This window comes from Myxococcales bacterium (genome assembly GCA_016706225.1).
Lineage (GTDB): Bacteria > Myxococcota_A > Polyangia > Polyangiales > Polyangiaceae > JADJKB01.
Window position 1 is genome coordinate 573855 of record JADJKB010000005.1, and the last position, 115343, is coordinate 689197.

The following is a 115343-nucleotide window of genomic DNA, read 5'->3' on the forward strand; positions in this document are numbered from 1 at the left end:
GAGCAGCCCAGCCACGGTGCCGCCGGAGCCCAGCGGGGCCACGATCACATCGGGCTCCGGCAGCTCACCGCTCTGGATCTGTCCCAGCAGCTCGGCAACCGCCCGGGCATAAGCGAGGGTGCCCAGGGTGTTCGAGCCACCGGCCGGAAGGTAGTAGTCACCGAGGCGGAGCGTGCGCAGCAGGCCGAGCGGAACGCCGCTCATCGAGCCGACGCTCCGGACCTCGATGCCCTGGCCCAGCGATGCGCGCAGTGTCCGCTCGGCGTGCTCCGTCCAGGGCTGAGGGCACAGCACCGCGGTGACCCCAACGTCAATTTTGCGCGCGTGGATGGCCGTTGCCAGCACGTGGTGGCTGCCGCCGGCGCCGGTCGTGACGATGCGCCGCGCGCCCCGGGAACGGACCTCGGACAGGACCCACTCCAGTTTGCGGATCTTGTTGCCGCCGTATTCGGGGGCAGTGACACCGTCGTTCTTCACCCACAGCTCGGCGTGCTCCGTAGAGAGCAGGTCCGCACGAAATACCGGCGTGGGGTATTGCCCGAGCTCGAGAGGTAGCGGGAGAGGCTTCATCCAGAGTGCAATCGCTGCGGGGCTAGGCGAGAGCGCCGCGGACTCGCGCACGATGAGTCGTGAACGAGCCGCCCGTCTACACTAACATTCGCCTCCATGATCAAGAGGATTGCGATCAACACCGGGGGCGGGGACGCGCCCGGGCTCAACGCGGTGATTCGCGCCGTTGCGATCAGTGGCATCTCCCGCGGCTGGGAGGTGTTGGGGATCCGTTACGGCTACCGCGGTCTGCTCGACGAGCCCGACGGTGTGGTGTCCCTGGACCGCAACGCGGTGCGCGGCATCCACCACCTTGGCGGCACCATCCTGGGCAGCACCAACCGGAGCGACCCGTTCAACTATCCAGTGCTGAAATCTGGAGAGCTGGTGCCGACGGACGTGTCGGCGAGGGTGGTGGCTCGCTTCAAGCAGCTGGGCATCGACGCTCTGGTGGCCATCGGCGGTGACGGCTCGATTCGACTGGCTTCGCAGCTCCTCGAGCGGGGATTGCCCCGGGTCGTGGCCGTCCCCAAGACCATCGACAACGATCTGCCGGGGACCGATCTCACCTTTGGGTTCGACACCGCCGTGGCCACAGCCAGCGACGCCATCGACAAACTGCACACCACCGCGCAGGCGCACGAGCGAGTGATGGTGGTCGAGGTGATGGGCCGACATGCCGGTTGGATCGCGCTCTACTCGGGCATGGCCGGCGGCGCCGATGCGATTCTGATCCCGGAGATCCCGTTCGAAATCGAGCGAGTGTGCGCCAAGATCCGCTGGCGCGAGGCGATCAACCGGCGGTTCACCATCGTGGTCGTTGCCGAAGGAGCGACGCCCAAAGATGGCGCCGCGGTCTTCAAGGCGGAGGCCGGCAAGTTCAAGGAACACGGTCAGCTCGGGGGGATCGCCGAGCGGATCGCGGGTGAGCTTCAGACTCGCACCGGCAAGGAGGCCCGCAGCATCGTGCTGGGACACTTGCAGCGCGGTGGGAGCCCCGTGATGACCGACCGCGTGCTGTCGCTGCGCCTCGGTTGCGCAGCGACGCGTTTCATCGACGAGAGCACGGAAAGCGGGCTGGTCGCCGTTCGTGGCAGCCAGATCAAGCTGGTGCCGCTCGCGGAAGGCACCGCGAACAACCGCACCGTGCCGCTCGATTCGGACGCGCTCTTGTCGGCTCGCCAGCTCGGCATCTGTTTTGGTGACGAAGACCCCGAAGCGTTCGACGACTCGATCCCGCCGCCGCCGCCGTCGCTGCCGCCGTACAGAATGCTCAAGCCGAATCCCTGAACGATGTGCATCGCTTGGCGCTCTCGAGTGAGGCTCGGGCGCTGCCACGCGGTTCCATCGCCGCCCAAGAGCCTCTAGGGTCGTCGCCATGGCCAAGCTCGAGCTCGCCGAGCTCCTCCTCGGGCTGATGCTGCAACACGGGCACCCCGGCCAGTCGCCGTACTCGCGCGAGCTCGTGCCCGAGTGCCGCACGAACACCAAGGCTGCCGGCTGCGAGCTCGCGCCGGAGTGTGCCGAGCCATCGGCGCTCGCTGCTCCACCGAGTTACTCCGTCGCGCGCGGCGGCTGGACGCGGGTCGAGACGCGTCCGCACGCACTGCGCCGCTTCGCAGGCATCGCTCGCGCACTCGCTGCGACCTCGAAGCGCCTGTACGAATGCACGGAGCCGAGCTGCGAGCCGCTCGCCTGGCCAGGAAGCCAACGCTCCCTCGCCCTCGCCACACTCACGGTCGCGCTGCACGAGTCCGGACTTCGGGAGGACGTGCAGTTCGGACATCCACCCCTCGGGCGCGGTCCCCACCGCGAGGCGTGTCTGGTCCAGGTCGCGCTCGATCAAGGCCCACGCGTCGCCAGCTGGATCCCGAGTGCGGAGCGCGACGGCATCATCGCTGACGCAAGAGCGCGGGAGGAGTTCGCCAGTTCACTGCTCGGCGACACTGCTGCGGCGCTCGGACGTTGTTTCGAGGTCGGCATGCGACTGCTCTCGCGCTCCCGGCGCGCCTGCGGCGCCGCGGGCGTCGCGTGGGACTTCGGCATGTTCAGCCTGTACGGTGGGGGTCGGAGCTGCAATTTCCCGCCGATCGGGCGAACGCGGGCGAAGACATTTCGTGGCCTGGCCGCGGCGAAACCGGCGCCTTCCGACGAAATCACCGCGCTCTTGGCTCAGTCTTCCGAGCCGTGAACGTGTGGACAACTTGTGCCTGACTCTGACGTGCGTCGGAAACAATTCCGAAACACGGGGGGAGCTACTCCCGTCCGGCGCGCGGCGCTGGGCCGGACGCGCCGGAGTACGTCATGAAGAAGGTCGAAGCCATCATCAAACCCTTCAAGCTCGACGAGGTGAAGGACGCCCTGTCCGAGGTCGGCATCCAAGGTATGACGGTCACGGAGGTGAAGGGTTTCGGTCGCACCGGCGGCAAGAAGGAGGTCTACCGAGGTTCTGCCTACGTGGTCGACTTCGTGCCCAAGGTGAAGCTCGAGATCGTCGTGCCCGAGGCGATGGTCAAAGAGGTGATCGATGCCATCGAGAAGAGCGCCAAGACTGGGCGCATCGGCGACGGAAAGATCTTCGTCACGCCGATTGACGAGGCCGTGCGAATCCGAACCGGAGAGCGCGGCGAGGAAGCAATCTGAGCGGAGCCTGCGAGCTCCGAGGAGAACGAAGCAATGAATCCCAAGGAAGTCATCGAATACGGCAAGAAGAGCGGCGCGGTCATGGTCGACCTCAAGTTCATCGACCTGCCGGGCAAGTGGCAGCACACCTCGGTCCCCTTCGAGCGACTGGAGGTGGATAGCTTCGAGGATGGGTTCGGCTTCGACGGCTCGTCGATTCGCGGATTCCAGCCGATCAACCAGAGCGACATGCTGCTGATCCCGGACCCTGCGACGGCGGTCATGGATCCGTTCACCAAACACCCGACCTTGAGCCTCTTGTGCACGGTGCAGGACACCATCACGCGCCAGAACTACTCGCGCGACCCGCGCCACATCGCCAAGAAGGCGGAGGCCTACCTGAAGAGCACCGGCCTGGCCGATACCTGCTTTTTCGGCCCCGAAGCCGAGTTTTTCATCTTCGACGATGTGCGTTTCGACGCCAGCGGTCACGAGGCCTATTTCCGCATCGACTCCGTCGAGGCGGATTGGAACACCGGTCGCGACGAGCGCCCGAACCTTGGCCACAAGATCCGCCACAAGGAGGGTTACTTCCCGGTCTCGCCCCAGGACTCGCAGATGGATCTCCGCACGGACATCTGCCTGACGATGAAACAGGTCGGTATCGAGGTCGAGGTCAGCCACCACGAGGTCGCGACCGCCGGCCAGGGTGAGATCGACATGAAGTACGACAGCTTGGTGCGCTGCGCAGACAAGCTGATGTGGTTCAAACACATCGTGAAGAACGTCTCCCACAAGAACGGCAAGACTGCGACCTTCATGCCGAAGCCGATGTTCGGCGACAACGGCAACGGCATGCACTGCCACCAGTCGTTGTGGTCCGACGGCAAGCCGCTGTTCGCGGGCGACGGTTACGCGGGAATGTCGGACATGGCGCTGTTCTACATCGGCGGCATTCTCAAGCACGCGCGCAGCCTGGCGGCGCTCACCAACCCCACCACCAACAGCTACAAACGTCTGGTCCCGGGCTACGAGGCGCCGGTGAACTTGGCGTACTCGAGCCGCAACCGCTCGGCGGCCATTCGCATCTCGACGTACTCGGCGTCCCCGAAGTCACGTCGCATCGAGGTGCGGTTCCCCGATCCGACGGGCAACCCGTACATCACCTTCTCGGCGATGATGATGGCGGGGCTCGACGGGATTCAGAACAAGATCGACCCGGGTGATCCCCTCGACAAGGACATCTACTCACTCTCACCGGAAGAGCTCAAGGACGTGCCGCACATGCCCGCGTCCCTCGAAGAGAGCCTGGACGCCCTCGAGCGGGACCATCAGTACCTGCTGAAGGGCGACGTCTTCACCAAGGACGTCGTCAGCATGTGGCTCGAATACAAGCGTGAGAACGACCTCAAGCTCTCGCGCCTGCACCCGACGCCCATCGAGTACACGCTGTACTACGACATTTGAGCTCCCGCTTCCGCGTACGCGGTAAGGCCCCCGGCGGCTGTCTCGAAGGCGAGGCGGCCGCCGGCGTTTTGTCGGGGCGATTCGGCTGACCCGCTACGAACCAGCGAACCCCCTCGCGCCGGTCCGCCGTACAGCTCCCTACATTGTTTCGCCAGGGTCGCCGTCGCCAGGCGTGACGCGCGCTGTGATACGGTTCAAGTTCCCGAAGTGGCAGGAGACGACCTGTTCGAGACGACGGTGGAAGTCACCGTCACGCGTGACTTCACACGCTCGTGGCGCAAGAGCACGCCCGGTCAGGCATTCTTGGTCGTCATCGCCGGTCCGCGTCTCGGGCACCGCGTGCTGCTTGGGGAAGAGACCCTCGACATCGGCCGGGGCGTCGGCTGCGGCTTCCAGCTCGACCTCGACAGCGTCAGTCGCCTCCACGCGCGCATTCGCTGGGATGGAACGCGGCATTTCATCGAAGATCTGCGCTCTACCAACGGCACCTTCGTGAACGAAAACAAGGTCGGCGAACACCCCCTCACGGATGGTGACCGCGTTGGCATTGGCAAGGTGCTCTTGAAGTACCTCGCCGGTGGCAACGTCGAGGCGGCGTACCATGAGGAAATTCAGCGCCTCATGCGCTACGACGGCCTCACCGGCATCTTCAACCGCAGCCACTTCGACGAAACGCTGCACAACACCATGTGGCGCGCGCGCTTCGATGGTGCGCCGGTCAGCCTCATCATCTTCGACCTCGATCACTTCAAACAGGTCAACGACACCCATGGCCATCCTGCGGGTGACGCGGTGCTCAGGCAGTCCTCCGCCGTCGTCTCTCAGGTGCTCCCGCCCGGCACCGTCTTCGCCCGCACGGGTGGCGAAGAGTTTGCGATTCTGTGTCCGGGCGCCCCCGCGGCGCACGCCTGGCAGCTGGCGGAGCACGTGCGCCGCGCGGTCGAGGCGTCCACGTTCAGCTCCGAAGGCACGCGCATTCCCATCACCGTGAGCCTCGGCGTCGCCGAGCGCGTCGCGCCGGATGAAGCGCCCGAGAAGCTCTACGAGCGTGCCGACACGCAGCTCTACGCCGCCAAGGCGGCGGGTCGCAACTGCGTGCGCTGAACCGTCACTTCGGTGTCGGCACAGGGTTGGTGGTCGTGCCGGTTGCTTCGTCGGCGCTGAAGACAAAGTCGTCGATCAAGACGCTGGAGTCGAGCACGTGGTCGCCGGCGTCCCAGATGGCAAAGCGCAAGATCACCTCGCTGCCCGGCGCCACGGGGCTCTTGGTCTCGAGCCAGCCCGTTGCGCCGTGATCATCGTAGAGGGTCGTGTCCATGCCGAAGCCGGTCCCCTGGAGGATGCCGGTGCCGAGTGTGCACGCGAAGTTCTTGCCACCGGCGGAGCAGGGCGGTCCGCCACCACAACCGCAGGCCTCGAGGAAGCCGTTGTTCACACTGACCGGGTTGCCTTGGGTGTCGAACGAGATGTTGTCGAGCTTTGCGTTCGGCGGCGCTGGCATCTGGAGCGCAACGAACGAGTCGTTGTAGCTCGAGCACACGAAGTCCGGCCACTCGTAGGTGTAGAAGTTGAACTTGAAGGAGAAACTCTTCGAGTTGGTGGGCACGCGGATCTTCAGCTCGAGCGCGGCCGGATCGTTGGCCGTCGTGCCGGTGGTGTTGTTGCCCGGGCAAGTGGGTGAGTCCACCGGGAACCCAGCGGGCGGTGGGCTGGTCGTGCTCATGTCCTCGCCCCCGACATCCGCGTAGTCCGGCTCGGTCGGCTCACGGGCCGTGCCGCTGGACAGGCCGAGCATGCGCTTGCCCTCCTGGCAGTTCACGTTGGGTCCGAATTTCGGCAAGAGGCCGTGCCCCAGGTCGTTCATGCCCGGCGAGCCATCGGCCTTCACCCACTTGGCCTCGAGCACCCCCCACTTCTTGTCGCCGGCCGTGGCTTGCTGGCAAATGCCGATCGCGCGCGCGCCGTTCATGGGATCGAGATCGTCGACGCCGGTGATGGCGGAGTCACAGTCGACCGCGGCGTCGTCGGCCTTGCCGTTGCAGTCCTCGTCGACGTTGTTGCCCGGCACGTCGTAGGCGCCCGGGTTAGCGTTGGCGTCGCAGTCGTTGCAGTCGCCGTCTTGGCTCGTGAAGCCGTCCTTGTCTTGATCTTCGGTGGGGCCGGACTTGCAGCTCGAGCTCCCGCCGCCCGTGGCCCCGCCGCCGTCGATGACCAGCCCCCCGCCAGTGCCTCCTGCCGCGCTGCCGCCGATGTTCATGCCGCCGACTGCGCCTGCGCCCCCAACACCAGCGGCGCCGCCGGTGAACAGGTCGCCGCCGCCGCCCCGCCGCCAGCGCCGCCGCACGCCGCAACGGTGAGGGCCGCGAGGCCGGTCGATCCCAAGACAGACAAAGCTCGATTCTTCATGTTGGTTCTCACGGGTCGCGCGATGTTGGGGTGGCGCCTGGGGAAGGCCCCCAGTGCCAGGGTTCACTTGGGAGTGGGCACGGGTTTCGTCGTCGAGCCACCGGTGGCTTCATCTGCGCTGAACTTGAAGTTGTCGATCAGCACGGACGAGTCGAGGATGTGATCGCCAGCATCCCAGATGGCAAAGCGCAGCGTGATCTCGCTGCCGGGTGTGACCGGGGATTGGGTCTCGAGCCAGCCGGTCGCCGCATGCGGGTAGGTCGCCGAGTCACCAAAACCGGTGCCGTTCAGGATGGTCACGCCGAGGCTGCACGGGAACACCTTGCCGCCGGCCGTGCACGGAGCCCCGTTCTGGCATCCGCAAGCGTCCATGAAGCCGTTGTTCACGCTGACCGGGTTGCCCTGGCTGTCGAACGAGATGTTGCCGAGTGCTGCGTTCGGGGGCGCCGGCGTCTGCAGTGCGGCGAAGAAGTCGTTGTAGCTCGAGCAGACGAACCCCGGCCACTCGTACGAGTAGAAGTTGAAGTTGTAGGTGAAGCTCTTGGCGTTGGTGGGAACGCGGATCTTGAGCTCCAACGCGGCGGGGTCGTTGGCCGGCTTGCCCACCGTGGTCACCCCGGGACAGGTTGGAGTGTCGATGGGGAACTGCGGTGAGGGCGGCGGGCTGGTCGTGCCCATGTTGGCTCCCCCCACACTCTGGTAGCCGGGGTCAGTCGGCTGGCGCGCGGTGCCGCTCGAGAGCGCCAGGAGGCGCTTGCCTTCTTGCACGTTTACGTTCGGTCCAAACGCTTCGAGCAAGCCGTGGCTCAGTGGGTTCATGCCCGGGCTGCCGTCGGCCATCACGTATTTGGCCTCGAGCACGCCCCACTTCTTGTCGCCCGGCGACGCCTGCTGGCACAGTCCGATGGCGATGGCGCCATGCATTGCGTCGGTGTCGGCCAAATCGGTGATGCTGCCATCACAGTCGAACGCCGAATCGTCCGCCGTACCGTTGCAGTCTTCGTCGACGTTGTTTCCGGCGACGTCGTACGCGCCGGGGTTGGCGTTTGCGTCGCAGTCGTTGCAGTCGCCGTCTTGAACGCTGAAGCCGTCTTGGTCCTTGTCCTCGGTCGGCCCCGACGTGCAGCCTGTGCCGCTGCCGCCAGCGCCCGAGTCGGTGTCGATGATGATGCCGCCGCCGCTGCCGCCGCTGCCTGGATCACCACCGTAGTTCATGCCACCGGACGCGCCGGAGCCGCTGCTACCGACGCCGGCGGCGCCGCCCGAGAAGAGGTTGTCTGCGCTGCCGCCCGCCGAGCTGCTGCTGCAAGCACTCGAGAGCACACCCACACACACGGCGGAGGAAAGAACCAGGACTTTACGAATCATCTTCGCACCTCGCACGGAGTGAGCCGGCCTCCGTGTCTGCTCTGCAGTTTATCCGATGAACGGCGATTGTCGATCGAGAGACTGATGAGATCGTACGGCGCACATGCGTCGCGGGTCACTTTGGAACGGGCACTGGACTCGTGACGGGAATGTCGCCGCCCTCGGTGGACCAGGTGAAGTTGTCGATCAACACACTCGAGTCGAGGACCGGGTCGCCCATGTCCCAGATCGCAAAACGCAGCGTGAATTCGCTGCCCCCGGACACCGGAGACTGGGTCTCGAGCCAACCGGTCGCGGCGCCCGGCTCGAACCCGGTGCCTTGCAGCCCGGCAGTGCCGAGCGTGCAGGGGAAGAACTTTCCACCGGGACTCGACGCGCCCACGGTCGGATCGCACACCTCGAGGAAGCCGTTGTTCACGCTGACCGGGTTGGTCTTGGAGTCGAAGGAGATGTTGCCCTTGAGCGCGCTCGGAGGTGCGGGGCTCTGCAGCGCGACGAAGAAGTCGTTGAATTGCGTGCAGACGTAGCCCGGGAACTCGTAGGTGTAGAAATTGAAATTGAACCTGAAGCTCTTGGCGTTCAGTGGCGCCTTGATCTTGATCTCCAAGGCCACGGGGTTGAACGCCTGCGGGTCGTTGGCGGTCTGAACATTGGGGCAGGACGGTGAGTCGATGGGGAACCCGCTGGGGGTCGTGCCCATCGAGCCGGCGTCGAAGCCGCTGACGGGTTGGTAGCCGAGATCCGTGACCTGCCGAGCCGTCCCGCTGGAGAGACCCAACATGCGGGCGCCCTCCTGCACGTTCGTGTTCGAGCCAAATTGGGTCAGCAGCCCGTGTTGCAGCGGGTTGACCGGCGGGAAGCTGTCCGCGGGCGAGCCGTCCGCCTTGACGTATTTGGCCTCGATGACGCCCCATTTCACTCCATCAGAGACCTGACACAGGCCGATGGCCCTCGCTGCATTCATCGGGTCGTTATCCTCGACCGCGGTGATGGCGGCGTCGCAGTTGGGCGGGGGACCGTTGTCCGGGGTGCCGTCGCAGTCGTCGTCCTTGCCGTTGCCGGGAATGTCGATGGCGCCCGGCTCGGGCTTTCCCGGCGTGCAGGTCCAGCCCCCGCCGGAGCCGCCGCCCGTGCCGCCACCGTTGGTGCCGCCGAGGTTGATGCCCCCGCCGCCCCCGCCGCTGCCGCCGCCGCCGAAGCCAGTGCCATTGCCCGTGCCGCCGCCGCTGCTTCCCGCGCTGGAGCACCCGACCGCCGCCAACGCCACCAAGAGAGAGCCCGAAATCCCGATCAGAGTCAGTTTTGAGCGTGCCATGTGCCTGTCCAGAAGTGATGGGTTGAAGAGAAAAGCAAAGCCTCAGCGAGGGACGGGTTGGGTCACCGGAGTGCCACCGTCCCCGACGTCGAAGGTGAAATTGTCGATCAGCACCGTGGAGTCGAGCACCTCGTCTCCCATGTCCCAGATCGCGAATCGGAGTGTGATCTCGTAGCCGCCCGCGACCGGAGACTGGGTGTTGAGCCAGCCCGTCGCGGCGTGCCCTTCGAAGCCGGTCCCGTCGAGGGCGCTCGGCCCGAGCTTGCAATCGAACTGCTTGGTGCCCGCCGTCTGCGCGGCGCACACCTCGAGGTAGCCGTTGTTGACGCTGACCGGGTTGCCTTGCACGTCGAACGAGATGTTGCCATTCTGCGCGCTCTTTGGCGCAGGGCTCTGCAGTACGACGAAGAAGTCGTTGAACTGGGTGCAGACGAAGGCAGGGAATTCGTAGGTGTAGAAGTTGAAATCGAAGCTCAGCAGATTGGCGTTGGTGGGCGCGCGGATCACCAGCTCGAGGGCCGCGGGGTTGTTGGCGGCGTCGTCATTCGCGGTCTTGACGTTGCCACACGCCGGAGAATCGATGGGGAACCCTGGAGGGGTGTAGCTCGCCGTGCCGAGCTCGGCGCCATCCGGGCTCAGATAACCGGGATCGGTGGGTTGACGGGCCGTGCCGCTGGAGAGGGCCAGCATGTTGGCTCCGAGACGCGGCTTCACGTTGGGACCAAAACCCGGCAGAAGTCCGTGAGACACCGACGCCATGCCGATGGTGCCGTCGGCCTTGACGTACTTTGCGCTGACGAGCCCCCAGCTCTTTTCCGTCGCGATCCGGCAGATCCCCATCACGCGCGCCGCCAGCATCGGATCGGGGTCAGCGACGTCGACGTGGGTTGCATCGCAGTCGGCCGGTTCGTCGTCCGGGATCCCGTTGCAGTCCTCGTCGACGCCGTTCGCGCGGTAGTCGTACGCGCCTGGGTTCATCTGTTTCGTGCAGTCGTTGCAGTCGCCCTGGGCCGGCGTGAAGCCGTCCTTGTCGTTGTCTACGTTCGGATCCGTGGCGTTGCACGGGGGGGCCTCGGTGAGCTTGCCGCCGCTGCCGCCGTTGCCGCCGATGCTGATGCCGGTTCCCCCGGACCCTCCGCCGCCCACCGAGATACCGCCGTTGCCGCCGCTGCCGCCGCTGGCGGAAGAAGACGCGGAGCAGGCGAGGGCACACACACTTCCCATGCTCAGCGCGAGCAGAGAGAGAGCGAGCGCCGTGCGCGAGGTGTACCGCATGACCAACCGCCGAGCGCGCGGGGGCGCGCCGCGGCCAGCACCTCGAAGAGGGAGGTCTGCCGCTCCGGAAGGGTAGCTGCGGGGGCGGGTACTGTCACGCCGCTCCCCACATGGACACACAGCGTGTTTTCCCCAAAAATGTGGGGGTAAAACACGCTGAGTGGAATTTTCCGTGGCGGCTGAACGCCGCCCGACACGCTCTCAGGCTCGAGCGTGGGCCGCGCCCTTGCCGCCGGACTTCTTCTTCTTGCTCTTGCCGTGACCGTTGCTGCCGCCGTTGCTGCCCTTGGTCGCGCTCTTCGCCTTGCCGGGCAGTAGATCGTCGGCCATGCGCGCTGCGCGCTCGGTGCTCTCCCAGCTGAACTCCTTGCGGCCGAAGTGACCGTACGCGGCGGTCTTGCGGTAGATCGGCATGAGCAGATCGAGCTCCTCGATCAGCGCCTTCGGCCGCATGTCGAACTTGTCGGCGACGTACTTCTGCAAGACCTCGTCACTGACGACGCCGGTGCCGAACGTGTGCACGTAGACACCGACGGGGCGCGCGACGCCGATGGCGTAGGCGACCTGCACCTCGACGCGGCGCGCGAGCTTGGCCGCGACGATGTTCTTCGCGACGTAGCGCGCGTAGTAACAAGCCGAGCGGTCGACCTTGCTCGGGTCCTTGCCGCTGAAAGCTCCGCCACCGTGGCGCCCCATGCCGCCGTAGGTGTCGACGATGATCTTGCGGCCAGTGAGGCCCGCGTCCCCGAACGGTCCACCGATGACAAATCGCCCCGTGGGGTTGATGAAGTACTTGGTGTGTTTGTCGAGCAGGCCCGCTGGAAGGCTCTTTTTCACGCACAGCTCCATCACGGCTTCTTTCAGCGTCTTGTACTTCACGTCGGCGCTGTGCTGCGTCGAGATCACCACGGCGTCGATGCGCGTCGGGCGGTCGTTCTCGTACTCGACGGTGACCTGGCTCTTGCTGTCGGGTCGGAGGAAGTCGACCTTGCCGGCCTTGCGCACGTCCGCCAGCCGCTTGACCAGCTGGTGCGAGAACATGATGGGGGCCGGCATCAGCTCCGGCGTCTCGTCACAGGCGTAGCCGAACATCAGGCCCTGATCGCCGGCGCCCTGCTCCTTGTGGAGCCCTTGGCCTTCGGTCACACCCTGGGAGATGTCCGGGGACTGAGGCTCGATGGCGGCGAGGATGCCGCAGGTCGTGGCGTCGAAGCCCATCTCGGAGCTCGTGTAACCGATGTCGCGAATGACTCCCCGGGCGATCTTGCCGAAATCGAGATCCGCGGTGGTGGTGATCTCGCCGGCCACCACGACGAAGCCCGTCTTGCACAGCGTCTCACAGGCAACGCGGCTGCGCGGGTCGTGGGTGAGGCAGGCATCGACCACGGCGTCCGAGATCTGGTCGCAGATCTTGTCGGGATGGCCTTCGCTGACGGACTCGGAAGTGAACAGATGGGTCATGTTGGCTCTCGTGTGATGCGTTGATCGCGGCCCGCGTTCGCCTGCGCCGGAAATGCCCGGGGGCTCAGCGAGAGGCGGCGCACCCTAGCACCGGAAACGCAGCTTGCGCCCAGGAAAACCGCCCCGCCGCCAGGCTGCCGGAAATCCAGTCGGTTCGTCCCTCAGCCCGCGCGTTTTTTCGCGAGCAGCGAGTCGAGGGCGCGGACCAACTCGGCCGCATCCGCCGGCTTGGTCAGGTAGAGATCGGCGCCGGCGTCCATGCCGCGCAGCGTGTCGATGCGCGCGTCCTTGCTGGTCACCATCACGATCGGCACGTTCTCGTAGCGAGGATCTTTGCGCAGCGCGCGGGTCAGCTCGTAGCCGTCGAGCTTCGGCATCATCACGTCGGTGCTGACGGCGTCGAAGCGTTCCGATCGGCAGAGCTCCAGTGCGACGGCGCCATCCTCGGCCGCCACCACGTCGAATCCCGCGCGGGTGAGCTCGCGGCGGATGGCCTCGCGGATGACGTCGCTGTCTTCCGCGATCAGCACGCGGGCGCGGGATTTGGCCTTGAGTTGCGCGCGGGCGGGCAGCGGGCGTACCCCCGCGGGCTCCCGCGCACGGCGCGCGACCTCCGCGAGATCGACGACCAACAGCACGCGATCTCCGATCAGCGTCGCGCCTGCCGCGCAGCGGGCCCCGGCCAGGAGCGGTCCGAGTGATTTGATCACGACCTCGTGGCGGCCGAGCAACTGCTCGACCCGGAGCCCGAGCCGGTCGGAGCCGGCGTCGACGATCACCACCGCGGCCTCGCCGGCATCGGCGAGGGAACCGTCGCGCGCCAGGCCGAGCACGTCGGCCAGGTCGACGACGGGCACGAGGCGATCGTTGACCCTCAGGCACACGCCGTCGGCGACGGCCTCGAGATCCCCGGGGCGGAGGGTCTCTCCGCTCACCACCGCGTCGAGGGGGATGGCCAGCAGCTCACCGCCGACCCGCGCCGCGAGCACCTGGGTGATGGCCAGCGTCAGCGGCAGCCTGAGCTCCATGCGGGTGCCCACGCCGAGCTCCGAAGAAATGACGATGCTGCCTTTCAGCTTGGCGATGGCGTCGCGCACCACGTCCATGCCCACCCCGCGACCCGAGACGTCGGAGACGGCCGCCGCGGTGGAGAAACCAGCACGAAAGATCAGATCGAAGCTCGCGCGGTCGTCCAGGGCAGCGGCTTCTTCGGCGCTGAGGATGCCCTTCTCGATGGCCTTCTGGCGCAGGCGCTCCGGATCCATGCCACCGCCGTCGTCGCTGATGGTGACGACGATCTGGCCACCCCGTTGGTGCGCGGCGAGACGCACCAGCCCTGCACGAGGTTTGCCCCTGAGCACGCGCTGGTCCGGCAGCTCGACGCCGTGATCGACGGCGTTGCGCACCAGATGCAACAGCGGATCTTCGAGCCGCTCCACGAGCACCTTGTCGAGCTCGGTCTCGGCGCCTTCGAGCTCGACCCGCACTTCTTTCTCGAGCTTGCCGCCGAGCTCTCGCACCGTGCGTTGGTATTTGGTGAACAGCCGCGCGATGGGCACCATGCGCAGCTTCATCACGTTGTCGCGCAGCTGATCCACCGCGAGGCCGAGGCCGCCGAGTCCCGCATCGAGATCACTCCAGGTCTCTCGCAACACCCGCTCGGTGCGCTGTAGATCGTCGAGGGCGCCGGCGGCCCCGGGGCGATCGCCGTCGGGAGCGGCGAGCGCCGTCAGCTTCTTGCGGAGCTGCGTGACTTCCCGGAGCAATGCACCTTGCACCTCCGCTGCCGTGGTCAGGCGGCCGCGGGCGAGCACCACCTCACCCACCAGGTTCAGCAGCTGATCGACCTTCTCGAACTCGATGCGCAGAGTGCTGGCCGCGGCGGGCGCCGCGGCGGGGGTCGCGGTCGCCGCGGCGGGGCGAGCTCCTGCTGGTTTTTCGGCCGAATGGACCGCAGCCGGCGCGGCCCCCTCCGCTCTGGGCGTCGGCTTCTGGCGGGGCGCTTTGGGATCCTTCAGTCGGCGCAAGAGGTCGCTCACGTCGACGTCGATCGGTGCGCGAGCGCGGGCCCGCTCGACGATGGCGCGCAGCGAGTCGAGGGTCTCGAGCAGTAGATCGACCAGCGCGCGATCACACTCGCGCTTGCCGTCCCGCAGCTCACCGATCAGATCTTCTGCGAGGTGGGCGACCCGGTTCAATTTCTTGAGACCGGCGAAGGCGCTGCCTCCCTTCAGGGTGTGCAGATCGCGGAAGACCTCGCTGACCAGCTCCTTGTTGTCGGACTGCTCCTCCAGCACCAGCAGGCGTTCGGCCAGACCGTCGAGCCGCTCGCCGCACTCGTCGAGAAACGCCGCGACCATGTCCTCCGCCAGGGCCGGAACCCAGATGGTCTCGTCATCCGCTGACGCAGCGTCGGGGGCGGCGGGAGCTTCGCCGGGTAGCGCGCTGCGTGCGTTCGAGTCGTCGCTGGCGATGCCGCTCCCCAGGCGTGCCGCGTGTTCGAGCAGCGCGGCCTCATCGACCCGGGCACCCGACTCGTCGCCGTGGCTGAGCGCCTCGATGCTGTCCTCGAGGGTATCGAGCGCGGCCTCGAGGTCGGCCTGCGGCGCGGTCGCCGCGTGAGCGGCCGCGCGGGCGAGCGCCGTCACCCCTTCGGCGCCGAGCAGGGCCGCGTCGACCGCGAAGGGCACGAGGGCAGCGGCGAGCTCGCGGGCGCGGTCCCCCGCGTCCTCGTGTTCGAGCGCCGTTCGCGCGGCGCCAATGCGAGCTGGCGCCAGCGCCAAGAACAGCTCGTAGATCTCTGCAGACCCCGCGCTCAAGGTGGGCGCGAGGCTAGCACTCATTCGCTCTAGCCCGATATACTCAGCACCCTCATGGGCTACGGAAAGAGCGCGGACCGCGTGGCCGGGGCCTTGTCGCGCCTCTTGCACGTGCGTGGCGCCAAGCAAAATACCATCGGCTACCTGCACCAATACTTGGACTTGCCGGCCGATCGGCTGTTTCCCGAGCCGCGGGCAATCAGTGATCTCGGCATTCGGCGGACGTTGGTCGACCGCGCGCTTCGAACCTCTACGCTGAGCTGGACCAGCACCCACGAGGTGCTCTGTCCCCGCTACCGGCAGCGCCACGAGCACGAGTACGCGGCGAACCTCAAGGCCCACGCTCGCTGGATCCGCCCCGAGGGTAGCCAGCGGAAGACCTGTCTGATCTACGTGCACGGCTGGCTCGAGCCGGGCTCGTGGGCGGAAGAGACGACCCTGTTCCGCAAGTGGCAGAAGGAGCTCGACACCGACATCGTGCACGTCGCGCTGCCGTTTCACGGCTCACGCAAACCCCGCGAGGCGCTCTTCAGCGGAGAGTTCTTCTGGACGGCGGATCTCGTGCGTTCGATGGAGGGAGTGCGGCAGGCGTTGTGCGACACCCGCAGCATGATGGCCTGGCTGCGGGCTCGCGGTTATTCACGCGTCGGCGTCACGGGCATCAGCCTCGGCGGCGCCCTCACCATGCTGCTCGCGTGTGTCGAGCCGCTGCCGGACTTCATCGTGCCGATCATCTCGCACCTGGAGCTCGAGTCGGCGGTGGAAGATGCGCCGATCTTGTGGCGCATGAAGCAGGATCTGGAGCACTGGGGTGTGGACCGGGAGCAGCGCAAGGATCTGTTCCGGCGGCTCGGGCTCTCCAGCTACAAACCGCGCCTTTTGCCCGAGCGTCAGCTGTGGATCCAGGCCATGGAGGACGTGTACATCGACGCGGGTCTGGCGGAGGCGCAGTGGCGCGAGTGGGGCAAACCTCAGATCCTCTGGATCGAGGGCGGGCACATGACGTTCCCGCTGCACATCGACGAGATCACCAAGCGCATTGACGGGTTCTTGCATGGGCTCGACGCCGAGGGCGCTGCTGGGCCGAAGTGATGGGCCGGGGCGGCGGGCGCCGCTCAGCGTCGGAGCGGTAATCCGGGGCGTTTCGCCGGCGTCCGTTTCAGGGTCACGCGCAGGACCTCCTCGCCGCGGAGCAGCGTGAGCCGCACGGGTGTGCCGACCTCACCGGACAGGGTGGAGTGCAGGGCCTTCGCGTCGAGACTTCGCACGTCCATGCCTTCGACGAGCAGCACCTCGTCGCCTGCTCGCAGACCGGCCTTGTCGGAGGCGAGCCCCTTCGGGACCTCGTGCACGATCAACCGACCGTCGTCTTGCTGCGCGAACACGGCGCCGACGGTGCCCTGCGGCGGCGCGCATGCGAAGTAGGACGAGAGCAGAAGGCCGGCCAGGCGACGCATCACGATCGGTAGCCGGCGTTGACGTCGACGTAGCCGTGACCGAGATCCGAGGTCAGATAACGGGCCTCACCCGGTCCGTCGCCGAGCTCGAGGGTGACGCGGTAGCTGGGCTCTGCGAAAATACGTGCGGCCTGCTTCTCGGCCTCGGCTCCGACGGCGACGCCGCCGCGGACGATGGTGACGTCGTTCACGTCGATGCGAGCGCGGTGGGGATCGAACTTCACTCCGGCGCGGCCCGCGGCGGCCAGCAGTCGTCCCCAGTTGGCGTCTTGTCCGAAGAGGGCGGTCTTGACCAGCAGCGAGGTGGCGACGGTGCGTGCGATGGTGCGCGCGTCGGCGGCGTTTCCGATGCCGCGTACGATGATCTCGGCGACGTGGTTGGCGCCTTCCCCGTCCGCGACCATGTCCCGCGCGAGCTTCTGGCAGACGCTGGACAGGGCGGCCAGGAGCTCACTCTCGTTCGGAGTCGAGCCAGATTTTCCGGAAGCCAGGCACAAGACCGTGTCGTTCGTGCTGGTGTCGCCGTCCACACTCACGGCGTTGAACGAAGCCTCCGAGGCTTGGAACAAACAACGTTCGAGCAAGGCGCGCTCGACGCTGGCGTCCGTGAAAAGGAACGCGAGCATCGTGGCGTGAGGGGGCCCGAGATCGGGGTGGATCATGCCGGCGCCTTTGGCGATGCCGAGCACGCTTGCGTTGCCGAGGGTTGCGCTCGCGACCTTTGCGCCGCGATCGGTGGTCAGGATGGCGCGCGAGAAGGCGTCCCAGCCCTCGGGGCTGAGGTTGTCGACCAGCTCGGTCGCGCGCGCCGAGATCTTGTCGGCCGGCAAGAGCGCGCCGATCACGCCGGTGGACGCGGGCAGCACGTGGTCGGGCGAGATGTCGAGGGCTCGAGCGATGGCGTCGGTCGAGGCGAGGGTTGCCGTTTCACCGGGCTCACCAGTGCAGGCGTTGGCGCAACCGGCGTTGACGACGATGGCGCGGGCCACACCTGAGCGCACCCGTCGCTCGGCGACCTCGACGGGCGCCGCCCGCACGAGGTTGCGGGTGAACACACCCGCGGCGACGGCGTCATCGTCGCTGACCGCGAGGGCGAGGTCGATGCGACCATCCTTGCGGATCCCGGCCGAAACGGCCGCGAAACGGAAACCCGAGGGCACGGCGATTGCGCTCACTTGACTCACCATCCGGCGTGCGTATTCTCGCGCGCCCCAACAGGGTCGCCAGCTTAGCTCAGTGGTAGAGCAGCGGTTTCGTAAACCGCAGGTCTCGAGTTCAAGTCTCGAAGCTGGCTCCAGGGAATCGCGGCGGAATCCCGGACTTCTTGCTGCACGGGTGCAGCAAACGCAACGGTTTGGAGGTCGAGCTTGATGCTCTCCACCGCGCGCCGCATGACCTCGAGCTCGGTCGCCGCGTAGTGCCGCTTCCGGACGCTCTTGCCGGCCTGACCGAGCATCCGGTCCACCACGTCCCCGGGACCTCGTTGGCTTCGAGCCAGCTCGCGAAGCTGCGGCGCGTTGCGTGGAAGTCGACGGGGCAACAGCCATCAACGCAGAGGAAGGTATCGCACTTGCTGCGCCCACTCCTCTGTGCGGCTGCACTCCATGATGAGCACGAGGTCGTCGATCACCAGCGGCACCGGCGCAGACTGTGATGCAGCGAATACTCCAGGAACGAGCTTGCCGGTCGTAACCCTGCCGTAAGCGATGCCGATGAGCGTGGCCCTGTCGTGGGTCAGCACGATGCGATTCTCCATCAACGCCCATTCGAGAACGGCGTCGTCATCGGCACCGCTCAGACCAACGTCCTGCGCGCGAACGAGGTCCGCGGTCGGCAGTCGTCGCAGCACACCCCGAACGATGTCGTTGTTGAAGTTCTCGTCCGCGAGGAAGCGGATCACTCTGATCTCGTTTGCGTTCTTCGAGCGAGCAGACGAGCGCGGATGCCGTCGGGACGTTGCGCGCTCTCGATGGCCCCGCGCACCTCCGCGGCCGCTCGCTCGCGTTCCACGATGTATGAATCAACCGCGTGACGATTGGCCAGGATGTACGAAATCACGGCGTACGCGGAGCCCAGATCGAGCGCTGGATACTGCTGGACGATCTCCTCCACGGTCGCACCGGCGTCGAACGCTCCCACCACGATCTCGAGCTGCACGCGTGTTCGCGCGACACGGATGACGCCGTCGTCGCCCATTGTGAGGGGCGGGGGAGCTGCTTCGAATGCCTGCATCGCGTTCAGGATAACGCGGCGGACGCCCGTGGGCTACCGACATGCGGTTGCGTAAACCGCAGGTCTCGAGTTCGAATCTCGAAGCTGGCTCTGGATCTTCTCGCCGGATCCCCGCTCGTCAGGGGCGGGTCTGACCTCCCCAGCTGACGCTGAGGCCGAGGTTCAACGAGCGCCGCCGTCCTTGGCGTAGCGGTAGAACGAACGATACTTGGTGATCCCGGCGCAGCGCAGCGCGCCGGTGTCGTCGTCGCAGCCGAACAGAAAGCCCATCGCCACCACTGCGGGCGAATCGGGCACCTCGGGGGTGAACGTCACGTCGAGACAATAACCTTCGTCCGCGCAGCCGGTGTCGACGCGCGCCACGAGTTGACCCTGCTCGGTCGTCAGGCGGATGTGCCGATCGTCCACGATCTCGTAGCTCGCTCGCTGTACGACCTCGCGGTTCTGCTCCCGGGTCCATCTGCGGACTTCGAGCGAGGTCGGGCTGACCTCGAGCTCGATCGCGAGCGGCTCGCGGTTCCAGAACTTTGCCAGGCCACGCACGATGGGATCCTTCGAGGCCCGGGCACCCACATCCATCGTGGCCCGCCACGAGCCGGCCATGCGCTCGGGAAGACGCGGCTTCTTCTTGCAACTCACCCCCAGCGGAAGGGCGAGTGTGGCAGCCAGCACAGCAAGCCCGCCGAGCCGCCGGGTTCTCGACCTGCGCGAGGTTGCACCGTTGTGAGCCGCTTGGCGCATCCTTGTCGCAGGATCCTCAGCCCCGCCGCGACAGCGGCATGCGACCCATCGCGACCGAGGCCGGTCCTGCGTCGAGCTCGTCGAGCAGGCGGCGCCAGCTGATGCCGTTGTCCACGCCCAGCGCCGCCGCGATCTCAGCCAAGGCGGCGTCTTCTTCCTCGCTGACGGAGGTGGGTGCGTCCAGGGCCGCGGCGGTGGCGCGGGCGATGGACTCGGCATGCGTGAGCAGGTCGTGCAGCTCCTCGGCGTGCAACAGCGGCTCGCCAGTCTCACTCTGCGCCAGGAGAAACAACGTCTGCAGCCCCTCGTCGAAGTATTCCTTCTCGGGCGCCGTCGCCAGCCAACCGTCGAGGATGCGCAGCGCCGACGCGTCCAGCCAGAAGCGCTCCTTGGCCAGCTTGTCGATGCGATCGATCTCCACCTCTTCCATCAGGCCGTCGGCCCAGGCCACGTAGACCAGCGGCAACAACATCAAGACGCGGTAGTTCCCGCGGCCGATGCCGAGCTTGGCGAGTGCTTCCTCAATCTCTGTGTCCATGCGAGTCGAGCGGGGCGTCAGCCATCGAGCCACGGGGTGCGGAGCGAACCGGCGCCGGGAGCACGATGGCCGGGAACCCGCCGGCGGTTCAAGCGCCGCGCCCAGTGTGAGCTCTGGGTCTCCGCAGTGGTTCAACCACTACAGTCTGTGGCACTGGGTTCACAGGGGAATCTGCGCAAAATTGGCGAAATCAACCGGCCAAGAGGTTCAACCAATGCGGAACCATTGAGGTCACGCCCGCGTCGCTGGGTTCGCGCCGGACCGGGCACGGCGGGTGCTCTTGGCGGTCAGCATGAATCTGACAACACGCCGCCTCTCGACCGCCGTCTCCGCTTCCGCCGTTGCGCTCGCGCTCTTCACCGCGGGGCCCGCCTTCGCCGGCGAGCCGGGCACCGATGGCACGCCCGCGCCGCCGCCCGCCGCCAGCGCGCCGAGTGACACTCCGTCGGCGGACGCGCCGAGCGAAGCGCCGGCCAAGGACACCACCACGCCCGGTCCGGTCACCGCACCCGTCGCTGCTACCGGCACGACCTGCCTCGTGTTCAACAACGGGCTCGACGCCGCGTCGGCGGCCACCGGCGGGCAGATAATGTGTGACGAGATCCGAGGCCAGGGGGTGGCCCTCTCGTCAGCGGGCACACCGAGTGCGAATGCCTATCGAGTCCACTTCGATCGCCTCGGCTCGAAGCTGATCGTGCGAGTCACCTACGAAGCGCCGCTCGGGACCGTGAGACGCTCGCGGCGCATCACCGTGAGTGGCGTCGAGGAGGTGCCCGTTGCCGCGCCGCGCCTGGCCCGCGCGATCGTGCAAGACGAGGCCCTCGACGCATCACAACGGGTCGACAACCTGGTCTCGGAGGAGACGCGCAAGTACGAGAAGAAACCCGGTGAGTTCCTGTGGGGCGTGGGCATCGTGGGAGTCAGCGCGCCGACCGAGAATCGCTGGATGAGCCCGGGGCTCGAGTTCATGGGGTACTACGAGACTCCGCAGTACGGCTTCGGGGTCTCGCTCCGGGCCAGCTTCGGCTCGAACGGCGACTCTCTGCAGACGGCCAGCGGTGGGCTGGGCGGGCGGTACTTCCTGTCCCAGGGGGACACTTCGCTGTTCGTCGGTGGAGGCCTGGCGATCAGCTACGCGCAAGTGAGCGCGGTCAACGCCGAGAGTGACCTCGAAGGCAGTGGACTCGGAGCATTTGCCGAGGGCGGCGTCGAGATGATGCGGCTGCACTCGTCGCGCATGATCCTCGGTCTTCGTGCGGACGCGCCCTTCTACTCCGTGAAAGACAACGGCTACGACTACGAGGGCGCCCCGACCAAACAGCACCCGCGCTGGGTGATGCCCGTCTCGATCTCGGCGACCTACGCCTGGTGACCGCTCAGCCGCCACCGACCGCGCGCAGGCGGCGCACGCGCAGGAAATCGACGGCCGTGCGAGTCAGCGTGGCGCCGAGGATGATGGCGCCACCGAGCACGGACCACGGCCCCGGGACCTCGCCGTGCACCAGATAGGCCCAGATGGGACTGAGAACGGGTTCGACCAAGAGCAGGAGGGACGCTTCGAGCGCCGGCACGGTCTGCACTCCGCGCATCAGGAGCAAATAGGCGAGACCGATCTGGATCAAACCCAGGTACGCGATGACCCCGGCGTCTTTGCCCGACAACACCTCCACCGGCAACGCCCAGGGCAAGCAGGCAAAAAAAGCGATCAGGTTGCCGAGCAGCACCGCTCGCGCCCCACCGCGCTCCGGCTCGCGCTGCTCGAGCCAGCGCAGGCCGAAGATGGTGAGCGCCCAGGAAGCACCCGCGGTCGTAGCGAGCACGTTGCCGAGCAGCGGGTTCGGCGCCAGCGCGTCCGGCGCCCGTACGCCGACGAAGAAGAACGCGAGCCCGCCGGCGAGGACTGCCATGTAGAGCAGGTCTTTGCGTCGGACCGGCTCCTTCAACACCAGCGGCGAGAGCAGGAGCACGTAGAGCGGGGCCGAGGACTGTAGAAAGATGGTGCTCGCGGCGGTGGTCAGCTTGTTGGCGCTGACGAACAGCACCATCGTCGAGGCGTACGCGAGGCCGACGAGGATGGCTCGCCAGGACCAGCGCGCCCGGGCGGCGGGCAAGAGCAACAGCATGGCCAGCGCCGCAACGCCCGAGCGAAAACCCGCCACCTGGAAGCTCGACAGCGTCGTGGCCTTGATGGCCGCTCCCCCCGTCGAGAAACAAAGCGCGGCCAGGATCACCTCGACCCGGCCGCGCCCGGCGCGCGTCTCTGCGGAGGGGGTCATCAGTGCTGCGCCAACCGATAACCGACGCCGAGGAAGCCGCTGATGTAGCTGTCGAGGGCACCGCCGGCGACGAAGCGATCGCCGGGCTCGGGGTTCATCTTGAACCAGTAGCGGCGGTAGAGAACGCCGGCGAGCAGCTCGAAGTCGGAGCCGATCGAGTAGCCGGCGTACAAACCGGTATCGAGCCCGGCGACGTCGAGCCGCGGGAACCAAGCGTCGGTCGCGATGGCGCCGGAGTCCGTCACGTGGCGATACGCGAAGTTCCCCCCGACGGAGATGCTCCCGCTCCGATACCGCGCGTCGACGCCCAGCCGGATGAAACGGTACGCCACGTCCGGCACGAACGGCAGGTTGGGATCGTCATCGACGTTGAAGCTGTGCTCTCCGAGGTCGAGCTCGGCGCCCAGCTCGAGGTCGTCGAGCGGAAGTCGGCCGCGCACGCCCAGCATCCACTCTCGCGCGGTTGTGTCGTAGCTCTCTCCGTTGACCTGGCTCTTGATCAAGAAGGCCTGTTCGTACGCGGCGCTGATGCCGACGTGGGCCACGGCGCCCTTTTCGAAGTGGGCGGCGGGGTACCAGCGCGCCGCCACGAACGCCGCCGGGGTCAGCCCCATCTTGTAGGCGCGAAGCGCTCCAAAGCGATCGTCGGCGTAACGGAAGTTGCGCGTGCCGGCCCGAAGCCCGAGCGTGGCCTCGAGCGGAGACGGGCGCGGCCCGCTGCTCTCGGATTTTGGCGCGGCTTCTTCCGGCGCTTCATCCTCCAGCTCTTCGGGCGAAAAACGCCGGCGCTCCGTGCGCTCCAAGAGCGGCAGGAGCTGATTGCCGAGGCCGCGGCCGATCGCTCGCTCGAGCCCGGCGGTGTTCACACCCTTCAGCTTCACCTCGCCGATGTCGTCGCCGTTCTTTGCGTTGATGACGGACAGCCTCAGCTGGTTCGCACGTCCGCCGGAGACCTCGCCGCGGAGCAGCGCCGTCGCACCCAGTGCCTCCGCAACGGCCACTCGCTCGGCAGGTTTTCCTGCTTCGTCCGGGCGCGCGACCAGCGCCTCCTCCTCGGCGATCAGCTCCCAGCCCTCCAGCTTCGAGAGCGCGCCTTCTATGGCCGCCCGCACGTTGGTCGATTTGGGGCCACCCAGCTCCAGAAAGACCACGCGTCGCTGCTTGGGTTTGCTGCGGCCCATGAGTGTCTCGGCGTCCGTGATGGCCGGGCCCAGGGCCTTCCAACCATTTTCGCCGAGCTCGCGCGCCAGCTCGCCGCGGGTCTTGGCGGAGAACTTGTGGGACTCGAGCACGTCCCCTTCGCGGCCTCGCATGCGCACGGTCGCGAGGAACCCCTCGTCGATGGACTCGATGCTGCCCTCGATCACGACGCCCAGCTCGAGCGCGCGGATCACAGCTCGGAGGCCCGTGCTGTCTTTGGGCGATGCTCCCAGGCGTTTTGCGATGCGCTCGTAGTGAGCGCGACCCACCAGGCGCACGTTGTCGTGAGACAAGAGCATCCGGACGATGGCGTTGCGAGCGCTGGGAGCTTCGTCGCCCTGAAGCTCTCGCACGACGACGGCAACACCGTCCTCGGCATGGGCTCGCTCGGCCGTGAGGCTCAGGCCTGCGAGGACCAGAAGAATGAGCGCGAGCCTCCGGATCACAAATCGCTCCCGGCGTCCGAGCTGGCCCCTCCGGCGCTCGAGCCGCCTCCGCTACCTCCACCGCCGCTGGCGGCATCCGGTTCGCCGAAGCGCTCGGGATCTTCCAGAGATCCGGGGCAACCCGAGAGCACACAAATCGCGCCCAGCGTGATCAGCAACAGCACGACTCGGTGTGGGGTGGCGACGCACACTATCGGCGCAGTCTACCCTCGACTCGCGCGCGCCTGAAATGGCAATTCGGGGCCCGCGAGCGCGGACTTTCGCGCCGCAAGCAGCGCTCGAGCGGCTAGCACTGGCGTTCAGTCGGCGACCGGGGCACCTGCTGCAGGCAGACTTGCCGCCTAGAACACCGATCAGCTTGCGCTGCTCGTGTTCTAGGACCTTTACGTTGGGGCTGCGCCCCAAACCCCCGGCCTTCGGCCGTGCGCGCTCCGCGCGCGAGCGCCGAACACCTTGCAAGTCCCGGAAAACAAACGACGTTCAACCTGTTTGGCGCTCTAGGCAAACAAGCCACGGGTCTCGCGTGTCGGCCGGCTTGCCCGAGCGGCCAGCTCTGCCGGACCAGTTGCTGCACCGCGCTCCCGAAGCGAGGCCCACGTGCTAAACGGGGCGTGGCCATGCCGAACGCCCTCGCCACGCTGAACGCCGTGCTCAACAGCGTGGCGACGGTGTGTCTGGTCGCCGGCTGGGTGTTCATTCGGAGAGGCGATCGCGTGCGCCACCGCGCGTGCATGCTGTCCGCGTTCGGTGTGTCCGTCGTGTTTTTGATCTCGTACCTGATCCACCACGCTCGCGTGGGCTCGGTGCCGTTTCGCGGAACCGGCGCGATACGAAGCGTGTATTTCGCCGTACTGATCCCGCACGTGCTGCTCGCCGCGACGGTGGTCCCGCTGGCGCTCGTCACGTTGATGCGCGCCCTCCGCGAGCGCTTTGATCGCCACAGGCGCATCGCGCGCATTGCGTTGCCGGTTTGGCTGTACGTGTCGGTGAGCGGCGTCGTCGTCTACGCGCTGCTCTATCACTGGCCGGTCTGAAGCCCAGGCTGGCGGGGTCCTGCCCTCCATTGGCAGGGGCGCCCATGCCAGGCTGAGGCCCGCTGGCATCCGAGCGCGCGAGATCGCCGCTGATTTCGCGCTGGCACTCGAGTTGCTGTGAGGGGTGAGTGCGCGCGGAAAATTCCCCGGGCGCTGGAGAACCTTCAGATGAAATCCTTCGACCTTCGCTTGTCAAAGTCCCTGATCACCCTCGGCTGTCTGGGCCTGATGAACGCCTGCACCGTCAACAACAACGATCCCGATGACTCGAGCAGCGGCGGCGCTGCCTCGAGCAGCGGCGGTCAGTCGAACACTGGCGGGCAGTCGAACACCGGCGGCAGCGCCGGCGCGGGCAACGCCGCGGGGAATCCTGGCGGCGGCGGCGCCGCTGCGGGGGGCGCGGCGGGTAGTCCCGGAGCGGGTGGCGACGCGGGTTCCGGTGCCGGCGGTGTGGCTGGCAACCCCGGAGGCGGCGGCACCTCCGGCGCGGGCACCGGCGGCACTGCCGGCAATCCCGGCGGCGGAGGTTCGTCGGGTTTGCCCTGGCCGGTCACGAGCTGCAACCAGCTCTGCCAATACCAACCCACCGTGACCGCCAAACAGACTCAGTGTGTCACGGTGCAAGCGGAGCTCGCCGGTTACCCCGTGACGAGCACGGCGGCCTGTTACGGCATCCTGAGCGTTGCGCAGTGTCTGTCGTGTTACGGCGCCGTCAAGATGACGGACGCCGACTGCGCAGCGCTCGGCGCGACCTGCCTGAAGTGAGGTCGCGCCGAGGTCGGGTCGATGCGCGCACCCCCCTCGCCAAGGCGCTGTCTCGCGTCCGCTGGCGAGGGGAGCTTCGAGGCGTTCAGCTCGGCGCGGAGTCGAGCCGCCTTATTTTCCGCCGGGAGTCACGAACGTGTCACTGCACTCGCGTTTGACGTCGTCGGCTGACGAGTGTTTCGAAGACGCGTAGTACCAGTTGGTGAGCTTGCCCTTCTGGCAGCCACCGAGGGCGGTGCTGGTATCACACCCTGTCGTTGCGAGGATGTACCCGCTCTCCGGTGAACAGATCGACTTCACCTTGGCGTTCGGTTCGGTGTGAAAGTCGATGCAGATCGAGCTGCTGCCGCTCGCTGCGCTGCGCATGTCGCAGCTGCCCTTCACTTCTTGGGGACCACTCTTTTTGCAGGCCAAGAGCGCGGCGGAGACGATGAGCACGGACAGAACCGGAAAACGGAGCACGGCATTCGGCATGAAGCCTCCCTCACCCGCCGATTAGCACGAGTGGTGCACCGGCCGGATCAAGGAAAGTGTCTGGAGCCAAATTTGGAGGGTGTCCGCGGGTCAGGCCGGGCGGGTCTTGTCCAGGGCAAGCGAGCGGCACTCGAGCACGCCGCTGTCCACCGTGACCGCGACCAGCATGCCTGACTCGGCCAGAAGGCTGATGAACGGCGGGCGCCAGGTCGAGTTTTCCCAGTCCCGCTTCCAACCCCGGTGTGAGCGGTTTGCCCAGATGCAACCCGCGCCGGCCGCCCACTCGTTGCCCAACACGTCGATGGCGACCGCCGCAAGATCGGGACGGCCCTCGACGTTGAGCACCTCACTCTTGTCGCGCTCGACGCGCACGATGCTGCCGTCGGTGCCCACCGCAACCGCGAGGCGGCGCTCCGGTCGGCTGGCCGCCGCCAGCAGCGCTCGGCCCTCCGGAGGCTCGATTGGCACGATGCTCCAGTCGAGCGGGCGGTAGATCGCCGCGTAACACCGGCCGCCGGTGCTGCGTCCGACCGCGAGCCAGCGCTCGTCGTCGATGCGTGCGATTGCAGAGAGGCTTGCGGCGCCGTCGACACGCATCGCTCGCATGTAACGCCGGGCCGCGAACCCGATCAGGTAGGGGCGCCGACTGGCGTCCTCCGCGGCGATCACCGCCAGATCACCGAGGTCGCCGTGGGCGTCAATCAGGCTGAGGCCGTTGTCGGGCAGGCGTGTGATCTGTCGGAGGCCGTCGCGGGAGTACTCCGCCAAGCTCCCGGTGTCGCTGCCGACGAGCCAGCTGGTCGGGGTCAAGCGGCGAACGAAGCGCACGTTGCCGAAATCGGACCAAGTGTCGGTGGGGACCGCTGCCCAATGGGTGCCGTCCCAATAGACCAAGCCCGCCGTCGAAGCGGCCAGGCAATGGCCGCTGCCGTTCCAGGCGACGCTGGTGAGCAGACGATCGGCACCCGGAGGATGACGAACGACCCAGCTCGAGCTGGCCTCAGGCACCGCCTTCAGCAAATCCATGCTGGTGATCCAGCGGCGACTCGGTTTGTGCCCGGCGGAGTCTTGCTCCAACCACGGCAGCAGGCTCTGGGAGAACAGCGTGGCGCTCTGCGGGCGATCACTGGCGTTCGGCGCCGTCGAACGAGCCAAAGCGATGTCGATGGCCTGGCACGCGGCCAGGCGCTCGCGCAACTCCGGCGAAAGCGTCGCAGCCTCGAGCAACGTGCGGCGAGTCGGCATGCTCACCGCGACGATGGCCTGCGTGGGTGAGTCAGCCTCGAAGTAGCGCTGACCCGTCAGGATGAAATAGACGATGGCGGCCAGGCTGAAGATGTCGCTCTGCGCGCTCAGGTCGGCGGTGCCCCCCAGCTGTTCCGGCGCCACGTAGCCCGGTGTGCCCACGATGGCGTCGCCGAAGGTTGCGGCGAGCCCCGCTGGGCGTGCGATCCCAAAATCACTGATCTTGTAGAGCTCGGAGTCTCCCGAGCCGCAGCAGAGCACGTTGCCTGGAGTCAGATCACGATGCACGACGCCGACGGCGTGGATCTCCGAGAGGCCGCGGGCGAGGCTGTCGATGACGCGCGCGGCACGCGCCAGGTCGAAGGCGAAGCCGGTATTTTTCACCGAGTATTCGACGCGCTCTTCGAGCGTCGTGCCCTCTCCGCCACCGTGCACGTACTCCAGGGCGATCCAGGGCAGGTTCACCTTGCGGCCGAAGTACTCGTACTCGGCCGTGCCGGTGTCCATCAGTCGCACCACATGAGGTGTGGGCGGGATCTGTTCGTTCAGGCGCCCGAGAGCGACCGCCTCCTTCTTGATGATGGTGAGCGCCGTTTCGCCGGATTCGACCGCGATGCGCGGCTGGATGATCTTCACCACGGCAGGCGATTCCCCGTCGCTGGAGAGGCGCGTTGCGAAGTAGGCAACGGCCGTCCCGCCTTGGCCGAGCACACGCTCGAGTCGGTATTGCACCCCCTGGTGCAAATCCGAAACGAAGAGCATGCCCGCGAAGGGCAAGCGGGCCCCACTCGGCACCGGCTGACGCATCTCGGGCAGGATACTCGAAACGGCCGTGAGGTGGGGTCCGGACTACTGGCCGACGGTGAGCAATCGGGTGAGCTCGGCGATTCCGGCGCCCAACGCTCCACCGGCGCGCACGAACGGGTCGTGGGCGAGGACTCGCTGGATGTCGCGCGGGTAGCCCAACGTCGTCAAATACAGGCGCGCCGTGTCGAGGCGAAAATCTCGACTCATCTGGGCGAGCGTATTGACCGCGCCGCGTAGCTTTTGTTCGAGAGCGGGTCGCACGCGAGAGATCGTACCAAAACCCGCTGCGTCCAGCGCGCGGGCGAGCGTGGTCCGGTCGACGCGGTCGACCAGGTAGTTCTGATACAGAAATCCGACCAGCATCGCCGCCACCACGCTCGGTTGACCGAGCTCGTCGAACAGCTCGCCGACGGCGCGCTTCTTCTGCGCGCGGTGGCGATAGGAGCTGAGGGAAAAGAGCCATCGCTCCGCCCGGTCCGTGTCCGACACCGCACACAGCGCCAGGTACTCGGCGGTCATCGCGAAGGCCTCGCACAGCATGACCTGCGGCAAGCATTCGCGAACCGCGAGGCTCTCCCGCACACACTTCGGCCGTCCGAAGAGCACGTCGAACGCCACGACGTGCGCCGACTCGTGCAAGACGAAGTTGGGCATCGGGCGATTCTTGCGCAGGTCAGCGGTCGTGAAGAAACCCGGGCGCCCGGCCTCGAGCTCCCTCAATGCCGCCACGTTGTCTCGATAAGGAATCGTGCGTGTTCTGAGCACCGTGTCGAGGGCGATCAGCGGGAAGGCGAAGTAGTTGCCCGGGTCGGCCAGGGAGAACCGTGCACCGCGCGCCAAGGACTCCTGGCGGATGCGTCGCAGGAACGGATTGCGCGCGAGCAGCAGGCCGTCGCCGAGGCTCTCGGCCAGCGACGAAGCGGAGCTGTGGCGGGCGTGCAGCTCGAGCAACTCGGCGAGGCGCATCAGAGCTGCGCCGCGACTCGTTCGATCGCGGAGGCGATCTCCCGAGGCACTTCCTCCTGCAAGAAGTGACCGGCTTCGGTGCGGGTAACCGTGGCGTTGGGGAGCAAGGTCTCGATGTGACGGCGGACTCGACCGAGGACCGGATCCCGATCACCCCAGACCAGCGCCGTCGGGCCCTCGAACCGTTCGACGAGCGCCTGGCAGCGTGCGAGCGCCGGGATGCTCGGGTGTTGCATGGAGTCCGGGACCATCCGGGCCAGGGCCAAGGGCGCCACCCGATCGGCGACATGACGGAGTGGCCAGCGATAGGCCCGGGCCACCTCGCCGCGGATGCTTTGTTTGTCGCCCTGAGCCAGGTGCAGGGCGGTCTGCGGGAAGCCGAGTCCCCGAAACGCCAGCTCGGAGAGCAGCGGCGCGCGGGCAAAGCGATGAAACGCCGTCGCGCGGAAACCGGGTCGCGGCGGCCCGACGACGGTGTTCAGGATCACGAGCCCCGCCAGGCGCGAGTCGCGCTCGGCGAACGCACCAAGTCCGATGGGCCCACCCCAGTCCTGGACGACGAGGATCACGTCGTCGAGGCGGAGTGTGTCGAGCAGGGCACCGAGCCAACGGATGTGATTTTCGAGTGTGTGTGCCCGAGGCGAGCGCGGTTTGTCCGAGAGCCCCAGGCCCACGAGATCCGGCATCACCAGTCGCAGCGGGGTGCCACGCAGCTCGGCGGCTACCTTGCGGTACAAGAAGCCCCAGGTGGGATTGCCGTGGACCAGGACGACCGGGCGTCCCTGGCCGGACTCCATCACGTGCAATGCGTGTCCGTCGGCGAGCATGGAGTAGCGCTCGAAAGGCAGCATGCGATCGAGCCAAGCGGGCAACTCGGGAGCAGGAAGTCGGTGCACCTCGGGGATCGGAGCCCGATCCCTGTCCGAGATCAACCCCGCTCTGTCGGTAGAGCGCGCTTCATGCTAGCCGAGTCCCACATGCGGGCGGTCGTCCAGCGGGTTCGTAGAGCGGAGGTCAGCGTGGAGGGCGACGTGGTCGGCCGAATCGCGGCGGGTCTGTGTGTGCTCGTGGGCGTGGGGCGCGACGACACCGACGCCGACGCCGACACACTGGCGGAGAAGGTGCTCGGGTTGCGGGTGTTCGAGGACGTCGAGGGCAAGATGAACCGGAGTCTGCTCGACACCGGAGGCGCGCTGCTCGCGGTCTCGCAGTTCACGCTCTTCGGCGACGCGCGCAAGGGGCGGCGCCCGAGCTTCATCGAGGCGATGGAGCCCGAGCGAGCGAATGTGCTGTTTCAGCGCTTCTGCGAGAAAAGCCGGGCGGGCGGCGTCGAGGTCGCCACCGGGCGCTTCCGGGCCGACATGTGCGTGGCGCTCGAGAACGACGGCCCCGTCACGATCCTGATCGACACCAAGAAGGTGTTCTAGAGCGCCGAACAGGTTGAACGTCTTTGTTTTCCGGGACTTGCAAGGTGTTCGGCGCTCGCGCGCGGAGCGCGCACGGCCGAAGGCCGGGGGTTTGGGGCGCAGCCCCAACGTAAAGGTCCTAGAACACGAGCAGCGCAAGCTGATCGGTGTTCTAGGCGCGCAGGGTCTTCGCGCGCAGGGTGGCCACGCCGACTCCACCGCGCGTGCGCACCGCCACGCAGAGTGCGTCGTCGACGCCTTCGGCGGGCGTCCAGTGCGCGACTTGCCCGCTGCTGTCCACTGGCCCCTGCGCCTCCCAGCGTGTGCTTGCGCCGTCCGGTACACCGACCAGCTTGGCCTCGATGACGCCGTCCTTCAAGGTCGCGGCGATCTCCACCTCGGGGGGATCGAAGAGCGGGAGATCCTTGGTGCGCACCGCGCGCCGGGCGCTGGTGTCGACCCATTGATCGATCAGCTTCAAGCGACCGCCTGGCGCGACTTCGGTGTCGTTCAGGGACATGCCTCCGTCATCTGGCGGAGGATCGGCGACCATCGAATCCGGCTCGGCGTCGGGTTCGGCGTCCATTCCGCCATCCATGGGCAGCGCGTCGACGACCATCTGATCTTGGTCGACGTCCTGACCCCCATCGAACGGCAAGGGGTCGGCGACGAACTGGTCGGGCTTGCCGCCATCGGCGGGTTTTGGCTCGGTCCCGTCTTCCGTGCTGCCTCCGCAACCCAGCGCCCAGAGGGCGAGGGACGCGCCGAGCGCGAGGTTCTTGCCTACGCGGGCCTTCTGCCGCCGCTGGGCTGCAGCGCGCGGCTCGGCCAGCCGTCGGACGTAGGCGTCGATCTCCGCGTAGAACTCGTCGAGCTCGTGCTGCCAGCTCTGGTCGGCCGCCGCGACTTCGAGCGCGAGCAGCGCGGTCCGTCGCTCGATGCCGTCGAAGTCCTCGAGGTCCGCGCGTTCGGCGAGCTCGACGGCTTTCTCCAGGTAGTGCGCGGTGTCCAGCGTGATGGCGCGGGTGAGCGACTCTGCGCGCTCGCGCAGCCTTCGATGTGCGCCGCCGAGATCCGGGTGGAAGTGCTCCACCAGCTTGGCCGCATAACCGACGCCCATGTAGCGGTTGGCCACGCCGTCGCAGCGGAAGTTTCGCTCGCGAAACACCGCGGCCGTGATGCGGAAACACAGCTCCGTGCGCGGGTCGTCGATGCGGTAGTTCCAGCCCAGGTAACTGCCACCGATCTTTCCGGCATCCGCCAGACCCTGCTGCAGCGGTGTTCCGTAGTACGGCTCAGCGCGACAGAAGTTGACGGGCTGTGCGGGATGCTCGCGCATGAACGCGATGTTCTCGCGCACGTGCCCGAGTGTTGCCTGGGGTTCGAAGATCAGCAGGTTGTAGCAGGCGAAGATCCCCGCTCTGTCGCAGGCATCGAGGGCCTGCGACACGGCTCGGTGCTGAACCCCGCGGTTCAGGTGGCTGGAGCCCGCCTCGGCGACGTTCTCGACTCCGACGTAGAGCCGCACGACACCGAGCTCGCGCAGCTCGCGAGCGAGCTCTGGGTCCAGGGTCTCGGGGCGGCACTTGCCGATGAACCCTCGTTTCTTCACGCCCCGGCTCTCGAGCCCGTCACAGATGGCTCGCACACGCGCGAGCGAGGCTTCGGGTTTGGGCAACAGGAAGTTGTCGTCGTGGAAACAGAACACACAAGCCTCGCCCAGCGCCTGGGTCAGGCGGGACATTTCTTCGGCCACGTTGTCCGGGCTGCGCAGCCTGAGCAGCGGTCCGCCGCCGTCGTGTTTCGCGTCCCGGTAGAACGACGTGATGGAGCAGTAGCTGCAACTGCCCCAGCAACCGCGGGAGCCCATGATGGGGACGAACGGCACGCCGGCGTGGCGAGCAGGACGCCGGTAGCGCTTCGGGAACGGGAGGTCGTCGAGGCTGGTTCCAAAGCCGCGCCCCGCCGTACGGTGCACGCCGTTGTCATCGACGAACGCCAGGCCGCGGATGGAGTCGAGCGGTTCCCCCGCCGCGAGCGCCGCGAGCAGCTCGACGAACGTCTCCTCCCCATCGTGCAGCACGACGCTGTCGATGCCGTGCCCGCGTCCGAGCACCTCGCGATCTGCGAGCGTCGGGAACTGTCCGCCTGCCGTCAGGTGCCCGGTGAATCCTGCTCGTCGGAGCGCCCGCGCCAGTGACACGAAATCGTGCGACCGGTGCTGGAACTGCATGCTCAAGCCGACCACGTCGGGTCTTTCGGCTGCGACGTCGCGGGCGATGCGTGGCACGTCCTGCTTGGCGTTGAACGCCACGATGTTCACGCTGTGGCCCGCCGCCTCGGCGACCGCGGCGATCATGCCCACGCCCAGGTTCTCCTCGAAATCGGCCCCGATCAGCACAACACGCATGGCAACCTCCCAGCCGAAGACTGCGGCTGGCCACAACGGGAGCGCCTTGACCGGGATCAAGTCAGGAGCGTTTTGCGGGTCCTCGAAGGGTGGCGGCGCGAGTCACAGGCAGTTGAAGAAACCCTTGGCTGCGTCGAAGCCGCAGCTCTGGCAGGCGATCTCGTGGATCTTCTCGGCCTCGCACCAGACGACGGTAGTGCCGTCGCAGCGCCCCTCGTAGCTCTCGCCGTGGCAGGGATCGCTCGGCGCCGAGTCCGGTTTGCCCTCGCTCGGCGCGGGCTTCCCGAGCACGAACTCGGCGAAGGCATCGGCTCGGGTGTCCACCCCGTAGTAGTTGCAACCGGCATCACCGTAGGACGTGACACCGGCGACGAACCACTCGCTGCCCACGTTGGCGAAGGCCGGCCCGCCGCTGTCGCCGTTGCAGGTGTTCTTGCCCGGGGTCTGGTAGACGAAGCGCGTTGCTTCGACCGCGGAGATGGGCATGGTCACCAGGCGCTTCACTCCGGCGCCTCCGCCGTGACCGCTCGTGATGCCGTAGCCGACGAAGGACAACTTCTGACCCACCCAGCTCTGATCCATCTCCGGCAAGATCTCGATGGGCGCGACCGGTGCATCGGCAGCGAGCGTGACGTAGCCGATGTCGTTCTCGATCTTCGCGGAGTCATAAGCGGGATGCGCGCTGATCGCCGTGACCGCGACCACGGTTTTCGGTGAGGATAGACTCGGTTCGATGACGAACTTCAGCGATGCGGCGCTGACGTCTTCGAGGCAGTGTGCTGCGGTCAGCACCGTGCGCGCAGCAACGAGTGTTCCGGTGCAGTGCGCCGAGCCCCAGCGGGTGAGGGCGCCAGCTGCGGGAAACTCGCTGGTCGCGCTGCCGCCCACGATGTCGTCTCGGGTCGTGTTGGACGGTTCGCTCTCCTCGGGCGGCGCAGCGGCAGGACCACAACCTGCGAGCGCGGTCAGCGAGAGCACGAGGGACACCAATAGCGAGCGAGCGGGCATGAACGGCCTCCGATAGGGGGGCGCACGTGCGGCCCAATGGGATGACACCCGGTCGTGATGGCGTTGCAGAAGGCCGCTGAAATGAGTGTGTGCGGGTGGGTGCACGTCGCAGGTTGGAGTCGAGCGTGTGCAGCCGCGGGGCGCGGGCGCGGGCGCGCGCCTGGGCCTGCGCTCGAGGCAAGTGCGCGCAGGCGTATAGTGCCCACGGAGGCTCGGGCATGCGCACATGGATTTCAGCGCTGACCCTCGGATTTTTCCTGGGGACTAGCGGGCAGGCGGACGGCAAGGAGTGGTTCGTTGCAGTCGGCGCCGCCGGCAACGGCGAAGCCGCGACCCCGTTCGGCAAGATCCAGCAGGGTATCGACGCAGCGCAGCCCGGAGACGTCGTCACGGTGTCGGCGGGCACGTACGTCGAAGCTCTGAAGACTGCGCGAGACGGGACGGCCGCGAGCCCCATCACCGTTCGGACGGCTGCGGGTGCCAAGGCGGAAATTACGCTGGCCGGAGAGCTGTTGCAGGTCGACCACGCGTTCTTCGTGTTCGACGGCTTCGTGCTCGACGGAAAGTACGCCAACTTCGATCTGGTGGACGTGAACGACGGCGCGAAGGGACTCGTCCTGAAGAACACGGAGATCCGCCACGGCACCAAGGACTGCGTCGACATGGCCGGACCGTCCGACGTCTTGATCGACAAGTGTTTGATTCATCACTGTCTGAACTCGGCGGGTGGACAGACCGACGCACACGGGGTGACCGGTGGACCGGTGAAAAACCTCACGCTGCGTGACACCGAGATCCACACCTGCAGTGGGGACGCGATTCAGTTCGACCCCGGACGTCAGCTGCCGGGATGGAACAACATCGTCGTGGAAGGCTGCAAGCTGTGGACTGGGCCGCTGGCCGTCGCAGAGAACGGTTTTGCCGCAGGGGTCGTGCCCGGAGAAAACGCCATCGACACCAAGACGAACGCGGCCGCACCGCGCGCAAAGCTCAGCGTCGTGAACACCAGCGCTTGGGGCTTTCGCGGTGGTCTGATCACCAACATGGCCGCCTTCAATCTCAAAGAGAACATCGACGCCGTGTTCGACGGCGTGAGCGTTTTCGATTCGGAGATTGCCTTTCGTACCCGCGGACCGGGCAGCAATGGTGGAGCGTGGGTGAAGATCCGGAACGCCGTGGTGTTCGACGTCGACAAGGCGGTCCGCTACGAGGACAACATCGACAAACTCGCGATTTACAACGCCACTTTCGGGCGCGACGTGCTCGCGGCGTTTCAGGCAGCCAGCAGTGCGGCCACCAAACCGGACCTCGAGAACCTCTTGGTCTTGGGCACACTGCCGGGTCAGGCGAGTGGTGCTTCGAACCTGGCGGTCAGCCCGAGCGCGTTCGTGGACGCCTCCAAGGACGACTACCACCTCGCGGCAGGCTCTCCCGCAGTCGACAAGGGCAAGACCATTGCCGAGGTGTCAACCGATCGTGACGGGACGCCGCGTCCGCAGGGTGGCGGGTACGATGTCGGCGCCTACGAGGATTGCAGCGGTGCAAGCTGCGGCAGCGCCGGCAGCGGCGGCAGCGGCGGCAGCGGTGGCAGCGGTGGCAGCGGGGGTCAGGCCGGCACACCCGCTGGCGGCGCAGGGGGTGCGAGTGCCGGTGGCGCTACGAACACGGGCGGTGTCGGAGGCGTCGTCGCCGGTGGGGCGAGTGCGACCGGTGGTAGCGGGGCGAAGAGCTCCGGCGACGACCGGGGGATGCGGCTGTCGCAGCGCCTCGGGAGGGAGCGGGAGTCGCGGGCTCTGGCTCTGGCTGAGTGCGCTCGTCGTCGCCGTCAGCCGAGCTCGTTCCGCGCGGCCTTCTTCAGGAACAACACGCCGGTGAGCGTCGCCAAGACGCCGATGGCAATTCCCCACACGCCGAGCATTTCCGCGCCGCCCCGCGCGAAGCCAAATATCCCCAGGCCGATCAGCGGCAAGCCGATCAACAAGCCGGCCAGGCCCGCACGGGTGCGTTTGCGTTTGGTCTCCACCCTGAGCGGCATCGAAAAGGTTGCGGGCTGGTACTGTGAGGGCAGCTGATTGGGGTCCATGGTGATGGTTCCCAAGGTATCACTCGTCGGCTGGCGAATTCGAGGTGGGTCTTTGGGCGTGCTTCGACCACAGCGCGGCCGGCGCCGCGCAGGTTGAATGGACCGATGATCGCGCTCGAAAACGTCGAAAAGCGCTTCGGCGAGAGCTACGCGCTTCGCGGGGTCTCGCTGTCGGTGGGTCGGGGTGAGCTGGTCGTCCTGGTAGGCGCGAGTGGCAGTGGAAAGACCACCACGCTCCGGCTCGTCAACCGCTTGACGGAACCCACGGGAGGGCGCGTGCCTCGGGGACACTGTGGGCCAATGCCATGAAGCGCGACGACGTGCAGCCGGCGTGGCGCGTGGCGGACGAGCTCGGCGGGTTTTTGGCCAAGCAACACGGCGTTCGGGCCCTCGGTTCGTTGGGATTCGAAAACGCCTACGCTTTGTCGATGCGCCGAGACCGGGCCGCGGCTCTGGGGATCCGCAGCATCGAGGATCTGGCGACTCGGGCCGGGAGTCTCGAGCTCGGGAGCGACTACGAGTTCTTCCAGCGTCCGGAGTGGCGCCGGTTGCGAGAGACCTACGGCCTCGCGTTCAAGCACACCGTGAGCTTCGACTCGACGTTCATGTACGAGGCAGTCAAGGCTGGCCGCGTGGACGTGATCACCGCCTTCTCTAGCGACGGCCGGATCGCGTCCTACGATCTGACGCTGCTCACGGATCCGCGGCACGCCTTCCCGCCGTACGACGCGGTGCTGCTCTTGTCGCCCCGCGTGGCAAACGACGAGCGCGTGGTGCGGGCGCTCCAGCCACTCGTCCGGGCCATCGACGTCGAGGACATGCGCCGGGCGAACCTCTTGGTCGATCGCGAGACCGACAAACAAACTCCGGCGCAGGCGGCGAGCTGGCTCGATGGAGTGTTGCGCACGCGGCACGAGTGACCGCCGCAGGAACACCGAGGTAGAGCGTACGGCCGTGCCTCCGCTCCAATTTGCGGGCGCCGCGGCTGCTGCACCGGTTGCCGCGTGCTACCCTCGGCGCCGATGCATCGGCGAAACGGATTGGCCCTGACCATCTTCGCATTCGCCGCGTGGAGTTGCAGCGGCACCGGTGGCGTGGGTGGGGGAGCCGGAGGGGGCTCGCTCGACAGCGGGCTCGGTGGCGCCGTCACCGGTGGTACGGGCGGCACCTCGGCGACCGGTGGGACGGGCGGAACGTTGTCGACCGGCGGTGCGTCGGCGACGGGCGGAACGTCGGCGACCGGCGGCACGGGTGGAACGTCGGCGACCGGCGGGACGGGTGGAACGTCGGCGACCGGCGGGACGGGTGGAACGTCGGCGACCGGCGGCACCGGTGGCACGTCGGCGACGGGTGGCACTTCCTCGACAGGCGGCTCGGGTGGCACGTTGGCCTCCGGGGGCACTGGCGGCACGAGCGGCAGCGGTGCGACAGGGGGAACCGCAGCAACGGGCGGCACGAGCGGTAGCGGTGGGACTGGGGGCAGCACGGGTGGCTGCATCTCCGGCGCGTCGGGCACTCACGCCATGCGCTTCCGCTGGGCCGGGAACGGTCCGAGCTCGACAGCCTATGTGGTGTACGAGCTCAACCAGCTGCCCGACGCGGCGACCTGGAAGGTCGGCGCGTATTCGCAGAGCATCGGCTACAAACCGGTCTTCAGCGACACCTTCCTCGGCGCTGGCGGCCTCGAGCTCTCGGGCACGGTTTTCATCGACGTCGACATGAGCACTGTCGGCCTCTCGTCGATCAAGAACGTCACCCTCTCCATTTTTGGACGCAGCTTCAACACCACGGCGAGCGGTAGCTTCACCTGGCAGACCTTCAAGGGCATCGGCGCATCGCCCGCTGGCGGCGTCTCCAACAGCGCGCCGTACCAGTGGTATGGCGCAAACGCGACGGCCGCGTTCACGCCCGGTGACGCTGGCATCAAGCTGCGGATCAAGGCGGGCGGCCCATCTGGCTCCCTCATCGTCAACCGCGTCGAAGTCTGTTTCGACGCAACTTGATCAGCGGCGACCAGCTCCGGCGTCGAGTTCGGGGGCGCCGAGACCTCCGGCGGGGCAATCACGTGACGCTGCAGCGAGCAACGTCATTTCGCCGGCGACGGCCCTCGCGAAAGGCCCACTCAGACGTCTTGCCGGTCCGCGCGGCCGGGCGGAACAGAGAATTCGCCGCCTCGCAAGCGTTGTCGCCATGCTCACCAAGTGCCTGGGCGGACGATCATCGAGTGATCGATTCGGGCCGTCCTCACACTACCAGAGAATGCCCCATCTATTCCGCGTCCCCTTGGCCGCGATCTTGGCCGCGAACCTCGTGCAAGCTTGCTCCTCCTCGAGCGCAGAGCCCCAACAGCAGAGCGGGCAGGCCGAGAAGATCTTGAACGAGTCGATTGTACTCACCGACGAGGGTGACCCGCTGCCGGAGCCAGCGACTGACGACACCATCGGCATCGGCGGCGGCGCTCCCGCCGGAAAACACATCCCGCTCGAGCCGGGCGGATCCATGACCGTTCAGATCCCGTTCGAGTCACCGGCGGGGAACGTGATCGGCGCCGGAATTCGCTTTGGTGCAACGGGGCCGGTCAAAGTCGTAAACCTTCCCCAAGCCGTTGGTCAGACCCAGGGCACGTTGAGTTTCACGTTCCAGGTACCGAGTTCAGTGTGTGACAACCTCTCCAGCATCTGTCACGACATCAAGTGCTACGAGTTCGCGGTTACCTCCTCCGGCACCATCTCCAAGGCCAACATCAGCGCCGTGGCACTCAAGTGTGGCAAGTGTGATGAGCCGAGCTGCAAGAGTTTGATCGATTCGTGCGGCGCGCTGGCGGTGAACGGGATTTGGTCCGGCAAGTGTCCCGGATCTAGCATCACGGTCAAAGGGACCTTCGGCTTCAACATCGGGACCGACGGGCAAGTGACCGGTAGCTACGACGGTTGGGACTCGGGCCAGGTGACTGGCACGGTCAAGGGCGGTCAACTCAGCGCGGTTGGCGGCGGAGCGGGTGGCTGCCAGTGGACGGGAACCATCGGGCCAAGCGGCTCGAGCGGCACTTGGGGCTGTCCCGACGGTTGCGGTGGGGGCTGGACTGGCAGCGGCGGCTGAAGCCGCAATCGCGCCGGGCCACGCGCATTTCGGTGATCGGCGCGCTCGCTTTCACCACTACCTCCAGCACGGGAACCAGGGGAGGAATCGCATGGAGTGCCTAGGACGAAATTGGCTGGGGTTCTGGCTTGGCGGCACAGCGTGCCTGCTGATCATCGGCATGGGACTTCCAGGTTGCTCATCCGGCGTGTACGACGGCGGTGAATCGGGGGGAGCGCAGTCCATCGGAGGCAGCACTGGCACTGGCTCCAAATCCGGCTCGGCGGGACCGGGTGGACCGACCAGTGGTTCTGGCGGCACGCCCAGCAATTTCGGTGGAACGGGCGGTGCCGCTGGGAACGCAGGCGGTGGCAGCGGCGGTTGCGTGGTGGGGGAGCCTTGTTCACCGGCTGCCTGCATGAACGGTGTCACGCAGTGCAGCGCGTCGGGACAAACCTGTGCGCCGACGGGTAACCAGCCACCCGGACAGGCCTGCGCGCGGGCGGATGGCTCGCCCGGGCAGTGCGACGCTTCGGGCGCCTGCGCTTGCGCCCCGAGCTGCACTCAGTGCGGAGGCGATGACGGCTGCGGCGGCGTGTGCATGACCGGGAGCTGCGCGGGACCCCAAGACCAGTGCAATAGCGGCACTTGTGTCTGTCAGTCCACCTGCCTCACCTGCGGAGGCGACGACGGTTGCGGAAACATCTGCACGACCGGCGCCTGCGGCGGGGGCGCCCAGTACCAGTGCTCGAACGGGAGTTGCGTGTGCGTTCCGAAGTGCACCAGCTGCGGCGGATCGAACGGGTGCGGTGGAAAATGCGCGACCGGCACGTGTCCGTCGGGGCAGTCCTGCAAGTCTGGAACATGCACCCATTGCACCGACCCCAACTACCCGCTGTATTGCACCTCGACCGCCGGGAACGCCTGCTGGAAAGCCAACACCGACTGCTCGACGGTCATGAAGCAGTGCTCCGACTTCGCACCCAATGGCCAGCCGATCTGCAAGCTCGTAGCCTGCATCGTCGGTTACAAGTGGGGCAACAACAGCGTTCCCCCGACCTGCGTGAAGAAATAGAGGCTTTCGTTCGAGTTCCAACCAGCACCAGACGCCCGCGCCGCAGCGCGGCTCGGCGCTCCGCCCACCCGAGAAGGTCCACGAACGGGAATGTGGTCTCGTTTCGGCGAATTCCACGCTACTTTGGAACAGGCTTTGGGCAGCAAGACAACTCCTGGCGGAACTCGGTACTCCTTCGTGCGGGAGCTCGGGCGCGGAGCTATGGGCTCGGTGAGCCTGATGGACGACGCGGTGCGTGGGCACGCAGTGGCACACAAACGTCTGGTGGTTGGTCACTCCGCCGCGCACCGGCACTTCAAAGAAGAATTCCGCGTGCTCTCCGGCTTGCTCCACCCGAACTTGGTCCGGGTCTATGAGCTGGGCGAGGACGCGGGAGGTCTCTACTTCACCATGGAGGCCGTCGAAGGAGTTTCTCTCGACGAGTGGGTTCGGGTTCGGGACCCGCTGCCGGCGCTGCAGCATGTTTTGCCACAAATCCTGGATGCGCTGGCCTTCATTCATGCCCACGGCGTCGTGCATCGCGACCTGAAGCCACACAACGTGCTGGTCAATCACGACGGAATCGCAAAGCTAGTCGACTTCGGCGTGCTCGGGCGCATGCAGGCTGGTGCCGCCGAGCGAGAGCGCGCCATTGTCGTTGGCACGCCGGGCTATATGCCACCCGAACAGATCCGCGGAGAGCCGCCCGAACCGGCCAACGATCTGTACGCGCTTGGGTGTATGCTGTTCGAGTTGATCACGGGCCGCCCGGTGTTCGAAGGCACCCGCGCGGAGCAGCTGGAAGCGCATGGGAATTGCCTGCCACCTCGACTGTCCGAAGTGTTCCCGTCCGCGCCGCCGCTCTTCGATCAAGTGTGTCGCGATCTCCTGGACAAACCGGCCCACCGGCGCCCGACGGCCGCAGATCTTCGGCGGCGACTCGAGGGGACTTTGGCGGCGCCCCAGGACGGACGCTTGCCGCGGCCACGCTCGCTGCGCGGCCTTGTCGGCCGGGAGTCCCTGCTGGAGAGCTTACGTGAGTGCTGGCGCGAGAATCCCTGGCTGCTCGTGCTCTGCGGTCCGAATGGCGTCGGCAAGAGTGCGCTCGCGGAGCACTTGGCCGTGGACCTGGAGCGAGATGGACACTTGGTGCTTCGAAGTCGGCCGCGCCCCACCGAGCGCGTGGCCTACAACGCCATCGATGGCGCGGTGGATGACCTGGCTCGCGTGCTCTCGCGGCGAGACACGTTGCGGACAGACGTCGTGGCTGCCGTCGGCACCGCGCGCCAAATCTTCCCAGCTCTGACGACCAGCGGGTTCCCCGCGAATGAGCGCGACAAAGAGCTCGTTCGTTTGCGGCTGTTCGGGAAGAGAGCAGCGCCAGTGCGCGCGGTGGTGTTCGACGCATTACACCGCCTCATGCAGGACGCCGCGGGCACTGGCGGGCGCGTGACGCTGGTGATCGACGACTTCCAGTGGGCGGACAGCGACTCGCTCTTGCTGCTGTCACATCTCGGAGCGGCCACTGACGACCGTACCACCGTGATCGCCACGCTGCGGGATGACCTGGGCGAAACTGCGGCCGATGGCTGGCTGAAGAAACAAAAGCGAAGTACCCGCACCCGTGTTCCGCCGCTCGAGGCCGAGTCGGTCTTGGAGATCGTCGAGCGCACCGCGCGCTCTGCCGGGCACATCCCCTCACGACAGGAGGTCAGCGAGGCCGCGTCGCGCTGCGATGGTCGGCCGATGCTGGCAGAGGTCGCCGGTCACGCGCTGGCACTCACTGGGCGGCCGAATCTACACGGGCTGATCGCGCGACGCACGGACATCGAGCGGAAGGTCTTGGCGTTGCTGGTGGCTGCTGACGACTGGACGACACTTCCAGCGATTGCGAGCGTCATGGGCGAGCCGCTCGGCGTTGTGGACCAAGCAGTCGCCGCAATGGCAGACGACGGGTTCGTGCGACGCGGTGGCCACGCGCGGATCGACAGTGAGGTCGACATCTATCACGACTTGGTTCGGCGAACTGCGCTCGAGGTGCTGGAAAAGAGTCTGCCGTGGTGTCACCACGCCTGGGCCGAGTACTGGCTCGGCATCCGCACAGCCCCGCCCGAGCGCTGCGTTCGACACCTGCTCGGCGCTGGGCGGACCGTCGAGGCAGCGCGCCTGGCCGAACCCGCGGCAAAGGCAGCGGCGAAGCGTGGGGCCTACGCTCTCGCGGCGGAAATGTACGCCATCGCGCTGCTGGACTCGGTGCGGGAAAGAGGGCCGCTGCTTCGCGCGCGCGCTGAGGCGTTGGAGAGAGTCGGAGCCTACGTGCAGGCCGCGGAGACGTGGGCCGAATACGCTGCCCTGGCACCGGTCGGGGAGCGCGCCGACCTCGCGTTGTCCGAGGCGCACGCCCTCATTGCTGGCAACGAGGTCGCACGCGGCCTCGAGCGCCTCGACCGTGCCCTCGCGCAGAGCGGCGATCAAAACACGCAGGCACGCGGTCCGGGCGCGCTGCTCACCGCGGCAACATTCCTGCTTGGCCCTTCCGGGGGCCACGCGCGTCGCGCGCTCGGTTATCTTGCCCCCAGGGCCCGCGGCCGCCGCGTGGGTCGCACGTCGCCGCAACGTGACGTGAAGCTCGGCATTTTGCTCTCGTTCATCGATCCCCCAAACGGGATCAGGTACCTGTTGCGAGCATGTGACGGCTACGCGCGGGCGCGGGCACGACAAGAGGAGGCACAGTGCCACTACATGTTCGTCGCGCTGGCCCTGATTGGCAGTCGGCATGAGCGTGTGCGGCTCGCCGACGCATACGAAGCCCGCGCCCAGCAGTTGGCTGGCGCGGAGCCGAGCCAAGAGAATCGCGCAATGGCTGGGTTCGTTGCGGGGCTGCGCGCGCTCCGGCGGGGTGACTGGGCGAGGTCGCGCGACGTGCTGCAGCAGGCTTCCACAGATTTCGACCGCGTCGGCGCAAGCAGCGAACGTTTGATGGCAACTTCGTGGGGGACGATGGCCGATGCCTATCGTCAGGATCTGCCCGCGATGCGCCGGCACCTCGTCTGGTTCCGCAAGAACCTGAAGGAGCTCGACAGCGCGCTCGTCGCTGCGCACGTCGAGCTCTTGGCCTCCTACGTTTCATATCTGGAGGGGAACTTCGACGAAGCTCGGGAGCAGGTCGACGGAATCGTTCGCATGTACGCTGGAGATCATTCGAACGTGCAGCGTAGCGGCGCGCTGCTCTATCGACACCTCCCCGATCTGTACGCCGATCGCGGCGATGGTCCCAGGCGGGAGTTCGCCATCGCCATGCAGCAAGTCGCCGCGTGTCGGTTCTTTGCCACCACGTACGCCGGACCGTTCGCGATGATCGTCGCCCACCTGGAAGCTGGCGCATTGCGTCGCGGTTCGCTCGGCGCCCAACCGCGGCGTGCCGAGTGGTTTGCGCGACGCATCGACAACTGCCCGCCGTTGGTCGCAGGCTCATCCGATCGTGCGCGAGCCTATGTCGCCGACGCTGCATCACGGCCGGAGCTCGCCCTCCGCCTGCTCGAGCGGGCCGAGTCGGTGGCGCAGCGATTCGGTCGGCAGGTCGATGCCGCGATAGCTTCCTATCAGCTCGGATTGCGGCTCGGCGGAGACCAGGGCCGGTCGCTCTGCGATGGCGCGCGTGACTTGGTTTGCTCGATGGGTGTCGGCCAGCAGCTACTGGAAGAGGATCCGGGCTTGCGCTGACTGCGCACGTCCGCGGGTTGCCGGATGCGCCAGTGTCAGTAGCTCGCCGGATGGTCGACGTCGGCGCCGTTTGCATTGCGAGCTGACCCGCTCAGTCTGCGGGCTGCTCGAGGAGGGCCGCAACCATGGCGCGCGCCCAGCCGTCCAAGCTAGCCAGCGTGGAGCCCAAGCGTTCCGGGCCATGCTCCAGATGATCGAGCCGCTGACGAAGCAGTTCGAGTCCCCGCCGCAAGCGGCTGCGCGCGGTTCCTTCTGGGACGGATAGCACGACGGCCAACTCCGGGCCGGTGAGTCCCTCCCAGTAGAAGAGCTCGAGCGCCACCTGCAGCTCGATCGGGATGGAGCGTAGCGCTTCGAGTAGGTGGCGTTCCTCCGCGACCCGCGTGATCAACGCGCTTGGAGAGGGGTCCAGATCGAGGACGCTGGAGAGCGACGACTTCAGCTCGACGCGCGAGCGACTGCGCCAGTGCGCCATCAGCTCGTGGTGTGCGATGGCAAACAAGAAGGTCCGGAACGAGGATTCCTGTCGAAAGCGTTCGAGTGCCTCGAGCAGCGCCAGGAACGTGCGCTGCACCAGATCAGCGGCGTCCGACGGGGCCTTGTTCGCGAAGAAACGATGGACCGCGTCGAAATGGCGCTCGAACAGCTCGTTCCCGGCATCCAAATCCCCGCCCTCCCAACGACGCAGCAGCTCGAAGTCAGTCAACCGGACCCGAGCATAGCATCCAGGGCACGCGCACTCGAAGCGCAGCGACACCACGAAAGCGGGGCCGACGAGTTCCGCGACTCGGGCACCTGCCTCGAGTGATCGCTGCAGCTGGGACCGAACCAATCCCAGCGCCTCCGCGCGCGCGGGGCCGCCCCGCGGCCCGGACGCGGGTGTCCCCCAAGCCAGCCCCGTCCGCTTCGTCTACGTCCAGGTTCTCACGCCTTCCCCGGGACGCCGCACAGGCACGACGTTTTCTGCGTCGTTCCGCTGCTCGACATGCCGTCTCGTCAGCAGCGCGGGTCAGCTTGGCGCGCCTCTACCGATCCGGGCAACGCTGAATCCCGCGGGCCGCGCCAGGCCGTCCACCGTGGGACGGCCGCAGCCCGAGCAGCCTTGGCAGTGCGCCGGCAGCTCGGAGGTCGACGGCGGACCACCGTAGCGCGCGAGCCCCATCGCGCGGAGCCGCGTCGCCTCGTCGGCCGGGAGCTCGCGCACCTGCCCGAGCTGCCGCGCGCTCAAGAGGACCTTTGCGGTGTGCTCCATGGTCTCGAGCTTGCAGAAGGCGTCCAGCAGATCCCGGCCGACGCAGACGGCGCCGTGGCGATCCATCATGACCGCGTCGTGGGTCTTCATCGCATCACCGACCAAGTCGGCCAGCGCGTTCGTGCCCGTCCGCTCGTAGGCGAGCGTGGGGATGCTACCCATGGTGAGCACGACCTCGGGCAACACACACTGCGCGAGAGACACGCCGGCGACGGTGAAAGCGACGCACGTGGGGGGATGCGCATGCACCACGGCATCCACGTCGGGACGCGCGCGGTAGCAGGCCAAGTGCATCGCCATCTCGCTCGTGGGCTCACCGCGTCCGCGCTGCTTTTGCCCCTGCAGATCGATGACCACCAAGTCGTCGTCTTCGAGCAAACCCTTGTGGCAGCCGGCGCGCGTGCACAGGATCCGTGACTCGCTCAGCTTCACCGAGAGGTTGCCGTCCATTCCGACGAGCAACGAGCGTTCGTGGCAGAGTCGGGCGAAGCGGAGGAGCGCTCGCCGAAGCGAAGTCTCGGGCGGACGGAGCATCGGGCGCGGAATGCTAACAGGAAAAGGCGATGTTGTTGGGGGGCGCCCGGCGCGGGCGTCCGGGGCCGCCGGCAGAGGTGCGGCCTTGGGTGGACTTGCGTCGCTCTCGGCTTGGAGCCGATACTCCGCGCCCGCGGGAATGCGAGGCAATTCCTCGGCGTATTGAGACGGGCGAACGATGTTCGAGAAGCTGATCCCCACGCGCGGCTGCGTAGCGTTCGCCCTGGTCACCGCCGCCTGCGGCGGAGTGCCCGCGGCCACCGGACCTGGACCGGACACACCCGTGCCCCGGAGCGAGCCCCGGAGTGACGTCCGGTATCAGCTCGAGCTGGAGCCAGGCCATGACTGTGAGCGCGAGTTCGATCTGGCGCTGTACGAAAATCGCGGCATCGACCTGCTCGAGTGGGACGACCAGGACGGTTGCCGCGAGCGCCAGCTGACGGTGCGTTTCTTCGAGCGGAAGCTGACCAAACAACAGGTGCGAGAATTGGTCGACCGCCACGCCAAGAAGGTTCGGGAGCGCTGAGAAATGATGAAAACGACACTCCGCATCGGGTTCTCGCTGCTGCTCGCCGCGGGCGCGCTCTGGCCGGCCGCGCGAGACGCAATCGCCGACGACGATGTCGCGGAGGCTCCCGCGCGCGTCGTGCTCCGGAAGATCCCGAACGACGCCACGGTCTTGATCAACGTGGCGGGCTACGAGATGCCGAGCAGCCCCGACATCCTGAACCTCGGACGGCGCGCTACCGCGGCGCTCGAGCGCTGTCTGAGTGACAACACCGACGCCGGGCTGCGAGTGGTGTGCGCGCGGGTGCTGAACGATCTCGGAGATCCGCGCGCGCTGCCGACGCTCCGGACGGCGCTCGACGATTGGGAAGAGCCCGTTCGTTACGAGGTTGCCCGGGCGCTCGTGAGCCTGCCGGACGCCGCCTCTTACGATGCGCTGGCCAAGGTCTATCGCCGCAAGGACGAGTCCGAGCGTGTCAAATCCGTGGTGCTCTCGGCCCTCGGGGCCCTCGGCCAGCAAAAGGCCGTGCGTTTTCTCCGCGGTGAGCTGGCAAAGGTTCCGAAAAAAGACGAAGCGGACAGCCGCGCCGAGGTGTTCCGGGCGCTTTGGCAGAGCCGGTCCTTGATGGCGCGGACGACGCTGGTCGGCGACACGGTGCTCGCGCTCAAGAGCGGGAATCAAGCGCTGGTCTACGCAGGCGTCGAGGCGGCGACCGAGCTCCGAGATCGCGCGCTGTCGCCGGCGCTCGTGCCCCTGATGGATCACGTCGACGCCGAGATCCGCAACAAGGCCGTGTACGCCCTCGGGCACATCGGTGATCCGGCAGCCACGCGCGCGTTGCTCGCCCACCTCCCCAAGGTGCGCGAGTCCCGCATGCTCAACAACATCGCGTTTGCGCTGGAGCGCCTCGATCGCAAGGCGTTCTACGCCGCCATCGACAAGGTGGCTCAGCACAAACAGGCCATCATTCGGCTGAACGCCGCGTTCGTAGTCGGTGACGTGCGGCGCCCCGAGGGCCTGCCCATTTTGGAGCGGTCGGCGAAAGACGCGAGTGATCTGGTGCGAACCAGCAGCGTGGCGGCGCTGGGCAAGCTCGACACGGCGGCGGCAGTCCCGGTCGCGGAAAAATACGTGTCGGACCCGAACTGGTCGATCCGGCAAGAGGCCGTGTACGCCATCAGCGCGCTGACGAAGGGCCAGAAGAAGGATCTCATCCACGACCAGCTCTTTGCCGGCAAACTGCCGCGGGACGGCGAGGCGATCCGGCGTCGAGCCGCGATTGCGCTCGGAGAGCTGGGCGACGCTCGAGTTCGCGACTACCTGATGACCTGCTACGAGCAGCGGGCCTGCGCTCTCGGGGACGTCGAAGCGTTTCTCGAGGCGGACAAGGACGTCTCGGTCTCGAGTCGATTGCTGCTCGGTTGGGCGCAGGGGCGACACGAGCTGACGGATCTCTTGGGGGTCAAGAGCCCCACCGGCGCCGGGCCCCTGGCCCTGAGCAGCTTCGATCAGGCCCGCTCGCTTCACAGTGTCTCGGGCCTGCGCAGGAGCGCCGATTTTCTGGGCTACGTCGGCGCGGCCACGGCCACCAAGAGTTTGTCCGCGGTGCGCAAGGACGCGAGCACGTGGACGCGGCTGCACGTGCTGGTCGCGAGCGCCCGCCTGGGCGACGCAGCCGCGGTGAAACAAGTCCTCGCGGAGCTCGACAACGCCCCGCAGGCGTGGATGTCGCGCATCGTGCGGATCATCTCCCGCGTGCGCGAACCGAAGGCGCGTCAGGCTTTCACTGCCGAGCTGACGACACGCGCCCGCGGAGCCGACGCCGATCACGCAATGGCCGCAGCCGCGGTGCTCCTCGCCTGGGATCCGGATCCGCAGTTCTTCCTGTTCCTGGACGCGCTCGGCAGTGCCTCACCGCGCAAACAAGCGCTCGCGCGTCGTTACCTGTTGCGCGAGCGCTCGAAGAAGGTCACCTGGCTCATGCGTCGTGCATTGGCCCGCGAGTCCCGCAGCTTCGTGCGGGACGAGCTCCGTGTACTGCTCGACGATCGAAGCTGAGCGCGGGTCCGCGTGAAGCTCCAACGCTCGCTCGTCGCCGCTGCGATCCTCGCCGCCCTGGCGTACGATCCCGCATCCTTGGCCGGGCAGCCGAAGAGTGTGCTGCTGCTGATCGCGGCCGCGCTCTTTCTGGTGACGGCCGCGGTGTGGCGGGTGCAGCTCGCGTTGACCCTGCCCTTGGCGCTGTTTGGCGGGTTCGCCCTGTGGAGTCTGGTCCGCGGCGCGACCTCGCTCTCGGCCGCCTGGTTCGCGAGCTTCGTGCTCGGCTGTGTGACTGCGGCACTGCCGCTGGCGAAGCGGCGCCAGAGCTTGCTGCTGGTCAGCGCGGGGATCGGGGTCGGCGCGGCGGTCATCACCTGCTTCGTTTGGGCCCGCGCTGCCCGCGGCATGGCGCTGCACGGCGGCATGGGAAACCCGAACACCCTCGGACTGCTGCTCTCTGTGACGCTCGTGCCCAGCCTGGTCGCGGCGGTCGCTGCCGTGCGAGCTCGGGCGCGTGTCCGCTGGTTGTGGGTCGCGGCGGTCGTGTTGCAGGTCGCCGCGTGGGGCCTCGCGGAATCGAGGGCCGCGTGGCTCGCGCTGCCGGCGGGGCTCGCGGTGATGTGGGCAAGAGGACGCTGGCGGGTCGGGTGGTGGGTCACGCTCGGCCTGGCTCTCGCGAGTGGTTTCGCCGCTGTGCTGTTCAACCCGAGCGCGGGCGGTGGCGCGCCGGGCGCGCTCGCGGGTCGGTTTTGGATCTGGAAACACAGCCTGAGCGTGGCCCTCCGCTGCCTGCCGTGGGGAAGCGGTGAAGCGCGCTTCAACCACGAGTTTCTGAGCGAGCAGGGCAGGGCACTTGCTTCCCTCGATGTCGCGGAGGCGTCGCGTTCTTTCGTGCACCCGGGGACTGCGCACAACGAGTGGTTGCATGCGTTCGCCAGCTCGGGAGTGATCGGTGTGGGCCTGCTGCTGGCGTTGCTCGCGACGGGCATTCAGAGCCTCGGCCGCCGCTCCCCTGCGGGTGCCGGTGCCCTGGCTGCGCTGGCAGTGGGGGCGAGCGCCGACGTACCGCTGCACGCGCCGGCCCTCATCGTCTTGACGGCGCTCACCTTGGCCGAGGCGCCCCGCTTTTTCCTGCCCGCACGTGCGATGTGGGCCTCGCGCGTCCTCCCGCTCGTGGGGCTGGTCATCGCTGCCTCTGCGCTGACTCGCGAGGCGCGGCAGTGGCGCTCGACGCGCCTGGTCAGCGAGGCGCGGCAGGCGGACATGGCTCGGCGCGCGCGGCTACTCTCCCGGGCGGTGGAGCTCGCGCCGGACTCCGCGGAGGCCGAGTTCTCTCTGGGTATGGAGCAGGTGGAGCGCGGTGAGGTCGCTCAGGGTTTGACACATCTGCTGCGCTCCCGTGCGCTCTCGAAGAACGTCAGCACCGAGGTCGCGATCGGGAACACCCTCGTGGAGCTGCGTCGCTTGCCGGAAGCCCGAGCGACCTTCGAGGCAGCGCTCGAGCTGAACCCGGGTTCGTTTCGTGCGCACGCCAATCTCGCTGCGACGCTGGGGGAGCTAGGTGACGATGACGGAGCCGAGCGCGAGCTCGTGCTTGCGCAGCAGCTCTATCCCGGTCACCCGAAGCTCGCGCTGATCGCCGAGGCCTTGCGGAGACGGCGGCTCGATCGTGCGACGCGCTGATGGAAATCCGACGCACAGAGTACGGAGCTCGCCGCGCCCTGCTGTCGCCCGTCACGAGTTGTCTTCGATCTGAGTTCCGGCGGAGCTCTCCAGCCGCCCCCACCACGCGTACAGCACCGGGAGCACCAACAGTGTCAACAAGGTCGCCGTGACGACCCCACCGATGACCACGGTGGCGAGCGGCCGTTGGACCTCGGAGCCAGGCGCTGTCGAGAGTGCCATCGGCAGAAATCCGAAGGCCGCCACGAGGGCCGTCGTGAGCACGGGGCGCAGCCTGAGTCGGGCGGCGGCTTCGATGGCGTCGGCAGCGGTTGCACCCGCCGCCTGCTCTTGCCGTGCGAACGAGACGAGTACCAGGCCGTTCAGCACCGCGACTCCGAACAGCGCGATGAAACCGACGCCGGCGGAGATCGAGAATGGGATCCCGCGGAGGAGCAGCAGCGCAACGCCCCCGACGACAGCGAACGGAACTCCGAGGAAGATCAGCGCAGCTGCGCGGCCCGAACGGAACGCCATCCACAGCAGGAACAGGATCAGGCCGAGTGCCAGTGGGACCACCAGTGACAAGCGGAGTTTTGCGTCAGCGTAGTGTCGATACTGCCCGCCCCAGCTGAGGCGATAACCCGTAGGTCGGGCCAGCTTGGCGGAGATGACGCTTTGCGCGTCTCGAACCACCGAGGAGAGATCTCGGCCGCGGACATTGAATTCGACGCTGAGCCGACGGGACTGCGCCTCGCGGCTGATCTGGGCAGGCCCCGTCTCGAACCGAAGCTCGGCCACGTCTCCGAGAGGCACGATCTGCCCGCTGAGCGACTTGAGCGGGAGCGCGCGGAGTGGGGCCAGGTCGCCGGTGAACCCGTGCCGGGTCTTGAGCACGATGCCAAAACGACGATCACCCTCGAGCACATGCCCGGTCTGGTGGCCGACCGCCACGGTTTCGGTTGCCTGGTTGACGTCATCGATCGTCAAGCCGTAACGCGCCAGCTTGTTCCGGTCGGGAACGACGCGCAGGTAACGCAGCCCGGCAACTTGCTCGACGCGCACATCCTCTGCGCCTGCGACGCCACGAATGAGCTGCGCGGCCTCCTCACCCAGCTGCGCCAGCCGCTCCAGGTCAGCGCCATAGATGAGCAGCGCGGCGTCGGAGCGGATCCCGGCCACGAGCTCGTTCGTGCGCATCTCGATGGGCTGTGAGAGCGATCCGACGACGTCGGGCACAGCCGCGTCGATGGCTCGGGAGATTTGCGCGGCGAGGTCGGTCTTTTGCAGCCCGCGCCGCCACTCTGATGGGGGCTTCAGTGCAATATAGACGTCCGTCTGTTCGATCCCCATGGGGTCGACGGCCAGCTCCGGGGCTCCCGTCTTGCTGACGACATGCAGCACTTCGGGAACTGTCAGTATGGCTTTCTGCAGTCGAGCATCAGTGGCGACCGACTCCGACAGCGCGACCCCCGGGAGCCTGCGGGCCTCGACCAGCAAGTCACCTTCGTCCAGCTGAGGCACGAATTCGGCGCCGAGCCGGGTGAACCCAATGCCTCCAGCGATCAATAGCAGCAAGGACGCGGTGACCACGACCGCCCGATGGCGCAGGCTCGCGCGGAGCAACGGCGCAAACGCGCGGGACGCGGCGCGGAGAAACCAGGTCTCGGAATGCTCTGCCCGTGGCTCGAGCAGCAGACTCGTGAGCACGGGGACCAAGGTCATCGACAGCACGAACGCTCCAGCGAGGGCCAGCAACACCGTGGTTGCCATCGGCTGGAACAACTTTCCTTCGATCCCGGTCAGGGCGAGGATCGGCAGGTAGACGATGGCGATGATCAACTCGCCGAACACGCTGGCGGAGCGAACTTCCAGGGTGGAACTTCGGATCAGTGCTAGACGTTCGGCGCTGGTCGGCGCTCGGCCCAGCCGCTGCGCTTCCTTGGACAGGTGGCGGGCCGCATTCTCGACGATGATCACGGCACCATCGACGATCAACCCGAAGTCGATGGCGCCGAGGCTCATCAAATTGCCACTGAGCCCCGTCATCCGCATCACGATGACCGCGAACAGCAAGGAGAGTGGGATCGTGGTCGCCACCACCAGCCCCGCGCGTAGATCCCCGAGCAGGAGCAGCAGCACCAGTATGACGAGTGCAGCACCCTCCAGCAGGTTGATGCCGACGGTGCGAATGGTGCGCTCGACGAGCACCGAGCGGTCGTAGAACGATTCGATGTGTGTTCCGGCCGGCAGTGACGACTGGAGTTCGGCCAACTTGGCCTTGACGCCGTTGGTGACGACCCGGGCGTTCTCCCCCATCAGCATCATGGTGACACCGACCACGACCTCACCCTTGCCATCCTTGGACGCGGCGCCGCGGCGGAGTCGCGGGCCGAATTGCACGTCCCCCACCGTCGCAATCGTGATGGGAACCCCTTGGGGCGTGGCTCCGATCACCACGCCGCGCAGATCTTCCAGGCTTCGCACCAGACCGTTCGTTCCGATGACAAAGTGTTCGCCGGCGTGCTCTATGTAGCCGCCGCCGGCGTTGGCGTTGGACTTCTCCAGCGCTGCCACGACTTCGGCAATCGACACGCCGGCTGCTTGCAGGCGTCTTGGATCCAGTACGACCTGGTACTGCTTGTCTTCGCCGCCAAAACTGTTGAGCTCGACAACCCCCGGGACCGTGCGCAGGACGGGCGCGATCTGCCAGTCGAGCATTTCCTCGAGTTGCATCAGCGAGAGTTTGTCGTTCGTGACCGTGAACTGAAAAATCTCGCCAAGACCCGATGAAATCGGCCCCATCTCTGGGCGGCCGAAGGCCGGCGGCACCGAGTCGTCCATCTCCCGCATGCGTTCCGCAACCAGCTGTCGGGCGAAGTAGATGTCGACGCCGTCTTCGAACACCACAGTCACCACCGAGATCCCGTACTTGGAGATGGAGCGAACCTCGGTCGTGTGGGGTATGCCCGCCAAAGAACGCTCGACGGGCGTGGTCACGTATTGCTCGACCTCGACGGGCGACAGCGCTGGCGCCGAGGTGATGATCTGAACCTGTTTCGTCGTGACGTCCGGGACCGCGTCGACCGGTAGCGTCATCGCCGACCAAACGCCGACGACGACCAATAACAAGGTGGCAACGAGCACTGCCGCCCGGTTTCGCAGCGACCAGCCCACGATGAACGACAGCGCGCCCACGTCAGTGTTCCTCTTCCAGGAGCGTGCTGCGCAGTAGCGCGCTCTTGACCGCAAACACTCCCTCGACCACGATCACTTCGCCGTCGCTCAGCCCCGCGACGATCTCCGTGGAGCCAACTCCGGAGCGGCCCACCGTGACGTCGTGTCGTTCGAACTCGAACTCGCCGTGGCGAACGAATACGGCGGTCTTGCCGGCGATCTCGGTCAGCGCTGCGTGGGGGACGGCGAGGACCTCCGCTCCGGCCTCGTTCCCGTCCGCGGCGACGCGCGCGGCGCCGAAGAGGCCGATCCGCAGAACAGCTTCCGGATTCTTCAGGCGCACGCGGGCCGTCAGCGTGCGCGCGACGGGGTCGACTTGCTGACCAATGTACTCGAGCGAACCGCTGAAGCTCCGCTTCGCATAGGCGTTCAGGTCGACGTCCGCGCTGGCGCCCACGCGCAGACGGCCGAGGTCCTTCTCGAAGACCCGCCCGACGAACCACACCTCGGACAGGTCCGCGATGCTTCCCAGCGTGTGTTCGGTGCCGACTGGCTGACCCACGATTGCGTCGCGGGACAGAACGGTGCCGCTCACGGGGGCGCGCAGGGTGACGCTGGCCGCACCGCCGCTGCCGAGCGCTGCGAGCTGTGAACGAAGCCCCGTTGCTTCAGCGTCGAGTGAGTCCGCCTCGGTCTCCGCGTCCAAGGCCTGTTGCTCGGCGGCCAGCCCCTTGCCGACCAGAGCTCGGAGGCGCTGCGCATTGGCGCGCGCCGTCTTGCTCTTTGTCATGGCGATGGTCTGGCTCGCGCGGAGGCGACCGACCTCCGGCACGCGGAGCACCGCCAGCAGTTGCCCCTTTTTCACCGAGTCACCCTCGCGGAATTCGACGCGTTCGATGCGACCCGCCACCGGAGAGGCAATCCGGGCGCTGCGGTCGGGGTCGGCGACGATCTCTCCTGGTAACGAGAGCCCGGCGTCCAGTCGCGAGCGTCGGATGCGCAAGGTCTTGATCCCCGCGGCCTCCATCACTTCCGTGGAGAGTGCGACTCTCGTCGGGACTTCTGCATGCGGCTCCTCGTGGGAGGAAGGGGCGGGCGCGGAACCGACGGGCTCCCCGTGGCCGTCGGGAGGTGCCGGCCGGTTGCAGGCGACGGCGAGCGCACCCAGGGCCAACAGACAGCGCTTGGTCATTGCAGGCCTCCCGAGTCGAGCTTGCCTGTTGCGCGCCGAACCAAGACGGACGCGCGGCAGACCGCGAGGCGCGCCGCGATGTGCGACCGGAGGTAGTCGAGTAGGGTTTCCTGAGCCAGGAGCGCGTCGCGAGCCGGAAGGCGCTGTCCCTCGATCTCCGCCGCGAGGTCGCTGAGGGAGCGCTCGGTTCTTGCCAGTCTTTCCGCCGAGAATTGCAGCAGGGCCCGCTCTCGAGCTCGGTATTCGATTGTGGCCGAGGAGAGTCGTCGCGTGGCGTCGCGAGAGCGGGCGTTGGCTCTGCTCGCGGCGCGCAGCGCGAGCGCTTCGGACTCGCGGATTTCCGCGCCGTACGTGCGCACCATTGGGTACGGCATCGGCAACGGCATGGACAGTCCCGCGCCGAGCACCTGCTGTTCGTAGCCATCTCGTTCCACGAACAGCGACAGAGTGAGGTTCGGAACGCGCTGGCGGCGGTAGACCTCGACTCGTGCTCGTTCGGCCCGCGCCTCGTGGCGAAGCGACGCAACCTCCGGGAGCGCCTCGGGGTCGAGCTTCAGGCTGGCCGGAAGCGGCAACGCGGTCAGCGAACCCCGGACTTCGATGCGCGGAAGTCCGACCAGCGACGCGAGCGCAGCCAGTGTGTGCTCCGTTCGCCGCTCGGCATCGAGCCGCGCCCGAGTCGCTTGGGACGTCTTGGCCTGGGCGACGTCGGCGTCGACCTGGGCGGCGCCGCCCCGTTCGGCCAGGGCCAGGGTCGCCCTCTCGACCCGTGCAGCGACGGCTTCCGCCCGGCCTTCCAGCGCGGCCTCTTCGCGCGCGGCCAGCGCGTCGAAGTAGAGGAGCAGTGCCCGCTCGACGACGTCACGGTTTGCGGTGTCGGCGGCACCGCGCTCCGCGAGCGCCTCCGCGCGTGCGGCTCGACCTCTGGCGCTCCGCTGGCCGCCGATCTCGATCTCTTGACTGAGCTCTGCGCGCCACGCAAGGGCGGCGTTGGTGGCGTCGCGGGTGGCGCGCCCGGCCGAAATGGCGACGTTGGGCCGCGAAGGAAGCCAGGGAGCTGCGGCGTCGATGCGCGCGTCCGCGGCGCTGACGCCGTGTCGTGCAGCAACGAGGTCAGGGCTGGCCCGCGTCGCGCAGGTGGCCACGTTGTTTCGTGTCAGTAGCTTGCAGGTCACGGGTTCGCCGGACGCGCGGGCGCCAAATAGGCAACCCGCGAGCGCGACGGCCCGGAACACACGTCCCGATCCGTTCATTCTTCATCCTCTTCGAAGGCCGACGGACGAGCGGCCGCAAGGCCACGCCGAGGCGTCAGCGAAAGTTCAACGTCGCAAGCGATGTGGCGGCGTCAAACGCTTCGAGGGGGACGCAGTGGTGGGGTGCGTTCAGGTCCCAGGGCGCGCAGCGACCTTGAGCTAGGCGACGCCAGCTGGCCGGTCAGGGGGACCCGGTCGCACGGTTCACGCTGTGCGACGGCTACGGTCGGGCCGCCGTGCGCGCAGTGGCAGCCGGAGCAGCCCGGGTCGCAGCCGCGTCCGCTTTCATCTTCACAGTCCGAAACGTGCTGCCCGTTCGCGACCACGACCACGAGGAAATCCGCCGCGGCATGGGCAATTCCGCTCAGCTCGAAGACGGAGACGAGCGCCACCAGGAGCGCCAATTTGCCCCAGATTCGGCAGTATTTCCCGCGCCGGCGGCCCATCAGTATCACGAGCCTAGCACAACTCGGACCGCCCTCACGGCAGCACGTACGCAAACCCCGTGTTCTTGCCGGCGCCCCACACGTTCGCGCTGCCCGCCCACTTCGTGCCGTAGGCTTGATCGAGGAACGCGAGCTGCCAACGGTCGTCGCCAGTGGCGACCCAGGCGCCGCCGAGCTCGAGCTGGAGCTGCGTGGCGGCGCGCGAGATGGCGGAGTCGTCCACGGTCCAGATGGGCATTCCCGCGCGCTCGAGCACGCGCGCTGCCATCAGCACACCCTGCAGGTGTTCCCAGGGGTAACCCGTGAACACGGGCGCACCCGTGGTGAACGACGCACCACGGCGCATGTCGTCGGGGATGACTCCGTCGATGTCGATACCTTGTTTGGTCGCGCCCTTGGGGTTGATCAGCCGGAGGTCACTCGCGTTCACGTGCCACGAGACGTCCACGTCGTATTTGAGGCCCGGGTTCGGGCCGGTGACACCGAGGACCCAGTAGTCGCGCACCGCTTTCAGCGCAGCCTTGTCGTCCAGATAACGGTCGATGGCCGTCAGGCTGCCGAACGCCATGGCGCCCCAGTTGTTCGGCCGCTTCTTGAACATCTCTCGCAGCGTGATGCCGAGCTCCGAGCACTTCTCGACATCGGCCACGTTGTGCAGCCAGGCCTCGAACGCCGGCGTGCGATAACCGACCAGATCTGCCGCCATGGCGTAGGCGCCGGTCTCTCGTCCCCACGCCAGACTGCGCCCTCCCTTCTCGGTTCCGACCACCTTCTGACACGCAGCAACGACCTTGCTCTTGTACTTCGCGTCGCCGTTTCGCGCATACACGATGGCCGCCGCCAGCACGCGCACGTTCGTCGCGTCGTCCTGATCGGAAGCGTTGGGATTCGAGGTGTCGGCGTCGGCGTCGGACAGGAGCGTCGTCCAGGCCGCGCCCGTCATCGGTTTGTTCGCCAGCTCGGCGGCGCTGGTCCAGATCCCGCCGCTGACGCCGGGGGTGCCGCCCGCACCGCCCGTGCCTCCGGAGCCTCCGCCGCTGGTCGTGGCGCCGCTGCCTCCCGCGCCGCTCGAGCCGCCCGTGCTGCCGCCGTTGCCTGCCGAGCCGCTGATGCCTGCCGAGCCGCCGCTGGTCGTGGCGCCGCTGCCGCCGCCGCCGCTCGTGCTTCCGGACCCGCTCGCGCCGCCGCTGCCTCCGCTCGCGCCGCTGCCGCCGCTCGACGTGCCCCCGCCATCGTCGCCACTGCCGCAGGCGGTCGCCGCGAGCAACGCAGCCAGTACCCAGCCCATTCCACGTGTCATCGGCTCACTCTCCCACGCGCTCGGAGCGCGTTCCCGATCCCGCAGCGCCGCCCGCGCCGCGAAGAATAACACGGCCCCCAGCGCCAGGCCGAACTGCCGCAGATCTGGCGTATGCTCGCCTGCCATGAACGAACGTGAGGGCTCCGACGTGTTGGCGGCGTGTTTCGAGAAGGTTGGGCTCCGCGTGGAGCGGGACTACGCGTTCGACGAGGGCGGAGTCCGGGTGTCGCTCGACGGGTTCGACCCGAAGGCGCGCATTGGTTTCGAGTTCATCACCACCGAAGCCGGTGACCGCGACGAGTTCACTCCCGCGGTGATCGAAGAGCTCGAGACGCGCATGCGCGCAGAAGAGCTGTTCATCTTCATGATCGACGAAGGCGAAATACCGAGCCGCGAGCTGCTCGAGGCGGCCGCCGGCGGATTCCTCGCGTTGCTTCGGGACCGGGGGCGACTGCCGTGAGTCACTACGGAGTCAACCAGTTCTTCCAGGCGGCCCAGCAACAACGCGCAGCCTTGCAACACGAGCTCGGCGTAGCCCAGCACTACGCCAGTGTGCATCACCAGCGCCGCGCCGAGCTCGGGCAAGCCTACGCACAAGCAACCCAAGATCTCGGCGCGACGTTGCTCCAGACGTTGACGCCGGAGTGGCTCGACTACGCCATCCGCACCACCGGATTTTCCGCGCTGGCGAGCGAGAATCCACTGGCCATGATGGACAATGAGCGCAAGCAGCGCAGCCAGCGCGTGGCGCAAATCGAGGCCGATCCCCGCTTCGCCCAGCGGGAGCTCTTGCGCCACCCGAACACCGGCTCGCTGCCGCGGGGTGTGCGCGAGATGGAAGAGAACCTCGGACCCCTGCTCGAAGTGCTCGCAGCGTGTAACCACGTGCGTCTCCAGCGCCTGATCGAGAGTGGCTACGGCACGACCGCCTACTCGACGGGTTTCTGGCGCATGAGCTACTACGAGGACTGGAAAGCCGGCGACGAGCTGCTGGCACGTTTTCCCGGCAAGACGTTCTTTTCGCAGGTTCGAGACGAGTATCTCCGAGCCATTCAGTCGGTGGGACCGCTGCAAGCCGAGGCGGCGCGACTGCGGGCCGAGATCACCGCCGGCGAGGCCCTCGAGCGCGAACACGCCGAGTGCACGCAGGCCCTCGGCAGCCTCGAGACGCGCTGGCTGGCCCACGTCAGGCAGCGCATCTCCGGTTACATGCTGGAGAGCCCACCAGAGCTCCTCGCTCCGAGGTTGAGCGCCGTGCCGGAGGCGGAGCTGGCCTACAAACGCGCCCTGGGTGTCACCGCCAAGGCCCGCTACCTCGATCAGATCTTCGCCCGGGACGTCGAGGCCTTCCAGCGCGACGCACAGACGGCGATCGGCAAGCTGGACCGCGACATGACCAAGCTGAGTCGACCGAAGAAGGCCGGGACGACTTTCCCCGCCGAGGCGTTTCAACGCCGTTTCCGCGACCGTGGGCCCGCGTACCAAAAACGCTGGCGGCGGTTCGAAAAGACGTATGGCTCGGTCTACGGCTTCTCGGGTTACCACCAGGCATCGCTGATCGACACCTTCCTGTGGTGGGACTTGATGACGAACGGGCGCGTCGACGGCGACTTCATCCCCGAGGTGCGTCAGTTCCGCCAGCGGAACCCCGACTATCGTTACGTGCCCCAGCGACGGGACGACGAGGACGATCTCCTGGCGGCCGCCGCCGCGGCGTCCGCGGGCGACGACGGTGGGGATCTGTCACTCGATGCCTCGTGAGGGGGACAGACCGGTGAAGCGCTCCATCAGGATCGTGAACTACGCCGTCAACGGCTCGGGCACCGGCCACCTGACGCGTCTCTGCGCCATCAACCGCTGGCTTCGGCGTTACGCAGCCTGGGCCGACGTGCGCGCCGAGATCTATTTCCTGACCTCGAGCGAGGCGGACGGACTGCCGCTCCGCGAGCGTTTTGCGGCCTTCAAGCTGCCGTCGAAGTCCGTGATTTCCGACGCGGGGATCGACAAAACCACCTACCTCGCCCTCGCCAAACAGTGGGTCTGGCACTCGCTGGGGCTCTTGCGTCCCGACCTGTTCATCGTCGATACGTTCCCCCGCGGCTCCTTCGGGGAGCTGATCAACGCCCTCGACCTGTGCAAGAAGCGCGCGCTGGTGTTCCGGCCAATGCTCGAGGATTTTGCCCGGCGTCCCGACGTTCAGGCGCTCTTGCCACTCTACGATCTGGTGCTGGTTCCGGAGCGCGAAGGAGACGCACGCATCGTGGTTCCGGACGCTGCCCGGCCGCGCACCCGCTTCGTGGGGCCGGTAGCGGTGCGGGAGCGTGTGGAGCTTCACACGCGCGAACAGGCGCGCGCGCGGCTGGGACTGCCCGGCGCCGCGCGGGTCGTGTACGTGTCGGCAGGGGGTGGCGGGGACACGGGCGCCGAGCGGCACCTCGGACGGGCGCTCGCCGCGCTGCTCGCTGCGGATCCATCACTGCACGTGGTCGCCGGGGCGGGTCCTCTCTATCGAGGTGCCGTGCCGCGGGACCCACGCATCACCTGGCTGGTCAACGAGTCAGCGGCCGAGCACGCTCACGCCTTCGACGTTGCGGTGACCGCGGCCGGTTACAACACCTTCACGGAGCTGATGCTCGCGGGAGTACCGACCGTCTTCGTTCCACAGCGCAAGATCGCTGACGATCAGGCGGAGCGCGCGCTGCGTGCGGTGCGCGCGGGCGCGGGTCGTATGCTCGAGAGCGAGGCGGGGGACGCTGACGTGGTGGCGGCGGTGACCGAGCTGCTAGAGCCCTCGGTCGCCCGAAAGGCGTCGTTGGCCGCCCGGGGCCTCATGCCCAAAAATTGCGCGCGCAACGCGGCGGCGGAGCTACTCAGGCTGTGTTTGCCAGCGAGCGAGGTCGATCGCGCCGAAGCGGCGGTCGGTGATGCGCTGCTCCAGCACGCCCGCGGGCTCGGCGTGGGGGAAGACACGCTGGTCGAGCTGATGCACGTGCTCGACGGCGACGGCGGGCGAAACTCTCCGGCGCGGGAGCTCGGCGATCTGCTCGCGCGGAGCGCAGCGCTGCTCGAACGAGCACAGAGCTTCGGGGTTTCGGAGCAGGCGGTGGTCGAGCTCGGGCGCGGCCTGATGCGGCGCGCGACCTGCTCGGACGTGCCCGCGCGTCAGGCCGTGATCGGTGAGGCGCTCGAACATCACGTTGGGTCGGCCGCGGCCGCGTCGCCTGCGGAGCCGAAGCAGTGAAACAACCGTCGCTCGCGCTGGCTGGGCTGGATCGGGGGCAGGTGCTGACTGGTCCAGCCACGCTGCACGTCGACATCACCAATTCCTGCAACACGAACTGCATCACCTGCTGGGATCACTCGCCGCTCTTGACGATCGGCCGGAGCAGCGGCTGGAAGCGCCGCAAGCTCGAGGTCGTACTGCTCGAGCAACTGCTCGACGACGTGCGCGGATTGGGCGCGCTGAAACACGTGATCTTGAGCGGCATGGGCGAGCCGTTCACCCACCCGGACGTGTACCGGATGATCGAGGCGGTAAAGTCCCGGGATTTGCAGCTCACCATCATCACCAACCTGGTCGCCGCGGACGCGGAGCGTGTGCTCGAGCTCGGCGTGGATCAGCTGCTGATCGGCATTCACGCGGCCAGTGAGGGCGCCTACCGCGCGTTCCATCCGAGCTTTCAGGCGGACGAGTGGGCACGCCTCCACGCCGCGCTCGCGCGCTTCCGTGCCGCCGATCGCCGGTTCAAACACGTGCAGGTCGTGTGTGAGACCAACGCGCACGAACTGCCGGAGATGGTGGAGCTGGCGGCCGAGTACCGGGCGTTCGCCGTCAACTTCAAGCTGGCGAGCCTCGCGGACGGCAGCGAGGCCTGCCGGATCTCCGACACCAAGCGCGCTCGTTTGACCGAGGAGCTGGTGCCCCGGGCGCGGGAGCTGGCTCGCGAGCTTCAGGTGACCACGAACCTCGACGTGTTCGAGGAGCAGCTCCGCGCAGGTGGGGCGGCCACCGCCGCGATCGCCGACGTGGGTTGTTTCATGGGGCAGGTGTACTCGCGGGTGACGGTGGATGGCACGGTGCTCTACTGTTGCAACACCGAGGTCGTGGTCGGGCACCTGGCCGAGGCTCGTTTCAGCGAGCTCTGGAGTGGGTCGGCGTGGAACGCTCTCAGGGCGCGGCTGCGGCGCGGTGAATACTTCGACGGCTGCCATCAGTGCGGCAAGCTCAACCAGAACGTCGCGCTCAGGGCGCGCTTCGCCAAAGAGTTCGGTGAGGCACGCGCGCTGGCCGTCACCGGTCGCGGGGCAGTCTCGTGAAACGCAAACCCACCGTCGAGTGGCAGGTGTGCGGTGTCTGCAACTACGACTGCAGCTACTGCATTCAGAGCAAGAAATATCGCGTCGGGCAGCCTTCGGACGCCGACATCGACGGGTTCATCTCGTTCTTTGCCGACCTGCCGGGTCGCTGGGAGATCAAGATGACGGGCGGCGAGCCCTTTGCGTTCCGGGGGTTCATGGCGCGCATCGTGCCGGGCCTCCTGGAGCGCACACCCCACGTGCTCTCGGTCCTCACCAACCTCTCCGCACCGCTCGCCGTGCTCGAACGTTTTGCCATCGAGACACGCGGCCGGCTCGGCATCGTGAGCGCCAGCCTGCACCTCGAGTTTGCGGACATCCCGAGCTTCGTGGAGAAGGCAGCGCGCTTTCGCGAGCTCATCGACCCAGCCGCGCGGTTGGTCGTCAACGCCGTGCTCGTGCCGGGGCGCCTCGACCGGGTGGCGGAGGCGAGGGTCGCCCTCGAGGCCGAGGGGCTGGCTCTATTTCCGCAGCTGATGAAGACCAAGACCGGTGTCTTCGACTACGACAGCGACGATCGCGTGCGGCTGCGCACGCTGGTGGGGGATGAGCCGACGCCGCGCTCGGCGAACCTCTCGCCGAGCTACCGCGGTCTCTCGTGCTGGGCGGGGACTGAATACTTCGTGCTGACTCAGACTGGCGAGGCCTGGAGCTGTCGCACCGCCAAGCGATTCAGCCAGGGACGTCTAGGCAACGTGCTCGACGGCAGTTTCAGCCTGGGCGGCGGACCCTTGCCCTGCAGCTACGACATCTGCCCCTGCACGGTGCCGGCAAATCGCGGCATGATCGAGGGCGTCTCCCCGTGAGTGGACGCTGGCAGAGCCCGCCCGAGCCCGACGAGGGAGTGCTGTGTTGGAACGTCAACACGGCCTGCAACTACCGCTGCTCTTATTGCACACAACGCTTCAAGGATGATCGCGGTCGCTGGTCGCGGGACACGCCGGAGTTCCTGCGCGCGTTCGCGCGCCTACCGGGCGCCTGGGAGATCAAACTCTCGGGCGGCGAGCCATTCGTGCACCCGACGCTGATGGAGATCGTGGACGGCATCGTGTCGCTCGGCCATCGAGTGTCGGTCGTCACCAACTTCTCGGCCTCGGACGCGGCGCTCGAGCGCTTCGTGGCGGCCGGCGCCGGGCGCATTGGCACGTTCTCGGCGAGCCTGCACCTGGAGTACGTGGACGACGTCGTTGCATTTGCTGCGCGTGCGCGTGCGCTCCTCGCCGCGCTCGAAGGCGCGCGGGAGCCGAGCCTGCCGCGCCCGAACGTGTGTGTGACGACCGTTGCAACGCGCGCGGCGCTGCCCCGACTCGAAGAGCTGCGGGCGGTGTTCGACGAACACGGCGTCGATTTCAAGGTGCAGCCCGAGCGTGACGACGGCAAACTCAGCGACTACTCGCCGGAGGAGCTCGAGCTGCTTGCGAGCTTCGGGGGGCACAATGGCACCGGCGAAGTCGCGCGACTTCTTTGGTCGCCCGTGCTGGGCGGGCTCGCGCTTCCTGGTCATGGACGACCGCGGGGACGTCTATCGATGTTATCCGGCGCGTCGCGCTGTCATCGTTGCCCTGGGGCGGGGTGGCAGCCGCATCCCCGATCCCGAGCGCGAGCGCCGGCTGGGACGCCTGGGGAACCTCCTCGACCCCGGCTTTTTCCTGGGATCCACCCCCAACCCCTGCCTGTTTCGCCATTGCTACTGCACGGTGCCCATCGCCCGCGGCATGATGGCGCGGACAGAGCTCGGAGGCGCCGCGTGAAGTACACAACGTTTCGGGGTCTATTGATCGGCGGCGGGCTGCTCGTGGTGGTCGGAGCCTTTGGTTCCTGCCTCTTGTGCGCTGGCAGCCAGACCCTGCGGGAGAAACCGCCGCCGCCGAAGGCCGCGCCCGCACCCACACCCATTGCGGTTCCGCTGCCGACTCCGACGGCGGCTCCACCCACCGCAGCCACGACCTTCGCCGACTCCATGCCGGTCACCGACGTGCACCAGGCCGTGCTCGCGGCGAGCAAACAGAACATCTCCGGCGACAAAGGCAAGGATGTGCTCAAGGGCCGCGCTTACAAAGTGAACCTGTACAAGGACGCGGGGCAGAGCGCCGTCAACCGCCTGAAGCTCGATCTCGATCGCGACGAGAAGTGGGACGAGAAGTGGACGCTGGAGCCCGGTGGCAAGGTGAAGCGGCAGATCGCCCCAGCGGACGACGAGAACTACACGCTCGAGTACCGTCTCGAGGGTGACTACTGGAGAAAGAAGCAGTGAGAAAGGGCCGGGTGGCGTGATGGACGGTTGTTTGTTCTGCAAGATCGCGGCAGGTGAGATCCCGGCCACGCTCGTGCACGAGGATCCCCGCGCGCTCGCCTTTCGGGACATCAACCCCGTCGCGCCGACCCACGTGCTGGTCATCCCCCGCACGCACATCTCGACCATCAACGACGTCGAGCCCGAGCACGAGGCAGACATGGGGCACCTGTTTCGAGTGGCCGCGATCGTCGCCAAGAGCGAGGGCCTCGCCGAGAGTGGCTACCGCGTGGTGATGAACTGCGGCGCCGGCGCGGGTCAGAGTGTGTTCCACGTCCACCTGCACGTCATCGGCGGGCGCGCGCTGGGCTGGCCACCCTTCTCCAAGGTGTGAGGGATGCGGAAGATCCTCAGCTCGATGTGTGTGCTCGCGCTGTGTGGGCTGACCAACTCGGCGCAGGCGCTCGAGCGCTACGCGGTGGGAGTGTTTCATTTCAACATCCAGTACGTGGCCGGAGGCATGGCGGGCTTTTCATTCTTGCCCAACCCCGCTCTGGACCTGGACAACGACGCCATCGAGGATCTGATCGTCACCGAGAGTTTTGCCCCGGTCATCGACCTGTACGAGAAACATCCGACCTGGGGCGTCGACATCGAGCTGCAAGGGTATTTTCTCGACGTGCTCGCCGCGCGTCACCCGGGCGTGCTCACCAAGTTGCGCAAGCTGGCCGAGAGCGGCCAGATCGACGTCGTCAGCTTTCACTACTCGGATCAGCTCTTCACGGCGTACCCGGCGGAGGACTGGCGCCGCTCGCAGGCGCTCACCCAAGCGGCGTTCACCAAACACGGCGTACCCCTGTCGCGCACGGTGTTCTGTCAGGAAGGGCAGGCCGGCGAGGTGATGGCAGAGCGCATGGCGGAGCTCGGTTATCGCAACATGGTGTGGCCGAAGAACCTCTGGACCTATCAGCACGGCGACAACTCAGCCGAGCCACTCTACGCCTTCGGCGACATCTTCATGCTTCAAGGGGGCAAGGGGGCGACCTACCAACAGGGCAGCCTCGATCTCGGTCTGACCTGGACGTTCCTCGACGACGGTGAGCTGCTCGCAACCGGTGAGTTGAATCCGTACCTGCCCGACGTGTTCAAACACAAACCCGAGGCGGTGAAGAAGTACGAGGACGGGCTGCTCGCGCTCGAGGCTCAGGGCTATTCGATCGTGACCGTCGATCAATACGTGGACGCGGTGAAAGATCGAGTGCCACACACGAAGCCGCCGCCGCTGTTCGACGGAACCTGGCAGCCCAACAGCACCACGGGGGTGTTCCGCTGGCTGGGCGGGAAGGGCATCTGGGCCGGGGAACGTGACAACGAGGTGCGCACCCTCGGCGCGCTCGCGCACCGGGAGCTGGTTGCGGCCGAGACCGCGGCCGCCAAGTCCGAGATCGACGCGCGCACCGAGCTCGATGGGGCCTGGCGCTTGCTCGCGCTCGGTCAGGTCACCGATGCGTCGGGCATCAATCCCTTCCGCGGTGAGGTCGAGTACGGCATTGCCCACTGCACCGAGGCGCTGCGCGTGGCGCGTGACGTGATCCGCCGTGCCAAGGAGAAACTCGGGCAGGCCGCGATCAGCATCGATCCAGAGACGGGCAGCGTGACCCCGGGTCTTCTGCCCGAGCTCAGGGGTCAGTCCAGCGAGGCGGTCTTCACGCCAAAGATCGACGCGGGGGATCGCGAGGTGACCGTCGCCTGGGAGAGCATCGACGCTGGGCACCATCGTCTGGAGATCAGCTTCGGTGGGGGCACTTCCAGCAAGGCCGGTGTGGTCTTCCCGGGTGAGCTGGAAGACGAGCTCGTCACCACACGGGCGCTCGAGGACGGCAAGCTGGCCGTCTATCACCGCAGCGACTTCAGCTTCCCGAGCTTCGAGCTCGGGCTGCCGACCGGGCTCGTGAGCCTGGGCAAGGGACGCTTCTTGATCAAAGACCAAGCCCGCGTGCACCTGGCGGCGCAGATCACCCGCGAGAGCGGCGACGTCCTGATGCGCGACGAGACATTGACCGAGGATGAGGGAGCCACCTGGGTGTTCCACATCGTCGATGGCAGCGCGGAGCAGGCCCTCGCCATTGCACGCCAGGTGAACGTGACCCGGAGGCTCAACCGATGAAGCGCTGCCTTCTGCTGCTTCCGCTGCTCGCCCTCGCCGGCTGCGCCGACGGCGACGACGCGACGAAGGCTGAGGTCGAGGTGCTCGAGCTGGACCTCGACATTCGCGACCATGCCCAGGTTCGCATCGAGCGGCGCGGCAGCGCGCTCCAGGTGTCGCTCACTCCGACCCGCGCCTTTGGTGTGGCCGAAGACGGAGCCAAGCTGATGGGCAAGGGAACCCTCGAGCGTTTTCCGGAGGCGGACCTGCTGCTCTTCACCGCGCGCTTCTCGGGCGTCGCGGTCGCTGGCGGGCCCTGCGGCGACCAACCGGTGTCTCTGGCGCTCGCGCTCCACCGACGCGGGACCGCGCCGCGCGTCTCCGGCTCCCTCACCCCGTACTGCGGGAAGGACGTCTGGGCCGGCGTGCCGGCGCGGAATCCCCTTCGGCTCACCACCTCGGCGGCGCCGGTCGAGTGAAGCGCCGAAAAATCGGCGCCGCGAATTCAATTTCGCGTCGGTAGCCGGAGTTTCCTGCGCGCACCGCTCGAGATTTCGTGCGGACAGGCGCGCGAGTCGGCGCTAGAACGCCCGCATGGACATCCGCAGCATGCAGGAAGTCGACGTCGCAGGCGTCGCCCAGCTCTATCTCGCGGCCTACCACGCTCACTGGAACGCCGAGGGAGCCGAGAAGTACATCGGGAAGTTCTTCCGCTTCGAGCCCGGCTCGTGCTGGGTCGCCGTCGAAGAAGGGCGCCTGGCCGGTGGGATCCTCGCGTACTCGTTCGAACGCGAGGCAGGCGTCGTGCTCTACATCCAGGAGCTGATGGTGCACCCGGATTTCCAGAGCCGCGGCGTCGGCAAACAGCTCGTGAAGAAGGTGCGCGAGTCGCTCGAGAAGAGCCCGAGCCGCGTCAAGATCACGCCGCTGGTCAAAGCCGACACGACCGTCTTGAACTTCTACAACAGCCTGGGCTTCGACAAAGACAAGGTCACCAGCTTCTCACTCGACATCGAGTGAGACCGCCGGCTCAGACCTCGGTGTCGGGAGGCGGCGGACGGCTCGAGAGCGGGCGGCCGCGGGCGAACCACTGACCGTCGAGCTCCGGATCTTCTAGCGCCGGGGGCTGAGTGGAGTCGGGGGCCGGCTCGACGAACCAGGGATCTTCGAGCTCCGGTTTCACGCTCGGTTCGCTTGTCATGATGAGCGGTAGGTAGCTCCATTCGCACTCCGCATTCAAGGGCCTCGGTGGGCGCAGTTGCGCCTGATTTCGCAAGCGCGCGCGCTCACGAAAGATTTCGTCGCGCTCATACGCCGGCGTACACGGGTGCGAAGTACCCCGGACACGGGCCGCGCTCGCGCAAGCGTTTCCGGAAGCCAACGTGTCTCCGGCGTGCTCCTTCGACCAGCGGGTGCCAGACCTGGGCGGTGAGTCGACGTTCGATCACCCGCGGCCAGAGCGCGTTGCTGCGTTTGTACAGCGCGCTCATGGCGAGGTACGCCGGAATTTCGCTGCGGCGTTCGGGCCGCCGGCGCCAGATGCTGGCGGCGGAAAACAGCCGCGAATAGCACTCGGTGTAACCGCGGAACAGCTGCTCCGGGCTCATGTGGCGTGGCCGAAAGACGACGTGCGCGGTGTCGTAGCGCTCCCAGTCTTGGTGGAGGAGCCGGCCTTCGGCATTCAAACGCCGAAAGAGCGGGGTCCCCGGGTAGGGCGTCAAGATGTGAAACGTGGCGCATTCGAGCCGGGTTCGTTCGATGAAGGCTAGCGTTCGGTCGAATGTATCCGGCCGGTCGTGGTCGAACCCGAGCACGAAGCTGCCGTTCACGGCGATGCCGTTGTCGTGCAGGATCTGCACGCGGCGCGCGTAGTCCTCGGGGCGCGGGGTCTTCTTGCGGGCGTCGCTCAGGTTCTCGGCGGTGAGCGACTCGAACCCGACGAACACCGCGGTACAACCAGCGAGGGCCATTTGTCGGACCAGGTGCGGGTCGTCGGTCACGTCGATGCTGACGGCGGCGCTCCAGATCTTCTCGAGCGGCACGAGCGCCTGACACAGACGAGCCAGGTACTGTGGGTTCGAGCTCAAGTTGTTGTCGAGAAATACGGCGTAGGGTGTGCCCTCGGCGCGCCATTCGTCGGCGACCTGCGCCGGGTCACGCACCTGGGAGGGCAGGTGCAGGCCGTCGGTTGCCAGGTAACAGAACCCGCAGCGGTTGTGACAGCCGCGAGTGGCCATCAAGCTGGTCGAGGTCAAGAAGTGCGCCTTCGGGACCAGCGCGCGGCGCGGAGTCGGGTCGTTCCGAAACGGCGAGCTGAAGCTGCCGTGATAACGCGGCTGCAGCGAGCCGTTCTCGGCGTCCGCGAGGATGCGCGGCCAAATCTGTACACCCTCTCCGAGGGCCAGCGCATCGGCGTGCGGCGCTGCCTCATCGGGGCATGACAGGACATGCAGGCCCCCCAGCACGACTCGCGCACCGCGCTCGCGATAATATCGGGCAAGCTCGTAGGCTCGCTGCGCGAACGTGAGGTGCACGGTGATCCCGACCAGGCTCGGGAACGGAGCGAGAGGCGGGGGACCCTGCAACAGGTTCTCGTCGAAGTACTCGACGCTCCACGACGCGGGCGTAGCGGCTGCGACGCTGGTGAGGGCGAGGCTCGGGGTGAGGACGTGTTTGCCGAAGCTGGAGTGAGGATCCTTGCGATAGAAGGGGTTGATGAGGAGCGCGTGACGCGCCCTCGGTGCGCCGGGCGGACGCGGGTCGAGTCGTGGAGCGACCGCCATCTGGGGCGGCAAGGAGTTCGAGCCATTGGACATGTGCACCTCACCCGATTCAACGCGCGGTGTGTGCGCGGGGTGAGGAGCCCCGGTGGAGCGAGCGCGGTGATTGTGTGGGGCTCTAGCCTCGAGTTGGGGAGTCTAGGCTCAACCTGTGGGATTTCGCGCCGAAAAAAACCGATGCGAGGGCCTTCTTCCACGTCAAGACTACCCAAGTCGAGGCCAGGGAATGCCTCCTCAGCGGACGATGATCGCCGTGTCGCCGCGCTTGATGTCGAGGTGGAGATGGTTTCGGTGCGAGGCGTTGAAGCCCGGTGTTAGCAAATGATGGAACACACCGGCGCGGGTCAGCTCGCAGACGATGTTTCGGAGCGCGACTGTCCCGGGCGATGGTGACGCGGGTGTGCTGTCCGGTCCGCACGCCTTTTCGCCGACACCTCCGCCCCAATCACGCTCCACGCTGAGCTCATGCCCGTCTTTCAAGGTGAAACTCCACACGTCCATCGCCAGACCGTAGGCGTGCTGGCTCTTGGTGCGCCGGCCCGGCAGATGGGCGTTGGGCCGATAGAAGTTGTCCACGCGAACCGACACCACGTCGTGCTTGGCGAGCACCTCTGCCATGTCGTTGAGCGTCAGGAGCAGCCGGCAGTCGAGCACGCCTAGCGCGCTCTTTTTTCCTGGGGTCACGAAGCGCACGCCGTGCAGGGGCCCGGCGAGGCGCCGGGGGTTTGCGACTCCCGGCGTCGGACGTCCGGCCCCGGTCGCTGGCAAGTTCCGTCTCACGAGCTCCGCGTTGCAGGCCGCCGGCGACAGGTTCGCCCAGCGATGGGCTGGCGTCTTGGCGAACACCACCGCCCCGAGAAGCGGCTCCTGAAACTCGTGGTGCTCGGGTTCGGCTTCGGGTTCGGGCTCGGCGACTGCGGGCGGCTCATCGGCGTCGGCGGCAGCGCCCGTTGGCGCAGGTCCAGGCGGGCTCGGCTTGGAGGCACTCTGTGTGGAGTGTTCCATTTGCGACGGCGCGGTTGCCTGCCTCGGTTCACTCACTCTGCGTTCGGTGGGTCCCAGAGCTCGCAGCTCACCGCCCCCGCAGCTCAGGCCGCACACGCCCAGAATGGCCAGCACGCCACGCCGTCGTGATCGCATCGCGTGACCTCGCCCATTTGCATCGAGGTCGACCCTGCGCGGGGCTGCGTCGGTTCGAGGCGATCCGTCCGGTTGTCGCGGCGGCATTGCCGTCCAGCTCTAGCAACGCGCAGCGGGTTGCGCCACAAAGCGCGGGCAACCCTCCGGACGCGCCGGCGCGCCGTTCACAATCCGAGGGCCCTTGGCGGACGCCGGGCGCGAGATTGAATCAACCCATGCTCGGGGCTAGTGTCTCGGCATGGCGCGTATCAGTCGGGTCCCCTCGCTCTGCGGCAGCTTGGCACTGGCCTTCTTCGTCGCAGCGGGTTGTGGCGGAGACGATTCGTCCGGAGGCTCGAGCGCGCCGACACCCGGACAGCAGCTCTGCCTCGCCCTCGCGAACTACGTGAACGGCTGCGGCCAGGCGAGCGCGTGCGACAAGGCAATGGTGGCGGACTGCGCTGCGGTGGTGGATCTGCTGAGCGAGCCGTACCTGAATGCCGTGCGAGCCTGCGTCGAAGGCGGTGGCTCGCCCGCAGCTTGCATCGCGAGCTCGTTCTCGGGGCTGAAGCCGTCTGCGACGCAGATCGGATTCTCCAAGACGTTTTGCGGCGAGTGCGCCGGCGGACTCATTCCGGGTTGTGAGGGGTTGTTCTTCGATTCGTCCAGCAGCGTTCCCGACGAGCTGAAGCTCGCCGGCAAGTTGATCCTGCCCATGAGTGACAGCCTGGTTTCGCAGCTGGAGAGCGACTGTGCGAAGCAGAACCCGTTGACCTGCACCGCCAAGTTCTCGAGCTGTTTTCAGGAGGTCGTCGCAAAACGCGCTGTGCCCACCGACACGGCGACCTGTCTCGTGAACAGCCTGATCGACGGCGACACGAGCGGTGGAGGTTGTTCGGACGCCGGAAGCGGCGGGGCGGGTGGGAGCGGCGGTTCGGTCGCGACCGGCGGCGGCGGAACCAGCGCGACCGGCGGTGGCGGTTCAGGCGGACTCGGCGGCTCGGGCGGACTCGGCGGCTCGGGCGGACTCGGCGGTTCGGGTGGAACCAGCGGTTCGGGTGGAGCCAGTGGTTCGGGCGGAGCCGGTGGTTCGGGCGGAGCCGGTGGTTCGGGCGGAGCCGGCGGTTCCGGTGGAACCGGGGGCACCACCGTCTGCAACAAGTTCTTCGAGCCGAACGAGACCACGGCCACGGCCTCGGATCTCGGCCCGATGTCCGATTGCGCTGCGGACAAGATGGTGAGCGCTGCCCTCGAAGGGAGCGGCGACATCGACGTCTTCAAGTTCGCCGGGACCGACGGCCTGTGTGTGGTCAATGCGGGCGCGACGACCACCGCCAAGGTCAATCTGTGTATGTTCGCGACCTGCCCGGGGCTGACACTCAGCTGCACCAAGGGCACCCCGACCACGTTCGATGGCTTCAAGGGCTGTTGTGCCTCGGGGGGTGGCACCGTCGACTTGAGCTTGGACTGCACCGGCATCAATGATGACGCCACCGTTTACCTGCGCGTGGACGGCGCGGCGGGTAGCGAGTGTGTCCCCTACAGCGTCAGTTATCACTACTGACGGCAGTGCCGCCGGGCGATACGAGCTCAATACACGTCCGTGCAGACGCCTTGGGTCCCACTTGGCGAGCCCTCACACGTGGCGGACTTCGGCGGAGCGCACTTGCAGAAAATGGTCGAGCCGCAGCCGAGGCCTTGGTACTTGTCCGCGAGCTCGCTCAGCTTTTGCGCCGGCACGGCCTGGGACGCGTTGACGAAGGTCGTGCACCCGCAGCCGAGATCACGCTTCGCCTCCAGTGTGCAGCCCGGCGAGGCCGCAGCCGGGTTGCAGCTCCTCGCCGTCTCCAAGAGTTGGGCGTGCTCGGCTTCCAGCGCGGCGCAGGCGGAGTCTCCACCTGCTCCACCGGTCCCGCCGCCCTCGCCCCCGCCGCCACACGCCGAGATCCAGATCCCGAGCAGCATCCCCATCGTCCGCCCGCACATTTCGGTCGCGAGCATGCCACAAACGCAGCGTGACGAGCGGACCCTCGCCCGAGGGCGCCGACGCGCGCCGCTCATTGCGTGGCGTCGGGGGTCGTGGTACCCGATGCAGACCGACAAGCCCCATCGTGGGGTGGTGACCTCGGTCATCAAGGGAAGCCGGTGTAAATCCGGCACGGAGCCGCCGCTGTAACTCGGGAAGGTCCGGTCATCGAAGCCACTGGCAAATTGCTGGGAAGGCGACCGGGCTAAACGGGAAGTCAGAAGACCTGCTCGTCGGGACCTCGGAAGCGCCGCCCCTAGGGCGTCGTGAGATCCGGGGAGGCTGATTCACCGAATGGGCGCGCGCCTCGCCCGGAGGTCTCGATGACAGGTCGGAAATGGGTGCGAGCCAGCTTGCTCGCGATGGGGATCACGGGATGCGGCGGCGGGCCGGCTGACGACACACCGAGCAGTGGGGGTGTGGGTGGCGGCGGTTACGGCAGCGCCAGCTCGAGCGGAGGACAAGCCGGCGCAGGAGCGACTGGTGGATCGGGCGGCGGTACGGCCGGCGCGTCGAGCAGTGGCGGTGCATCGGGGGCCTGTTCACGGTTCGTGGTGAGCACCGTCGAGCACGCGTTTGGTCCGGGACAGAACACCGGACAAACGCTGTTTCCATCGCCAATCTTGGGCCCACCGAAGGGCGGCGGTGCCGAGCAAGGCTCCATGGATGTGGTGTCCCTCGGCAACGGCGGTCACGTGACGGTCGCGTTCGGCACCACGCGGATCGTCGATGCACCGGGTCCGGACTTCATCGTGTTCGAGAATGCGTTCTTCGCCGGCGGTGATCCGGCGGCACCCTTCGCGGAGCTCGGGACGGTGGAGGTCAGCGCCGATGGCGAAAGCTTCACTGCCTTTCCATGCACTGCCCTCACGGCTCCTTATGGCAGCTGCGCCGGCTGGCATCCGGTCTTTGCCAACGCCGAGGACAACGAGGTCGATCCCCTCGACCCGGCGGTCGCGGGCGGGGACGCCTTCGACCTCGCGGACCTCGGCATGACCGAAGCCCGCTTCGTTCGCATCACCGATCGAGCGGACCAAGAGGGCATGAACGGTGTCTTCGATCTGGACGCTGTGGGTGTCGTGCACGCGTCGTGTCCGTGAGCTCTCGCGCCGTTCACATTGGTTTGTCGCTTGGGCTCGTTGCCTTCGCCCGGGTCGCCGAGGCCCAGGCGCCGGCCGTGCCGATCGAGGTCGTGGTGCACGACGACCGCCTCGATGGTTCGTCGCGCCAGGAGCCCAGCGCGGCAGCCAGCGTCATTCGCCGCAAGGAGCTTCAGCGACCTGGCGCGGATCTCGGCGACGTGTTGTCCCAGGTCCCGGGCACGCTGGTGCAAAGGACCGGCAGCGACTCCGATCTGTCGACGGCCTCGGTTCGTGGTGCAACCAGCGCGCAGACTCCGGTCTACCTGGCGGGGATCCGCCTGAACGACGACGTCAGCGGCGTGGCCGACCTGTCGCAGGTTCCGCTCTGGATGTTGGACCGAGTCGAGGTGTTTCGTGGCACCGCACCGGAGGTCGCGGACCGTATGGGCATCGGCGGGGCCGTCCTGCTCGAGCCGCGCTTGCCCCGGAGGAGCACACTCGGCGCCGGCTTCGGGCTCGGCAGCTTCGGGGAACGGAGTGTGTTTTGTGGGGGCGCCAGCGTTGGTGAAAAGTCCGGCGCGCTCGTGGGTGTGCGCTTCGCCCGCGCCGACAACGACTATGAGTACGTCGACGACGCGGGCACGACCGAGACCGCGGCCGATGATCGCGTGGTGCGCCGCCCGAACGCCGACGCGTCCGGCTACGACGCCTGGGCGATCGGGCGCACCGAGCTGGGTCGCGGCGTGCGAGTCACGACACTGCTGAACTCGTTCCGGCGGGAGCAGGGCGTCACCGGACTCGGCGTGATCCCCGCCGAGCGCGCCCGCGCGCGGGTCGAACGCACGCTCGTCGGGGTGCGTTCGGCCTTGCCGTGCCCGGGGTCGTCTGCCGAACGCGAGACCTGTCGTCTGGAGCTCTCGACCAGCGCGCTCACGGCGCTGCACCGAATTGCGGATCCCCGAGGAGAGCTCGCCGTTGGTTCCTCGGAGGTAACGAGCCGTGGCTCGCGAGTTGCACAGGGCGCACATATCGGCTGGCGTTTGACCGATGCTTTCAAGTTGGGCTTCGGCGGGCAGCAGGAGCTCGAGCTCTTGTCCATCGATCGCCGCGCCGCGACTGGGCTGAGGGCGCGGCGTGACGTCTCGCGGGTGGACGTGAGCGCGCGCTTGGCTCCGACTTCCGCGCTCTCGCTCGCTGCCGTCGCTGCGCTCGAACGCCACGCGACCGCGGGAGCCGGAGAGGTTGGTGTCGAATACGCGCCCGCGGGCCGCGTCGGCGCCGAGCTGTCCTTGTGGGAAGACCTGGCGCTGCTCGCGAACTTCGGTCGCTACGTGCGTCCGCCGACCCTCGGAGAGCTCTACGGTACGAGCGCCGTGGTGCTGGGGGAGCCGGCGCTCCGCCCCGAGTCCGGGTTCTCCGTCGACGCGGGCTTGCGCGGCGCGAAGCGGGGTGAAGCGCTCTCGGTCTTCGGCGACGCGTTTGCGTTCGCGCGCTATGCGGATGACCTGGTCGCCTATCGGCGCTCGAGCCTTGGCGTGGTGCGCCCGTACAACGTCGCCTCGGCCCGAGTGCTGGGCCTCGAGGTCTCGGCTGCGGCCCGCGCGTTCGATCACGCCCGCCTGGATCTGGCGCTCACCTTCTCCGATCCTCGCGACGTGAGCGCCGGGCGACAGCTGAAGAACGACCTGCTGCCGTTTCAGTCGCGCTTCGTCGGCTTCGCCCGCCTGGAGCTGTTCGACGAGCACCGCCGCGGCGCCCTCGACCGTGTCGCGCTGGGTTTGAGCGCACGCCATCGCGCTTCCAGGGTCGCCGATCCTGCGGGCCTCGTGGTCATCAACCCCGACTTTGCCATTGGTACCGACGCCTCGGTGAAACTCCTGGAAGAGCGCCTGGCGCTGCGTATTGCCGCCGAGAACATCCTGAACCGCGAGCAGTACGACACCATCGGCATGCCGCTCCCACGGCGCAGTTACCACGCGAGCGCGGAGCTCTGGTGGTAGCGCTCGGGGGCGCGTAGCTTCGGACACAAAGCGCCGCGGCTCACATCTCGTGACGGCTGACCGCGACGCCGTGCGGGGCGAGGGCGCGACAAAACTCCTCTGCACCAAAGGCTTGATCCGTCGACACGACTCCGGTGCTCAGCGGGTCCCGTTCGCACAGGAACTTCGCACCCACGGCCGCGATCACCCCCGTGATGCCGTAGGGATCCGTGCCAGTCAGCAGCACCCCGCGCGTCGCAACGTCACTCCGACCGCGGGCGAGCACCTTGAATCCGGTCTTTTCTCGCACTGCGTCGCTCGGGCCCTCGGGTCCCGCCTGGATCACGCGGCGGACCGGCTCGAGCACACCGAGCTTCGACAGACCGCGGAGCAACGGTCGCGCGCTCCACCCGGCCATCAGCGGCAACATGACCCGCGCGGGTCCGGCCAAGCTGGTGGTCACGTTGAGCACGTCGGGGTGAGAGTGCACGAGGTGCAGAGCTTCGCCACCCGGGAATGGCGCGGCCGGCTCCCGCTTGCCGGTGTCGGGCCAGGTGACCCACTCGGGCATTGGGTTTGGTCCTCGTTCCACCAGGCGCCCGTGCTTGCGAACCATCGCCGGCGCGACCAGCTGGTGCAGCGCCGACTGCTGCGTGCCGCGTGTGGCGGAGAAGCCGTAGACACGGTTGAAGACGTCGACGGTGTGGATCGCAGGATCCCAGCTCGAAACCAGCGCCGCCGCGCAGTACCCGAGGGCGAACTCGAAGGCCTGAGCGTTCACGACCACCACTTGTTTGTCGCGAGCGGAGCCATGATAGCGCTCGAGGATGCGCGCCATGTACTCCTGCTCGCCGGTCGTATCCAGGAAGTGGGCGCGCGCGGCCAGCGCTGCCCGCACCACGGGCTCGCCGTAACTCGAGAACGGTCCGGCGGTGCTGACCACGACGTGGGCACCTTCCACGAGTGGTCCGAGCGTGGCCGGAGCGAGCGCGTCGGCCACACGAAACGGCAGGCCACCATGGCTCTCCGAGAGCTCCCGCAGGCGTTCCTCGCTGCGGCCGCCGAGCACGACGTTCACTCCACCCGCTCGAACCAGCGACGCCACGACGAGGCGACCAGTGAAACCGGTAGCGCCGAACACGACGACAGTCTTCATGGGGGTCATCCTGGCCGCTGCCCGAGCCGCCCTCACTCAGCGTCGCTCGTAGATGAGGGGTGTGTCGGGCGGTGGGCGATTCTGCCTTGGGTCCTCCTCGGAGTCGAGGGGGCGAAGGCCGCGATCGCGTTCGACAACCCGCGGTTATCTTCTAGACTTGCGAGCCGTGCGTGTCCGGACCGTGATCTCGACGCTTGGCCTGTGCCTCGTACAGCTGACGCTGGTGGCGTCGGCGTCCGCGGAGCGCGCGCTGCCGAAGCGCTTCACGAAGCCGCCATTTTCGCAGATGTCGCTCAGCGTCGGCCACCCGAACGAGGGCTGGCAGCTCCGCGCCAAGCGCCTCAAAAAGAACAAGTACCTGAGCCTCAAGGCCGGGAGCGAGGCCAACAGTTATGGCCACCCGGCGCTGGTCCTGATGCTCGGCCGGAGCAGCAAGGAAATAGCCAAGGTGGCCCGCGGCTCGGTGATGCTCGTCGGAGATCTCTCCAGCAAGCGCGGCGGAGCGCTGTCGGGCCATCGCTCACATCAGAGCGGCCGCGACGCCGACGTCGGGTTCTACGTGCAAGACGAGGCAGGCAAGCCGGTGACCCCCGGCAAGTTCATCGTGTTCGGAGGCGACGGCAAGGCCCAGGACGGAAGCGGGTACAGCTTCGACGACCACCGAAACTGGCTGCTCGTGCAGTCCTGGGTGCGGGACAAACGGGCCGGCCTCTCCCACATCTTCGTGTCGCGGGCGCTCCGCCAGCGCCTGCTGGTTTATGCCGCAAAACAACCGGCGTTTCAGCAGTACGTCGCCGAGGTGAGCGCGCTGCTCAAACAGCCAGAGGACGCCGCGCCGCACGACGATCATTTCCACGTCCGGGTCTCGTGTCCGAAGGACCAAGCGGAGATCTGCCGCGAACAGTCCAAGTGAACGGCCGAACAGGGGCGGGTGCCGATACGACGGGGATCATTTCCTGTGGCCGGTGGCCTTGGTATCCGGGGAGGAGCGGGGGGTGCGAATCGCCGTCACCCCGTGAGGAGGCAGCGGTGAACGATCAAGTGAAGTACACGCTCGACGAGTCGGACATTCCCAAGGCCTGGTACAACATCGCAGCGGACCTGCCCGAGCCGCCGTCGCCGCCGCTGCACCCCGGCACAGGTCAGCCCATCGGCCCCGACGATCTGGCGCCGCTCTTCCCCATGTCGCTGATCCAGCAGGAGGTCAGCGCCGAGCGCTGGATCGAGATCCCCGAGCCGGTGCGCAACGTCTACCGCCAGTGGCGCGTGACGCCGCTCTACCGCGCACGCCGCCTGGAGCAGCTACTCGGGACGCCGGCGAAGATCTACTACAAGTACGAGGGCACGAGCCCGAGCGGCAGTCACAAACCGAACACCGCCGTGCCGCAGGCCTTCTACAACAAAGAGGCCGGCGTGAAGCGCATCAGCACCGAGACCGGTGCTGGGCAGTGGGGTTCGTCGCTCGCGTTCGCCGGCGCGCTCTTCGGCATCGAGGTCAAGGTCTACATGGTCCGGGTCAGCTTCGATCAGAAGCCCTACCGCAAGGCGTTGATGCAAGCCTACGGCGCCGAGTGCGTCGCGAGCCCGAGCAACGAGACGGAGTCAGGGCGTGCCATCTTGGCTGCAAACCCGGCGAGCCCTGGCAGCCTGGGCATTGCCATCAGCGAGGCGGTCGAGGTCGCAGCAAAGAACGACGACACGAAGTACGCGCTTGGCAGCGTGTTGAACCACGTGCTCCTGCACCAGAGTGTGATCGGCCTCGAAGCGCTGAAACAAATGGAAAATGCGGGGGATTTCCCGGACATGGTCATCGGCTGCGCCGGTGGCGGCTCGAACTTTGCGGGGCTCGCGTTCCCGTTCCTGGGCGAGCAGCTGCGCGGGGGCAAGAAGGTGCGGGCCATCGCCTGTGAGCCCTCGGCGTGTCCGACCCTGACCCGTGGCAAGTACGCGTACGACTTCGGCGACACCGGGCACCTCACGCCGCTCGTCCGGATGCACACCCTGGGCTCGACCTTCATCCCCCCGGCTTTCCACGCGGGCGGACTGCGGTATCACGGCATGGCGCCGCTGGTGAGCCACCTGCAAGAGCTCGGGCTGATCGAGGCGCGTGCGTTCCATCAGCGCCCGTGTTTCGAGGCCGCGCTTCAGTTCGCGCGCGCCGAGGGCATCATCCCGGCGCCCGAGTCGAGCCACGCGGTGCGCGCGGCCATCGACGAGGCCCTCCGCTGTCGTGACGAAGGCGTGTCGCGCGTCATCCTGTTCAACCTGTCGGGCCACGGCCACTTCGACATGGGCGCGTACACGGACTTCCTGAGCGGCAAGCTCGAAGATCGTGACTACGACGAGAACGAGCTGAGCGCCGCGCTCGGGCAGCTACCGCAGGTGGCGCTCAGCTGAGGCGGCTCAACCGACCTTCACCACCAGCGCCATGGCGGTGTCGCCGGCGGCGCAGCCGCTGAACAGGCCGTAGCCGCCGCCCGCGGCCACCAGCTCTTCGATCAACTCGATCGTGAGCCGCATGCCGGTTGGCCCCTGCGGGTGTCCGTACACCAACGGCGAGCCAAATCGATTGATGGTCTCGAGACCGAGCCCGAGCTCGCGGCAGAAGAACAGGTCGTTCACCGCGAAGGGGTTGTGGGTCTTGATGGCCTTGCAGTCGCCGATGTCGATGCCCGCTCTCGTGAGCACGGCGCGGGCCGCCGGCACGACTGCTTTGGGCATGAAACCCTTCTCGACCCGCGCTTCGGCCGCGGCCACGATACGCACTCGGATTTCGGGGCGCGACGAGAGCTCGCGCGCACGACCTTCGTTGCACACCACGAGCCCGGCGTTGCCGTCGGCGGGGTGGGTCTGCGAGCCGAAGCTGACCGTTCCACCTGGAGTAACCGGTGCGAGGCGTGCGAGCCCCTCAGCGGTCGTTGGGTGGATGCCCTCGTCGGTCTCGACCTTGCCGAGCTCCTTCTTGCCGCGGCGCAGCGTGATCGGATGCAGGTAACGCCGCTGGAAGGCGCGGTCGTCGGCGAGCGCCGCCTGGTACTGCTCGTAGCGCAGCAGCGCGACCTCGTCCTGTTGCTCTTTCGTGAAGCCCGCCTCCTTGGCGACGTTCTCGGCCGTCTCGAGCATGGCGTTTTTCGCCCAGGGATCCCGATTGAAGGCGTCGAGCACCGCGTTCTCACTCGCACCGGTGCCGCCCGGGGCCGTGGGATCGGGGTAGTAAATGTGTGGGCCGTTGCTGGTGCGGTCACACGTGACGGCGAGCACACTGCCGGCGTTGCCCAGCTCGACCTCGGCTGCCGCCGAGGCGATGACCCTCGCGCTCGTGGCACAGGCCTGCGCGAGGGTGGGTCCCGTGGCGCCGGCTGCGCCGATCATCGCCGCGAGCCAGGGCGCGCCGTAGAACGAAGAACGCTGCAGCACGGTCATGCCGAGCAGCACGGAGTCGAAGCCCTTGGGATCGATCTTTTTTGCGCTCAAGACCTCGACCGCCACCTGCGCCACGAGCTCGAGCGAGTGCGCCTGAGCGAGGCTGCCCTGCCAGCGGCAGAACGGTGACGACCAGTACAGACCGTAGGGGACGAACGTCTTTTCGAACGGCATGCTCAACCCTGCTTTCCTTGGTTCTTTCGCGCAGCCAGCGCGAGCACGATCTTCTCGGCGGTGATGGGGAGGTCGTGGATGCGGACGCCGACGGCGTCGAAGATGGCGTTGGCGAGGGCGGGAGCGGTGGGCACGAGTCCGGGCTCACCCACACCCTTCGCACCAAACGGACCCGCCGGGTCGTCCGTCTCCACGAAACAAACGTCGACCGGGAACGCCATCTCGTGCGCGGTCGGGATCTTGTAGTCGGTGAACGACGGATTCATGACCCGCCCCTCCGCAGTCTTCACCTCTTCGTACAGCGCGTAGCCGATGCCCTGGGCGAGCCCACCCTGGACCTGACCGCGCAGGGTCTGCTGGTTCAGCACACGCCCCACGTCGTGGGCCGAGACCCCCTTCAAGATGTGGACGCTGCCGGTCTCGACGTCGACCTCGACCTCGAACGCCTGCACTCCATAGGCGTAACTCGCGCTCATGTTGCCGACCCCCTTGGACCAGTCGGGCAGCGCGCTCGGCGGTTCGTAGAACGCCTCTTCGATCACCATCTGCCCAGCCACACCCCGGAAGTGCAGCGCACGGAGCAGCTTGCCAATCTCGAGCCTGAGCCAGGCGTCGCTCGGAGCGTCCTTCGGGAACAAGAACCCGTCGCACAGCTCGAGGTTGTCGGCTCGCGCCGCTGCCTTCAGGTCGTAGGCGGGCGGCTGATACGCAGGGTTCTTCTTCTGCCAGGCGGCCAGGTTCTTCTGGGCCTCCGCCGCGTAGATCTCGGCGGCGAGGGCGAAGATCTTCGCGCGGGCCTTCTTGGCGGCGAGGATGGCGGCGTTCAGCGCGATGAACGCACCGCGACTGGCGTGGGTGCCGACATCCCAGGGGCAGGTGGCGGTGTCGGTCGCGTTGATGCTGATCTTGTCCGGTGTCACGCCGAGAGCCTCGGCCACGCCGAGGGTCAGCGCAGAGTGCAGGCCCTGACCCATCTCGACTCCGCCATACGACACGTTGACGTTGCCGAAGTCGTCGAGCTTCAGGATCACGCCGCCGCCGTCGGAGCGATAAATTCGGCCGGAGCCGCCGACGTGCACCAGCGACGCCACCCCGACCCCGCGCCGGAGATGCCGCTGTTTGCCGCGTTTGTTCTGCCAGTCGAGGCTCTTCTTGGCGAACTCGAGGCACTCACCGAGCCCACAGGTGCCGATCTCGAGACCCATCGGTGTCTTTTCGCCGGGTGTGTTCTTGTTCAACAGCCGGAGCTCGAGTGGGTCCATGCCGACCTTGTCGGCGAGCTCGTCCAGGAGGCACTCGATGGGCCAGGTGACCTCGGGGTTGCCGTACCCGCGCATCGCCTGGGCGTAGGTGTTGTTGGTGTAGACGAGCTTGGCGTCGAACCAGACGTTCGGCACCTTGTACAGGGACGTCGCCGGGATCAGCATCACCGTCGGGTAGGTGGCTCCCCACGACGTGTAGGCGCCGTTGTCCTGCAGCACCTCGACGCGGCGGAAGGTCAGGCGCCCGTCCGCGTCGCAGCCCTGCACGACGCGCGTGCGCGCGCTCTGCCGCGGTGAGAGGTTGGCAAACTCTTCGCGCCGGTCGTACAGGATCTTCACGGGCCTGCCGGTCCTGTGTGCCAGCAAGATGGCGATGTACTCGTAGGCGTGGGTGTCGAGCCCGGTGCCGAAGGCCCCGCCGAGGGTCGGCACGATCACCCGGGCGTTCCTGCCGGCCAGGCCCATGGCCTCGAGGGCGCGGACGAAGTCGCGCTGCGCCAGGAACGGGATCTGGGTCTTGGCCCACATCGTCAGGTTCCCGCGCGTGTCCATCTCGGCGATGCAACCCGCGGTGCCCATGCAGGCCTGCTGGATCAGCGGCGTCGAGAACTCACCCTCCACGATGTACTTCGACGCGCGCTCGCCTGCGGCGAGATCACCCGACTCGTGGTGCACCGTCACCGGCAAGAGGTTCGACGTCAGCGGTCGCCCGTCCGCGTCGACCTCATGGACCAGCGGCGCGCCTTCGGCCAGCGCCGCTTCCGGGGTGAAGACTGCGGGCAGGGGCTCGTACTCGACACGGATCAGCTCGATGGCCTCGGCCGCGATGTCCGGGTCGATGGCCGCGACGGCCGCGACCTCGTCGCGGAACTGGCGGACGCGGCCCTGCTTGAGCGCGAAGTTGTCGCGCAAGAAACCGATCCGGAGCTCCGGCGTGTCGTACGCCGTGATCACCGCGCGCACGCCGGGCAGGGCCAGGGCTCGCGACGTATCGATGTGCACGATGCGCGCGCTCGCGTGCTCACTGAACTTGAGCTTCCCGTACAGCATGCCGGGGCGGGAGAGGTCGTGGATGTAATATGCGCGACCGGTGACCTTGTCGGCCGCGTCGGGTCGAACTGCGTCGCTGCCCACGTAGCGGAGCTCACGCATGGTCCGCTCCCTTCTTGGCGCGTCGGGCCGAAGCGGCGTGGCTCACCGACTCGATGATCTGCGCGTAGCCCGTGCAGCGACACAGGTTGCCGGTCAGCGCGTTCCGGATTTGCGCTTCGCTCGGCTCCGGCGTTCGTTCCAGGAGCGCGTGGGCGCTCATGAGCATGCCGGGTGTGCAGAAACCACACTGCACGCCGCCCTTGTCGACGAAGGCGCGCTGCAAGTCCGAAAGGTCACCTCCAGGTCCCGCCAGGCCCTCGATGGTGAGCACCTTGCAGCCCTCGACCTCGAGCGCAGGCAGCAAACACGAACACACGGGGCGCCCGTCCACGAGCACCGTGCAAGCACCGCACTCGCCGTTGCTGCAACCTTCCTTGGTCCCCATCAGACCGAGCGCTTCGCGCAGCACGTCGATCAAGCGAGCGTGCGGCTCGACCGACAGGCGGGCCGCCTCCCCGTTGACCTCGAACGACAAGCTGACCGTCATGAGCTCGCTCCTTCCATCAATGACCGGATGCCGCGCTCGAGGAGCGCCCCGGCCAGGTGCCGCCGGTAGTCGGCGCCCGCGCGCACGTCGCTGATCGGGCGGACCTCGTTGCACGCGGTCTCGCGCGCTCGGGCGAGGGTGGTGTCATCCAGAATTTGTCCACTCAAGGCTTGCTCCGTCGCAACGAGGCGCAGGGGACAGGGCCCCAAGGAACCGGCTGCCACCCGCGCCTTGGTGCAGCGCCTGCCGTCGAGCTCGAGCAAGACGGCCACGCTGGCGAGCGCGATGTCCATGCGCACGCGGCCGTGTTTCAGGAAGGTCGCTCGCACGTTTTGGGGCGGTGCGTCGACGATGACGGCGGAGAGGATTTCGCCCGCTTCGAGCACGCTGGCTCGGGGCCCCACGAAGAAGTCCGAGAGCGGGAGCTCGCGGGTGCCCGTCGCCGATGCGATGCGCACGCGGGCCTCGTGGACCAGGAGCGGCGGCGCCAGATCGGCGCAAGGCGAGGCGTTGCAGAGGTTCCCGCCCAGCGTCGCCACGTTGCGGATCTGAATGCTGCCCAAGAACCCCGCGGCGCGGCCCAGCACCGGCAGTACGCGGGCGAGCGCCGGATCTGCCTCGAGGTCGGACACCCGTACGCCAGCCCCGAGCACGATGGGGGAACCGACCACCACCTGGGTGAGCTCGGCGATGTCGGTGAGGGAGACCAGGGCGCGTGGCGCTATCTTGCCCTCGCGGATGCGCACCATCACGTCGGTGCCGCCGGCCACGAAGCGGGTCTCGGTCTCGAGAGCCGCAAGCCGCCAGGCCTCTGCCAGGGTTTTGGGGCGGTGGTAGTCGAAGCTCATGTTGATCTCGATTCGCTCAGCTCAGGCAATCACGCCGCGCGCTCGTAGCGTCTGGAGCTCGGCCGCCGGCACACCCAGCTCGGTGAGCACGCTGTCGGTGTGCTCGCCGTAGGCCGGCGCAAACGACAGCTTGCGCTGGTTCGCTACCAGGAACTCGGTGCTGACCGCGGGCGGGGGCAGGCGGATGCGGCGGCCGTCCGGGGCCTCGGTCGACAACAGGACATCCTGCAGGAAGTCCTGGTCCATCACGCGCTCGATGGGCGTGATCGGGGAGTGTGGGATCTGCGCCGAGCGGAGCGCCCGGGCGATCTGCTCGGCGGTGTGCTGCGAAGTGATCGCCGCGATGTCCGCGTGCAGCTTGGTCTTGTTCTGCCGGCGCCCCTCGTTCGTGGTGAGATCGGGACGATCGAGCGGGCGGAAGGGCTCTTCGGCGACCAGCCGCTGCCACTGCACGTCGCTGCCGACGGCGAGGTACACGAAGCCATCGGCGGTGGGGTAGGCGTTGGTCGGAATGAACTGGCGATGTTCGTTCCCGGAGCGCTTGAGCTCCTCCGGCGGGCTGCCCATGTCGAGCATGGGCAAGAACGTCAAGAGCCAGCTCGTTGCGACCTGTGCCATCGAGATGTCGATGGCGCGACCGTTTCCGGTCCGGTGTCGCTCGAGCAGGGCCAGCAGCACTTGCGCAAAGGCCTCGTCGCCGGCCTTCAGGTCGATGAGCGGCGGGCCGTTCTGCATCGGAGGGCCGCCCGGCTCACCCGTCACGTCCATGTAGCCACACTGGGCCTGGAGCACCGGATCGTAGCCGGGCACGTTGGGGTGAGCGAGGCCCATCGCCGAGATGCAACACCACACCATCTCCGGCCGAATGGTCCGCAGCGTGGCGTAGTCGATGCCGAGCGAGACATGTCGCGCGGGCATGGTGTTGGTGCAGAACACATCCACGCCCAGCTCGCGGATCAGGCGTCCGAGCAGTGCCCGCCCCTCCGGCTCTTTCAGGTTCAGCGCGATGGCCTCCTTGCCGCTGTTGGGCCCGACGAAGTAGCTGTGGCGATCGCCATCGGCGACCTTGCGCCCGATGTGTCGGTTGGGATCGCCGCGGGTGCGAAGGCGCGGCGACGGCGTCGGCTCGATACGGATCACGCGCCAGCCCAGGTGCGCGAAGCGCAGCGTTGCGTAGGACATGCTGAGCGCCTGCTCGACGCTCAGCACCACGGGGCGCGGGTCAGTCGTGGACATCAGAATCGCACCGGCTCCGCGTAGCTGCCGAACACCTGGCGGAGTGCGCCGCAAATCTCGCCGACGCTGGCGTAGGCTTTCACTGCGGCGATGACCGGCGGCATCACGTTCTTCCCGTCGCGGGCGGCGGCAGCCACGGCGCTGAGTGTGGCCTCGACCTCGCCGGCGTTCCGTTCGGCGCGCACCCGAGCCAGGCGGACCAGCTGCTTCTCCGCTTCTTCGCGCCGGTATGGGTGAAACTCGACGTCGGGTCCCGGCTCCTCGTCGACAAACGTGTTCACTCCCACCTTCTGCAGCTCGCCGCGCTCGAGCCGCTTCCTCTGCTCGTAGGCCTGCCGGCTCACGTCGGCCTGGACGCGGCCCTCGGCGATCGCCTTCACGATGCCGCCCTCGGCGTCGAGGCTCTGCATCAAGAGAGCGATGCGCTGCTCCATCTCGCTGGTGGTGGCCTCGACGAAAAACGAGCCCGCGAGCGGGTCGACGGTGTCGCAGGCGCCGATCTCGGTCATCAGGATCTGCATGGTGCGAAGCGAGAGTTTGGCCGCCTGTTCGCTCGGGATCGTGTAGGCCTCGTCGTAGGAGCAGAGCGCCATGGTCTGGGTGCCGCTGAGCGCGCTCGACAGCGCGTAGTAGGCGCTGCGCACCAGGTTGTTCAGGGGCTGCTGCACGGTGAGGCCAGCGCCTCCGCCCCCCGCGATCATGCGCAGCTGCATCGCCCGCGGATTGGTCGCGCCATAACGCTCCTTCATCAGCTTGGCCCAGAGGCGTCGACCGGCGCGGAACTTGGCGACCTGCTCCCAGAGGTTGCCGTAGATGTCGAAATTGAAGGAGATCCCTTGGGCGAACTCGTCGACGTCCAGCCCACGGGCGCGGACGTGGTCGACGTAGGCGCAGGCGATGGCGAGGCCGTAGGCCATCTCTTGCGCGGGCGTCGCTCCGCTCTCGCGAATGTGATAACCGCAGACGCTGACCGGGCTGTAGTGAGGCACCTCTCGCGCGCAGAACTCGATGGTGTCACCGACCAACCGCACACTGGGCTCCACGGGGAAGATCCAGGTGCCGCGCCCGACGAACTCTTTGAGGATGTCGTTCTGAGCGGTGCCCCGGAGCTCGCTCAGAGCGAACCCGCGTTTTTCGGCCATCGCGAAGTACATGCCCATGATGGCGACGGCGGAGCCGTTGATGGTCAACGACACGCTGATCTCGTTCAGGTCGATGCCGGCGAACGCCTCTTCCATGTCCGCCAGGGTGTCGACGGCCATGCCCACGCGACCGACCTCGCCTTCGGCCATCGGGTCGTCGGAGTCGAGACCACACTGGGTCGGCAGATCGAACGCGACGTTCAGGCCGGTGTTGCCGTTCTTGATCAGGTACAGGAATCGCTCGCGGGTCTCGGCGGCGGTGCCAAAACCCGAGTACTGGCGCATGGTCCACGGACGCTGCCGGTACATCAGCGGGTGAATGCCGCGGGTGTACGGGTACTGCCCGGGCTCCCCGATGTCGGCGCCGTCGGCCGGCACGTCGCTCGGTCCGTAGACCGGCTTCACCTCGATGCCGCTCTCCCAGGTGACCGGCTTGGGTTCACGCTTGTCGTTGCGGGTCATGCTTGCCTCCGGGCGTTCGCACGCACCCAGCTCACGATGGAGTCGAGGGCCGCGTCCACGCCGAACACCGCCGACACACCGAGCTCTGCGAGCAGCGGGCGATCTCGGCTCGGAATCACGCCACCCACCACCAGCTTGGCGCTGCCGAGGCCGGCCTCTCGCAGGCTGCTGGCAACCTTCTCACTCAGCGGCAGGTGAGCTCCCGACATGATGGACAAACCGACGACCTCTGCGTCGAGCTCCCGCGCGGCGGCGGCGATGGCCTCGGGCGACTGGCGAAGGCCGGTGTAGACCACCTGCATTCCGGCCTCCATCAACGCACGACACACGACCTTTGCGCCCACGTCGTGTCCGTCGACGCCGGGCTTGGCTACCAGAACGCGAATCGGTTTGTCGGTCATGACTCCCTCGCGATGTTGCCCCGCAGAATTTCCGAAGTGCCGCCCCCAATCAGCAAAAATCGAGCGTCGCGCAGCAGCCGCTGGATCGGGCTCTCGGCCGCGAATCCGTAGCTCGCCGTCACCCGCGCGGCGCGGTCGCAGATGCGGTTTGCCGCCTCCGATGCGAACAGCTTGGCCATGCTGGCCTCGCGGGCGTTCGGCAGCTTCTGGTCGCTGCGCCACGCGGCCCAGAGTGTCAACCTGCGTGCGGCCTCGAGCTCCGTGGCCATCTCGGCCAGGTGCTCCTGAACGGCCTGGAAGCGGTCGATGGGTTTGCCGAACTGCTGCCTTTCGCTCGCGTAGCGCTTGGCCTCTTCGTAGGCCGCGCGCCCGACGCCCAGCGAGAGCGCTGCGGTGACGACGCGGATCTCGGCCAGGATCTCCTTCAAGTACTCGGTGCCCCGGGTTGGCTCACCGAGCACTGCCGTCGCCGGCACGTCCGACAGGTGCACCTCGGAGGTGAGCGACGCCCGCACGCCCAGCTTTTCGATGGGCCGACCGAGCTCGAGGCCAGGCGCGCCCCGCTCGACCAGAAACGCACCGAGGGTCTTGTCGCCGGTGCGCGCAAAGATGGTGAAAAAATCCGCGACCGGCGCCGAGGTGACCCAGGTCTTCGAGCCGGAGAGCAGCCAGTGCTCGCCAGCCTGTTTTGCACTGGTCGTCATCGAGAACAGATCACTGCCGGCGTTGGGCTCGGTCATGCAGATGGCGCCGATCTTCGTGCCCGCGAGCGCCGGGCGGAGCAGGCGCTCGTGCTGCTCGGCAGAGCCGAAGCGATGCACGAACCATGTGCCCATCAAGGACTGCATGGTGCACGCAGCGGCCACCGAGAGGCTGCCCCAGGCGAGCTCCTCGACCGCCAGCGCGCACGACACGACATCGGCGCCGCTGCCGTGGGGCTCCGGGTAGCGCATGCCAAAAAAGCCGAGCTCACCCGCACGTTCGAAGAGCTGCCTGGGGAACTCCGGCTGTTCGTCGAGCGCTCGGGCGCGGGGGCGGATCTCCCGCTCGGCGAAGTCGTGGAAGGTCTGCCGGATGGCGGTTTGTTCGCTCGAGAGGGAGAAGTCCATCACGGGCTCCCGCGCAGGCGCTTCGTCTCGGCTGCATCGAGCTCGAAGCTCTTTGGATCCACCGCTACCCGGTAGTGCTCTCGGGCAGCCGCTACGCTCACGATGCCGTCTCGCACCTCGCGAGCAACCTGGTCGGCGGGTCGCTCTACCGGTGGACCGTGACCCCCGCCGCCTCCGGCCTGCTGCACATACAGGGTGCCGGTGGGCACGTCGCGCACATGATCCTTCGTGGTCGTGCGGTACACACTACCGTCGGGGCGGTGGAGCTCGATGAAGTTGAGCGTGCCGTTGCCTGCGCCGTCGAGCCCGAACGCGGGTTCGATGTCGCCGTCGCCGAAGGTCACTAGCTGCGTGTCAGCGCCGCCCACGACGTAGCGCGTCTCGACGCCGAGCCCTCCCCGCTGTCGCCCCGGCCCTGCCGAGTCGCACAGGTACTCGTGGGACACCAGCCGATGCGGGGTGATCTGCTCGAACATCTCGTAGTCCTGGTCGAGCACGCCACCGGAGGCGTCGATCATGCCGATGTGGTCGTAGCCGTCGCAGTCGGCGAGGGCGCCGGAGCCGCCCTTCAGCCCCATGAACTGGATGTCGACGTAGGTGTCCTTGGTGTCCTGGCCCTTGCGCGTGTCCCGCCCGGTGGAGAGGGAGCAGAGCAGCTGGTTCCAGCCGGCGGTGACCCGCTCGGGAATGACCGGCGAGAGCGCTCGCATGATGGCGTCGGCGTTGTTCGGGCACAGGTGGTTGCCGAAGGTCGTCGCGGCGGGATAGGCGGCGTTCAGGAACGTGCCCTCGGGAATGATGATCTCGATGGGCTCCACCATTCCCTGGTTGTGGGGGATGCGTGGATCGACCATCTGCAAGAACGTGAGGATGGTCGCCGAGGCGCTCGACGTGTAGGTGCCGTTGACGAAGCCGGTCGTCTGAGGGTCCGTCTCGGAGTAGTCGAAGCGGATGTGACCGTCCTTCACCGTGATGGTCACCCGCACGACGAACTTCGAGCCCGGGTGGTGGCCGTCGAAGTGGGCCGTGGCCTCCCCTTTGTAGACGCCATCCGGGATGGTGCGGATCTCCGCTTCCATCAAGCGACGGGTCGAGTCGAACAGCGCCTGTTTGTGCGCGTCGAAGCTCTGGCGTCCGTATTTCTCGACCAGCGCCTTGAGCCGGCGTTCGCCGACGGTGCAGCTGCCGATCTCGGCGCGCATGTCCTCTTGCACGATGGGCAGGCGGATGTTCGCGAAGATCAGCTCCCAGACGTCCCGCCGCAGCTTGCCGCGCTCGAAGACCTTCACCGCGGGGATGCGCAGCGCCTCCTGCCAGACCTCGGTTGCGCCCGGGTTGTACCCGCCGCGCACGGCACCGCCGATGTCGGCTTGATGGCCCTTGCAGGCGGCCCAACCGAGCAGCTCGTCCGCCAGGAAGATGGGTTTGAAGGCGGCGACGTCGTTGTTCTGATTGTCGAACGAGAACACGTCGTTGTGGAAAAAGACGTCGCCCGGGTAGACCTCCCCCTTGAATTTTTCGGCGATGTGCCGGCACACCGGGCTGAGCGAGAAGCTCAAGATGGGCAGGTTCTCGGTCTGCTCGAGCATGTTGCCTTCGGCGTCGTAGAGGCCCGTCACGAAATCGCGGGCCTCACACAGGATGGGCGAGCGGCTGCTGCGCTCCATGCTGATGCTCATCTCGTCGGTGATGGCGCGGAGCGCACGCCCGAGGATGGACACCAGGACCTTGTCGACCTCGACCTTTTTCATCCTGCCCTCCGCTGTGCCAGGCACGTGCCGTGGTCATCGACCCGCACGTCGAACGCCGCGCTCACGAAGAAGGTGGTGTCGGTGCGCTCGATCAAGGCCGGGCCGTCGATGAGGTCTCCGGCCGAGAGCGCGTGACCGTCGTACACCGGCAGGTTCTCGAAGCCATCCCGCTCGGGGACGTAGGCTCGCCGAGCTGCCTTCATCGCGCGCCCTGCGTTGCCGGTGCCCCGGGGCAAACGCGGCAAGGTTGGTTTGTCTACCCGACCGATGCTGCGTGTGCGCACGTTGATCAGCTCGACGGGTGTGCCCTCGCCGGACAGCTCGTAACCGTAGAGCCGGTCGTGCTCCTGATGAAACGCGGTGATGATCGAGGAGTAGTCCCCGCTGACGATGGCCGCGCGCTCCACCCGGACGGTGACCTCGTGATACTGCTTCACGTAGCGCAAATCCAAGGCGATCTGGTGCTCGATGCGGGTCTCCGGGACGTCGGCGCGGCGGAGCTGGGCTTCACCCTGCTGGGTGAGCTCGGTGACGATGCTGGATAGCCGTTCTTTCGCCAGCTTGCCGAGCTCGGAGATGCACGAGCGCACGAAGTCGTGCTGCTGGTCGGTGAGCAGCATGCCCGCCGCGCACAGGACCGAGGCCACGGGCGGCACGAGCACGACCGGTATGTCGAGCTCGGTGGCGATTGCCGTACCGTGCAGCGCGCCAGCGCCACCGGCGACCACCATGGGAAACTCTCGCGGGTCGAGCCCGCGCTTCACGGTGATCTCCCGCACACCATGCGCCATGTTGGAGTTGATCACGCGGTACATGCCCACCGCCGCGCGCTCCACGTCGAGACCGAGCGGTTCGGCCACGTGACGGGTGATGGCGGCGCGCGCGGCCTCGAGGTCGAGCCGGAGCTCGCCGCCCGCAAAAAAACCGGGGTCCAGGTAGCCGAGCACGAGGTTCGCGTCCGTGCAGGTGGGTAGCTGACCGCCGCGGCCGTAACACGCGGGACCGGGATCGGCTCCTGCGGACTCGGGACCCATGCGCAAGAGCCCGCCGGCATCGACCCGACCGATGCTGCCGCCCCCGGCACCAATGGTGACGATGTCGAGCATCGGGAGCGCGATGCGCAGGCGTGCGATGTCGCCTTCGGATTTCAGCTCCACGCTGCCGCCGCGCACCAACGACGCATCGAAGCTCGTGCCCCCCATGTCGACGACCAGACAGTCGTCGTAGCCACACGGCACGGACCAAGCTGCGGCGGCGCGCGGGGCGGCGGCGGGCCCACTGAGCAGGGTGGCGGCAGGTTTCTTCACCGTGGCGTCCGGCAGAGCCACCCCCCCGCTCGACTGCATGATCGAGAGCGAGCCGCGGAACCCGACCTCCCTGAGCCGGGCGGTCAGAGCGCGCAGGTAGTCTCTGAGCACGGGCCCGACGTAGGCGTCGAGGGCGGTCGTCGAGACTCGGTTGTAGAAGCGCACCGCCGGCAGGACCTCGCTCGAGACGCTGATGAACGTCCCCGGCATCTCGCGCTCGAGCAGCTCCGCCGCCGCGCGTTCGTGCTCCGGGTTGGTGAAGGCGTTCATGAAACACACCGCGACGGCCGTCACGCCCTCGCGCCGGAACAGCTCGGCGGCTTCTTTCACGTCGTCGAGCGCGAGAGGCTCGACCTCGACGCCGCGCCAGTCGAGACGCCCGCGGATCGGTCGGCGCAGGTAACGCGGCACCAGCGGCGGTACGTTCTCGAGCCGATTGTCGTACTGGTCTTCGCGGATCCCGCGCCGCATTTCCAGAGCGTCGCGTACGCCCACGGTGGTCACCAAGCCCGTCTTCGCCCCGCGGCGCGTCAAGGTCGCGTTGGTAGTGACTGTGGTGCCGTGCACGATACTGGTCAGGCTCTCGGCCAGCTCCTGGCTCGTCAGGCCGAGGGCCTTGGCGACGGCGCCGAGCCCGTCGAGCACACCAATGCTCGGATCCTTCGGCGTGGACAGCACCTTGAAACCCTTCACCTCGCCGGCGCTGGTCCACAGGAAGAGATCCGTGAACGTCCCGCCGACGTCGATCCCGAGCTTGTAGGTTCCACCCGTTAGCTCTGTCGTCATTGAACAGTGGCCTCCGTGACCCGAGTGTGTCCGGCGCGCATGGCGTCGCGCCCGAGCATGAATGCTTTGTGGTTGGCTTGCTCGAACTTTTGTCCGCAGCGAGCCGTGACGGCGTCGAGCAGCGCGCGTTCGCTGACGGGAAGCAGCCCCAGCCCCGCGGCCGCTCCGAGCATCAGCACGTTCAGCGTGCGGGCCTCGCCCACCGCACCCACCAGAGCTGGTGCGTCGACCCCATGGACCTCGCCGGCAATTTCTCGGAGCTGAGCGATGATGCGTTCGGGATCCGGGGTCTCGGCGCTCTCGAGCACGACCTGAAACGGCAACATGATGTGTTGATTGGTCACGACGCGAGTGCGCGGGCCCATCTCGGGCACTGCGCGCAACGCCTCGAGCGGTTCGAAGCTCACGACCACGTCGATCTCGTCGCCGGCCAGGTGGGAGCTCTCAGCGTCGCCGAAGATCGCCGTACAACGCACGCTGCCCCCGCGCTGGCTCATGCCGTGCAGCTGACCCACGACGACCGGCGAGCCCTCTGCATGCGCGGCCAGCGCCAGGATCTGAGCTGCCGCGAGCACACCCTGTCCGCCCACTCCGACGAGCAGCACCTGGAAGCGGGCGTTCTTCAGCGACATTCCGCCTCGGGTCGCGAGAGCGCGCGGTTCGAGCAAAGATCGGCGCACACGCCGCAGCCGATGCACCAGAGTGGATCGATCTCGACGTGTTCGCGCCCGGGGTCCATCCCGATGGCGGGGCAGCCGAGGGTATCGACGCAGGCCCGGCAGTTGCCGCACAGGCCGCACTGAAGACAGCGCCTGGCTTCTGCCTTTGCGTCCTCCGCCGAGAGCCCGAGGACGACCTCGTCCATGCTGCGAACGCGGGTCGCCGGGTCGCGCTCTTCGGGCAAGAGCCGAGGGCTCAGCGGTGCGCGGGCGGTGATTCGAGGACGCTGCGTCGGCAACGCGGGGGGCGGACGGCGGTCGGCGACCTCCCGCCCCGAGAGCTCGCAGTCGATCCCCCACGCGGCGCGCAGGCCCCAGGCGATGGCGTTGGTGACCGTGCGCTCGCCGGCGACGAGATCACCTCCGGCAAACACACCACCACGATTCGTGCGGCCGGTGTGCGGATCCGTGACGAGCAACCCCGACTCGTCGCGCTCGAGCCCGATCGCGTCGAGCGCGTTCGGATCGGGCTCTTGCCCGATGGCCACGATCACCAGATCGGCGCTCAGCCGCGTTTCTTCGCCGTCGGCGAGGCGAGCGACGACCCATGCTCCGGCCTCGCAGCGGACCGGGCGCACGGCCGTGCAAAGCTCGATCCCCTCGTGACCCGCCGCTGCGATCTCGTCGCGCAATGCGGGCATCGCGTTCTGCTCTTCGAGGCACGCCAGGGTCACTTTTTTCGCACCGTTGCGCAGCGCCGACCGAGCCGCGTCCACGGCGGCGTTGCCTCCACCGATGACGACGACCTGCGAGCCAGCGGGCACACTCTCGCCGAGTCGCGAGGCGCGCAGGTAGGTGAGCGCGTCGATGGACCGTGGGGCGTCGGGAAGCTCACTGCCGGGGAGGTCGAGCTTCTTGCCGCGGTGGGCACCAATCGCCAGGAACACGGCTCGGTAGCGCGCCGTGAGGTCGTCGAGAGCGAGCTCATTGCCGAGGCGTTTGCCGCCCTCGAAGTGCACGCCGAGCTCGAGCACCCGCGCGACGTCACGAGCCGCCTCTGCTCGAGGCAAGCGGTACTCGGGGATGCCGTGGGTCAGGAGCCCGCCGGGTTGCTGCTCGGCGTCGAAGAGCGTGACGTCGTAGCCACGCACCGCCAGGTCGTGGGCGGCGCTCAGGCCCGCGACGCCGGCACCCACCACCGCAACACCGAGGCCGTTCGGGGGCTGTTTCTCCGACCGAAGCAGCTCAGGCTGTTCGCGCGCGGCCCAATCCACGACAAAACGTTTCAGATCGTTGATGGCGACCGCTCCGTCGAGCCCTCGCCGGACGCAGCCGTCCTCGCACGGTCGGTCGCACACCCGGCACACGGACTCGGGCAAGGGCGTGCGGGCCATCACGTGGCGCAGGGCTTCGCTGTTCTCTCCTGCGGCGATGTGCCCCGCGTAACCTTGAATACACAACGTCAGCGGGCAGCGCTCGGCGCAGGGGGCGACGCCGGACTGAAGCTCCAGCTGCCCTCGCAGGGACGCCACTCGCGCGAGGTTCCTTTCGAAGCCCTCGGTGAGGGGAACGTCGCAGCGCTGGTGGTGCTCGGCCCGCCCGCAGGTGCGACAGAGCTCTGCATCGGCCACGTACGGCGCCGGACGGGCGTTGGTGCCAGGCTCTCGTGCCGAATTCACCGGGCACGCGCGGCGAACCACGACCACGCTGGTTCCTTTGGCGAAACGCGCGCGGCGAAAGGCGGCCGTCGAGGCTGCCTGGTCGTACGGGTCGATGGTCTCGACGTGTCGTGCTCCCAAGGCGCGCGCCACGTCTTCGATGCGCTGCTCGCGGGTCGGGCTCTCCTGGAACCCGGTCATGGCGGTGATCTCGTTGTCGAGCACCACGGCGACGACGTCTGCGTTCTCTTTGACGGAGTCGAGCAACGCCGGCATGCCCGCGTGGAAGAACGTGGAGTCCCCCATGAACCCGACGGTCCGTTTGCCGGTCACACGCGCAACCCCGCCGCCAGCGAGAAGCCGGCGCCCATGCACAGCAGTGCGTCCGCCGTGCTGAGCGGCGGGGCGTAGCCCAGCGTGTAACAGCCGATGTCGTTCATGAAGATCTGGTCTTCGTCGAACGCGGAGCGGGCGGCAGCGAAGGCCGCTCGGTGAGGGCAGCCCGGGCAGAGTGAAGGCGCGCGCGGGGGGACCATCGGCAGCGCAGGCTTCGTGCGCGGCAGCTGGCCGATGCCGAACACCTCGTAGAGCGCGTGCTGGATGAGCTCGGACGAATACTCGAATTCTTCGGGCAAGTGACCCGAGTGTTTGCCGAACACCTGTAGCGAGAGCTGGTGGCGCGACATGAGCGCGAAGAGGGCGTTCTCCAGGAACGGAGACAGCTCTTCGACGACCAACACCCGCTCCGCGCCCCGCAGACGCTCCACGAGCTCGGCCTCGGGCAGGGGATGAACGGTTCCAAGTCGCCACAAGGCCACCTGCTCGGTTGCTCCGAACAGGGCCAGTAGGTCTCGGGTAGTCGCCGCGGGAGCGCCCGACGAAAGCACCACGTTTCGGCTCTTGCCCTCGGTGTGAAAGAAGCCCGATTGCGCCATCCACGCTCGGGCGATCTCGATGCGACCCTTGAGCTCGATGCGCATGCGGCGGGCGTTGGCCGGAATGGGCACATGTCGCGCGGGATCCCGCACGAAACCAGCGACGCGCTGCGGTTGAAGCGGTCCCAGGCGCACGGCGCCACGCGAGTGAGCGACGCGGGTGGTGGTTCGGATCAACACGGGCAGGCGGCACGCTTCGGAGAGATCGAAGGCCGCTCGGGTCATGGCATGGGCTTCGGCGGGTGTGCTCGGATCCAGGATCGGTAGGTGCAACATTGGCCCCAGGTGCCGCTGATCGGCCTCGTTGGGGCTGGTATTGCAGGAGGGATCACCCGCGCTGATGATCACCATGCCCGCCTCGACTCCGACGTACGGAATGGTCGAGATTGGGTCACCGGCGACCATCAGGCCGAGGTGCTTCATCGCCGTCAGCGAGCGCGCGCCGGCCAGGGCCGCGGCAAACGCCAGCTCTACTGCGATCTTCTCGTTGACGGAGTACTCGAAGGCGACCCCGCGCGCGCGGGCGATGCGCGCGAAGCCATCGGTGATCTCCGAGGACGGTGTGCCCGGGTAGCCCGCGACGAACACCACCCCCGCCTCGAGCGCGCCGCGCACGATGGCGTCATTGCCGAGCAGATGATCGGTCAGCCCGACCCGGTCGTAGAGGAGCGGGTCCGCATGCGACGGGTCCGACGGCGCCCCCTCTGTACTGTCGCGGTCCACTTGCTTGTCGTTCCACGCATTGGTGACCGCCTACATGACCGTGGTCATGTGTGAATTGATGCGCCGCGGCGTCCGGGGTGACGGCCGATTCTGGGGCTCGCTTCGCGGCACAAACTGCAGAGTTTCCCCGGGGGCGACGCGACGCCCCGGGGCCGCTGCGGCGCGCGCCCGAGTGGTCGAGGGTCCGCTCACTCATCGCGGGAGCCGCGGGTCTGCTTCTTCTGTGACTGGTGGCGTTTTGCGTCCAGGCGTCGCTCCTTGGAGGCTCGCGTTGGCTTGGTGGGCCTGCGGCGCTTGGGCACGAACAGCGCCGCGCGGATCAAGTCGGCCAGTTTGGCCCGTGCGTCCTCCAGGTTCTGGGCCTGGGAACGCGTGGCTTGGCTGGTGATGACGAGCGCACCCTCCGCGTCGAGCCGGCTCGCTGCCAGCCGCCGAAGCCGGACCTTCACCTCGGGCCTGAGGGCGCTCGTCGAACGCAGATCGAAGCGCAGCTCGATCTTGGTCGAGACCTTGTTGACGTTCTGGCCGCCGGGTCCGCTCGAGCGGACCGCGCGCACGCCGAGGTCGGCCTCCGGGATCGTCAGCGACGAGTTGACGACGAGATCGCTGGCCATCTCAGCGGATCCCTTCGACGAGCACCTTGAGCGTGCCCTTGGTCGCCGCGTGAGCGAGCGCGCGCTCGGCCTCGGTGAGCGGGTAACGCGCGGCGACGAGCGGCGCCGGATCCAGGCCGGCGGAGAGTGCGTCGATCGCGCGTTGCATGTTGCCGCAGCGTGAGCCGACGACTCGCAGCTCGTTGACGACGACGGGTGCGAGATCGACCTCGACGCGGCCAGCGACCGTGGTCTTCAGCACCAGCGTGCCCCGAGGCTTTGTCAACGAGAGTGCGAGCTCGAGGCCGCCAGTGCTGCCGGTTGCCTCCACCACGACGAGCGCGCGCTCGCGAGCCGGGTCGAGCTCCGACTCGAGCAGCACCCGGGCGCCACAGCTCCGCGCGAGCTCGAGTTTTTCTCGATGGTGTCCGATCAGCGTCACGCCGACGCCGGCGGTCGAGAGCGCTTGCGCGATGAGCAGGCCGAGCTTGCCGTCCCCGAGCACGAGCACGCGCTCCGAAAATCCCTCTGGGAGCTCGTCGAGCACGTGCAGCGCGGCGGCCAACGGCTCGGCGAAGACCGCCCGCTCGTCCGGGACGTCGTCGGGCACGGCAACCAAGCAATGTTCCGGCACCACCAGCTCTTCCGCCAGCGCGCCGTTGCGCCTTAGAATTCCCAGCACGGTGCGCTGGCTGCAGTGATGCCCGGAGCGTTCGCGGCAGTCCGCGCAGTGTCCGCAGCCGGCGTTGATGTCCGCAACGACCCGACGCCCACGCCAGCTCGGTGAGTCGCACTCGACGACGTCGGCGACCACTTCGTGCCCGAGCACGCCGCGGTAGCCCATGTAGCCGCGGGCCAGCTGCAGATCCGTGTCGCAGATCCCAGCCAGGCGCATGCGCAGGCGTGCCTCGCCCGAAGGACGCTGCGGTGACGGATGGTCCCGGTCGAGCCGCGGTGGGTCGGTGTTCACGAGCGCGAGCACGGCGGGAGCATATTGCAGGTGCCGCCCGAGGGGTCCAACGCGAAGGCAAATGTGCGGGGGTCGCGGCGGCATGCGGCTCGGGTGCCCGGGCGGCCTGGCGAATGTCCGGCCGGTCGAGCGTCCGCGCGCTACCCTGGGTCACCGATGTTGCTTCGTGATGCAATGGGGCCTGCGCCCGCGCGCGCGCTGGCCCCCCTCGCCTTGGTGTGTGCCTGTCTGCTGGTGGCGTGCGGCTCCGATCCAGCCGAGTCTGCCTCGAACGGCGGCTCAGGCGGAGGGAGCGGGACGGGCGCGAGTGGGGGAGTAGGCGGAGCGCCCGGCGGGGGTGGAGCTGCGGCGGGAAGCGCTGGCTCGGGCGGTGGATCGGCTGGGTTCGGAGGGCTGTCCGGTGCGCCGACGTTGAAAAGAATTGGCGACAGCCTCGAAGTCCCGACCTGGGCGGGCTCCGCACCGAAACGCTTCGTCGATGTGGCCTACGACCCCAGTCACGACGTCTACCTGATCGTGCACGGCAACTCCGCGACCGGCGGAGCGTTCGTCGACGCCGACGCGGCGCCGGTCGGTGCACCGTTCGCGATTGCGGACGGCAGCGCCTGGACTCAGGGCTCGCGAGTGGCTTACGCCGACAAGAGCGCCACGTTTCTGGCGGCCTGGAATGACAATCGAGAAGGCTCGCCCAAACCCCGGGCGCGCACCGTTCGCTGGACCGGAAGCCAGGTGGAGCTCGGCAACGACTTCGCGCTCTCGACCGAGAACGCCTTCCAGGAGATGGGTCCGGGGATCGGCTACTCCGCGGTGAGCGACGTGTTCCTGGTTGCCTGGCACCGCACGCCAAACGACGACATCGTTGCCGCGCGCGTCAGCGCTGCGGGTCAGCTCGTGAGCGGTGAGATTGTCATCACTCAAGACTCCGACTGGCAGAGCGACGCCGCCATTGCCTGGAGTCCGGATCAGAACCAGTTTCTGGTGGGGTATTCCCACGCTGCCGCTGCCGGTGCCGAGATCCGAGTACAGCGTGTGAGCGCCGCGACCGGCGCGCTGATCGGAGCGGCGGTGTCGTTGACGTCAGCGAAGGGCACGTGGTTGCCACAGCTCGCCTGGCTCCCGGCGAGTCATCGCTTTTTTGCTGCCTGGTACGAGGGCAAGCTGATGGGACGGTTCTTGGATCAGAGTGCGCAGCCGCTCGGCGCAGCGTTCGCGCTGGCGCCGGGTTACGGCAACTACGACGGCTTTGCGCTCGCGTATCACCCGGCGCTCGGTGCATTTGCGGCGGTGTTCCACGGCAATAGCTACGAGGACTTTGCCATGGGGCTCGGCGCGAACGGGGAGCTCGGGCCCGTGTTCGAGGCGACGAAGACCGGCTCGGCAGACGGTAACTTCAATCCGCGAGTCGTGGCGAACGCCAAACGCCCCGAGTGGCTCCTGGTCACTTCGATGGGCTACCAGAGCGTCGTCGCGCAGCGCATCGGGCCCTGAGTCCGGCCCGCCGCGCGCAGTCCGCCGGGCGGGCGGAGCCCTCGACTCACGCCTGCATGGCGTTTAGGGTCCCGCGCGGAGGTCCACATGCGTCTCTGCACGGCACTCTCGGTAGCAATGCTCACGGCAGCGGGTTTCATCGGCTGTAGCGGCTCCACGAGCAACTCGAACCCCACGCCCGCGGGTCCGTTGCCCGTCGAGGAGCTGCCCGACGCCTACGCCAACGGGATCTGCGACAACCTGGTCGATTGTTGCAAGAGCGCCGGCTTCGCGTACGACGCGCAGACGTGCAAGAGCACTTTCAAGAAGCTGATTGGCTCCACGGTTGGTCTCGTTCAGAAGGGCACGGTGCTCTACGATGCGAATGCAGCCGGGGCCTGCGCGGCGGCATTCCCCGGATTCGCCAAGAGCTGTTTGCAGGGCGAGCCGGGCTCTGCCGATTGCGACAAGGTGTTCGCCGGCACCGTCCAGAGCGGTGGAGCCTGCACCGACAGCGCGGAGTGTATCGCCCCAGCGGGGGGAGACGCTGACTGCGACCAAGGCAAGTGTGTGCCCGCGGCGCGGGGTGTCGCGGGCGACGCGTGCAGCGAAACTTGCACCGAGGAGGGGAGCACGACGTACTGCTCTGCCAGCGGCTCCGGGGGTGGGGCCAAGTGTTTCACCAACGACGGTTTGTATTGCGGCGCCAGCACGAGCAAGTGTGAGAAGCGCGTCGCCATTGGGGGGCAGGGCTGCGACTCGGGCGAGGCGTCTTCGTGCGTCAAAGGGGCCTTCTGCGACAATCAGACGTGTGTCGCTCAAAAGGCGCTGGCCGCTGATTGCAGCTACGACGAGGAGTGCCTCGATACGGCGTACTGCGACACGACCTGTGTCGCGAAGAAGCCGCTGGGCGCAGCTTGCACCGATGACTTCTCGGGACAAGAGTGCATCGACGGCGCTTGCGAAGCTCAAAAGTGCGCGCAGGACAGCAACTCGACCTTGGGGTACTTCTGCGGCGGCTGAGGCGGCGGGCGCGGAAGGCTCGCGAGCAGGGGTCTTGATGGGCGGCGCGGTGGAAGAGTCATTGCCGCCGCCTCCGACTGCCCCGACAATCCGGCGGTGCCCCGGGTCGTCTTCGAAGGCAATGCAATCGGACGCGAGAAGTCCCTGGAGCTCGCGGGTCCGGCCGAGCTCGTGGACATCTGCGACGAGCTCCTGGCGCCGGTCCCATTCTCTTGTCGTTCGGCCAGCTGCGGCACCTGTCAGGTGGAAATAGTCGAGGGCGCCGAGTTGCTCGAGCCTCCCGGCGAGGTGGAGGCGGAGCTGCTCGGCATCTTGGGTGGCCCCGAGCACAATCGACTGGCGTGCCAGGCACGCGTGCGCGGCGGACCGGGTTTGATCCGACTCAAGCCGGTGGGGTCGTGATTCAGATCCTCAAGCGTCGTGCCATGAGCCGGGCCGCGACCGAGTAGGCGACGACGACGTACACGAACAGAACGCCGAGGTGGAGCGCGGTGCCCGTATCAGGCGCGCCCCGGACCAGCGCCCGCGAAATGGCGACCACGTGGGTCAAGGGTAGGAGCTGCGCCAGGGAATTGGCCCAAGCCGGCACGTCGTCCAGTGGGAAGAACACCCCGCTGAACAGGAACATCGGCGCCACCAGCAGCGTGAAGTAGTAGTTGAAGAACTCGTAGCTCTTGGAGATCGCGGTCATCGACAGCGCCATCGAATAGAACATCAGCCCAGCCACGAACCCGAGGGGGATGGTCGCGAGCGCGAGCCACGAGTGGACCAGCCCGAACGCCGTCACCACCGTGAGCACGATGCTGGCGCCGAACATGCTCTTCAGGCCGCCCCAGATCGCTTCGCCGGCGACAATCTCCGGGACCGTGACGGGCGTGGCCATGATCGCGTCGAAGGTGCCCTGGGTAGTGAGGCGGGTGTAAGCCCCGAACGTCCCCTCGAAGGTCGCGGTGTACATGACCGTGGAGACGACCAACCCTGGCGCGAGAAACTCCGCGTAGCTCTGGCCGTTGATGGGTGGCACGACGCGACCGAGCCCGTAGCCCAGCGCGACCAGATAGAGCAGCGGCTCCCCGAAGTTCCCGACGGCGCTGGCGGCGGCATAACGTCGCCACACGATCAGGTTGCGGGCCGCGACCTCCCTCGCGCCGTGGAAGAAGCTGGTGCCGGCGCGGCTCATTCTTCCAGCTCCCGTCCCGTGAGCCGAAGGAACACGTCTTCCAGGCTGGCGTTTCGGAGGTGATAACGCGCCCCCGCGCTGCGCGCGCGCTCCACCAGCCCCTCGGCGAGCTCGCTCTTCTTCCCCAGAAAGACCGCCAAGATGTCGCCGGTGTGTTCGTGCACGGCGCCGTCGAGGTCCAGGCCTTCCAAAAACTCGCGCGCTTCCGCGGCCGAGGCGCCAAGCTCGAACACGTCTTTACCGACGTGCTCCTCGATCAACTCCCGCGGCGCGCCCTGGGCCAGGATCTTTCCGTGATCCATGATCAGCAGGCGGTCACACAGACGCTCCGCCTCGTCCATGTAGTGGGTGGTCAAGACCATCGTCACCCCGCGTGTCTTCAGCTCCCGCAGCTTCTGCCAGATGAGGTGCCGCGCCTGCGGGTCGAGGCCGGTGGTGGGTTCGTCGAGCAGGAGCAGCTCGGGATCGTTGATCAGCGCGCGGGCGATCACCAACCGGCGTTTCATGCCGCCGGAGAGCTCGGGCACCGGCTGGTTGCGTTTTTCTCCGAGCGACACGAAGGCGAGCAGCTCATCCGCGCGACGCTCGGTAACCGCCTTGGGTTGCGGGAAATAGCGCCCGTAGACCACGAGGTTCTCCCGGACCTGCAGATCCGGATCGAGGTTGTCGGCTTGTGGGCAGACGCCGAGGCGCGCTCGGATCAGTTTGCCGTCTCGCGCCGGGTTCATGCCCAGCACGCTGAGCTCGCCTTTGCTCGGCAGGCTCGTCGCCTGCAGCATGCGCATCGTGCTGGTCTTGCCGGCGCCGTTCGGTCCGAGGAAACCAAAACACTCCCCGCGCTCGATGCAAAAATCGATGCCGTCGACGGCGGTGAAATCGCCGTAGCGCTTCTCGAGGCGCGAGGCCTCGGCGACGGGATTCGCTGGCATGCGGCGCGCCTATACCACGCGGGGGCGCCTGTTCACGGCACCGAGAGCACGATCTTGCCCACGTTTGCGTTCTGCTCCATGCGCTCGTGCGCCATGCGCGCTTCGGCCAGCGGCATGACGCAGTCGATCACCGGCTTCAGGCTGCCGTCGTCGAAGCGCGGCAGCCAGTTGCGAGCAAAGGTTCGGCTGATCGCCACCTTGTCGGAGACGGGCCGTGAGCGCATCACCAGGCCCAAGATCTGGTAGCGACGCTTCAAGAGCTGCGCGAGGTTCACCTCCGCCATCACACCCCCCAGGACGCCAATCACGACGACCCGCCCGCCGACCGTGAGGCAGCTGGCGTGTTTTTCCCAGTACGTGCCGCCCACGAAGTCCAAGACCACGTCGGCGCCATGCCCGTCGGTCACCTCGCGGACGACGTCGGCGAAATCCTGGGTCTTGTAGTTGATCAGCACGTCCGCGCCGAAGCCCTTCACGCGCTCGAGCTTCTCGTCACTGCCCGCGGTGGCGAGCACCCGAGCGCCCTGCGCGTGGGCGAGCTGTACGGCTGCAGAGCCGACGCCGCCTGCTGCGGCGTGAATCAAGACCGTGCCGCCCGCGGCCAGCTGACCGAGGGTGAAGAGCGCTTCTTGCGCGGTCAAGAAAGCTTCGGGGATCGCCGCGGCTTCCTCGAAAGAGAGGCGCTCCGGGATCGGAAGCGCCATGCGTTCGGGTACGACGACGCGCTCGGCGTAGCCGCCACCTGCCAGGAGCGCCATCACGCGGGTGCCGAGCGGTGGGCCGCTCACACCGGCACCATGAGCCGCCACGACGCCGGCGCACTCGAGCCCGAGGATCTCGCTCTCGCCATTCGGCGGCGGATACACTCCGCGTCGTTGCAGCAGATCCGCGCGATTGAGCGCGGTGGCGCGCACGTCGATGCTGAGCTGTCCTTCCCCCGGCACGGGTTCGGGAACGTCCCCGAGCTCCAGCACCTCGGGACCGCCAGGCTCCCCGAAGACCACGGCTTTCATGCCCCAGCTCTAGAGCGGATCCCGCTGCGATGGAACAAGCGTCGGCTTTCCCGCGGGGGCACCTGGTGGCAGGCTCGGGTCGTGCCCCTTCTAACCGAAGCCCCCCGGATGCGCCGGCTCCTGGTGCGAGTGGTGTTGGTCGTCGCGGCCCTCGCCGTGATCGCCACCTCTCAACCGCGCTGGTCGATGCTGCACCGGTCGGGGGGCGTGGTCACGCTGCCGGTGGGTCAGACTTCGGCCAGGCTCACGCTGGTCGCGGACTCGAGTCACCCTTTGGACGTGCGACTTCGCTTCACGCCGACGTTCAGCGAGCCCGCGGACAGCTCGACGCGGGTGCGTGTTCGGGCGGTTCCGCGCGGAATCAAGTGGCCGAAGCTCGAGAAAGTGCTCGACGCATCCAAGCCGGACGCTGGGGGCGCCGGCTGGGACATGGAGCTTCACGGGGTCGCCCACACACAACCATCGCACGTGGACCTCGACGTCGTGATTGAACGCATCGCGGGCTCCCAGGCGCTGAGCGTCGCGTGGGACGCGGAGGCGGAGACGGGGGAAAAGGGCGACAGCACCACGCCGAAGTCCGCGTCCGTGCGCATCATCGAGGTCCCGAGCGCGCCGCCCTGACCGCTCTCGGGCTCACAGGTGGGCGGCGCCCAGGATCCCCATGCCGTCGCCCAGCTCGCTGACCAGCAGTGGGAGCTCGGCGGTTGGCGCGCCGAATACGTTCGCGCGCAGCGCTTCGCGCAGGCTGGGTTCGATCAGCTCGAATGAGGCGCTGATACCGCCCGCGAACACCAGCGCTTCCAGGTCGAGGACCTTCTGGATCTGCGCCAGCCCGGTGCCGAGGGCGCGCCCCATGTCTCGGAAGACTTGCTGCGCGGCGGCGTCACCGGTCCTCGCGCGCGCCGCGATCTCTGCGGGCTCACTGCCCTCGCTGCCGCCGAGCTCGGCGTAACGGCGGAGCAGCGCACGCGTGCCGGCGTAACTCTCCATGCAACCGCGCAGTCCACACACACATTCGATTGCGGCGGCGGACGTGTCGATGGTGAGGTGGCCGATCTCGGCCGCAAAACCCTGGGCGCCGCGCCGCAATTTGCCGTCGACGACCAGGCCCCCGCCGATGCCGGTGCCGAGGGTCGCACAGACGAAGCTGCGATGTGTGCGACCATGACCAAAGAGCAGCTCTCCCAGCGCTGCGGTCGTCGCGTCGTTCTCGACGCTGACCGGGAGACCGACGCGCCGCTCGAGCTCGGCCTTCATGTTCACACCCTCGAACCCGGGCACGTTCGGCAGCCGATAACAACGTCCCTCGGCGTTCACCTCACCCGGAATGGCGACTCCGACGTGGGAGAAGTCAGCGCCGAGGTCGCGCGCCAGACCGGCGATCAGATCGAAGACCTGCGCCGGCTCGCTGCCCTTTGGGGTGTCGACGGTTCGCCGTTCGATGATCCTGCCGCCATCGACGCGACCTGCCTTGATGCGAGTGCCACCGAAGTCGACCCCGAGCCTCATGCGCTCGCGACCTTGTGCGCGGTCGAAGCCAAACAAAGCTCCAGGGGCTTGCCTAGCTCACGCTCGAGCAGCCGGCCTTTGCGACGGGCACCCCAGACCTCGAGCTCGGCGTCCCCTTGGTGGGTCACAGAGACGCGGAGTTTGCCCGCGAGCTCTTCCACCGTGACGGCGGAAACCAGCTGATGGTGGCTGCGGTCGAGACCGTCTGCCAGGCGCAAGATCCCCGACAGCACCCGCACCGCCTGCCGCCATCGCGTCGTCAGCGCGGCATAGTCCAGATCCCGGCGTCGAGGCCGCGCCTTGCGGTGGTAACGCGCGATCAGCGCGATGAGCTCTCGCTCGTCATCCGTGAAACCGCGCAGCTCACCGTTCCGGATGATGTAGGCCGCGTGGTGTTCGTGCCGTTCGTAGCCGATGAGCTGCCCCACGTCGTGCAAGATGCTGGCGTATTCGAGCAGCCGGCGTTCGTCGTCGCCCAGCCGATGCAGGTGCCGCGTCTGATCGAAGAGCGACAGCGCCAGGGTGGCCACGTGTTCCGGGTGTGGTCCGGACTGACCGCAGCGCCGCGCCAGCTCCATCACGCTGTGGCGCCGGATGTCCTTCACGACGTCGAACTGCCGAATCGAGTCGGCGCGGCTGTCGAGATAGTCGAGCACCAGACCCTCGCGCAGCGCCGCTTCACACAGTGTGATGCGGTCCTGTTTGGCCAGCTCGAGCAGGTTGCACAGGAGCACCGCCCCCACGTGGATGGAATCGGCGCGCTTCGCCTCGATGCCACCGATTAGCGCCCGCTCGGCCGGGCTTGCCGCGGTGAGCCGCTCCGATAGATCTTTCAGGTCGTCGAGGCGCACGATCTGCCCCGTGCCATTCGTCCAGGGCTCGCCGCCCTTCAGCCGGTGGGCAGCCTGGCCGAGCGCCAAGATGGTTCCACTCGTGCCGATCACCAGCTCGAACTGGGCTGCTCGTGCCTCGGTCAGCGCCTGCTCGGCGAGCTGACGGACGTGGTCGTCGAGGTCTTTCTTCTCACGCTTGCCCAGGGCCGCGCCGCCGCCGAACTGAGCGCGAAGGCGCTGCACGCCGAGCTTCAGGCTGCGCCCCAGCCACATCGAGCGGGCGTCCCCGACGATGGTCTCGACGCTGCCTCCGCCGATGTCGATGATCAACGCGCTGCGGTTGGCCAGATCGATGGCGTTGCGCACGGAGAGGTAGATGAAGCGCGCTTCCTCAGCTCCGCTGATCACCTGCGGGACGATGCCGGTGTGTTCGGCGATCGAGTACAAGAACTCGCCACCGTTGTCCGCCTCGCGCACTGCGGCGGTCGCCACGGCTCGGATGTCGGTCACTCCGTGGCGCAGCGCCAGCTTGTGAAACTTGGCGATGGCGCCGAGCCCACTCGCGATGGCTTCGTCCGTGAGACGTCCGTGGTCGAACACACTCTTGCCGAGAAAGACCATCTCCTTCTCGCGATCGAGGATCTCGAACGAGTGGTTGTCGCGGGTGCCCGCGACGATCATGTGAATCGAGTTACTTCCGATGTCGATCGCGGCGAGCTTCATGCTGTGCCTCGGCGCTCGGACAGCGCGTACTAGGGAGAGCGAGCTCTCAGTTTGCATGGCGCGCGGGTGAAGGTGCCGGCTCAATGTGACGGCAACGTGACGACCGCTCAGTACTACGAATGTGTTCAGGCTACCAGATGCGGGGATCCCCGGCGAAAGCCGGAGGTCTCGAGGCCGGGAACCGTCACGCCATGATGTATCCTCCCTGCCCATGCTCGATTGGGGCTCGGACCCCCGCGTACCGGAGCAGATCCCAGAGATCCTCGGTCGCTACGAAATTTTACTCCCCATCGCCAGTGGGGGGGTGGCGACCGTGTACCTGGCGAGCTCCACCGGGGCTGTGGGCTTCGAGCGCGACGTTGCCATCAAGCTCACCCATCGTCACCTGCGCGACAGCCCGGAGTTCTTCACGCAGCTGGTGGACGAGGCGCGCCTGGCGGGGAAGATCCACCACCCGAACGTGGTGAGTGTGCACGATGTCGGGCTCGCCGACCGCAGTGCGTTCATCGTCATGGACTACGTGGAGGGCGACTCGCTCGCCGCCGTCCAGCAGCTGCTGAAACATCAGGGTACACGCATGCCGCTCGGCATCGCGCTGAAGATCCTGGATGACGTGCTGGCGGGATTGCACGCGGCGCATGACCTGCGGGGTGATGACGGCTCGCTCCTGCACCTCGTGCACCGAGACGTCACGCCTCACAACATCCTGGTCGGTACCAACGGCGCCGCACGCCTCACCGATTTTGGCGTGGCCAAGGCCCGTGCGCGCTTGACCAAGACCATGCCGGGCTTCGTGAAGGGCAAAATCGCCTACATGTCGCCGGAGCAAGCTCAGGGCAAGGGCATCGATCGCACCGTGGACGTGTGGGCGGCGGGGGTCGTTGCCTGGGAGCTGATGTCCGGCACACGGTTGCACGACGGCACCAACGACCCCGTCGTGATGATGAGGATCGCACGCGAACCTCCGATGCGCCTGCGCCACGTGAGCCCCGAAGTGCCGCGGGAGCTGGATGCGGTTCTGGCGCGGGCGCTCTCGATGGACCCGCGCTCGCGACCGCCGTCGGCCGAGGCGCTCGCCGAGGCACTGCGCGCGGCGAGCGACGCTGCGGGGGTCGGGCGCGCCGACGCACGCGAGGTGAAGGATTTCTTGCTCGGGCTCGTCGGCCCCGAGCTGGAGGCACGCCGGGAAAAGGTCGCCAAGATTCGCGCCCTGCGCCGGCGGGTCGTGGATCTCGGTGCACAACCGTTCGAGCGTCGATCGCTCGGCACGCCGCCACCCACGAGGGCGACTGCCACCGTCGCCAGCGTTCCGCTCGCCGAGCAGCTCGAGCCGCCTGCACCCCACCGCGGCACGCCTGTCTCGACGCGCGAGCCCGGCGTCGGGACTGGGCCGCGGCGATTTGCAAAGATGAATACGGTCCTGGCGAAGCTCCTGACAGCGCCGCTCGTGTCGCGGGCGTGGGTCGTCGTTTCGGTCATGCCCGCGGTGTCGCTCGCGCTGGGGTACGTCGTCGCGGAGACCCAGCCGAGCGGAACCCGCGTGATCTCGAGCGGCCCGCTCGTGTCGGGTTCGGCACCCACGCCGGCGCGCTCGGTCGTCGCGCCCGCGGTCCCGCCCTCCGCCGCGCCCGAGCGGGTGCTCACTCCGGCAGATCTCGCTGTCGCTCCCGCTGCCGACGCTGACGCGGCTGCGCCCCTGCCGTTGCCCTCGGACGGAGTCATCACCCCCTTCGAGCTCGGCGTCGAGCCGAGCGGCACCGCGACTCCGCCGGGCGCGCGTCCCAAGAGACGTTGATGGCCGAGACCCCTTACGTTGCGGCCGTCGCCGCCGGGCTCGATCGGCTCGAGCGTGTCCTGATCCGCGTTTGGCAGATCGTGAGCCTGCTCGGGATCGTTGCGGGCCTGATCTACGCCGCGTTCATCTCGCGGCCGCTGGGTTTCGCCTGCGCCACGGGTTCGTCCTTGTTCTTGATCTGGTTCGTGGTCGCGGGACACCTGGCCGACCGCGGTGAGGCTCCGGCGTTCTTGCCGCACCTGAACGCCTTCATCGAAGCCCTCGTGCCCTGGGTCTTCATGCTGGCGGTCAGCGCGAGCAAGGGCGCCGACTACGCCCTCGCCTCGTGGGTGCCGCCGTTCTTGTTCTGTAGCGGTCTGGTCGCGCAAGTCGCGCGCTTGAGACTCTGGGCGCCGACCATCCTCGGTGTGTCGGGCGCGCTCGTCTATCCCACGCTGTACTGGGCCTTCGTGCTCGAGCGGGTTCCGCCGAGTGCCCGCGAGTTCTTGATCAACCAACCCGCGACCCAGATGGCGCGTTCGGTGACCCTGGTGATTTCGGGCGGCATCGCCACGCTGTTGGTGCTGGGTCTGCACTCGGTGGTGATGGGTGCCGAGACCGCCGCCCGGGAGCGCGAGCTCGGCGGCAAGTACCGCCTGATCCGTGACATCGCGGCGGGCGCGACCGGCTCGGTGTACGAGGGCGAGTATTGTCCAGAAGGTGGCTTCGTGCGGCGGGTCGCGATCCGGCGTTTTCATCCCCACGTCGCAGTGCACGACGAAATCATGCAAGGTTTCCGCGAAGCCGCGGACGTTGCGCAGCGGTTGGCCCACCCGAACATCGTTCAGGTCGAGGACTTCTTGCGCACGGGCGGCTCATTCTTCCTGGTCCTCGAGTGGGTCGAAGGGGTGTCCCTCGACGCGCTGAGCCGCTCGGCCCGCGCCACAGGGCGAGGATTGAATCCCGAGATCGTCGCTTATCTGGGTCTCGAGCTGTTGGCAGGTCTCGCCCACGCCCACACTGGCGCCCTGGGCGAGGACGGTGCGCCGCTGGCAGTGGTGCACGGTGATCTCTGCCCGGACGTGGTGATGGTGTCCACGGCGGGGGAGGTGAAGATTGGAGGATTTGCGGTAGCTCGCAGCCTGCGCGAGTTCAACCGGCAGAGCGCCGGCCATGTCGACTACATGGCGCCCGAGTGTGCGACGGGCGCCGCGGGACTGACGAGTGATCTGTACTCTGCCGGGGCCATTTCGTGGGAGCTGCTCCTGGGCCAGCGCAGACTGGTCGGCGAGAGCACGAGCCCGACGGGGATCCGCCTGGACCTGCCCGGAGAGTGGGACGCGTTCTTTGCCCGCGCCGTGGCGGACGCGCCAGCCTCCCGAGCCGAGAGCGCGATGGAGCTGATGGCGATGCTTGCGGCCGTACCTCGGCGCGACGCGGCTCGCACGCGGGCGGAGCTGGCGGAGCTGGTCGCGCACGTGCGCGCGAACCAGGCAGCGCGGACGGGCGTCTACGATCCGCTCGGACCCGATGGTCGCCCCGGCGTGTTCGGCTGACGCAGTCTGCTCCGGCGGAACTCAGGCGCTGGAGTCGCCGCCATCGGCTTCGACCCAGCGTTGGTAGGCCTGCGGCGGAAAGAACGCCAGCGCCAGCGCGACGGCGGAGACCGTGCCGAGCAGTGAAACGGTGCTGATTGCCCAGAGGTGCTCCCTGAGTCCAGTCCCGAACACCACGCGGTGGACGAAGCTCGTCCCGTAGGCGACCGCCGACGCGCAGGTCGCAATTCCCCAGAGCAACACCCGGTTCACTACCAGCGGTTCGGCCAGTCCGATGCTGAGCCGCAGGCGCAGCTGTCTGTAGAAGCGCAGGCACTCGAAGGCCAACCATGCGGGCGCAAGTCCCCGGGTCGCGAGCCCAATCGGAACGAAGGGGCCGGAGATCAGCTGCGAATCCGAGTAGCGCAAGTATTCCCCGGAATAGAGCTCACCCGCGAAACCCAAGCCGATGAGCGAACCGAGCAAGATCGCGAAACCGAGCGTGCCTCGGCTCTTCGGACGAAACACACGCCAGGCAAAGGCCACGAACGCACCGTGGCCCAGGCACTCGATGCCAAGGCCGATGAGCGTGAGCAGGCCTCGGAGCTCCGGCGTCCCCTGGATCAGGATCTTGGCGCCGGTGCCGACCGCAAAGCACAAGAAGCCGACGAAGAGCGTCGCCAGCGCCAGGAGCAGCTCGGGCAGCTTGCGGGTGCGCGACCACAAGACCAGGAGCCGCAGGCCGACGACCAGCGACGTGAGCATGAACACGGCCAGCCCCAGCAGACTGAGGACCTTCATCGCTTGAGCCTCCCGGTGGTCGACGAGTCGAGCCGCGCGAAGATCTCGTAGGCCGTGTCCTGGTTCGTCTCGGGGCGGCTGCGGTTACGCTCGCCGAGCTCCGCGGTGAGCGTTTGGCAAAGGTCAGAAGCTGCCTCTACTTTGCGCTTGACCAGCTGCGGCGCCAAGAGCCGGCTGAGCACCACGGTCATCTGGGGAGCGCTCACGCTGCCCGGGTCGAGTCCCACGCTCTTGAGCAGCAAACGCAGGGTGCCGCGGGCCTCGAGACGAGAGAGCGAGGTCCGAGTCTCCAGCTCGGCGCTCACCCACTCGAAGACTTCTGACTCAGCCACGCTCTCGTTTGCTCACGTTGATCAGCGCCGCTTCAGAACGGCTCCGCCGCCTCGGCCCGGTACTCCGGAGGCTCTACCATCATGACGCTGCCCTTGCGAAGCCCCTTGGCCCGCGCCTTGGCATCGTTGGCACGGCTCAGGATTTCGCGGTCCGTCAACGGGCAGTCCGGGTCGACCAGGCATGCGCCGAGGGTCAACGACAAGCGCACGTCGGTGCCGCTGAAGGTCGCTGCGCTGGCCCGGTCGCGGAGCTCTCCGAGCAGCATGCGGGCGAGGGCGACGTCGGCGTTTGGCACCAAGAGCACGTACTCGTCGCCGCCGAAGCGATAAGCGTGGGCGCGCGCGAACGCCCAGGCCTCGATCAGGCCCAGGAACGGTGTCAGCACCTTGAGGTCGACGACCGTCTCGGTGAGCTTGGCGTTCACGGCCTTGAAATCGTCGATGTCGGCGTACGCAACGATCAGGTTTGCGTCGCGCAGCCCACACTCGTGGCGGTAGTGCTTAAGATCCGGGATGAACAGGCGCGGTGCCTCGAGCACGTGGAACTTCTCGTCGAACTCCCGTGGGGCGAGCGGTGGCGCGTCCGGCATGGCCTCCGCTGCGAAACGAATGGACAAGAAGTCGGTCAGGTGAGGAATGCGCTGGGCTTTGGTGCTAGCGCACCAGGGCGCGGCCAGGAAGTCCTCGAAGCGTCGCACCTCGCGGTGAAGTGCGCTCACGATCTGTGGGTCCACGGCCTTGGACAGCGGCTCTTCCATCGACTCCGCGACGCGCCGCCGCTGGGTGAGGAGCACTCGCTTGAGCAGCCCGTCCATGGCGTCGTGGACCTGTAGGGCGCTGCTCCTCGACTCGAGCTGGCGCAGCAGTAGTTGCAGCTGCTCTCTGAGCTCTTGCACGCTGGCCGGCTGAATTCCTCGGAGCTCCCGCCCCAGGGCCTCGACGACGGTCGTCTCGAACTCGCGTGAAAAAGCCTGCACACAGTTGCGCAGGAAGGTCGCCTCACCGCGGTGGAACTCGGGCACGCTCTAGGCTGCCACATTTCAGCGGAAGATGGGACCTCGGACGCCTGCGCCCGAGCTCGGGTTCTGCTCACCTGCGGCGGAACCCCCGAGGGTCGATGTCCAGTCGCCTCAGTGTCTCGTAGAGCGCGGAGCGACCCATGCCCAGGAGCGCCGCCGCTTGCGCCACGTCACCCGCGGCTTCGGTGAGCGCGTCGGTGACGCGGCGGTTGGTCTGTTCGGCCCGGCTTGGCGGCGTGCTCTTGGGGTTTGCGAGGATCAGCAGCGGAGTCACGTCCTCTTCGGTGATCTCCGGTCGCCCCTTGCGTCGGGCAACCTCCGTCGCGGCGGCGATCACGTTGCGAAGCTCGCGCACGTTGCCCGGCCACGGATGCAACATCAGGCGTTCAAAGGCGGCGGGCGAGACCTCGGCCCCGACCGCCAACGCAAACGCCTGTGCGAGCAGCGGTACGTCCTCTCGGCGCTCCCGCAGCGGGGGCAGGCGGATGCGCAGCCCAGCCAGGCGATGCAGGAGATCACCCCGGAACGAGCCAGACTCGATCAGCTGATCGACCTCGCGGTTGGTCGCTGCCACCACGCGTGTGTCGACCGTCAGTGAGTGGTCGTCGCCCACCGGGCGGACCTCGCCGGTCTCGAGGGTGCGCAGCAGCTTGGCCTGGACCGCAGCAGGCATTTCTCCGATCTCGTCGAGGAACAGCGTGCCGCCGTGAGCCGTGCGGAAGAGCCCCGTGCGGTCCTTGGCAGCTCCCGAGAACGCGCCCCGGGCGTGACCAAAGAGCTCCGCGTCCACGAGCTCCGACGGGACCGCTGCGCAGTTCAAGGCCACGAAGGGACCGCCGCGCCCGCTGGCCTCGTGCACCAGGCGGGCGATCACTTCTTTGCCGGTCCCGGTCTCACCCAGGATCAGCACGGCGCTCTTGGTCGGCGCGATGGTGAGCACGGCCTCGCGCGCGTCGTCGAGGGAGGCGCCGCCGTAGAGGCCGGCGAGCTCACCGGGGCGCGGGCGGGCATAGGGTGCGAGATCGGCCACGACGAACAGACTGCGTCCGATGCGAATGACCGAGTGCGGGCGGGCGAGCGTGCCGGAAGTGGAGGCCGGCGCGGCGTCGACCCAGGTCCCGTTGCGGCTGCCGAGGTCGCTCACTAGGACTTGCTCCCCGCGCTGCTCGAAGCGGGCGTGGGCGCGGGACGCGCCGGCGTCGTCGAGCACGATGTCCGAGCTCTCGTCTCGTCCGACGCTGAGAGGTCTCGAGACGTCGATCAGCGTGAGTCCGTCGCCCGCGCGTGCAGGGACCAGCACCAGGCCGATTACGGGAGCGCTCCCGGCGCTGCCCACCGCGTACTGGGCGTGTTCGGTCACCGTGCGCTCGGCCACGCGACGCATCCTATCATTTGGCGGGCGAGCGTCGCGCGCGAAGGTTCAGAGCCCGAGGCCCTTGGCGATGATCTCGTTCATGACCTCGGTCGTGCCGCCGCCGATTGGCAAGAGGCGCGCATCCCGGCTCAGGCGTTCGACCCGGGTCTCACGCATGAATCCCATGCCACCGAAGATCTGCACGGCCTCGTAACAGACGCGCTGGGCGACGTCGGCGGAGAAGTTCTTTGCCATGCTGACCTCTTTGACCAGGTACTCGCCGTCGCGCACCCGCAGCGCGAGGGAGTAGTTCAGCACGCGCGCCGCCTCGACCTCGGTCGCCATCCGGGCGAGCTTGTGGCGCGTGACCTGAAAACCGACCAGGGCCCGACCGAAGGCCTGGCGCTCCTTGGCGTAGGCGATGGCGTCGTCGAGCACGATGGCGGCGGTCGCGTGGCCGTAGAACGCGAGGGCGAGCCGCTCGTGCTGGAAGTTGCGCATCAGCGCCACGAACCCCGAGCCCTCCTCGCCGATGCGATTTTCTTCCGGCACCCGCACGTTGTCGAAGGCAAGCTCGGCGGTGTCCGACGCGCGCCAGCCGGTCTTTTTGAGGGCGCGCGAGACGCTGAAGCCGGGCATGCCTCGTTCGACCACGAAGAAGGTGAGGCCGCCGTGTTTGTCGGGCCCCGTGCGCGCCAGCACACTCACGTAGTCCGCGCGCACTCCGCTGGTGATGAAGAGCTTGGCGCCGTTCAGCAGGTAGTCCCTGCCGTCGCGCACGGCGCGTGTGGCAATGCCGGCGACATCGCTGCCCGTCCCGGGCTCCGTGATGGCAAGCGCAGCGATCTTGTCGCCCGCCATGACCGGCGGGACGAACCGGCGCTTCTGTTCCTCGGAGCCCAGCACGAAGATGGGCGGTAAGGCGATACCGAGGCTGCCGAGGCCGGCCACGACGCCGCTCGAACCACCGGTGAGCAAGGCCTCGATGCCGATCAGCCCGTGCAGCATGTCGCCGCCGCCGCCGCCGTATTCCTCGGGGTAAGCCGCGCCGAGCACTCCAGCGCTGGCGGCCTCCTGGTACAGCTCCCGCGGAAAGAGCTCTGCTTCTTCCCAGGCGTCGACGTGCGGAGCGATCTTTTCCTTGGCAAATCGCAGGCACGTCTGCCGGTAGAGCTCGTAGTGCTCGTCGAGGGGCATGGGGCTCAGTGGCAGTTCTCGAAGGCGACGGTCGCCACCACCGTGTTCCCACCCCCGGTGCAGTTCGCGCTGACGGTGCCCTTGATGTTCTTGACCCCGTTCACTTCGCTGTTCTGCGTCTCCATCGTCATGGTGCCGCAACCTTCACCCAGCATGTCGGTGCGGCTGGCGCCGGCGGGGAAGAAGAAGACCTGGACCTGGCCCGTGGGCTGCTGCAAGAACCGCACACGTTGCCCGGCGCTGTCGAGGAAATCGACACCGCCGAACTGAGGCATGTTGGCTTGCCCAGATTTGCAGCTGTCGATGGCAAACGGCGCACCGTTCACCGTGATCGTCCCGCTCGACTTGGATTTGCACGCGAGCAGCGCTGCCAAGACGAACACCCCGAGCACGAACGTGGATCGCATGACCCGAGGAACTATCACCCGTGTGTGTGAGCTGCAACGGATCGGGTGCCTGCGAGCGCCTGGGTGAGCAGGGCGTTCACGCGTTCGGGCTCTTCCTGGTGAGCGAAGTGCCCGGTCTTGGCGAGCACGTGCAGCGTCAAATCCGTGGCAAGAGCGGCGTGCTCTTCCGCGAGGTGACGCACGAAGCACGCATCTTCTTCGCCCCAGATCAGGGTCACCGGTAGGGTGATGCGGGGGTCGGCGCGGCGGGGGCGGCGTGCGAGCTGGTCGACGGCGCCACGCCGGATGGCCGTGCGGTAGTAGGCGAGGGGGCCGGCCAGGGATCGAACGCGCCCTACGGCGTGGCGACTCGCATCGACGATGTGGGTGGGGGCTCGCTCGGCGCCCGGCGTCTGGCGAAAGAGGTTCGCGAGCGCAGCGGCTCCGCGACGGGACAGCCACAGCTCGGGCAAGACCGGGAGCTGGAAGAAGAACATGTACCAGCTCTTCCGGACCTGCGCCCGATCGCGGAGCAGCGCACGTTCCAGCAGCGTCGGGTGAACGCAGCCGAGCACCACTGCGCGCTCGATGACCTCGGGGTGGTGGCTCGCAATGTGCCAGGTGATGGCGCCGCCCCAGTCGTGACCCACCAGGCGCACGGGCTCAGCGCTCACGTGTCGGCAGAGGGCGACTACATCTCGAGCCAGGCTCTCGAGCTCGTAAC

101 protein-coding genes, 1 tRNA gene and 1 riboswitch (2 of these 103 cut by a window edge) are annotated in these 115343 nt (G+C 67.5%); of the genes, 42 read left to right on the plus strand and 60 right to left on the minus strand.

Annotation, left to right across the window (positions count from 1 at the left end; all coding sequences use genetic code 11):
• Positions 1-570: the 5' portion of a pyridoxal-phosphate dependent enzyme gene (locus IPI67_10290; GenBank protein ID MBK7580581.1), read on the minus strand. The gene continues 432 nt to the left of window position 1, outside the view; only the first 570 of its 1002 coding nucleotides appear in the window; it begins with the start codon at positions 568-570; the stop codon falls past the left edge of the window.
• A 96-nt stretch (positions 571-666) separates the two neighbouring features.
• Here IPI67_10290 and IPI67_10295 point away from each other — a divergent pair, with 96 nt between their 5' ends.
• The 5 genes from IPI67_10295 (at position 667) to IPI67_10315 (ending at position 5742) form a co-directional block, all read left to right on the plus strand.
• The gene (locus tag IPI67_10295) at positions 667-1839 is read left to right on the plus strand and encodes an ATP-dependent 6-phosphofructokinase (GenBank protein MBK7580582.1); all 1173 of its coding nucleotides are present in this window, start codon (positions 667-669) and stop codon (positions 1837-1839) included.
• Positions 1840-1927: 88 nt separating this feature from the next.
• Positions 1928-2740 carry a hypothetical protein gene (locus tag IPI67_10300; protein ID MBK7580583.1) on the plus strand — a complete coding sequence of 271 codons (813 nt, stop codon included), beginning with the start codon at positions 1928-1930 and terminating at the stop codon, positions 2738-2740.
• A 113-nt stretch (positions 2741-2853) separates the two neighbouring features.
• A complete protein-coding gene (locus tag IPI67_10305) occupies positions 2854-3192 on the plus strand; it encodes a P-II family nitrogen regulator (GenBank protein MBK7580584.1) in 339 nt (112 codons plus the stop codon).
• 33 nt (positions 3193-3225) lie between these two features.
• On the plus strand, positions 3226-4638 hold the full coding sequence (gene glnA / locus IPI67_10310; GenBank protein MBK7580585.1) for a type I glutamate--ammonia ligase: 1413 nt from the start codon (positions 3226-3228) through the stop codon (positions 4636-4638).
• A gap of 207 nt (positions 4639-4845) precedes the next feature.
• Positions 4846-5742, plus strand: coding sequence for a GGDEF domain-containing protein (locus tag IPI67_10315; protein MBK7580586.1), 897 nt, complete (start codon positions 4846-4848; stop codon positions 5740-5742).
• Between the two features lie 4 nt (positions 5743-5746).
• Here the strand turns inward: IPI67_10315 and IPI67_10320 are convergent, their stop codons facing one another.
• From IPI67_10320 to IPI67_10345, 6 genes are all read right to left on the minus strand, one after another.
• On the minus strand, positions 5747-6982 hold the full coding sequence (locus IPI67_10320; GenBank protein MBK7580587.1) for a putative metal-binding motif-containing protein: 1236 nt from the start codon (positions 6980-6982) through the stop codon (positions 5747-5749).
• Positions 6983-7107: 125 nt separating this feature from the next.
• Complete coding sequence (locus IPI67_10325) at positions 7108-8412, minus strand: putative metal-binding motif-containing protein (GenBank protein ID MBK7580588.1); 1305 nt, start codon at positions 8410-8412, stop codon at positions 7108-7110.
• 115 nt (positions 8413-8527) lie between these two features.
• Positions 8528-9727: a choice-of-anchor L domain-containing protein gene (locus IPI67_10330; GenBank protein MBK7580589.1), complete on the minus strand. Its 1200-nt coding sequence runs from the start codon at positions 9725-9727 to the stop codon at positions 8528-8530.
• A gap of 42 nt (positions 9728-9769) precedes the next feature.
• Positions 9770-11002 (minus strand): choice-of-anchor L domain-containing protein, encoded by a 1233-nt coding sequence (locus IPI67_10335; GenBank protein MBK7580590.1) that lies wholly within the window; start codon positions 11000-11002, stop codon positions 9770-9772.
• Positions 11003-11203: 201 nt separating this feature from the next.
• Complete coding sequence (locus IPI67_10340) at positions 11204-12463, minus strand: methionine adenosyltransferase (protein ID MBK7580591.1); 1260 nt, start codon at positions 12461-12463, stop codon at positions 11204-11206.
• A 161-nt stretch (positions 12464-12624) separates the two neighbouring features.
• Positions 12625-15306 (minus strand): response regulator, encoded by a 2682-nt coding sequence (locus tag IPI67_10345; GenBank protein ID MBK7580592.1) that lies wholly within the window; start codon positions 15304-15306, stop codon positions 12625-12627.
• A 30-nt stretch (positions 15307-15336) separates the two neighbouring features.
• Between IPI67_10345 and IPI67_10350 the strand changes: the two genes are divergently transcribed.
• Positions 15337-16374, plus strand: a complete 1038-nt coding sequence (locus tag IPI67_10350) for an alpha/beta hydrolase family protein (protein MBK7580593.1) — start codon at positions 15337-15339, stop codon at positions 16372-16374.
• Positions 16375-16397: 23 nt separating this feature from the next.
• On the opposite strand, the gene IPI67_10355 is transcribed toward IPI67_10350, so the two are convergent.
• Entirely contained in the window at positions 16398-16739 is a 342-nt protein-coding gene (locus tag IPI67_10355) for a PDZ domain-containing protein (GenBank protein MBK7580594.1), read from the minus strand.
• On the minus strand, positions 16739-17926 hold the full coding sequence (argJ, locus tag IPI67_10360; GenBank protein MBK7580595.1) for a bifunctional glutamate N-acetyltransferase/amino-acid acetyltransferase ArgJ: 1188 nt from the start codon (positions 17924-17926) through the stop codon (positions 16739-16741). The genes IPI67_10355 and argJ overlap by 1 nt, the downstream gene beginning before the upstream one ends.
• Positions 17927-17961: 35 nt before the next feature.
• Between argJ and IPI67_10365 the strand changes: the two genes are divergently transcribed.
• Positions 17962-18036: transfer RNA gene (locus IPI67_10365), tRNA-Thr, on the plus strand.
• 249 nt (positions 18037-18285) lie between these two features.
• Here IPI67_10365 and IPI67_10370 read toward each other — a convergent pair.
• The 4 genes from IPI67_10370 to IPI67_10385 all read right to left on the minus strand — a co-directional run bounded on the left by IPI67_10370 (position 18286) and on the right by IPI67_10385 (position 20250).
• On the minus strand, positions 18286-18639 hold the full coding sequence (locus tag IPI67_10370) for a DUF5615 family PIN-like protein (GenBank protein ID MBK7580596.1): 354 nt from the start codon (positions 18637-18639) through the stop codon (positions 18286-18288).
• A complete protein-coding gene (locus tag IPI67_10375) occupies positions 18636-18971 on the minus strand; it encodes a DUF433 domain-containing protein (GenBank protein ID MBK7580597.1) in 336 nt (111 codons plus the stop codon). The genes IPI67_10370 and IPI67_10375 overlap by 4 nt, the downstream gene beginning before the upstream one ends.
• A 162-nt stretch (positions 18972-19133) precedes the next feature.
• Positions 19134-19712, minus strand: coding sequence for a hypothetical protein (locus tag IPI67_10380; GenBank protein MBK7580598.1), 579 nt, complete (start codon positions 19710-19712; stop codon positions 19134-19136).
• 16 nt (positions 19713-19728) lie between these two features.
• A complete protein-coding gene (locus IPI67_10385) occupies positions 19729-20250 on the minus strand; it encodes a hypothetical protein (GenBank protein ID MBK7580599.1) in 522 nt (173 codons plus the stop codon).
• Between the two features lie 292 nt (positions 20251-20542).
• Here IPI67_10385 and IPI67_10390 point away from each other — a divergent pair, with 292 nt between their 5' ends.
• Positions 20543-21622 (plus strand): hypothetical protein, encoded by a 1080-nt coding sequence (locus tag IPI67_10390; GenBank protein ID MBK7580600.1) that lies wholly within the window; start codon positions 20543-20545, stop codon positions 21620-21622.
• A gap of 4 nt (positions 21623-21626) precedes the next feature.
• Here the strand turns inward: IPI67_10390 and IPI67_10395 are convergent, their stop codons facing one another.
• The 3 genes from IPI67_10395 to IPI67_10405 are packed head-to-tail and all read right to left on the minus strand — an operon-like array spanning position 21627 to position 24363.
• On the minus strand, positions 21627-22526 hold the full coding sequence (locus IPI67_10395; GenBank protein MBK7580601.1) for an EamA family transporter: 900 nt from the start codon (positions 22524-22526) through the stop codon (positions 21627-21629).
• On the minus strand, positions 22526-24172 hold the full coding sequence (locus IPI67_10400; protein ID MBK7580602.1) for a hypothetical protein: 1647 nt from the start codon (positions 24170-24172) through the stop codon (positions 22526-22528). The genes IPI67_10395 and IPI67_10400 overlap by 1 nt, the downstream gene beginning before the upstream one ends.
• Entirely contained in the window at positions 24169-24363 is a 195-nt protein-coding gene (locus IPI67_10405; protein MBK7580603.1) for a hypothetical protein, read from the minus strand. The genes IPI67_10400 and IPI67_10405 overlap by 4 nt, the downstream gene beginning before the upstream one ends.
• A gap of 426 nt (positions 24364-24789) precedes the next feature.
• Here IPI67_10405 and IPI67_10410 point away from each other — a divergent pair, with 426 nt between their 5' ends.
• A complete protein-coding gene (locus IPI67_10410; protein MBK7580604.1) occupies positions 24790-25206 on the plus strand; it encodes a DUF420 domain-containing protein in 417 nt (138 codons plus the stop codon).
• 168 nt (positions 25207-25374) lie between these two features.
• Positions 25375-25971, plus strand: a complete 597-nt coding sequence (locus IPI67_10415; protein ID MBK7580605.1) for a hypothetical protein — start codon at positions 25375-25377, stop codon at positions 25969-25971.
• 111 nt (positions 25972-26082) lie between these two features.
• Here IPI67_10415 and IPI67_10420 read toward each other — a convergent pair whose 3' ends face one another.
• The 4 genes from IPI67_10420 to IPI67_10435 all read right to left on the minus strand — a co-directional run bounded on the left by IPI67_10420 (position 26083) and on the right by IPI67_10435 (position 30359).
• Complete coding sequence (locus IPI67_10420; protein ID MBK7580606.1) at positions 26083-26445, minus strand: hypothetical protein; 363 nt, start codon at positions 26443-26445, stop codon at positions 26083-26085.
• A gap of 90 nt (positions 26446-26535) precedes the next feature.
• Entirely contained in the window at positions 26536-28497 is a 1962-nt protein-coding gene (locus tag IPI67_10425; protein MBK7580607.1) for a serine/threonine protein kinase, read from the minus strand.
• Between the two features lie 42 nt (positions 28498-28539).
• Positions 28540-29463: a hypothetical protein gene (locus IPI67_10430; GenBank protein MBK7580608.1), complete on the minus strand. Its 924-nt coding sequence runs from the start codon at positions 29461-29463 to the stop codon at positions 28540-28542.
• On the minus strand, positions 29463-30359 hold the full coding sequence (locus tag IPI67_10435; protein MBK7580609.1) for an alpha/beta fold hydrolase: 897 nt from the start codon (positions 30357-30359) through the stop codon (positions 29463-29465). The genes IPI67_10430 and IPI67_10435 overlap by 1 nt, the downstream gene beginning before the upstream one ends.
• 81 nt (positions 30360-30440) lie before the next feature.
• Between IPI67_10435 and IPI67_10440 the strand changes: the two genes are divergently transcribed.
• Positions 30441-30890 carry a D-tyrosyl-tRNA(Tyr) deacylase gene (locus tag IPI67_10440; GenBank protein ID MBK7580610.1) on the plus strand — a complete coding sequence of 150 codons (450 nt, stop codon included), beginning with the start codon at positions 30441-30443 and terminating at the stop codon, positions 30888-30890.
• A gap of 151 nt (positions 30891-31041) precedes the next feature.
• On the opposite strand, the gene IPI67_10445 is transcribed toward IPI67_10440, so the two are convergent.
• Together IPI67_10445 and IPI67_10450 are read right to left on the minus strand one after the other, a co-directional pair.
• The gene (locus IPI67_10445; GenBank protein ID MBK7580611.1) at positions 31042-33279 is read right to left on the minus strand and encodes a B12-binding domain-containing radical SAM protein; all 2238 of its coding nucleotides are present in this window, start codon (positions 33277-33279) and stop codon (positions 31042-31044) included.
• Between the two features lie 102 nt (positions 33280-33381).
• Positions 33382-34287 carry a trypsin-like serine protease gene (locus IPI67_10450; GenBank protein ID MBK7580612.1) on the minus strand — a complete coding sequence of 302 codons (906 nt, stop codon included), beginning with the start codon at positions 34285-34287 and terminating at the stop codon, positions 33382-33384.
• Positions 34288-34505: 218 nt separating this feature from the next.
• Between IPI67_10450 and IPI67_10455 the strand changes: the two genes are divergently transcribed.
• From IPI67_10455 to IPI67_10485, 7 genes are all read left to right on the plus strand, one after another.
• Complete coding sequence (locus IPI67_10455; GenBank protein MBK7580613.1) at positions 34506-36359, plus strand: hypothetical protein; 1854 nt, start codon at positions 34506-34508, stop codon at positions 36357-36359.
• A gap of 116 nt (positions 36360-36475) precedes the next feature.
• On the plus strand, positions 36476-36679 hold the full coding sequence (locus IPI67_10460; protein ID MBK7580614.1) for an amino acid ABC transporter ATP-binding protein: 204 nt from the start codon (positions 36476-36478) through the stop codon (positions 36677-36679).
• Positions 36676-37290 carry a hypothetical protein gene (locus IPI67_10465; GenBank protein MBK7580615.1) on the plus strand — a complete coding sequence of 205 codons (615 nt, stop codon included), beginning with the start codon at positions 36676-36678 and terminating at the stop codon, positions 37288-37290. Before IPI67_10460 ends, IPI67_10465 begins: the two co-directional genes overlap by 4 nt.
• A gap of 102 nt (positions 37291-37392) precedes the next feature.
• The gene (locus tag IPI67_10470) at positions 37393-38373 is read left to right on the plus strand and encodes a hypothetical protein (GenBank protein ID MBK7580616.1); all 981 of its coding nucleotides are present in this window, start codon (positions 37393-37395) and stop codon (positions 38371-38373) included.
• Between the two features lie 256 nt (positions 38374-38629).
• Entirely contained in the window at positions 38630-39469 is an 840-nt protein-coding gene (locus IPI67_10475; GenBank protein MBK7580617.1) for a hypothetical protein, read from the plus strand.
• A 91-nt stretch (positions 39470-39560) separates the two neighbouring features.
• The gene (locus tag IPI67_10480) at positions 39561-40523 is read left to right on the plus strand and encodes a hypothetical protein (GenBank protein ID MBK7580618.1); all 963 of its coding nucleotides are present in this window, start codon (positions 39561-39563) and stop codon (positions 40521-40523) included.
• A 201-nt stretch (positions 40524-40724) separates the two neighbouring features.
• Complete coding sequence (locus IPI67_10485; GenBank protein ID MBK7580619.1) at positions 40725-44225, plus strand: protein kinase; 3501 nt, start codon at positions 40725-40727, stop codon at positions 44223-44225.
• Between the two features lie 91 nt (positions 44226-44316).
• On the opposite strand, the gene IPI67_10490 is transcribed toward IPI67_10485, so the two are convergent.
• A complete protein-coding gene (locus IPI67_10490; GenBank protein ID MBK7580620.1) occupies positions 44317-44931 on the minus strand; it encodes a sigma-70 family RNA polymerase sigma factor in 615 nt (204 codons plus the stop codon).
• A gap of 303 nt (positions 44932-45234) precedes the next feature.
• The gene (locus IPI67_10495; protein ID MBK7580621.1) at positions 45235-46011 is read right to left on the minus strand and encodes a class II aldolase/adducin family protein; all 777 of its coding nucleotides are present in this window, start codon (positions 46009-46011) and stop codon (positions 45235-45237) included.
• Between the two features lie 178 nt (positions 46012-46189).
• Here IPI67_10495 and IPI67_10500 point away from each other — a divergent pair, with 178 nt between their 5' ends.
• Genes IPI67_10500 through IPI67_10510 form a run of 3 tightly spaced genes read left to right on the plus strand, consistent with a single transcriptional unit; the run spans position 46190 to position 50242 of the window.
• Positions 46190-46537: a hypothetical protein gene (locus IPI67_10500; protein MBK7580622.1), complete on the plus strand. Its 348-nt coding sequence runs from the start codon at positions 46190-46192 to the stop codon at positions 46535-46537.
• A 6-nt stretch (positions 46538-46543) separates the two neighbouring features.
• Complete coding sequence (locus IPI67_10505) at positions 46544-48577, plus strand: HEAT repeat domain-containing protein (GenBank protein MBK7580623.1); 2034 nt, start codon at positions 46544-46546, stop codon at positions 48575-48577.
• 12 nt (positions 48578-48589) lie between these two features.
• The gene (locus tag IPI67_10510) at positions 48590-50242 is read left to right on the plus strand and encodes an O-antigen ligase family protein (GenBank protein ID MBK7580624.1); all 1653 of its coding nucleotides are present in this window, start codon (positions 48590-48592) and stop codon (positions 50240-50242) included.
• A 51-nt stretch (positions 50243-50293) separates the two neighbouring features.
• On the opposite strand, the gene IPI67_10515 is transcribed toward IPI67_10510, so the two are convergent.
• The 4 genes from IPI67_10515 to IPI67_10530 form a co-directional block, all read right to left on the minus strand.
• Positions 50294-53419, minus strand: a complete 3126-nt coding sequence (locus IPI67_10515; GenBank protein MBK7580625.1) for an efflux RND transporter permease subunit — start codon at positions 53417-53419, stop codon at positions 50294-50296.
• A gap of 1 nt (position 53420) precedes the next feature.
• The gene (locus IPI67_10520) at positions 53421-54590 is read right to left on the minus strand and encodes an efflux RND transporter periplasmic adaptor subunit (protein ID MBK7580626.1); all 1170 of its coding nucleotides are present in this window, start codon (positions 54588-54590) and stop codon (positions 53421-53423) included.
• Complete coding sequence (locus IPI67_10525; GenBank protein MBK7580627.1) at positions 54587-55843, minus strand: TolC family protein; 1257 nt, start codon at positions 55841-55843, stop codon at positions 54587-54589. Before IPI67_10525 ends, IPI67_10520 begins: the two co-directional genes overlap by 4 nt.
• Positions 55844-56323: 480 nt before the next feature.
• Positions 56324-57715, minus strand: a complete 1392-nt coding sequence (locus IPI67_10530) for an alginate lyase family protein (protein ID MBK7580628.1) — start codon at positions 57713-57715, stop codon at positions 56324-56326.
• On the opposite strand from IPI67_10530, the gene IPI67_10535 reads away from it, so the two are divergent.
• The 10 genes from IPI67_10535 (at position 57714) to IPI67_10580 (ending at position 67344) form a co-directional block, all read left to right on the plus strand.
• Positions 57714-58049 carry a hypothetical protein gene (locus IPI67_10535; protein ID MBK7580629.1) on the plus strand — a complete coding sequence of 112 codons (336 nt, stop codon included), beginning with the start codon at positions 57714-57716 and terminating at the stop codon, positions 58047-58049. The genes IPI67_10530 and IPI67_10535 overlap by 2 nt on opposite strands.
• On the plus strand, positions 58046-59350 hold the full coding sequence (locus IPI67_10540) for a hypothetical protein (protein MBK7580630.1): 1305 nt from the start codon (positions 58046-58048) through the stop codon (positions 59348-59350). Before IPI67_10535 ends, IPI67_10540 begins: the two co-directional genes overlap by 4 nt.
• A gap of 13 nt (positions 59351-59363) precedes the next feature.
• Entirely contained in the window at positions 59364-60830 is a 1467-nt protein-coding gene (locus IPI67_10545) for a UDP-glucosyltransferase (protein ID MBK7580631.1), read from the plus strand.
• Positions 60827-61906, plus strand: coding sequence for a radical SAM protein (locus IPI67_10550; protein MBK7580632.1), 1080 nt, complete (start codon positions 60827-60829; stop codon positions 61904-61906). Before IPI67_10545 ends, IPI67_10550 begins: the two co-directional genes overlap by 4 nt.
• Positions 61903-62751 carry a radical SAM protein gene (locus IPI67_10555; GenBank protein MBK7580633.1) on the plus strand — a complete coding sequence of 283 codons (849 nt, stop codon included), beginning with the start codon at positions 61903-61905 and terminating at the stop codon, positions 62749-62751. Before IPI67_10550 ends, IPI67_10555 begins: the two co-directional genes overlap by 4 nt.
• A complete protein-coding gene (locus tag IPI67_10560; GenBank protein MBK7580634.1) occupies positions 62748-64199 on the plus strand; it encodes a radical SAM protein in 1452 nt (483 codons plus the stop codon). The genes IPI67_10555 and IPI67_10560 overlap by 4 nt, the downstream gene beginning before the upstream one ends.
• A 19-nt stretch (positions 64200-64218) precedes the next feature.
• Positions 64219-64572, plus strand: a complete 354-nt coding sequence (locus IPI67_10565; protein MBK7580635.1) for a histidine triad nucleotide-binding protein — start codon at positions 64219-64221, stop codon at positions 64570-64572.
• Between the two features lie 3 nt (positions 64573-64575).
• A complete protein-coding gene (locus IPI67_10570; protein MBK7580636.1) occupies positions 64576-66345 on the plus strand; it encodes a hypothetical protein in 1770 nt (589 codons plus the stop codon).
• Positions 66342-66803 (plus strand): hypothetical protein, encoded by a 462-nt coding sequence (locus tag IPI67_10575; protein ID MBK7580637.1) that lies wholly within the window; start codon positions 66342-66344, stop codon positions 66801-66803. Before IPI67_10570 ends, IPI67_10575 begins: the two co-directional genes overlap by 4 nt.
• 115 nt (positions 66804-66918) lie before the next feature.
• Positions 66919-67344: a GNAT family N-acetyltransferase gene (locus IPI67_10580; protein ID MBK7580638.1), complete on the plus strand. Its 426-nt coding sequence runs from the start codon at positions 66919-66921 to the stop codon at positions 67342-67344.
• Positions 67345-67354: 10 nt separating this feature from the next.
• On the opposite strand, the gene IPI67_10585 is transcribed toward IPI67_10580, so the two are convergent.
• The 3 genes from IPI67_10585 to IPI67_10595 all read right to left on the minus strand — a co-directional run bounded on the left by IPI67_10585 (position 67355) and on the right by IPI67_10595 (position 70244).
• Complete coding sequence (locus tag IPI67_10585; protein MBK7580639.1) at positions 67355-67525, minus strand: hypothetical protein; 171 nt, start codon at positions 67523-67525, stop codon at positions 67355-67357.
• 106 nt (positions 67526-67631) lie between these two features.
• Positions 67632-69140 carry a B12-binding domain-containing radical SAM protein gene (locus tag IPI67_10590; protein MBK7580640.1) on the minus strand — a complete coding sequence of 503 codons (1509 nt, stop codon included), beginning with the start codon at positions 69138-69140 and terminating at the stop codon, positions 67632-67634.
• Between the two features lie 198 nt (positions 69141-69338).
• Complete coding sequence (locus IPI67_10595; GenBank protein MBK7580641.1) at positions 69339-70244, minus strand: extensin family protein; 906 nt, start codon at positions 70242-70244, stop codon at positions 69339-69341.
• Between the two features lie 238 nt (positions 70245-70482).
• On the opposite strand from IPI67_10595, the gene IPI67_10600 reads away from it, so the two are divergent.
• Entirely contained in the window at positions 70483-71787 is a 1305-nt protein-coding gene (locus IPI67_10600; protein ID MBK7580642.1) for a hypothetical protein, read from the plus strand.
• Positions 71788-71813: 26 nt separating this feature from the next.
• Here IPI67_10600 and IPI67_10605 read toward each other — a convergent pair whose 3' ends face one another.
• The gene (locus tag IPI67_10605) at positions 71814-72224 is read right to left on the minus strand and encodes a hypothetical protein (protein MBK7580643.1); all 411 of its coding nucleotides are present in this window, start codon (positions 72222-72224) and stop codon (positions 71814-71816) included.
• 99 nt (positions 72225-72323) lie between these two features.
• Positions 72324-72499, plus strand: a riboswitch (cobalamin riboswitch).
• A gap of 301 nt (positions 72500-72800) precedes the next feature.
• Here IPI67_10605 and IPI67_10610 point away from each other — a divergent pair.
• A complete protein-coding gene (locus tag IPI67_10610) occupies positions 72801-73349 on the plus strand; it encodes a hypothetical protein (GenBank protein ID MBK7580644.1) in 549 nt (182 codons plus the stop codon).
• On the plus strand, positions 73340-75331 hold the full coding sequence (locus IPI67_10615; protein MBK7580645.1) for a TonB-dependent receptor: 1992 nt from the start codon (positions 73340-73342) through the stop codon (positions 75329-75331). Before IPI67_10610 ends, IPI67_10615 begins: the two co-directional genes overlap by 10 nt.
• Positions 75332-75371: 40 nt before the next feature.
• On the opposite strand, the gene IPI67_10620 is transcribed toward IPI67_10615, so the two are convergent.
• Positions 75372-76466, minus strand: coding sequence for a saccharopine dehydrogenase NADP-binding domain-containing protein (locus tag IPI67_10620; GenBank protein ID MBK7580646.1), 1095 nt, complete (start codon positions 76464-76466; stop codon positions 75372-75374).
• Positions 76467-76632: 166 nt separating this feature from the next.
• Here IPI67_10620 and IPI67_10625 point away from each other — a divergent pair, with 166 nt between their 5' ends.
• Complete coding sequence (locus IPI67_10625) at positions 76633-77379, plus strand: penicillin-insensitive murein endopeptidase (GenBank protein ID MBK7580647.1); 747 nt, start codon at positions 76633-76635, stop codon at positions 77377-77379.
• 116 nt (positions 77380-77495) lie between these two features.
• Positions 77496-78863 carry a TrpB-like pyridoxal phosphate-dependent enzyme gene (locus IPI67_10630; GenBank protein MBK7580648.1) on the plus strand — a complete coding sequence of 456 codons (1368 nt, stop codon included), beginning with the start codon at positions 77496-77498 and terminating at the stop codon, positions 78861-78863.
• Between the two features lie 6 nt (positions 78864-78869).
• On the opposite strand, the gene IPI67_10635 is transcribed toward IPI67_10630, so the two are convergent.
• From IPI67_10635 to IPI67_10705, 15 genes are all read right to left on the minus strand, one after another.
• Complete coding sequence (locus tag IPI67_10635) at positions 78870-80063, minus strand: thiolase family protein (GenBank protein ID MBK7580649.1); 1194 nt, start codon at positions 80061-80063, stop codon at positions 78870-78872.
• 2 nt (positions 80064-80065) lie between these two features.
• A complete protein-coding gene (locus IPI67_10640) occupies positions 80066-82477 on the minus strand; it encodes a xanthine dehydrogenase family protein molybdopterin-binding subunit (protein ID MBK7580650.1) in 2412 nt (803 codons plus the stop codon).
• Positions 82470-82964 carry a (2Fe-2S)-binding protein gene (locus tag IPI67_10645; protein MBK7580651.1) on the minus strand — a complete coding sequence of 165 codons (495 nt, stop codon included), beginning with the start codon at positions 82962-82964 and terminating at the stop codon, positions 82470-82472. The genes IPI67_10640 and IPI67_10645 overlap by 8 nt, the downstream gene beginning before the upstream one ends.
• The gene (locus IPI67_10650) at positions 82961-83812 is read right to left on the minus strand and encodes a xanthine dehydrogenase family protein subunit M (protein MBK7580652.1); all 852 of its coding nucleotides are present in this window, start codon (positions 83810-83812) and stop codon (positions 82961-82963) included. Before IPI67_10650 ends, IPI67_10645 begins: the two co-directional genes overlap by 4 nt.
• A gap of 21 nt (positions 83813-83833) precedes the next feature.
• On the minus strand, positions 83834-85048 hold the full coding sequence (locus IPI67_10655) for a CoA transferase (protein MBK7580653.1): 1215 nt from the start codon (positions 85046-85048) through the stop codon (positions 83834-83836).
• Positions 85048-86652, minus strand: a complete 1605-nt coding sequence (locus IPI67_10660) for a methylmalonyl-CoA mutase (GenBank protein MBK7580654.1) — start codon at positions 86650-86652, stop codon at positions 85048-85050. Before IPI67_10660 ends, IPI67_10655 begins: the two co-directional genes overlap by 1 nt.
• The gene (locus IPI67_10665) at positions 86649-87053 is read right to left on the minus strand and encodes a cobalamin-dependent protein (GenBank protein MBK7580655.1); all 405 of its coding nucleotides are present in this window, start codon (positions 87051-87053) and stop codon (positions 86649-86651) included. Before IPI67_10665 ends, IPI67_10660 begins: the two co-directional genes overlap by 4 nt.
• Positions 87050-88162 carry an acyl-CoA dehydrogenase family protein gene (locus IPI67_10670; GenBank protein ID MBK7580656.1) on the minus strand — a complete coding sequence of 371 codons (1113 nt, stop codon included), beginning with the start codon at positions 88160-88162 and terminating at the stop codon, positions 87050-87052. The genes IPI67_10665 and IPI67_10670 overlap by 4 nt, the downstream gene beginning before the upstream one ends.
• Positions 88162-89913, minus strand: a complete 1752-nt coding sequence (locus tag IPI67_10675) for a hydantoinase B/oxoprolinase family protein (GenBank protein MBK7580657.1) — start codon at positions 89911-89913, stop codon at positions 88162-88164. Before IPI67_10675 ends, IPI67_10670 begins: the two co-directional genes overlap by 1 nt.
• Complete coding sequence (locus IPI67_10680; protein ID MBK7580658.1) at positions 89910-92006, minus strand: hydantoinase/oxoprolinase family protein; 2097 nt, start codon at positions 92004-92006, stop codon at positions 89910-89912. The genes IPI67_10675 and IPI67_10680 overlap by 4 nt, the downstream gene beginning before the upstream one ends.
• Positions 92003-92638, minus strand: a complete 636-nt coding sequence (locus IPI67_10685) for a 2-oxoacid:acceptor oxidoreductase family protein (protein MBK7580659.1) — start codon at positions 92636-92638, stop codon at positions 92003-92005. The genes IPI67_10680 and IPI67_10685 overlap by 4 nt, the downstream gene beginning before the upstream one ends.
• On the minus strand, positions 92629-94698 hold the full coding sequence (locus IPI67_10690) for an FAD-dependent oxidoreductase (protein ID MBK7580660.1): 2070 nt from the start codon (positions 94696-94698) through the stop codon (positions 92629-92631). The genes IPI67_10685 and IPI67_10690 overlap by 10 nt, the downstream gene beginning before the upstream one ends.
• Complete coding sequence (locus IPI67_10695) at positions 94653-95981, minus strand: indolepyruvate ferredoxin oxidoreductase subunit alpha (protein ID MBK7580661.1); 1329 nt, start codon at positions 95979-95981, stop codon at positions 94653-94655. The genes IPI67_10690 and IPI67_10695 overlap by 46 nt, the downstream gene beginning before the upstream one ends.
• 188 nt (positions 95982-96169) lie before the next feature.
• A complete protein-coding gene (gene arfB / locus IPI67_10700; protein MBK7580662.1) occupies positions 96170-96595 on the minus strand; it encodes an aminoacyl-tRNA hydrolase in 426 nt (141 codons plus the stop codon).
• 1 nt (position 96596) lies between these two features.
• Entirely contained in the window at positions 96597-97628 is a 1032-nt protein-coding gene (locus IPI67_10705; protein MBK7580663.1) for an alcohol dehydrogenase catalytic domain-containing protein, read from the minus strand.
• Between the two features lie 72 nt (positions 97629-97700).
• Between IPI67_10705 and IPI67_10710 the strand changes: the two genes are divergently transcribed.
• The 3 genes from IPI67_10710 to IPI67_10720 all read left to right on the plus strand — a co-directional run bounded on the left by IPI67_10710 (position 97701) and on the right by IPI67_10720 (position 100436).
• Positions 97701-99032 (plus strand): hypothetical protein, encoded by a 1332-nt coding sequence (locus IPI67_10710; protein ID MBK7580664.1) that lies wholly within the window; start codon positions 97701-97703, stop codon positions 99030-99032.
• Positions 99033-99119: 87 nt separating this feature from the next.
• Positions 99120-100034 (plus strand): hypothetical protein, encoded by a 915-nt coding sequence (locus IPI67_10715; GenBank protein ID MBK7580665.1) that lies wholly within the window; start codon positions 99120-99122, stop codon positions 100032-100034.
• A 96-nt stretch (positions 100035-100130) separates the two neighbouring features.
• Positions 100131-100436 (plus strand): 2Fe-2S iron-sulfur cluster binding domain-containing protein, encoded by a 306-nt coding sequence (locus IPI67_10720; GenBank protein MBK7580666.1) that lies wholly within the window; start codon positions 100131-100133, stop codon positions 100434-100436.
• A 1-nt stretch (position 100437) separates the two neighbouring features.
• Here the strand turns inward: IPI67_10720 and IPI67_10725 are convergent, their stop codons facing one another.
• Genes IPI67_10725 through IPI67_10735 form a run of 3 tightly spaced genes read right to left on the minus strand, consistent with a single transcriptional unit; the run spans position 100438 to position 103156 of the window.
• Positions 100438-101214, minus strand: coding sequence for an ABC transporter permease (locus IPI67_10725; protein ID MBK7580667.1), 777 nt, complete (start codon positions 101212-101214; stop codon positions 100438-100440).
• Positions 101211-102143, minus strand: coding sequence for an ATP-binding cassette domain-containing protein (locus IPI67_10730; GenBank protein ID MBK7580668.1), 933 nt, complete (start codon positions 102141-102143; stop codon positions 101211-101213). Before IPI67_10730 ends, IPI67_10725 begins: the two co-directional genes overlap by 4 nt.
• Positions 102144-102175: 32 nt before the next feature.
• A complete protein-coding gene (locus IPI67_10735) occupies positions 102176-103156 on the minus strand; it encodes an NAD(P)H-quinone oxidoreductase (protein ID MBK7580669.1) in 981 nt (326 codons plus the stop codon).
• A 108-nt stretch (positions 103157-103264) separates the two neighbouring features.
• Between IPI67_10735 and IPI67_10740 the strand changes: the two genes are divergently transcribed.
• A complete protein-coding gene (locus IPI67_10740) occupies positions 103265-103777 on the plus strand; it encodes a hypothetical protein (protein ID MBK7580670.1) in 513 nt (170 codons plus the stop codon).
• A gap of 12 nt (positions 103778-103789) precedes the next feature.
• Here IPI67_10740 and IPI67_10745 read toward each other — a convergent pair whose 3' ends face one another.
• Positions 103790-104665 (minus strand): ROK family protein, encoded by an 876-nt coding sequence (locus IPI67_10745; protein MBK7580671.1) that lies wholly within the window; start codon positions 104663-104665, stop codon positions 103790-103792.
• Complete coding sequence (locus IPI67_10750) at positions 104662-106221, minus strand: Ppx/GppA family phosphatase (protein ID MBK7580672.1); 1560 nt, start codon at positions 106219-106221, stop codon at positions 104662-104664. The genes IPI67_10745 and IPI67_10750 overlap by 4 nt, the downstream gene beginning before the upstream one ends.
• Before the next feature lie 211 nt (positions 106222-106432).
• On the opposite strand from IPI67_10750, the gene IPI67_10755 reads away from it, so the two are divergent.
• Both IPI67_10755 and IPI67_10760 read left to right on the plus strand, forming a co-directional pair.
• Positions 106433-108016 (plus strand): serine/threonine protein kinase, encoded by a 1584-nt coding sequence (locus IPI67_10755; GenBank protein MBK7580673.1) that lies wholly within the window; start codon positions 106433-106435, stop codon positions 108014-108016.
• Positions 108016-109551: a serine/threonine protein kinase gene (locus IPI67_10760; protein MBK7580674.1), complete on the plus strand. Its 1536-nt coding sequence runs from the start codon at positions 108016-108018 to the stop codon at positions 109549-109551. The genes IPI67_10755 and IPI67_10760 overlap by 1 nt, the downstream gene beginning before the upstream one ends.
• 21 nt (positions 109552-109572) lie before the next feature.
• Here IPI67_10760 and IPI67_10765 read toward each other — a convergent pair whose 3' ends face one another.
• The 7 genes from IPI67_10765 to IPI67_10795 all read right to left on the minus strand — a co-directional run.
• Positions 109573-110331 (minus strand): hypothetical protein, encoded by a 759-nt coding sequence (locus IPI67_10765; protein MBK7580675.1) that lies wholly within the window; start codon positions 110329-110331, stop codon positions 109573-109575.
• Positions 110328-110663 carry a hypothetical protein gene (locus tag IPI67_10770; GenBank protein ID MBK7580676.1) on the minus strand — a complete coding sequence of 112 codons (336 nt, stop codon included), beginning with the start codon at positions 110661-110663 and terminating at the stop codon, positions 110328-110330. The genes IPI67_10765 and IPI67_10770 overlap by 4 nt, the downstream gene beginning before the upstream one ends.
• Before the next feature lie 32 nt (positions 110664-110695).
• Positions 110696-111685: a diguanylate cyclase gene (locus IPI67_10775; GenBank protein ID MBK7580677.1), complete on the minus strand. Its 990-nt coding sequence runs from the start codon at positions 111683-111685 to the stop codon at positions 110696-110698.
• Between the two features lie 67 nt (positions 111686-111752).
• Positions 111753-113057, minus strand: coding sequence for a sigma-54-dependent Fis family transcriptional regulator (locus tag IPI67_10780; GenBank protein MBK7580678.1), 1305 nt, complete (start codon positions 113055-113057; stop codon positions 111753-111755).
• Positions 113058-113102: 45 nt separating this feature from the next.
• Positions 113103-114233 carry an acyl-CoA dehydrogenase family protein gene (locus IPI67_10785; GenBank protein MBK7580679.1) on the minus strand — a complete coding sequence of 377 codons (1131 nt, stop codon included), beginning with the start codon at positions 114231-114233 and terminating at the stop codon, positions 113103-113105.
• Between the two features lie 5 nt (positions 114234-114238).
• A complete protein-coding gene (locus IPI67_10790) occupies positions 114239-114640 on the minus strand; it encodes a hypothetical protein (GenBank protein MBK7580680.1) in 402 nt (133 codons plus the stop codon).
• 14 nt (positions 114641-114654) lie between these two features.
• A protein-coding gene (locus tag IPI67_10795) for an alpha/beta hydrolase (protein MBK7580681.1) crosses the window boundary here: on the minus strand, positions 114655-115343 show its 3' portion. 208 nt of this gene lie beyond the right edge of the window; only the last 689 of its 897 coding nucleotides appear in the window; its start codon lies beyond the right edge, outside the window — the gene reads right to left on this strand; the stop codon is at positions 114655-114657.

What these genes read in the sequence shown, in the direction of transcription:
- IPI67_10755 (MBK7580673.1), top strand. Translation starts at nt 106,433, where the DNA reads ATGCTCGATTGGGGCTCGGACCCCCGCGTACCGGAGCAGATCCCAGAG.
- IPI67_10300 (MBK7580583.1), top strand. Translation starts at nt 1,928, where the DNA reads ATGGCCAAGCTCGAGCTCGCCGAGCTCCTCCTCGGGCTGATGCTGCAA.
- IPI67_10750 (MBK7580672.1), bottom strand. Translation starts at nt 106,221, where the DNA reads ATGAAGCTCGCCGCGATCGACATCGGAAGTAACTCGATTCACATGATC.
- IPI67_10635 (MBK7580649.1), bottom strand. Translation starts at nt 80,063, where the DNA reads ATGCCGTTCGAAAAGACGTTCGTCCCCTACGGTCTGTACTGGTCGTCA.
- IPI67_10380 (MBK7580598.1), bottom strand. Translation starts at nt 19,712, where the DNA reads ATGCGCCAAGCGGCTCACAACGGTGCAACCTCGCGCAGGTCGAGAACC.
- IPI67_10305 (MBK7580584.1), top strand. Translation starts at nt 2,854, where the DNA reads ATGAAGAAGGTCGAAGCCATCATCAAACCCTTCAAGCTCGACGAGGTG.
- IPI67_10585 (MBK7580639.1), bottom strand. Translation starts at nt 67,525, where the DNA reads ATGACAAGCGAACCGAGCGTGAAACCGGAGCTCGAAGATCCCTGGTTC.
- IPI67_10580 (MBK7580638.1), top strand. Translation starts at nt 66,919, where the DNA reads ATGGACATCCGCAGCATGCAGGAAGTCGACGTCGCAGGCGTCGCCCAG.
- IPI67_10475 (MBK7580617.1), top strand. Translation starts at nt 38,630, where the DNA reads ATGCCCCATCTATTCCGCGTCCCCTTGGCCGCGATCTTGGCCGCGAAC.
- IPI67_10355 (MBK7580594.1), bottom strand. Translation starts at nt 16,739, where the DNA reads ATGCGTCGCCTGGCCGGCCTTCTGCTCTCGTCCTACTTCGCATGCGCG.
- IPI67_10410 (MBK7580604.1), top strand. Translation starts at nt 24,790, where the DNA reads ATGCCGAACGCCCTCGCCACGCTGAACGCCGTGCTCAACAGCGTGGCG.
- IPI67_10565 (MBK7580635.1), top strand. Translation starts at nt 64,219, where the DNA reads ATGGACGGTTGTTTGTTCTGCAAGATCGCGGCAGGTGAGATCCCGGCC.
- IPI67_10375 (MBK7580597.1), bottom strand. Translation starts at nt 18,971, where the DNA reads ATGCAGGCATTCGAAGCAGCTCCCCCGCCCCTCACAATGGGCGACGAC.
- IPI67_10460 (MBK7580614.1), top strand. Translation starts at nt 36,476, where the DNA reads ATGATCGCGCTCGAAAACGTCGAAAAGCGCTTCGGCGAGAGCTACGCG.
- IPI67_10655 (MBK7580653.1), bottom strand. Translation starts at nt 85,048, where the DNA reads ATGTCCACGACTGACCCGCGCCCCGTGGTGCTGAGCGTCGAGCAGGCG.
- IPI67_10740 (MBK7580670.1), top strand. Translation starts at nt 103,265, where the DNA reads ATGCGCCGGCTCCTGGTGCGAGTGGTGTTGGTCGTCGCGGCCCTCGCC.
- IPI67_10730 (MBK7580668.1), bottom strand. Translation starts at nt 102,143, where the DNA reads ATGCCAGCGAATCCCGTCGCCGAGGCCTCGCGCCTCGAGAAGCGCTAC.
- IPI67_10650 (MBK7580652.1), bottom strand. Translation starts at nt 83,812, where the DNA reads ATGAGCTTCGACTACCACCGCCCCAAAACCCTGGCAGAGGCCTGGCGG.
- IPI67_10680 (MBK7580658.1), bottom strand. Translation starts at nt 92,006, where the DNA reads ATGACGACAGAGCTAACGGGTGGAACCTACAAGCTCGGGATCGACGTC.
- IPI67_10570 (MBK7580636.1), top strand. Translation starts at nt 64,576, where the DNA reads ATGCGGAAGATCCTCAGCTCGATGTGTGTGCTCGCGCTGTGTGGGCTG.
- IPI67_10765 (MBK7580675.1), bottom strand. Translation starts at nt 110,331, where the DNA reads ATGAAGGTCCTCAGTCTGCTGGGGCTGGCCGTGTTCATGCTCACGTCG.
- IPI67_10575 (MBK7580637.1), top strand. Translation starts at nt 66,342, where the DNA reads ATGAAGCGCTGCCTTCTGCTGCTTCCGCTGCTCGCCCTCGCCGGCTGC.
- IPI67_10385 (MBK7580599.1), bottom strand. Translation starts at nt 20,250, where the DNA reads ATGGACACAGAGATTGAGGAAGCACTCGCCAAGCTCGGCATCGGCCGC.
- IPI67_10530 (MBK7580628.1), bottom strand. Translation starts at nt 57,715, where the DNA reads ATGGCAGGCGAGCATACGCCAGATCTGCGGCAGTTCGGCCTGGCGCTG.
- IPI67_10645 (MBK7580651.1), bottom strand. Translation starts at nt 82,964, where the DNA reads ATGACGGTCAGCTTGTCGTTCGAGGTCAACGGGGAGGCGGCCCGCCTG.
- IPI67_10390 (MBK7580600.1), top strand. Translation starts at nt 20,543, where the DNA reads ATGAATCTGACAACACGCCGCCTCTCGACCGCCGTCTCCGCTTCCGCC.
- IPI67_10450 (MBK7580612.1), bottom strand. Translation starts at nt 34,287, where the DNA reads ATGCCCGCTCGCTCGCTATTGGTGTCCCTCGTGCTCTCGCTGACCGCG.
- IPI67_10335 (MBK7580590.1), bottom strand. Translation starts at nt 11,002, where the DNA reads ATGCGGTACACCTCGCGCACGGCGCTCGCTCTCTCTCTGCTCGCGCTG.
- IPI67_10455 (MBK7580613.1), top strand. Translation starts at nt 34,506, where the DNA reads ATGCGCACATGGATTTCAGCGCTGACCCTCGGATTTTTCCTGGGGACT.
- IPI67_10710 (MBK7580664.1), top strand. Translation starts at nt 97,701, where the DNA reads ATGTTGCTTCGTGATGCAATGGGGCCTGCGCCCGCGCGCGCGCTGGCC.
- IPI67_10345 (MBK7580592.1), bottom strand. Translation starts at nt 15,306, where the DNA reads ATGAGTGCTAGCCTCGCGCCCACCTTGAGCGCGGGGTCTGCAGAGATC.
- IPI67_10590 (MBK7580640.1), bottom strand. Translation starts at nt 69,140, where the DNA reads ATGTCCAATGGCTCGAACTCCTTGCCGCCCCAGATGGCGGTCGCTCCA.
- IPI67_10685 (MBK7580659.1), bottom strand. Translation starts at nt 92,638, where the DNA reads ATGTCGCTGAAGAACGCCCGCTTCCAGGTGCTGCTCGTCGGAGTGGGC.
- IPI67_10395 (MBK7580601.1), bottom strand. Translation starts at nt 22,526, where the DNA reads ATGACCCCCTCCGCAGAGACGCGCGCCGGGCGCGGCCGGGTCGAGGTG.
- IPI67_10745 (MBK7580671.1), bottom strand. Translation starts at nt 104,665, where the DNA reads ATGAGGCTCGGGGTCGACTTCGGTGGCACTCGCATCAAGGCAGGTCGC.
- IPI67_10600 (MBK7580642.1), top strand. Translation starts at nt 70,483, where the DNA reads ATGGCGCGTATCAGTCGGGTCCCCTCGCTCTGCGGCAGCTTGGCACTG.
- IPI67_10445 (MBK7580611.1), bottom strand. Translation starts at nt 33,279, where the DNA reads ATGCGTGTTGTGCTGATCGGGGCCGATTTCGAGGAGAACCTGGGCGTG.
- IPI67_10595 (MBK7580641.1), bottom strand. Translation starts at nt 70,244, where the DNA reads ATGCGATCACGACGGCGTGGCGTGCTGGCCATTCTGGGCGTGTGCGGC.
- IPI67_10665 (MBK7580655.1), bottom strand. Translation starts at nt 87,053, where the DNA reads ATGACCGACAAACCGATTCGCGTTCTGGTAGCCAAGCCCGGCGTCGAC.
- IPI67_10670 (MBK7580656.1), bottom strand. Translation starts at nt 88,162, where the DNA reads ATGGACTTCTCCCTCTCGAGCGAACAAACCGCCATCCGGCAGACCTTC.
- IPI67_10520 (MBK7580626.1), bottom strand. Translation starts at nt 54,590, where the DNA reads ATGACCAAGCGCTGTCTGTTGGCCCTGGGTGCGCTCGCCGTCGCCTGC.
- IPI67_10525 (MBK7580627.1), bottom strand. Translation starts at nt 55,843, where the DNA reads ATGAACGGATCGGGACGTGTGTTCCGGGCCGTCGCGCTCGCGGGTTGC.
- IPI67_10340 (MBK7580591.1), bottom strand. Translation starts at nt 12,463, where the DNA reads ATGACCCATCTGTTCACTTCCGAGTCCGTCAGCGAAGGCCATCCCGAC.
- IPI67_10465 (MBK7580615.1), top strand. Translation starts at nt 36,676, where the DNA reads ATGAAGCGCGACGACGTGCAGCCGGCGTGGCGCGTGGCGGACGAGCTC.
- glnA (MBK7580585.1), top strand. Translation starts at nt 3,226, where the DNA reads ATGAATCCCAAGGAAGTCATCGAATACGGCAAGAAGAGCGGCGCGGTC.
- IPI67_10415 (MBK7580605.1), top strand. Translation starts at nt 25,375, where the DNA reads ATGAAATCCTTCGACCTTCGCTTGTCAAAGTCCCTGATCACCCTCGGC.
- IPI67_10620 (MBK7580646.1), bottom strand. Translation starts at nt 76,466, where the DNA reads ATGAAGACTGTCGTCGTGTTCGGCGCTACCGGTTTCACTGGTCGCCTC.
- IPI67_10735 (MBK7580669.1), bottom strand. Translation starts at nt 103,156, where the DNA reads ATGAAAGCCGTGGTCTTCGGGGAGCCTGGCGGTCCCGAGGTGCTGGAG.
- IPI67_10495 (MBK7580621.1), bottom strand. Translation starts at nt 46,011, where the DNA reads ATGCTCCGTCCGCCCGAGACTTCGCTTCGGCGAGCGCTCCTCCGCTTC.
- IPI67_10425 (MBK7580607.1), bottom strand. Translation starts at nt 28,497, where the DNA reads ATGCGTCAGCCGGTGCCGAGTGGGGCCCGCTTGCCCTTCGCGGGCATG.
- IPI67_10295 (MBK7580582.1), top strand. Translation starts at nt 667, where the DNA reads ATGATCAAGAGGATTGCGATCAACACCGGGGGCGGGGACGCGCCCGGG.
- arfB (MBK7580662.1), bottom strand. Translation starts at nt 96,595, where the DNA reads ATGGCCAGCGATCTCGTCGTCAACTCGTCGCTGACGATCCCGGAGGCC.
- IPI67_10505 (MBK7580623.1), top strand. Translation starts at nt 46,544, where the DNA reads ATGAAAACGACACTCCGCATCGGGTTCTCGCTGCTGCTCGCCGCGGGC.
- IPI67_10500 (MBK7580622.1), top strand. Translation starts at nt 46,190, where the DNA reads ATGTTCGAGAAGCTGATCCCCACGCGCGGCTGCGTAGCGTTCGCCCTG.
- IPI67_10705 (MBK7580663.1), bottom strand. Translation starts at nt 97,628, where the DNA reads ATGCCGCCGCGACCCCCGCACATTTGCCTTCGCGTTGGACCCCTCGGG.
- IPI67_10440 (MBK7580610.1), top strand. Translation starts at nt 30,441, where the DNA reads ATGCGGGCGGTCGTCCAGCGGGTTCGTAGAGCGGAGGTCAGCGTGGAG.
- argJ (MBK7580595.1), bottom strand. Translation starts at nt 17,926, where the DNA reads ATGGTGAGTCAAGTGAGCGCAATCGCCGTGCCCTCGGGTTTCCGTTTC.
- IPI67_10350 (MBK7580593.1), top strand. Translation starts at nt 15,337, where the DNA reads ATGGGCTACGGAAAGAGCGCGGACCGCGTGGCCGGGGCCTTGTCGCGC.
- IPI67_10660 (MBK7580654.1), bottom strand. Translation starts at nt 86,652, where the DNA reads ATGACCCGCAACGACAAGCGTGAACCCAAGCCGGTCACCTGGGAGAGC.
- IPI67_10480 (MBK7580618.1), top strand. Translation starts at nt 39,561, where the DNA reads ATGGAGTGCCTAGGACGAAATTGGCTGGGGTTCTGGCTTGGCGGCACA.
- IPI67_10430 (MBK7580608.1), bottom strand. Translation starts at nt 29,463, where the DNA reads ATGCGCCTCGCCGAGTTGCTCGAGCTGCACGCCCGCCACAGCTCCGCT.
- IPI67_10330 (MBK7580589.1), bottom strand. Translation starts at nt 9,727, where the DNA reads ATGGCACGCTCAAAACTGACTCTGATCGGGATTTCGGGCTCTCTCTTG.
- IPI67_10605 (MBK7580643.1), bottom strand. Translation starts at nt 72,224, where the DNA reads ATGCTCGCGACCGAAATGTGCGGGCGGACGATGGGGATGCTGCTCGGG.
- IPI67_10790 (MBK7580680.1), bottom strand. Translation starts at nt 114,640, where the DNA reads ATGCGATCCACGTTCGTGCTCGGGGTGTTCGTCTTGGCAGCGCTGCTC.
- IPI67_10785 (MBK7580679.1), bottom strand. Translation starts at nt 114,233, where the DNA reads ATGCCCCTCGACGAGCACTACGAGCTCTACCGGCAGACGTGCCTGCGA.
- IPI67_10640 (MBK7580650.1), bottom strand. Translation starts at nt 82,477, where the DNA reads ATGCGTGAGCTCCGCTACGTGGGCAGCGACGCAGTTCGACCCGACGCG.
- IPI67_10715 (MBK7580665.1), top strand. Translation starts at nt 99,120, where the DNA reads ATGCGTCTCTGCACGGCACTCTCGGTAGCAATGCTCACGGCAGCGGGT.
- IPI67_10420 (MBK7580606.1), bottom strand. Translation starts at nt 26,445, where the DNA reads ATGCCGAATGCCGTGCTCCGTTTTCCGGTTCTGTCCGTGCTCATCGTC.
- IPI67_10470 (MBK7580616.1), top strand. Translation starts at nt 37,393, where the DNA reads ATGCATCGGCGAAACGGATTGGCCCTGACCATCTTCGCATTCGCCGCG.
- IPI67_10485 (MBK7580619.1), top strand. Translation starts at nt 40,725, where the DNA reads ATGGGCTCGGTGAGCCTGATGGACGACGCGGTGCGTGGGCACGCAGTG.
- IPI67_10675 (MBK7580657.1), bottom strand. Translation starts at nt 89,913, where the DNA reads ATGAAAAAGGTCGAGGTCGACAAGGTCCTGGTGTCCATCCTCGGGCGT.
- IPI67_10760 (MBK7580674.1), top strand. Translation starts at nt 108,016, where the DNA reads ATGGCCGAGACCCCTTACGTTGCGGCCGTCGCCGCCGGGCTCGATCGG.
- IPI67_10725 (MBK7580667.1), bottom strand. Translation starts at nt 101,214, where the DNA reads ATGAGCCGCGCCGGCACCAGCTTCTTCCACGGCGCGAGGGAGGTCGCG.
- IPI67_10535 (MBK7580629.1), top strand. Translation starts at nt 57,714, where the DNA reads ATGAACGAACGTGAGGGCTCCGACGTGTTGGCGGCGTGTTTCGAGAAG.
- IPI67_10325 (MBK7580588.1), bottom strand. Translation starts at nt 8,412, where the DNA reads ATGATTCGTAAAGTCCTGGTTCTTTCCTCCGCCGTGTGTGTGGGTGTG.